Origin of the sequence: Peptoniphilus lacydonensis, from assembly GCF_900106515.1 — a bacterium.
GTDB classification, from domain to species: domain Bacteria; phylum Bacillota; class Clostridia; order Tissierellales; family Peptoniphilaceae; genus Peptoniphilus_A; species Peptoniphilus_A lacydonensis.
The window spans coordinates 1,092,532-1,207,874 of the sequence record NZ_FNWF01000003.1 but is presented as its reverse complement, the minus strand read 5'-3'; the positions used below and the strand labels follow the sequence as shown (position 1 = coordinate 1,207,874).

Sequence of the window (115,343 nt, the reverse complement as noted above, 5' to 3'; positions counted from 1 at the left end):
CATCTGCTATACTCAAATTTAACAGATGCCTTTTTTTATAATATTTATTTTCAATTTAACTTTCCACATATCACCTAGTTTATCATTATTAATTTATAAAAATAAATATTTGCAATAAAAAAGCCCTCCAATAAGGAAGGCTTTTTTATCTTTTCTTTAATATGTAATGAGATAACTCATTGTGGAATAATTAAAGCAAAACATTTTACTAATTTTAAAAGGAGTATTTAAAATAAAAAGTCTATTGACAAAGATATCCTTGCATCAATAGACCTTTTAACTGGCGATAACTTACTCTCCCAGGTCGTTGCCAACCAAGTACCATCAGCGGACTAATGCTTAACTTCTGTGTTCGGTATGGGTACAGGTGTGTCCATTGTCCTATTCTCACCAGATTAACTTAAAAAACTAATCTACTCTTCTTTCTCTTGGTCAAGTCTTCGACCTATTAGTACTCGCTAGCTGAATGTATTGCTACACTTACACCTTGAGCCTATCTACCTAATTTTCTTCTAGGGGTCTTATCTTTCGAGGGAAATCTCATCTCGAGGGGGGCTTCGGGCTTAGATGCCTTCAGCTCTTATCCCTTCCAAACTTAGCTTCCCAGCTATGCACTTGGCAGTACAACTGGTGCACCAGCGGTTTGTCCATCCCGGTCCTCTCGTACTAAGGACAGCTCCTCTCAAATTTCCTACGCCCACGACGGATAGGGACCGAACTGTCTCGCGACGTTCTGAACCCAGCTCGCGTGCCTCTTTAATGGGCGAACAGCCCAACCCTTGGGACCTACTTCAGCCCCAGGATGAGACGAGCCGACATCGAGGTGCCAAACCTCCCCGTCGATGTGGACTCTTGGGGGAGATAAGCCTGTTATCCCCGGGGTAGCTTTTATCCGTTGAGCGATGGCCCTTCCACTCGGTACCACCGGATCACTAAGTCCTGCTTTCGCATCTGCTCGACTTGTTGGTCTCGCAGTTAAGCTCCCTTCTGCCTTTATACTCTTCGCACGATTTCCGTCCGTGCTGAGGGAACCTTTGAACGCCTCCGTTACTCTTTCGGAGGCGACCGCCCCAGTCAAACTGTCCAACTGAGAGTGTCCCTTCCCCAGTTTCATGGGGTTAGGTTAGAATTCTAGCATTAAAAGAGTGGTATCCCAACGGTGACTCCTAAGATACTGGCGTACCTTATTCTTCGTCTCCCACCTATTCTGTACGTTTAATCCCAAAATTCAATCTCAGCCTACAGTAAAGCTCCACGGGGTCTTTCCGTCCTGTCGTGGGTAAGCGGCATCTTTACCGCTACTACAATTTCACCGGATCCTTTGTTGAGACAGTGCCCAAATCGTTACACCTTTCGTGCGGGTCGGAACTTACCCGACAAGGAATTTCGCTACCTTAGGACCGTTATAGTTACGGCCGCCGTTTACTGGGGCTTCAGTTCTAAGCTTCGCTTATGCTAACTTTTTCCCTTAACCTTCCAGCACCGGGCAGGTGTCAGCTCCTATACTTCGTCTTTCGACTTCGCAGAAACTTGTGTTTTTGGTAAACAGTCGCTTGGGCCTTTTCACTGCGGCCCCCTTTTACAGGGGCTCCCCTTCTCCCGAAGTTACGGGGTCATTTTGCCGAGTTCCTTAACAAAGGTTTTTCCGCTCGTCTTAGGATTCTCTCCTCACCTACCTGTGTCGGTTTGCGGTACGGGCGATACTTCTCTTGTAGTGGCTTTTCTTGGCAGTGTGGAGTTATAAGCTTCTCTACTTGTTTTCGATCCGCATCACGCTTTAGACTTCTCGGAAAGCGGATTTGCCTACTTCCCATCCTTTGCGCTTGCACGCCTCACCAACTGGGCGCTCTTATTATCCTTCTGCGTCCCCACTTCCTCACTGATTGTATCGGTACAGGATTTTCAACCTGTTGTCCATCGACTACGCTTTTCAGCCTCGCCTTAGGTCCCGACTTACCCTGAGTGGACGAGCCTTGCTCAGGAATCCTTAGGTTTTCGACGGGTGAGATTCTCACTCACCTCTCGCTACTCATGCCAGCATTCTCTCTTGTATGATGTCCACAGTGCTTTTCAACTTCTGCTTCTTCCTTCATACATTGCTCCTCTACCAACGTTTTTCGTTCCATAGCTTCGGTATATAGTTTAGCCCCGGTTATCTTCGGCGCAGAGTCACTTGACTAGTGAGCTATTACGCACTCTTTAAATGAGTGGCTGCTTCTAAGCCAACATCCTAGTTGTCTCAGTAACTCCACATCCTTTCCCACTTAACTATAATTTTGGGACCTTAGCTGATGGTCTGGGCTCTTTCCCTTTCGACTATGAAGCTCATCCCCCATAGTCTGACTCCCTAGCGTATGATTTGGTATTCGGAGTTTGATAGGTCTCGGTAACATATGCATGCCCCTTGACCAGTCAGTGCTCTACCCCCTTTTCATTCTTGCTAGAGGCTAGCCCTAAAGCTATTTCGAGGAGAACCAGCTATCTCCGTGTTCGTTTGGCTTTTCACCCCTATCCACAAGTCATCCGATAGCTTTTAAACGCTACCCGGTTCGAGCCTCCATTGAATTTTACTTCAACTTCACTCTGCTCATGGATAGATCACACGGTTTCGGGTCTACGACTACTAACTTTTGCCCTCTTTAGACTCGCTTTCGCTTCGGCTCCACATCTTTAATGTTTAACCTTGCTTGTAATCGTAACTCGCTGGCCCGTTCTACAAAAAGTACACGATCGTGGCTTTTGCCACTTTCGCTGCTTGTAAACACTAGGTTTCAGATTCTATTTCACTCCCCTCCCGGGGTTCTTTTCACCTTTCCCTCACGGTACTTGTTCGCTATCGGTCACCAAGTAGTATTTAGCCTTAGGGGGTGGTCCCCCTGTATTCCCACTGAATTTCTCGTGTTCCGTGGTACTCTTTTGTGTCGGATATCTTCGCCTTCGTCTACGGGACTGTTACCTTCTTTGGTTCGTCTTCCCAGATGATTCGACTGGCTATTTTCTCTTTTTACACGTTTGGGCTCTTCCCTGTTCGCTCGCCGCTACTTTGGGAATCGAGTTTTCTTTCTCTTCCTCAGGTTACTTAGATGTTTCAGTTCACCTGGTTCGCTTCCTATAGTTATTTATTGGCTATAGGATTCCTCTTTTGAGGTGGGTTTCCCCATTCGGATATCTGAGGCTTGGCTTATTTGCAACTAACCTCAGCTTTTCGCAGCTTGTCACGTCCTTCTTCGCCTCTTGGTGCCTAGGCATTCTCCTAGTGCTCTTTTTAACTTGACCTTTGTTAATAAACATTTCTGTTTATTTCCAGTTTAATTGTTCTTTTTAGAAATTTTGATTAGTTTTTTTAGTTGTTATGGTTCAAAACTTAGTATAACTAAGTTATGGTGGTAATCGAATTCTAGCCAATCGACTCTCCCTTACGGTCAGTCTTTTGGGAATTCTTTACACACAACCTCCATCGCTTCAATCTTCGCTACGCTCGATTTTAGTGTGTCGGTATGGTGGAGATAAGGAGATTCGAACTCCTGACCTCCTGCTTGCAAGGCAGGCGCTCTCCCAACTGAGCTATACCCCCATATATAATTAAAATAGCGTGAAGATCTTTTTCCTTAGAAAGGAGGTGATCCAGCCGCACCTTCCGATACGGCTACCTTGTTACGACTTCACCCCAGTCACTTATCCTACCTTCGACTGCTGCTCCCTTGCGGTTTGCTCACAGGCTTCGGGTATTACAAGCTCCCATGGTGTGACGGGCGGTGTGTACAAGACCCGGGAACGCATTCACCGCAGCATTCTGATCTGCGATTACTAGCAACTCCATCTTCATGTACTCGAGTTGCAGAGTACAATCCGAACTGGGAAAGGCTTTTTGAGGTTTGCTTGAGATCACTCTGTTGCTTCCCTTTGTACCTTCCATTGTAGCACGTGTGTAGCCCAGGGCATATAGGGCATGATGATTTGACGTCATCCCCACCTTCCTCCGATTTATCATCGGCAGTCTCTTTAGAGTTCCCATCTTATATGCTGGCAACTAAAGATAGGGGTTGCGCTCGTTGCGGGACTTAACCCAACATCTCACGACACGAGCTGACGACAACCATGCACCACCTGTATTGAGGCTTCCGAAGAAGTATACTTATCTCTAAGTACGTCCTCAGTATGTCAAGCCCTGGTAAGGTTCTTCGCGTTGCTTCGAATTAAACCACATGCTCCGCTGCTTGTGCGGGTCCCCGTCAATTCCTTTGAGTTTCATGCTTGCGCACGTACTCCCCAGGCGGAGTGCTTATTGTGTTAACTGCGGCACCGACATTCGCCGACACCTAGCACTCATCGTTTACAGCGTGGACTACCAGGGTATCTAATCCTGTTTGCTACCCACGCTTTCGTTCCTCAGCGTCAGAATGAGCCCAGTAAGTCGCCTTCGCCACCGGTATTCTTTTTAATATCTACGCATTTCACCGCTACACTAAAAATTCCACTTACCTCTACTCTTCTCAAGATATGCAGTTTCAAATGCTTACAGTAGTTAAGCTACTGCCTTTTACATCTGACTTGCATTTCCGCCTGCGAACCCTTTACGCCCAGTGATTCCGGACAACGCTAGCCCCCTACGTATTACCGCGGCTGCTGGCACGTAGTTAGCCGGGGCTTTTTCTTATGGTACCGTCATTATCTTCCCATATAAAAGAACTTTACGACTCGAAAGCCTTCTTCGTTCACGCGGCGTCGCTGCATCAGAGTTCCCTCCATTGTGCAATATTCCCCACTGCTGTCTCCCGTAGGAGTTTGGCCCGTTTCTCAGTTCCAATGTGGACGTTCACCCTCTCAGGCCGGCTACCCATCGTCGCCTTGGTAGGCTTTTACTCTACCAACTAGCTAATGGGACGCGAGTCCATCTTAGACCACCGGAGTTTTGATCGTTATGACATGTGTCATTATGATTTTATTTGGTATTAATCCCGGTTTCCCGAGGCTATCCCAATGTCTAAGGCAGGTTACTCACGTGTTACTCACCCGTCCGCCGCTAATCCACTTTATCTTCGCCCCGAAGGGTTCTGTTAAAGTTTCATCGCTCGACTTGCATGTGTTAAGCGCGCCGCCAGCGTTCGTCCTGAGCCAGGATCAAACTCTCAATTAAAAAATTTGTATGACTCATTAGTTTTATCAAACTAAACGAATTTCTGGTTTGCTTTTGTGATTTTATCACGATTTTTTGATTCTTTATGAATCTTTCTATCTTCACACTATTTAATTATCATTGTTCTTGCTACTCTTGAAGTAGCTTTTTCATTATACTCTTGTATTTTTTTCTTGTCAAGTATTTTTTACAACTTTTTTGTTTTATTTTTACTTAACTTTTACAAAAGTTTTGTTGCCCCAAGCGACAACTTCTATATGATACCATCTCCGAAGTAATCTGTCAACTGTTTTTTTCATTTTTTTATAATTAATTTTACTCAAAAAAATAACAGTCGTCTTTTTTCGACAACTGTTACATAGTACTATTATATTTTTTAAATGTCAACTGTTTTCTGTAAATTTTTTATATTTTCTTATTTTTGTCCTGAAAGTCTTAAAAGGTGCTACTGTATTTATGTTTATAAATTTATATACTTCCCATACTGCTGTCTTTGTTACTCCATCAGCCCACTTTCTCATATGAGGTTTAAATAATTCATCCTCAGTCATATTGTCTATCATTTTATATGTTTTATTTACATTTTCATCTAAAATATTTTTTAATTCTTCTAATGATAATTTTGAATATTTTTGATTGAACCCTTCATATAATTTTCCCAACTCATTCCATTTGAATTTATCTGAGGGTGTTTTTACTTGTATTCCTTTCTTTTCGTCTTCTTCTCACTTTAAAAGAAGTGTAGTCCATCCGACTTGATAAGAAAGATTCTCCGCTGGAGTTCTGTCCACTTATTCAATTCTTTTATTCTTTAGACTTTCATCAATGTCATTAAATTCATCAATATATTTTTTATAAGTTTTTATATTTTTTATAAGTTTTTCTAATTTCTTCTTTTAATTCTTCTTTGTTTTCATATTGTTTCATAATTCTCTCCCGCCAAATTTTTATAAATGTTCATTATCTCTAATTAATTTTTTTATTTCTTCTAGATCAACTTGTGCTTCTTCTAAATTTTTGCTCAAATTTGGAAAGGCTTTTAATATTCTTCTTTCATCTGATTTGTCTTCTATTCTATATTTAAATTCTTTTATATCTTCTTCAAACTCTTTTACTGCTGCTATTTCTTTTATTTGTTGCTGCCTATTTTCTATGCTTATGGTCTTGTCATATACTTTCATACCTATTTTATCCGAAACTGATTTTATATCTGCACTTATATCATCAATCATTTTTAATTTTTTATTTAATCCTATCAATGTATTTATAGTTGTAATTAAATCTAAAATCATTACTAATGCAAAAGCTATATCTAAATATAGAATTACATTTCTTGGAATCAACTTCACTAGGTTTCCTGTTACTGGGTGTATTTTTTCAAAAAGTATATAACAAAAAATTCCCCAGATCACTGAAAACTCTAAACAAATATATCCTCCAATATTTAATTTTCTATTTGAGTAATCCCACCATCTTTTGTGAAATATCTTCTCTAGTATAAATCCAACTATGAATTCTATTAATGAAGCTATAAACATTGATCCAAAGAATAAAACAGTTTTGTTATTCTCAGCTATATTTTTCAAAATTATAATCACTGCCACTGCTCCAAAACCATAGATTGGACAATAAGGCCCACTTAAAAATCCTCTATTTATAAACATTTTCTTAGTCACTGCGTGATAACTAACTTCCACTACCCATCCTATGAAGGCATATATAAAAAAATACATTAAATAATTTATTAAATAATATTTCTCCATTGTATTCTCCTCTTCTTTTGCAATAAAAAATATGTTAGCTCTCCTAACATATTATAAACTACTTTTATTCAATTTTTCATCATATTTCTTTAATAATTCTTGCCTTCCGCTTACTTCTAATTTTTTATATAAAATAGTCAAATTGTTTTTTACAGTTTTTTCACTTATATAAACTTCCTTTGATATTTCTTTATTAGTTTTGCCAGAAATTATTTCTTCTAATAAAAATTTTTCTCTCTTAGTGAGTTTTTTAAGATTTTCAAACTTTTTTGTTCTATCCCTTTTTATTTCTTTTAGACTTTCTTCTATGTAAATGTATCCTCTTATTGTTTTATTCACAGCTTCAAGTATTTCTTCTTCTTTGGCAAATATTGTTATTACAGAATAGTCTATGTTTAGAGGTAATTCTTCTTTTTTTATTATTCTTATTTTATCTTTTTTTATTCTCGCTAAATCTTTATTTTGAAATATTAGAAGAGAGTAGTCTTCATCTTTTAATTTATAAAAATCTAGGACTTCATATTCTTTTAAAATATTTTGAAGCCCTGTTTTTATAATCTCACTTTTTGTTTCTATGGCAATTTTAGTCATTTAAAATTTTTACACTTTCTCTTTCAAGAATTTCTGAAGGTAAAACTACATTTTCTGCCAAATTGTCATCTTCTTTTGCTATTTTCTTTAAAATTTTTCTAATTGAAACTGCTCCAATATCATAATAAGGAATTTTCACAGTTGTCACTTTAGGTCTATAAATGTTAGAAATATAAGAACCTCCAAAACCAGTTACAGAAATGTCATCTGGAGTTTTGTAATTATTGTCCAAAAGTAAATTTATAAGGTGTATTGCTATTGTGTCATAGGATGCAAAAATTGCGGTGATTTTTTCTTTTTTAACTGTTTCTATTATTGTATCCTCTTCGCTCTTTACAAATTCTTCTCCAAGTCCTTCAACATACATGTTTACTTTTTTTAAACCATGTTCTTCCATAGCTCTATTATACCCTTCAATTTTTTTCTTCTCGAAAGTTCTATCAATGTCCTTTCTTATACCTAAAGATGCAATATTTTTGTGCCCCTTTGAGATTAGATAAGAAACCATATCATAACTTGCTTTTTCATAGTCAATTGTTGCCGAAAATTTTTCTATGTCGTAGAAATTGCTAATAACTACATATGGAATCTTACTCTCTTCTAGCTTATACTCAAGCTTTGGATTGTGAAGATTTGAAATCACAATAATCCCTTCTACTTGTTTTTGTGCCAAAAGATTTGCAAATTTCATTTCAGATTCAGGATCACCATAGGAGCTTGACAAAAGTATGTCGTATTTATACATTCTCCCAACTTCTTCCACACCTCTTAATATTTGTGAAATGAAATTAGATCCAATATCTTCTACAATTACACCTATTAAATTAGATTTTTTGGTCACTAAACTTCTAGCTACTTCATTTGGCTTGTAATCTAAAACCTCTATTGCGTGTAAAACTCTTCTCCTAGCTTCAGGGCTTACGGGTTTTGAATCATTAATTACTCTTGATACTGTAGAAATGGAAACATCTGCCATTTTTGCTACGTCTTTAATTGTAGATGCCATACTTTCCTCCTTATGGTACTATTATTTTAAGCTTATTTTCCAAGACCTTAAAAGTCATAGGAAGCGTTGAAGCTTTCTCACCGTCTACATCTATTGTCAACTCTTCATCTGAAGATATCTTTATTTCTTTAGTTTTTAAATACATTACTTTGTCATGGTTTACATGCCTGCCACCTACAAGTGAAGTTGCAAGTTCTGGAACTTCAGAAAACTTAAATCCTTTAAAAATAAGCACATCTAAGTATCCATCAGAAACATCTGCTAAAGGTGCCATATTTTTAAATCCTCCAACTGAAGTTGAGTTTGTTATTAAAAATAGAAGTCCTTCGACAGAACCAGTAAACTCATCACTCTCTATATTAAAATTTACAACTTTTTGGTATTTAAAAAATTTTTTCCCAAAAAGTTCTCTTACTCCTTCTAAATAATATGCCATATCTCCCAAACTTGCTTTTTTCTCAGCAGAAACTGTATATGCAATCTCTGTAAGCATTCCTCCAGCTGCAACATTTATAAAGGCTCTATCCCCTGCAAGTCCAATATCTATGGTCTTAATGTTAAAGTTTTTTATCATTTTATAAAATTTAAGGGGATTTGTAGGAAGGCCCTGTGCATTTGCAAAATCATTTACCGTTCCGCTTTGTAAAATTGCAAGTGGAGTATCTCTCTTAGAAAGATAAATTCCATTTACGACTTCATTTACAGTTCCATCTCCTCCACTGCATATAATAAAATCCTCGCCAGAATAATTTTCTGAAAATTTTATGCCATCGCCTTCTTTGTGCGTGAAAAAAAGTTCAATTTCATACTCATCTCTACTCATAAGCTCTATTAATTCTAATATTTTCCCAAGAGCCGCTCCTCTTCCGGAATTTGGATTTGCAATGATTTTTACTTTCTTCATTCCTTTTCTATCACCTTTTATAAAATTTATGTAAAAAAATAAAATAAGACGAAGCAAAAACTCCGCCTCTAAATTATTTCAAAAAAACTTCTTTAAGTGCCTTTACAACTTCTTTAAAAATATAGAAATAGTCAATGGCGTTATTTGAACTAAGTGAAATAGTTTTTGCAGTATCAGAAATTACATCTGATATATTGCCAACTGTGTCTGATACTTTTAAAGATGTATCATCTACTTTTCTTGTGATGCCATTTACGGTATCTGAAACTGAACCAACTGTTGAAACAACTTTTTCAATTTCAGGCTTAACATCATTTACAAGATTTGTCGCATCATTTGAAAGTGAATTTACATTTTCAGAAATGTTTTTCGCATTGTCAACAATTGTAGGGACAGTTTTTATAGTGTGATCAATTTCGCCTTGATTTTTTTCAATAATGCCATTTACATTTTTTAAAACCTTTACTACGTTTGACAGTGCTAAAAAAAGCGCTACAAGTGCAGCTATCCCAGCAACATAAAGTAAGAAACTAAGTAGACCACCTAGTGTAAATGATTGATTTAACATTTTATGCCTCCAATCTTATCTTCTGTTTGCTTCTCTTTCTACTTTATTTTTAGTATCCTTAACTGTTTCTTTTACATCTTCAGAAGATTTCTTAGCTTCTTTTTTAACGTCATGAGCTCCTTCTTTTAAATCGCCCTTTACGTCTTCAGCAGTATCTTTAACTTCATCAGTTGTATTTTTTACATTTTTTTTGACATCTTCTGCACCAGATCTTACAATTTCTCCAATTGCTCCAGCTTTTGCTTTAGCTACTTCAACATCTTCATCAAATTCACGTTTTTTAGTTGCAGCTTTATCTCTCAATTCTCCATAAGTTTGTTTAGCTTGTTCTCCAGCTTGATAAGCTTTAAATTCTATTGTATCTTTTGCATCATTTGCAACATTGATAGCTTGATTTGCCGCTTCTTCTGCTCTTTGGGCAATTTCTTCACGAGTTTTTTTACCTTCTTGTGGTGCATATAAAACTCCCACTAAAGCTCCAAATGCCATGCTTGTAAATACTTTTGAAGCTTCTCTGCATCTTCTTCTTCTTATTGCTTCATTTCTTTTTTCTTCTAAGTAATCAAATAATCCCATAATAATTCTCCTTATCTTAATTTAATTTGTTAATTATGTACCCTTTTATTTTTAAAATAATCACATCCAAAAATAAAATAAGATAACTTTAAGAATAATAGTAAAATCCGCAATGCCGAAACCTTATTAATTCACACCCGCCCATTATCATGGTGGGTAAAAAACTTGATAGTGTCTTCTGACTTCCGCTCAAAGACGGCTTGTCATATCTCACATATACACAGTATCCCGTGTTCTATTTGTCGGTTGAATTAAATAGGCTTAACCCGAACATCGCAGAATTTACTTAATTAAATTATAACTCAATAAAACGTTTTTTTCAATAAATTGCCACCAAAAAACAAAAAATCGTGAGGTACTCCTGCAAAAATTTCTATTTCTTTATTATTTCTTGGCAATTTAAATTTTAGAGAATAAGAATGAAGTGCTTGCCTTTTTATCAAATTAGATTTTTCAAAATAAAGCTCGTCCCCTATAATAGGGTGACCAATATGAGAAAGGTGAACTCTTATCTGATGCGTCCTTCCAGTGTGAAGAGTCAAAAGAACAAGGCTCATATTATCTTTTTCTTCAAGCACTTTGTAAGAAGTTATAGATCTTTTCCCAGTAACATAATTTACCTCACGCCTAATTTTATCTTCTGATAATGCAATTGGCGTCTCAATGACTCCCTCTTTTTCATGAAAAATCCCATTACAAATTGCCAAATACTTTTTCTCGACACTCTCTTTAAATTCCTTAGAAATTTTATCTTGTGTAAAAGAATTTTTCGCAACCATTACTATTCCTGAAGTATCTCTATCGAGTCTATTTACAAATCTAACTTTTCTATTTATGTTATTTCCATAAAAATAACCACATAAATAATTCAAAAGAGTCCCTGTTGTATCGTCCTTGGCTGTGTGGGTAACCATAAAGGGCTCTTTATTTACTAAAATAAGATCATCATCTTCATATAAAATATCTAGAACCCTATGCTCTATTTTTCCATTTAAATCTTCTTCTTCAAATTTAACAGATACAATATCATTTATCTTTAACTTTTTATTTTTTTTATTTAACTTTCCATTTAAATATATGCTTTCGCTTTTAACAGACCTTCTAATTAACCTTGAAGACAAATTTTTTTCACGCAAAAAATCATTTAATTTAATTTCTTTGCCAACTCTAAAATTTAAAAAGTCCTTGGAATTTAACCTATACATTTTACACCTCTAGTCAATGTAAGTTTATTCGTTTATAATATAAATAATAAAGAAAAAAATCAAGGGGGTTTAACCTTGTCAAAAAATATTATAAATATAATCACAAATGCAAATTACGAATCCAAAAAAACTGCCACAAATTTGCACAAAGTCCTAACGAACTATGGATACGAACCTTTTAATGGGTTCAATAAAAATGCAGAGCTCTCAATTTGTATAGGTGGTGATGGATCCTTTATAAAAGCTATACACAAAAACGACTTTCCTGATATGCCCTTTGTCGGAATAAACACAGGACATCTTGGCTTTTATCAAGAAATAAAACCAGATGAAATAGAAAAATTGGTAAAAGACTACAAAAATGGCAATTACAATGTTGACGATATAAAACTCATTAGATCAGATATATACACCAAAAATAAAGTTTATAAATTTTATTCCATAAATGAAGTAGTATTAAAAGCCGCCCATTCTAAAACTATTCACATGAATGTATTTATAGACAGAAATCATGTAGAAAAATTTTCTGGTGACGGAGTTTTAGTTTCAACACCCTCAGGCTCTACTGCATACAACTTTTCAAGTGGAGGGGCAATAGTCTATCCAAGCCTTCATGTATTGCAAATGACACCAATTTCTCCAGTTAATTCTGCTGCATATAGATCTCTTGGATCTTCTGTAATAGTTCCAGGAGTCCACACAATTTCTCTAGTTGTGGAAAAAAGATACAAGGACTCAAATCTTTTATTAGTTGATGGTTCTGAATACTTTTTTAACAACCTTCACAGAGTAAACATCAGACTTTCAAATAAAGTAATAAAAAAACTCGTCTTTTCAAATAATTCCTATTGGGACAACTTAAAAGACAAGTTCCTATAATTATATTAATTTAGTTCCTAGAAAATCTAGGAGCTTTTTTAGTTTTTACAAAACAAAAAAGTATCAACCATTAAACCTGATTGATACCTAAACTAATTATTTTAAATTTAAAAAAATCTTATTATTGTAACATTAAGCTAAAAATATTCCTACAAAAATTATTTATTTTTATTATTTATTGCCGCTTTTATAAATCCATTAAATAGAGGGTGTACTTTTGTTGGTCTTGATTTGAATTCTGGGTGGAATTGACAAGCGACAAAAAAGTCACTATCCTTTAATTCAATTATTTCAACTAAATCTTTATCTTCATTTATTCCTGAAAAAACTACTCCTGCAGATCTAATTTTTCCTCTGTAATCATTGTTAAATTCATATCTGTGCCTGTGTCTTTCTTTTATTTTTTCTTCACCATAAAGTGAATAAACTAAAGTATCTTTATGAATTGTACAATCATAATTTCCAAGTCTTAATGTCCCACCAACATTTTTAATATTCTTTTGGTTTTCTAAAAGATCTATTATTGGATAATTTGTTTCTGGATCTATTTCTGTTGAGTTCGCACCTTTATATCCAAGTTTATTTCTGGCGATATCAATAAGTGCAATTTGCATCCCGTAGCAAATCCCAAAGTAAGGCACATTATTTTCACGAGCGTACTTGCTTGTCATTATCATTCCTTCAGTTCCACGAGAACCAAACCCACCTGGAACAATTATCCCGTCAAGCCCTTTTAAAATCTTAGAATCTTTTTCAATTTCTTCAGAATTTAACCATTTTATATTTACTTTAACACCATTTTCGCAGCCAGCATCAGTTAATGCTTGCGTCACAGAGAGATAAGCGTCATGAAGACTCACATATTTACCAACAAGTCCAATATTAACTTCGCCTTTTACATCCTTAAACCTATCCACCATCTTTTTCCAATTTCCATTAGATTTAGGTCTGTCTTCAAGGTCAAGTTCTTTTAAAATATAATCATCTAAATGTTGATTGTGAAATACTAGAGGCACTTCATAAATTAAATCTACATTTGTAGATTGGATAACTGCTTCAACTGGAACATCACAGAAAAGAGAAATTTTTTCTCTAAGATCATCTGTAACAACTCCATTTGATCTTACAATTATTACATCAGTTTTTATTCCGTTGCTCATTAGTTCCTTAAAAGAATGTTGGGTTGGTTTTGTCTTTAATTCATCTGAGCCAGGAATATTTGGCACTAAAACTGTGTGGACAAATAGTACATCAGATTTTTTATTTTCAGAGTGAATTTGTCTTATAGCTTCTAAAAATGGAAGTGATTCAATATCTCCGACTGTTCCGCCAATTTCTGTAATAACTACATCTGCCCTTGATTCCTTTGCAGCTTTATATACTGCATTTTTTATTTCATTTGTTATGTGAGGTATAACTTGCACAGTGGCACCATCATAATCTCCGCGTCTTTCTTTTGCAATTACAGTGGAATAAACTTTTCCAGTAGTGATAGAAGCGTCCTTTGTAAGTTCTTCATCTATAAATCTTTCATAATGTCCTAGGTCTAAATCAGTTTCTGCTCCATCTCTTGTCACAAAAACTTCTCCATGTTGAAAAGGACTCATAGTTCCTGGGTCTACATTAAGATATGGGTCAAACTTTTGCATAAATACAGAAAGACCTCTATCTTTTAAAAGTCTTCCAATACTTGCAGCAGAAATTCCTTTTCCAATTCCTGAAACAACTCCACCTGTAACAAATATAAACTTAGTCATAACTCCTCCTAGCTTAGCGAATTAAAAATGTCTTCATAAGATGGCAAAGTAATATTTTTTCTTGAAATTAATTTTTCCATATTATCTGCAACTTTTCTAGTTTCAAGAAGTTTTGCTGCAATATTATTCTCTACATACTCTGCCTTTTTGTATATATCCTCTATTTTTTTCGAATGTTCTATTAAGATATTCAAATCTTCCTGGCACTTAATTAACTTAGAAATCATTGAATCTATTTTATCATACTTCTTAGATATTAATTCATTATTTTTAAAAGAAAGAACATGGGAAATATCTTTTAACTCAGAAATTCCTTCTGGCAAAATATCTTTATCAATCATATCAATCATTATTTTAGCTTCTAAAGTATGATAGATTACAACTTTTTCTAAATTAACTTCATAACTTGCATTTATTTCTTTCTCCGTATAAATTTTTCTCTTTAAAAATATATCTGTATAGTCAAAATCTTTTAGTGATACAAGTGCATCAAAATAAGTTTTGTGATTAGAAAGTCCCCTCTTTTTTGCTTCTTCTTTCCACTCATCTGAATAATTATCTCCATCACAAATTATTCTGTCATGACTTCTCATAGTATCTCTTACAATTTGAAGAGTTTTTTCTCTAAGTTTCTTTTCATCGCCTATGTAAGGCTTTAATTTTTCATACATATTTGCCAAAGAATCTGCAATAGCACAGTTAAGTGTTATATTTAAATCAGAGCCAGTTTTAGAAGAACCAAGCATCCTAAATTCAAATTTATTTCCCGTAAAAGCGACAGCAGCAGTTCTATTTCTATCGCTAGAATCCTTTGGAACACTTAAAAGATTGTAACCAGTAAAAATATTATCGTCTTCTTTTTTATAATGTCTTTCCTCTTTTATATCTTTAAAAAGCTCTTCTAAGTCACTTCCCAAAAATAGCGAAATAATGGCAGGAGGTGCTTCATCTGCACCAAGCCTAAAATCATTTGATGTGGAAGATGCACTCACCCTCAAAAGATCTTGATATTTATCTGTGGCTTCAATTAGTGCTGACACAAATAACAAAAATATATTGTTGTTGTAAGGATCATCCCCTGGATCAAAAACATTTAAACCATAATTAGTTACAATTGAATAATTATTGTGTTTTCCCGAACCATTTACATTCGCAAAAGGTTTTTCATGAAAAAGACAGACCAAATTATTTTCAAGTGCAGTTTCCTTTAAGATATTCATGAGAAGTTGATTGTCATCTATTGCCACATTTACATTCTCAAATAAAATTGCCATTTCAAATTGATTTGGAGCAACTTCATTGTGTTCAGCTTCAGAATAAATTCCAAGGCCGTATAGTTTTTCATCAACATCTTTGTAAAATTTTTCAACTCTTGCAGGAATTTGTCCAAAGTAATGATCTGATAACTCCTGTCCCTTTGGAGAAGGTGCTCCTACAATAGTTCTTCCAATATTTTTAAGGTCACTTCTCCTCTTATAAATTTCTTTGTCTACTAAGAAAAATTCTTGCTCGAGCCCAACCTTTACTCTCATCCTATAAGCATATTCATCTTTGCGAAAAATATTTACAATTTTTACGCCTTCATCACTCAAAATTTTTATAGAATCAATGAGAGGTCCTCTTTTATCAAGTTTTTCACCTTTGTAAGACATAAAAATTGTGGGAATATATAGTACATTTCCAATTATAAAAGAATTTGCCGTAAGGTCCCAATAAGTGTAGCCCCTAGCTTCAAAAGTAGATCTCATACCTCCACTTGGAAAAGACGAAGCATCTGGTTCACCTTTTACAAGTTCCTTCCCAGAAAATCTATTTATTGGCTCGCCATCAGAAGTTCTTGTTATAAACGCCTCATGTTTTTTTGCAGTGTGCCCACTTAGTGGCAAGAACCAGTGTGCAAAATGAGTTGCACCATTTTTAAGTGCCCAATCTTTCATTGCATGAGCTATGGCATCAGCTGTTTCTCTGTCTAAATCTTTTTCGTTTCTAAGAGCTTCTTTCCACTTTAGATAAACCGGATATGGAAGATTTTCTTTCATCTTCTTTTTATTAAAACTTTTTATTCCAAATTCTTCAATCATATATCCCCCTATTAAAAATAAAACCAAAAAAAATGGCAATTAATTAAAATTGCCATTATGAAAAACCTATGGTTTCTTTTTATTTTATTTCAAATATAATCCATTGTCAATAATATAATCATTAAGAGTCTTTCAAAAGAATTACGTGAACATCAAACCACTGCCCATGAATAGAAATCTTAACTTCTCCTCCCAAAATTTCAGACAAGTTTTTAACTATATTAAGTCCAAGTCCAGATCCTTCACTGTGTCTAGATCTATCTGATTTCGAAAGTTCAAGAAAAAGTTCTTCGCTACTCATATTTAATTTTTCTTTCATCAAATTTTTTACATAAAATTCAATCTTATTTTCTCTTTCAATAACTCCAGCTAAAATTTTAGTACTTTCTTTTGAATATTTGTAAGCATTGGAAAAAAGATTTTCAACAATTCTTACAAATAAGTTTACATCTGTATAAATTAAAATCTCATCGCTTGTTGAACTATATAAAAAGTCCAAATCTTTTTGCTTAAAAAGAGAATCATAATCTCCATAAATTTGAAGAATCATCTCATTTAATTCCACAAGCGATTTTTCCACTGAAATATCTTTGGTACTAGTTTTCGACGCAAATATTAAATCCACAATTAAATCCTTTAGTCTAGAAGAATTTCTATTTAAAATATTTATAAAACTTTTGGCCTCATCATCTAGTTCATTTTTCTTTGAAAGCAAATCTGCATAGTTAATTATTGAAGTGAGAGGTGTCTTCAAGTCGTGAGATATATTAGTTATGAGTTCCATTTTAGATTTTTCAGTCCTAAAACTATCTTCCAATCTTTTTTTGTCACGCTTTTTAAAATCTTCCATCAAAATTGTAATTTTCTCCAAGTACTCATTCTCAAAGGGTTCTGGAATTTTAAAATCATACCCATATAAAATAGATTCTACTAGTTCAATTGAAAGTGAATTTTGTGCAAATTGAAGTTCCACTATTATAACTGCTCGAAGAATCATAAAAAGAAGAACATTTAAAAGCACAATCTCTCTTGGTATTAAACTATAAAAAAGAATACATAAAATTATTAAAGTTACATTTAAAGTCCCAAAAAGTCTAAAATTTTTAAACTGTCTATATTTAAATAAATTATATGTCAAAACAGTGTCTGTAAATTTTCCTCTTTTTATTTTTAAGAACATAAATAAAATAGTAAATATCCATGTCATCATAAAATATTTATTTATATTAAAAAGCTCAAGGATAATCGTAGAAGAAACAAAAATGTTTTCTATAAAAACTCTTTCTATTAAATTTATAATTACATCTCTAATAGATCTTTTTAAACTTTTAAGACCCATCACTTGTCCTCAATTTTATATCCCATTCCATAAACTGATTTAATGAGATCTGGTTTTCTCGGATTTATTTCAACTTTATCACGAAGATGTGAAACGTGAACAGAAATTATTTTTCTAACATTAATGGCTTCCTCTTCCCACACACTTTCATAAATTTCATTTGAAGAAAAAACTCTTCCAGGATTCTTCATAAGTAAATACAATATTTTATACTCGTATGGGGTTAAACTAACTACTTCATCTTCAACCCTAACTTCTTTCGACTTATCAAAGATGCTAACTCTTCCAATTTTTAAATCACCTGTTTGTATATTAGAAGCTCCAAGAGAAAAATATCTTCTTATTAGAGAATTTACTCTTGCCGTTAGCTCCACAGCATTAAAAGGCTTTGTTATGTAATCATCTGCTCCTACATTTAACCCTACAATTTTATCAGTAACCTCACTTTTTGCAGAAAGAATTATTATAGGTATATTCGTAATTTCTCTCATCTTCATGATAAGTGAAATACCATCCATAACAGGCATCATTATATCAACTATGGCAAGATGAATCTCATTTTTTTCTACTATTTTAAGAGCAGACATTCCATCTGTGGCAGTAAAAACATTATGTCCATCTGCCTTCAAATAAATTTCTATTGCACCTAAAATATCTTTTTCATCATCGCAAACTAGTATATTGTAATTCATAATCATCATCCTTTACCATTTTTTATAATGTAAACTAATTGTTCTTCTATAAAATTTAATATATAATACAACAGAGGTGTTTAATGAAGTTTTTAAATAATCGTATAGATAAAATCAAAGATAAAAAAGTTTTTACTTTCTTTGACAAATTGACATATAGAATATTAAACCACGACATTCTATCCTATGGTGCGAGTTTAACTTACTTTTTAGTTCTATCAGTATTTCCTTTTTTAATATCTCTTATTAACGCAATTAACTTCTCGGGAATACTCAATCTAAAATATATTTTTTCAATGCTAGAAGTCTTGCCAGCGGATATACAAAATACTGTAACAACCTTTCTTAAAGAATTACAAAATGCATCTTCAAGTTCATTTTTCACAATTTCATTTATAGCAGGTCTTTTTACTGCATCAACTGCAGTATTTAAGCTAATTAAAATAATAAATCTATCCTATGGATTTTCAGAAAAAAGAAATTTTTTCAAACTTAGATTCTTAGCTTTAATTTTTACCATATCTCTAATCATAATGTTTTTTATGCTTATATTTACGCAAATATTTGGAGAAATAATTTATAAAACTGTAATGAGTTATTTAGGTGCTGAAAGTGCAGTCTTTAACAAAATATGGAGCCTTGGTAAAAATGTAATCCCACTTGGCTATATGCTAATAATTTTTATGCTTTTATATAAATTTTCTCCTTCAGATAGCAAGGAACATATGATAACCTTTAAAGGAGTTCTACCTGGAGCAGTATTCTCAACACTTGGAGTAATTATAGTTTCTATTGTATTTGGGTTTTATGTATCAAATTTCGGAAAATATTCCATAACATATGGATCTCTTGGTGGTATTATCGTATTTTTAGTTTGGTTATACTTATTATCTGTAATTATTTTAATAGGTGCAGAAATAAATTCCACAATTTATTCAATGAAATACTTTAAAACGCTAAATATTTGGCCAAGACATGACTCCATGTTTAAAAATATAAAAGACTAAGCAACTTCTGTGGCTGCAACAAGTGCAGTCACTTTTTTTATTCCATTTACCTTTGCAATTTTTGTCAGTTCCCTTAAAGTTGATCCTGTAGTTATGACATCATCTACAATAATAATTTCGTCTACTTTATTAAGTACTCCAAAGGAATTTTTTAAATTCTTTTCTCTATCCTTTTTAGTAAGTCCAACTTGAAATTTAGTATCCCTGGTTTTTATAAATATATCTTCACATTTCATATCCGTATTTTTTGCAATTTTTTCTGCCAACATTTTAGACTGATTAAACCCTCTTTGTGATTCTCTTATTTTATACATGGGTACGTAAGTTAAAACTTCTTTGGACAAATTTTTTTCCAAAAGTTTTTCAGTCATAATTTCTGATATTATGTCTTTATAAGATAATTTTTCATAAAACTTAAACTGAATTATAAGTTTTTTCATTAGCCCAGAATAAGTCGAGGCAACTATTAATTCATCTAGCCCTTCTATATCATAATAATATCTTGGATTTCTATCAATTAATTCATCGCAGTCTTTGCACAGTCCATAAGTATTTACTTTCTTTCCGCAATTTGGGCAATTAAACTCTCTTATTTTCATTTGCCAACCTCAATTTCTTTGACAAATTTGAATATCTGTGTACAGTTTTATTATTTTCAATCATTTTTACCAAATATTCACTTTTTCCAACTAAAACCACTGCCTTTGTTGCCCTCGTAATTGCAGTGTATATTAAATTTCTCGTTTGAAGCATTGGCGCTGCACGAAATAATGGTATTACAACTACTGGAAATTCACTGCCCTGAGATTTATGAATAGTCATAGCATAGGCAAGAGTGAGTTCATCTAAATTTTCAGAATTATATTCTACACTCCTCACGTCATCAAAAATAACTGTAACTTTTTTATTTTCTCTGTCAATTTTTGAAATATAACCTAAATCTCCATTGAAAACACCTTTCTCTACATCTTCATAAAATCCATTTTCAACTTTTGACTCAAGCTCATAATTATTTTTAGTCTGAAGAACTCTGTCGCCCAATTTGAATTTTTTGCCTGCGAATTCTAAGTGTTCTTCACTTTTATTCAAATGTTCTTGTAAAACTTTATTCAAATTAATTGTACCATGATTTCCCTTTTTAGTTGGAGTTAAAACCTGCACATCAGATTCACTTACATTAAAATAATTTGGAAGTCTGCTCTTAACAAGGTCTTTTATAATCTCAAGTCCCTTTATCTCCCCTCTTTCAGAAATCATAAAAAAATCTCCAACATTTAAAACAGGCATCTTGCCATTGTTTATAAGATGGGCATTTTTTACTATCATAGATTTCTCAGACTGCCTAAAAATTTCTTCTAAATTTACAGATTTAATTGCCTTTGACTTTAAAATATCCGAAAGAACGTTTCCCGCTCCCACAGACGGAAGTTGGTCTTTATCGCCAACTAAAATAAGTCTTGTTGGGCTTTCAATAGACTTTAAAAGTGTTTCCATTAAAAGTATGTCCACCATACTAACCTCATCTACAATTAAAACATCACAATCAAGCTCTTCAATATCTGAAAAATCCATGTCGCCAGCAAACCCAATCTCCAAAAGTTTGTGAATCGTAAAAGCATCACGATCAGTCTGCTCTTTCATTCTCTTTGCTGCTCTTCCTGTTGGCGCAGCAAGTTTTATAACTTTATCCATGGACTCAAAAATATCTATTAAAACTTTAAGTGTCGTTGTCTTTCCTGTTCCTGGACCCCCAGTTATAACAAAAACACCGCTATTTATGGATTCTTTTACGGCTCTTTTTTGAGAAGAAGAAAGTTCTATACCTCTAAACTTTTCAGTATCAGAAATTTTTTCATCAATTTCTATATCTTCATCAAAGGAAATATTTAAATCATTTAATTTTCCAGCAACATAATTTTCAGCAGCAAGATACCTCGCAATATAACAGTTATAATTCTCTCCATCTTTTTCAACAAAAAAATTTTTTTCAAGAGTTAAAGCCCTTGCAATCTCATCGGCATTTTCAAATTCTAAATTTAAAATTTTCTCAGAAACCTCTATAAGTTTATCCAAGGGTAAATAAGTATGTCCATCTCGATTTGCAAGTAAAAGTGTGTACTTTAGTCCAGCAATTTTTCTAGAATAAGAATTCTTATCTATGCCAATAGTTTGCGCAATTTCATCTACTTTTTTAAAACCAAGTCCCTTCACTTTTCCTATTAAATCATAGGGATTTTTCATCACTACATCTATGGAGTTATCTCCATATTCCTTATATATTTTTAAAATTGCAGAAGTAGAAAGATTATATTGTGAAAAATGTAAAAATATTTTTCGCATAGCATATTGCTTATCCAAAGCTTCTTTTATATCTCTATACTTTTTCTTGCCAATACCTTCAACAGAAAGGAGCTTTTCAGGATTCTTTTCTATAACTTCTAGGGTTTCGTCCTTAAATTTATCTACAATCCTCTTAGCCATTTTCTCGCCAATATGAGGTATCATTGAACTTGAAAGATAATTTATTATTGCAGCATCGCCCTCTGGAGATATTTCTTCTAAACTTGTAAAAGCAAATTGTTCACCATATTTGTTGTGATATGTAAAATCTCCAATAAATTTATAATGAAAATTATTTTTAAAAATCGCCGCACTGCCAACAATTACAAAATCTCCATCTTCTGAATTTATTTTCGCAACAGTATAGCCATTTTCTTCATTTCTAAAAATTATTCTTTCCACAATTCCTTCAAGAGTAATCAACTAAAACACCTCTTCAATATTGTATCAATAATTCACAATTAAATACAGAAAATAATTTTGACGCTTTTTTCAAAATAAGTTTTAAAAACTTAAAAATTTTTTATGCATTAAAAGCTAAAAAAAAGAGGCCAACGCCTCTTTCTAAAAATTTTAATAAAAGTCATCATCAGACTTTCTCTTTTGTCTTTCATATTCTTTTCTGTAATCTCCTTTGGGAGAATAAAATTCTTCGCCATAATCATCTTTTATAGAATCTTTCCCAGAAGGTTCCTTAGGTATTATAATAGCAAGAATAATATACGCCCAAATACTAAGTCCACCTGGGACAATTAACAAAAATGCAAGAACTCTTACAATAGTTGAATCTATTCCAAAATACTCTGCAATACCTCCACAAACTCCTGCAAATATTCTGTCCTCCCTAGACCTATAAAGCTTTTTCATTTCGCACTTCCTTTGTATCGATAAAATATTTAAACTATTATTTAATAAATTTCTACCCAGAATAAATCTTTTTATTCAACACTTGCTAGTAGCTCTCCACTTTCAACCATGTCACCTTCTCGAACAAAAACATTGTTAATCTTCCCATCTACATTAGCAACAATATTTGTTTCCATTTTCATAGCTTCCGCTATAAATAATTTATCCCCTTTTTTAACACTGTCGCCTTCAGAAACTAAAACTTTTACAATTTTCCCCGGAATAGATGACCCAATTTCTTTTTCATTTTTTGGATCTGCATAAATCTTTTCATCTTTATCATTTTCGAAATCTTTTACAGTTTTATCTTTTATGTTTACAGTTCTTCTTGATCCATTTATTTCAAAAGTTAAATTTCTAGTTCCATCATCTAAAAGTTTTCCTATTTCAATTAAAGTAACTATTAAAGTTTTTCCCTCTTCAATAGAAATCTCTGCCGTTTCCCCTTCCATAAGTCCATGGAAAAATACATCAGATCCAACTCTAGAAACTTCACCATTTTCCTTTATATAATCAATATAATCATCAAATACTTTTGGGTAAAGTGCAGATGAAATCAAATCTTCTTCGCTTGGTTCAATCCCCTTTTCTTCCAAATGTATTTTTATTTTGTCAAAATCCTCGTCCTCCAAAAGTTCGCCTGGGCGAACTGTAACTTCCTTTTCTCCTTTTAAAATCATTTCTTGGAGATCCTTAGGAAATCCTCCATAAGGTTGTCCCATCATTCCTCTAAAATAAGTCATCACAGAATCTGGATAATCGAGATTCTTTCCTTTTTCTAAAATATTTTCTGGAGTTAAGTCATTTTGCACCATGAAAATTGCAAAGTCGCCCACCATTTTTGATGAAGGTGTTACTTTTACAATATCCCCTACCATTTCATTTACACTCTTGTACATTTCTTTTACATCTTTAAACTTGTGTCCAAGGCCAAAACTTTCAACCTGTGGTTTTAAATTTGAATACTGTCCTCCAGGAATTTCATATTTATAAATTTCTGTAGTTCCAGATTTTAAATCAGATTCAAAGTTTTCATAAACTGGTCTTACTGCTGCCCAATATTTTGAGATTTCTTCAGCTTTATCTAAGTCAATTTTTGTATCTCTATTAGTGTTTTTAAGTGCAGCTACAACAGAGTTAAGAGCAGGTTGAGAAGTAAGTCCACTCATAGAGTTTACCGCTGTGTCGACAATATCAACTCCAGCTTCTGTCGCTTGTAAAATTGTAGCAACACCATTTCCAGTAGTATCATGAGTGTGAAGGTGAATTGGCACACCAACTTCTTCTTTTAAATTCTTAATTAATTTTTTTGCTGCATAAGGTTTTAAAAGTCCAGACATATCTTTTATTCCAATAATTTGTGCCCCTGTCCTTTCAAGTTCTTTTGCCAAGTCCACATAATATTTTATAGAATACTTGTCCTTCTTTTCATCTAAAATATCTCCAGTATAACACATTGTAGCTTCTGCTATTTTTCCATTTTTAAGAACTTCATCAATGGAAAGTTGCATGCCTGGAAGCCAGTTAAGTGAATCAAAAATTCTAAATAAATCAATTCCATTTTTTGAAGATTCTTTTATAAATTTCACTACAACATTATCAGGATAATTTTTATAACCAACAGTGTTGTTTCCACGAATTAGCATTTGCAAAAGCATATTTGGCATTTTGTCACGCAAAATTTTAAGCCTTTCCCATGGGTCTTCATGTAAAAATCTGTAAGCTACATCAAAAGTTGCTCCGCCCCACATTTCAACAGAAAAAAGTTCTCCCATGTTATAATTTAAAGCTTCTGCAATTTTAACTAAATCCACTGTCCTCATTCTCGTAGCCATAAGTGATTGATGTGCATCACGCATAGTGGTATCTGTCAATAGAAGTTTCTCTTCTTGTAAAATATAATTCTTTAAACCATCTGCACCAAGCTTGTCAAAAATTTGCTTGTATCCTTCAAATTCTTTTTTCTCAAATTTTGGAACTTGTGGAACATCAAAATTTTTCTTTAAAACTTTTTTGTCATTTACAATTTTTTCTCCAAGCATCTTCATAATCCTAAGCTCTTTATCCCTAGAGTTTTCTATCTCAAATAATTCCGGATGCTCTTCTATAAATCCAGTTTCACAAGTTCCCTTTTTAAATTCTTCTGTATTTAAAACATTTAATAAAAATCCAATATTTGTCTTAACTCCACCTATTTTTAACTCGGAAAGAGATCTTTTTGCTTTTCTAATAGTGTCTTCCCAAGTTCTCGCTTCTGTAATAACCTTAACGAGAAGTGAATCATAGTATGGAGAAATAACTGCACCTGTAAATCCATTTCCACCATCAAGTCTTACTCCAAACCCAGAAGACGATCTGTATAAATTAATTTGTCCAGTGTCTGGCATAAAATTATTTAGAGGGTCTTCAGTCGTCACACGACACTGGATAGAAAAGCCTCTGTGTACTATTTCATCTTGGCTCTTTATTCCAACTTTGTCACTTGAAAGTTTATAGCCTTCTGCTATTAAAATTTGTGACTGAACAATATCTATATCAGTGCACATTTCCGTTACAGTGTGTTCAACTTGAATACGAGGATTAACTTCTATGAAAAAGTGATCGCCCTTTGAATCAACTAAAAATTCAACAGTACCTGCATTTGAATATCCAATAGATTTTGCAATTTTTAGTGCGTCTTCACAAATTTCTTCTCTAAGAGATTTTGGAAGTGAAAAAGCAGGTGTGTATTCAATTACTTTTTGATGTCTTCTTTGAATAGAACAATCTCTTTCATAAAGATGAACAATATTTCCGTATTCATCGCCTAAAATTTGCACTTCAATATGCTTTGGCTTGTCAAGATATTTTTCTATGAACATTGAATCATCGCCAAAGGCTTTTTTGGCTTCATTCTTTGCAGACTGAAACTTTTCTAAAAGTTCATCTTCGCTTTCAGCAATTCTCATTCCTCTTCCACCGCCGCCTGCAGCAGCCTTAATCATAACTGGATATCCACATGATTTTGCAAATAAAATAGCATCCTCTTCACTCTTTATTGGCTTTTCAATTCCAGGAATTGTTGCAACACCTGCTTCTTTTGCAACGATTTTAGACGTTATTTTATCTCCAAGTTTTTCCATAACTTCTGATCTTGGTCCAATAAAAGCAATCCCTTCTTCTTCGCATTTTCGTGCAAATTCAGGATTTTCAGATAAAAAACCATATCCAGGATGAATCGCATCTACACCTTTTTTCTTAGCAAGACTTATGATTTCATCAATATCAAGATAGGCATCAAGAGGAGATTTGCCTTTGCCAATTAAATAAGACTCGTCTGCCTTAGTTCTAAAAAGTGAAAGTCTGTCTTCTTCAGAATAAATTGCAACTGAACGAATCCCCATTTCTCTTGCTGCTCTAAATATTCTAATTGCAATTTCTCCACGATTCGCTACTAAAATTCTCTTAAACTTTTTCATGTTTTCCTCCCTTTTAGTTTTCCATATTATACATCAAATATGAAGTAAAGTGTAGAATGAATGGATAATAAAGATTTTTTATAAATTGTATACATAATTAGCCACCCATACACATAAAAAGCATTTCTAATGTACAATGTAATAAAACAAAAATACAAATGAGTACCCATTAAGATGCAAGATAACAATAACAGGCTCTTAATATCTCTAGGGAAGTAAATCTATAACAGATATTTTTATGTGAAAAAAATTATCAACATTACGCTAAATTTAATAAGATAGGTTAATATCCTAACCTTTTATGACGATTACATCTACTTATTTTTATTATACTAACAACAACTAATAATGTATTTTATAATCTTAATCTAACAATCTAATTAGTATATAATACTTGCAGTACAATGATTACTCATAATATACTTTTCAAGTTTATACATCCGTAGTTTTAAAATAATCATTTTAAACTACTTTAATTTGATAATTTTTGATACAATCTTTTCCGTCTCTTTACTTAAATTATGAGTTACCATAAGCACTGTTAACCCTTGATTCTCAAACAAATATTTTTCTATATATTTTGCATTATATTTATCTATATTAGATAAACCTTCATCTATAATTAATACCGTTTCTTTATGATATAACGCTCTTGCAATTGCTATTCTTTGAATTTCCCCTTTTGAAAACTTTATATTATCACTATCTACTTCTGTATTTTCTCTAAGAGGTAATGATTCTATAACACTATGTAGTATACTTATTTTTATAACTTCATTAAATAAGTTTTTATCATACTCTTTATCCAAAATAATATTATCTTTAATAGTTCCTAAAAACATATAAGGGTCCTGAGATATATATGAAATGCCCTTATCCAAGTTTAAATCTTTATAATCTATATCATCCCAAAAAATATCTCCTTTATAATTCTCTAAAGAACCAAAAATTATATTTAGTAAAGTTGTTTTTCCTACTCCACTTTTCCCTGAGATTATATACTTTCCACCTGCATTAAATATAATATCTGGAAATTTAATTTGTTCATTACCATAATTATAAGATAAATTTTTCAGTTTTATAGATTCTCTTAAAATTATCTTATCCTTTGGATTCGCTTTTTCCATTAGACTGTACTTCTTTAACAAAAAATTAGATGATATCGCTTCAGCATAACTCTCTCCAAACTCATCCAATGAATTAAATAATTGTCCAGATATACTCACAACTGAAATAATTGATCCTAAAGACACTTTCCCTTTGTAAGATAAAATACCAGTTATTACTAATATAATAATCTGACTAAATATATTCATAATACTCACAATAAAATTGGACTTCGTTATGCATTTCGTCTGTTCAACTTTAGCTTTCTTAATCAAATCCGAATACTTTTCACTAATATTATAAAGCATATTTTCTGCTCTAAAATGCTTTAACACTTTGCTTCCTTTTAGCCAAATTGTTATATTTCTTTGCAATGATTCATTAGCAAAAGAAACTTCATCAGTAGTTTTTTTTATTCTATCTTCAAAAAGTTTAGGAATTTTAATCATCACAATACCTAAAATTGTTGATACTATAAATATAATATAGTGGAATTTGATAAGCGCAAGTGTTACAAAAATAATGGTACTTAATATAGAAAAAAATTTTAATAACGAACCAAGACTCTTCTCTGTTAATATAATGTCATTAGTCATCATATTTATGTATTTAGAAAAGTCAACAATCCCTTCATTGTTATTTAAGTCATCACAAACTCTTCCTACACTTAGGGTTCGTAATTTTTTAGAAAGTAACTGTAAAAATATTTGTTCCTTTATGTTAGCGTAATTTCTGAAAAAAACTGATATTGTCCAAAAAAATGTAGCTATTATTAAATAATTAATGAAGGAGAACACATTGCCCTCGATAAGCCTATCTACACTTGTAGCTAGCTGCAATGCAGCCACTATATCCATAGCTGGATATAGTATATATAAAATTACCAAAAAAACAAACTTTCTTTCCTCAATTTGTGCAATTAAACTCTCTTATTTTCATAATATTCAAGCCTTTTAAATTTGCCTATCCACCATTTTAGTTTTCTCTGTCTTCAACAAACAAACTATTACAGTAATAACAATACATATTATAATAAAAAATATATTTAAATATAGACACACTTTAATTGGAAGATTTGCTCCTATAGTAATTTCATTTATACTAAATTCCTTGGTAAATTTAACCAACATTATAGAAATTACCATAATTATCATAATATTGGCGGAAAAAATAGTAGCCAGAATTTCTACTAAATTTTCTAGAATTATTTCCCCTCTAGTAAAGCCCATTCTAAATAATTATATAAAATCAACTTCTTTAAAAGAAATTAAAGATATTATATTTTGAGCAATAATTACCAACGCTAAAATCATACAAGGGAAATAAAGAAATTTTATTGTTGTAAATTCATGATCAGAAAAATTCTTTAAGTATTCGTTTACATCTTCTGAACCTGTCAAAACTCTTGAACTTGGTAAAATTTTTTTAACTTTCTTTTCTAATTCAGCCTTTCCAATGCTTGAGTTACTCATATATAACTTGTTATCAATCTTTTCAAGTCCTTGCAAGAATTCATTTGAATTATAGTCAATATATATTTTCGGCAATAACAGGTAAGGCACAGATTTAAAAACTGCTACCACATTATATGTCTTCTCTTCTCCATTATAATATGTAATTTTTATTTCATCTCCAAGTTCATAATCATTACTTGCACCAATCTTATTTTTAGATATATTATCTATACTTCCTGCCTCGAGGTCTAAATTAACCATAAGACTCTTATCATTAATGTAATTAACTCCTACATAATGATCATCTTCTGCAGCATCATAATAGCTTAAAGTGTTTGTAATTATTAAATCTTGTGTACCCTTAATCTCTAATAGCTTTTCTTGAGCATAAGCATCTATTTTTGTTGGATTTATAATGGCATATATCCCTTCTCCCATTTTCTTATTTTGAGCATTATACTCTCTATTCATCCTTACTACACTTACCTCTGAAAAAAGTGCAAAAATCGAAGGTATTATAACTGCTAAAAGAATGGGTGTGGCAAGCGAAAGATTTTTTTGTGTATTCATTAAAACTCGACCTCTACAATAAGAAGCTAATGCCGAATTTTTTAACACCAAGACTTTTGCTATTAAACTAGAAAATTTCGGAATCAATATAGGGGCCACAATTATAACAAGAGCTATCGCTAAAGCTCCAACTCCTTGAATATCTATTATAGTCCCTGTTTCTACCGGCTTAATTAAAGTATAATATAGAAATATGAAAAATAATATTAAACCGATAATAGCTCTTAGAATAATATTTCTATTGCTAAGAGTTGCTATCTCGTTTGATTTAATAAATAGATCTATAGGTCTTGTCTTTATAACATTTATGCTTGCTGTTAAACTTGCTATAATAACCATAACAAAAATAGCTAATAAACTTATTACGCTAGATTGTAATCCTGGTCTTAGATTAACCATTAAAAGACTATCATATCCTGGCTTGAAAATAAAATAAAAGAAAAACTTTACATAAGCTTTTATAAAAAATCTAGACAAAAATATTCCAAGAACCGAAGCTATAATATTTAAAATTAAAGTTCTAAATAAAAGAATTTCAATAATCTCTTTATTATTTAGACTATTAAGTTTTAAAAGAGCCCAATCTTTATCTTCCTGCTTTATTGAAAAATAAATTGTCCCTACTAAAAGTAAAAACCCAAAAAATAAAATCATTAAAAATTGAAGTTGAGATCCATTCACTAAGTCTCCAAGTATAAGATTATTTTTTTTTCTATTAAATGTAGAAAAAATTAAATCATTATTTGGGTTTAATGTAGCCAAATACCACGCAGATGTTAAACTTAGTGTTATAGAAATTAAGGTCATAGCTAAAAACATCCATAAGTTAACTAGCTTATTTTTAATCTTCCTATATAGCAATTTTTACTTTCATCTTAATCTTTCCCTCCTAATTTCTTGTTTTCTTCAAGATCTGTAAAAATTTCTAAAATCTCTCCGATGCTTGGCTTATTAATTTCTTGACTAATCTGACCATCAAGCAAAAATAGTACTCTGTCCATTTGAATCGCTACGTTAGGGTCGTGTGTTACAACTATAGTGCTTGTACCTATATCATTCAGCTTTTTCATTTCCTCCAAAACATTGTAAGAAGAATTGGTATCCAATGCCCCTGTAGGTTCGTCTGCAAAAATAAGGTCTGGTTTAAATAAAAGAGCCCTGGCTATGGCAACTTTTTGTCGTTGACCACCAGACAATTCTGCTGGATAAGACTTCTCTTTACCACTTAAATTTAACAGATTCAAAGTTTCTTCTAATTCTTTCATATTTAGTCTTTTTTTGATAAGACTATTTTTCAGCTCAATGTTTTCTTCTACATTTAAGACAGGAATTAAGTTAATATCTTGAAATATAAAGTCAAAATTTTTTCTATACAGTTCATTTAACTCTCTTGCGGAAAGCGACCTAATATCTTTGTTTAAAAATAAAATCTCCCCTCTACTAGCCCTTATCATACCACATAAACAATAAAGAAGTGTTGACTTCCCCTATTGTGTCAAGTTATTGCTTATAATTATATCACATTATTTATAGACAATTTCTATGTTTTTTGAGGCGTCTACTATAATCTCTTTGATGTTATTTTCAACAATTTCATTAGTTAATTTTAAGTCTGTATTACACATAGTAATATTTTCTAATTTATCTTTAGTTTCAGACTCCTTTTTTAAACTACTTAATTGTTCATTTATATTATTCTTAATTTCTAGAAATTCTTCTCGTGTAAGTTTAGAATCTAAATATAACTCGTAGTTCTTTTGTATTTCAAATTTTAGTGCATTCACTTTTCCTTGATCTACCTTTTTACTTTTAATAGTCTTTCTTTCTTCTAATCTTACACCTCTTCTTTTTAAGCTCTCCAACACATAACTTTCGACTGTGTTTGAACTAATGGAATTTGACTTTGAATTTAAACTACATACTCTACATCTAAATCTACAGTCATATTTCTTTTCATTTTTACCAACAACTGCTCTGTAATCAAACTTCATTTTATGCCCACATACACCACATATTACTTTTGACCTAAGAGGACTATCTACATCTCTTGCATCATTATGAGCTGGAAACGATCTTTGATTTAATATATCTTGAACTTTATTAAATTCCTCTTTGAAAATAATTGGTTCAAAAGCATTTTGTATTCTACCCCATTCTTCTTTAGGTCTTGGTATACTTTTTCTTATTGGAGTTTTGTACGTTTTATTATATAAAAATGTTCCTGTGTAAGATTCATTTCTTAGAATTCTACTTATCTGTCCTGTGGTCCACAAAATCTTTTTATAATTTTCTAGACTTTCTCCTCTTAATACTCTCTTTCTTTCAGATCCTGTAAGATATTTTTCCTTATTAAAATTTTTAGCTATACTTCCCTGAGAATGTCCTTCTAATATCATATCAAAAGCTTTTCTTACCACTTTAGAAGATATGTCATCTTTTATAATTTTGTATTTATTTTTTGGATCTTTAACATAACCAAAAGGTGCCTCGTTAATTATCTTTCCCTTTGACTTTAGTGAATTCAAAGTAAGCTTTATTTTTTCTGAAAGTTCTTTACTATAATAATCGTAAAGTAATGATTTAAATTGCGTGTCAATTTCAATGGTTCCATTACAATTATCTTTACTATCAAATCCATCATTGATAGAAATAAATCTTATTCCTAAAAACGGAAAAATATTTTCTAAATAGTTTCCAGTTTCAATATAGTCTCTTGAAAATCTAGATAAATCTTTTACAATAATACAATTGGTATTTAGATCTCTTATATCTTCCATTAATCGTTCAAATGCAGGTCTATTTGTATTCATACCTGAATAACCGTCATCTATATATTCAATTTTATTATCTACACAAAAATCAGAAAAATTTTTATCAATATATGATAAGATTAATTGTCTTTGATTCTTTATACTATTACTTTCCTCATTTTTCTCATAATCTTCTTTAGATAATCTCATGTAAATTCCTATTTTATACATCTTGATTTCCTCTGACTTTTAAAGTGTGAAAGTAAAGTATACGTCTAATTTTTTATCTTTATGAACAATAATCTTGTCAATTAAATTCTTATAATATCCAGATTGCTCCCTGTTAAGTTGATATAAGTTCTTTGAAAACTCAATTCCTTTTAAATACTTATTCTTTAATTTGGTTAGTTGAGTATCAACTATTCGTCTTTCTCTTTCAATTGTGTTCTTTTGATTATTTTTAACTTCTCTGATTTTTTTATAGTAATCAATTTTAACTTGTCCTTGACAATATTTTTCATATGTTTTTAATATTTCATATTCAAGATCTTTTATTTTCTTGTCCATAGATTCTAAGGACTTCATCTTATTTTGCTTTAAACTTTCATATTTTGATTTAAGAGTTTCTTCAACCCATTCAAAGCTAATGTTTTCTTCCATTAATTTTTTTATTTCTTCATTTAATATGCTTTTTAACTGTATCTCTGAAATAACCACATGGTTATTACTCCTATCTTCTTCTAGATTTCTACAACCATAGTAGTAATATCTTCTGCCACAAGAAACAGAGTAGTATCTATATAATTTATTTCCACATATGCCACAAAATAGCAATCCATAAAAGCAATCTTCTCTTCCCTCATATTTTGGTATCAAGTATTTTCCAAAACTCTTATCATATTTATCTCTTAATTGTTTTTGAACATTTTGAAATACTTTTTTGTCTATAATTGCTTCATGTCTATCTTCAACTCTTATCCATTCTTTTTCTGATCTTATTTTATTCCTACTACCATCCTCTATCATATTTGTGTATCTACCTTGGACTAAATTTCCAATATACGCTTCATTTTTTAAAATTCTTTGAATAGACCAATTTCTCCATCCAGGATTCGTTTCTTTGTCTTTATATACTTCTCCTGTTTTATAATAAATGTTTGGCGGATTATATCTTTTTTTATTTAATTCTCTAGCTATCGTTACCATACTTGCTCCATTATTAGCTAATTCAAAGATATAAACTATTTCGTCTCTTACTTTTTCATCAACTTTAAATACACTTCCACCTTCTGTTTTTACTGATATATATCCAAAAGGTGGCTTCCCGCCAATATGGTATCCTTTCTTCATTAATTCTTTTTTAGAACTTCTAACTTTTTTTGATATGTCTTTTGAATACATATCATTCATGATATTTTTAATTGTTACTTCAAAGCTTTTCTTGTCATCAAGCCCATTTAAAGAATCTACTTTATCTATAACAGATATGAATCTAACTTTTAAAAATGGGAATATATTTTCTATATAGTTACCTATTTCTAAGTATTCTCTTCCAAACCTTGATAGATCTCTTACTATAATACAATTAATTTCTTTTGACTTAATATCTTCCATCATCTCTATAAATCCTGGACGCTTAAAATTTGTGCCTGTGAATTCATAATCTTCGTAGACTTTTACTACTTGTATATCATTTTCTTCTGCATACTTTCTTCCTATTTCTATTTGGCTATCAATAGATTCACTTTTATTCCTATACTTTTCTTTTCTATCTTGAGATAATCGTGTATATATTCCTGCTCTATATTTAGTTTCTTTTTTAGATAATAGAGCTACTTTGTTATCTTTATTTAAATATCTTTTACTAGTCCTAGCCATTTAGCTTATTCTCCTAGCTGAAGAAATGTTTTTTAAAGAATCTAGCTCCTTATCATTTGCTATCATTTTATTTAATATTTTAAACTCTTCTGCATGATTAAATACTACTTGGATTTCTTTATTCTCTCCAATAACGATCTTATTTACCAACATAACTAATGATAATCTGTCGATTTTATTTAGTTGTTTATTTCTCTTAATTTCATTGATCCATTTTTTGTTTTCTTCTAGAAGTTTATACACATTAGATTTTATATTTTCTCTATTTTGTATTTCTTTATCAATTTCTTTAATTTTACTTTTATAAGCTTCTCTAAACCTATTAAATTCATTTTTTGTCAATATTTTATCTTCTAAATCGCTATATAGACAAGATAGTATAGCTTCGTACTTCTCTTTTTGTCTTATTAACTCACGTCCTTCATAATCAATAGCAGATAATTTTATTTTTTTATTTTTAATCTTCTTATATAGCAACTCTTGAAAAGATATATACTGAGTAAATATATCTTTAATTACTTCTAAAAGTTCTTCTTTTTTTACAGCATGTCTAGTGCAAGAACCATTTTTGTTATAATTTGAGCATATATACTGAACTATCTTTTTGTCTCCACTTTTTATTTCTCTTCTTATTAGTGGTGATCCGCAATCTTTACAGAACATTAAACCAGCAAAAATATCTGGATTTTTATTTCTAGCTTGCCATACATCTCTATCTAATAAATTATTTGCTATATTAAATATCTCTTTTGATACAATTTTTTCATGGCAATTTTTAACTATGACCCAATCATTAGGATTTACACAAATTTCTTTTTCGCTTTTGTAGTTTAATTTAATCCTTTTTCCTTGTTCCATATAACCGATATATACTCTATTTCTGATAATCCTATTTATAGAGTTAACTGACCACTTTCCACCTTTAATTGGTCTAAATCCCCCATTAAAATTTAATCCTGATTTTTCCTTATAAATTAATGGAGAATCAATTCCAAGATCATTTAAATGGTATGCTATAGAATTAGAAGAATATCCTAACAATTTCATTCCAAATATTCTTTTTACTACTTCAGCAGCTTTTTCATCGATTTCTAATTTATTCTTATTTTCTTTGCTCTTCTTATATCCATATGGAGCAAAAGCACCTATATAATCCCCTTTTTCCCTCTTGACTTTTTGAGCACTTCTCACTTTATTTGATATATCTCTACAATAGCTATCGTTTATGAAATTTTTTATTGGTAATATAAGGTGTGTATCATTCATATCTGCATTTTGGCTATCATAATTATCTGTTATGGATATAAATCGAACCTGCATATCTGGAAATATTTTTTGAATATATCGTCCTGCTCCTATATAATCTCTTCCAAATCTTGATAAATCCTTTACTATCAAAGTGTCGAATTCTTTATTTTCAAGACTTCTTATCATTTCATTAAATTGTGGACGATTATAAGTAGCTCCTGAATAACCATCATCAACAAATTCTTTTAAAATTTCTATCCCTTGCTTATTTGCATAGTTATGAATTAATTCTCTTTGATTTGATATTGAGTTGCTTTCTTCTACATCTCCATCTTCTCTTGATAATCTTAAATAAATACAAGCTTTACTTTTGCACATAAAAAAGCCCTCCTTCATTTTATTCTTTAGATACAAAATTAAATGAAGGTTAGGCTTCCACAACCAAAGTATAACGCTCCTTATTTTTTATTTCAATACTCTTTATTAAAAAATAAATAGTTTTTCTTCTATATATGATTCTACTATGTCGCTTAATGTTAGACCTGTATCTTTAAATGTAAATAGTACTTTGTAGCCATCTATGTTGTAAGTTTTATCACTTGTTTTCTCTTCTTTTTTCAAGCTTTCATTTTGTATACCTTCTTTTATCTTTTGTTCATCTAAATTTAAGTTATTCATACTTCTAAGCTCCTTAAATAAACAGTTAAGTTTTATGACTTTGGTAGGTGTCTTGGCAGACAGCATAGGAATTTCACCTCCGCCTCTTTTTAGATGAGCCGGCATCAACTTTAGAAGTATCATTATCCCCAAGTATTTCATAGCACAGAAAGCCATTTCTGATTTACAGGTACTATTTGTCGCTCTCTTTCTTTTATCCTTCAATTCTTTTTTGAGTATCCATTTAAACCTAATCTTTTAAGCAGAAAGATCTTGGCGTAGTTTGTATCGCTCCATACTTGGTTAATGTCCTATCGTGGTCTATGCAGTTGTCAAGGTTCAATTTTTTTATCTATATAAATCGAGTGATAAAAAATATCCCTCTATATATAAACCTTAATTTTTAGGCCTCTTGTTTCCATTTTTTTAGAATTTTTTTAATTTTTTCACAAAAAATAGAGAGCAAAGACTGCTCCCCGTTGATATCTTCTTATTATTCTCTTTCAATTATTTTCTTTAGTTTTTGTAATATTTTATTTCTAAGGCTGAATATTTTCTTAGGAGATACTTTTTCTTGTTTCGCTAAATCTCTAATAGTTCTCTCTTCAAAATATAGCGCAATAATTATTCTTCTCTCATATTCGTTTAATTTATCGAGTGCCTTATATAGATCTTCTAACCTTAGTTTAGTTTCTATTATTTTTTCAATATCTACTTTTTTGTCTTCTATGTTTTCTATGGAATCGTTTACTCCTTGAAAATTATAGTCTATATATTTTCCATCTATTCTTTGTAGATATTCTTCATGATTTTTAAGTTTTTTATATTCTTGATATATTTCATCACTTACATGTACTTTCTTTCCGTTTACATAAATATATTTTTCTTTAGACATATTATCCTCCTTTTTATTCTCAAATTTATTTTTGAAAATAAAAAAAGGAGGGTTTCTACATATGAATATAGCATGCCCTCTTAAATAAAATAACCTTTTTAATCCAATAAAATTAGTTGATTTTCTATAAGAATATATATATTGTAAAAATATAATAATTATATAAAAAATTCCCACTATTCTTCTTATGATTTTCCTTAAAAAATCACACCCAACTTATTACTCCTTATGATTAATCTTAGTATTTTCTGTTATTACAAAATACGCGTTACAATTTATAGTAAATTAATAGATTCATCACAAACTAATTCTAAAAACTCAATATCATGTGATATTATTAAAATTAGTCTATCTTTTTTCTTTACTTTTTTTATATTCTTAGCGACTATTTTCATATTTCTATAATCTAATCCACTGGTTGGTTCATCAAAAAATAAAATTTTCTTACCAGACAACAATGCTGATAAAATAATCACTCTTTGTTTTTGTCCTCCAGATAAAGTGTGTGGATTTCTATCAATAATATTTTCAAGTTCCATATCTTTTAAGTAAGTGTTTATGATATTTTTATCTCTAATTTTTGATGTTAATAATATTTCATCAAACACAGTGTCAGTAAATAGTTGATAGTTTACTTCTTGCATAACTAGCAAACTTTCTTTTATCCTATTTCTTCTATTAAATCGCTTATCAGCCTTTAAAATCTCTCCATCGTTTGTTTTGTATAGTCCACATACAATTTTTGCAAATGTAGATTTACCAATCCCATTTTCCCCAACAATTCCAATTATATTGCCATAAGAAAATTTAAGATTATCAATAGATAAAATTGTTCTAGCATTTCTTTTAAAAATCAAGTTTCTTATTTCTAATGAGGATTCCTCATTGAAATTCTCCTCATTATTAACTAGGTTTATATCTTTATAAGAAGAGTGCCTAAGTCCCGTTTTCAAACGTTCATCTTCACTTAACTTTTCAATTTCTTCCATATTGTATTCTCTAATAATTTTGCCATCTTCCATATAGATTGCTCTATCTACTATGTCTTTTAAATACCACAATCTATGTTCTGCAATAATTATAGTTTTTCCCATAGCTTTAAGATTTTCAATTGTCTGTGATAGCTCTTTCATTGATTTGATATCTAAACTTGAAGACGGCTCATCAAGTACAAATATTTCAGGACTTAAAGCGTAAGTACTTGCAATGGCAATCTTTTGCTTCTCGCCTCCTGAAAGGTTGAATATATTTTTATTCATTAGTCTTTCAAGGCGAAGGTCTTTTTCAACTTCTATAATTCTTTTATTAATTGCTTCAGTATCTATACCATAATTTTCTAAGCCAAAAGCGATCTCATCTGTAGTATTAGTTGTATAAAACTGAGTTTTAGGGTTTTGAAAAACTGAACCTACAAATTTAGATAATTCATGTATTTCAGTTGTAAAGGTATTAATGCCATTTACTCTGACACTTCCACAAATATCCCCATCATAAAATTCAGGAATGATTCCATTAATAAGCTTTAATAGGGTAGATTTTCCACATCCACTCTTACCACACAGAAGAATACACTCTCCTTTATTTATTTTTAAGTTTATATCTTTTAATGAATAATTAGCTCCACCCTTATATTTAAAGCTTAATTCTCGAATTTCAATCATAAATCCCACCCTAAAACTTTCATAAATATTACTGTTGATAAAATCAAAATCATAAGAGTTAAAGCACCAATATCATTTTTTCTAAACTTAATTAGGTATCTACTTGTTTTTTGAACAGGCGCATCAAGTCCTCTTACAATAGCCGACTGAGATAACTCATCACCCATTTCTATAACACTTACAAAAAGAGGGACAAAAAAATACTCCATAATCAGAGTAGGTTTTTCTAATAAGTTCTTTAAATTAAAATTGATTCCTCTAGTTTTCATTGCCATATTAATGTGACTCCACTCATCCCTAATTGTAGGAAAACATCTAAATAATACAGAAATCATTATAAGAGAGTCTTTTGAAAATTTTAATTTTTGCAAAGTCGCTACTGCAAGAGAGGCAGACGTAGAATTTAAGATCCATTTTCCAACAATAATACAAGGTAAAAACTTCCTTCCAATTGCAAAAATAAATAAAAGTAGGTTTATGAGAAAATTTATGTTCAAATGTACTAATGATTTCTCTAAAATTACACTTATCACAAAAAACAGAATATATCGTAAGGCTGATTTTTTATAGCCATCGCTAATAATAATTGCAAGAAAAAATGATGTTATAAGACTTTGATAGATTAAACCAAATCCTAAAAAAATTAAAACATTCGCAACTATAAGCAAAATAAGTTTTGTCCTGAGGTCATATTTTGACCCCAGAACAAACTTTGCATCATCCATCATAATACTCCTGCGGATTTAAGCTTTTTATTTAGTATTTTCTTTGTAAAGTAAGAACCTAACAAAGAAAATATAAATGTTCCAATAATCATAACTGGTAACATCCATATTGGTGTCCAAGCCCTTACAGTATTACAAAAGCTTTGATCTAAGCCACCTTTTATTACACTTTCAAAAAATGCTTCTCTCATAATCCAAATTGGTAAGAACCCACCAAATAAGTTTAGAGAAAAAAACATATGACTAATTGTGTTTTTCTTAAAATTAGTATAATCTCCACCTTTTGCTATAAGCATAGCTATTATTCCAGCTGGTATTGCAACTAAAGGAGCAATTGGGATATGTCCTGTTGCAACCAACAATATACTTGGAAGAGTAGCTGCAATTACAATTGCCGTACCTGATTTTGTTTTTGCAAGAATCATATGATAGGTTGGTGCAGCAAGTAATGCTACAAGCATAGGCATTAGTAAAAATAATACAGGAACAGGCATAGATATTGCTCCTATAACTAAATAAGTTACAAAATAAAGTGCTATTAAAACACCTGCTGTAATTGCATTTTTTGATGATTTCTTTTGTGTTTTCATTTTCTTTTCCTCCTTTAAAATTGATTGTTACTATACAATCTTCCATTCTTTTGACTTCTCTTGATAATTCCATAAGTCTTTATACAGACCGTTATTTTTAATTAGTTCTTCATGTTTTCCTACTTCTTCTACTTTTCCCTTATTTAAAACAACTATTTTATCTGCACCCATAACACTTCTTAGCTTATGAGCTACAACTATCACCGTTTTATTTTTAATTAAATTTGAAATTGCTTCTTGTATGATAAGTTCATTCTCGGGATCAAGCGAAGATGTCGCTTCATCGAGTAATATTATTGGAGCATCCTTTAAGATCGCTCTTGCTATGGATATTCTTTGTTTCTCACCTCCAGATAAAGTTGCTCCTCCTTGACCAATCATAGTATCAAATCCATTTTCCTTTTTTATTATAAAGTCATATGCCCCTGCCATTTTTGCTGCATTTATGATTTCATCTTTACTAGCATCTTCATTTCCAAATTTAATATTGTTATAAATAGTATCTTTAAAAAGATATACATCTTGAAATACCACAGAAAATTTATCCATTAATTTGTAAGGATCTGCTTTAGCTAAATCTATTCCTCCAATTTTTATTGTTCCTTCATCAGGATCGTAAAACCTTGATATCAGCTTAATTAGTGTAGATTTTCCTGAACCAGAATATCCTACAAAAGCTGTTAATTCATTATCGTTGATATCCAATGTGACATCATCAAGAACTTTAGACTCTTTATAAGAAAATGAAAGATCTCGAATTTCAATGTTATTGCTTACTTTTAAGTCTTCTTCACCTTTCATAGGCTCTGCATTTAACAATCTTAGGATATTTTCTCCTGACACTGATGCTATTTGTAACCCATTATAATTTACAAGTGCAAGCTCTAAAGGATCAAAAATTCTTGTACCTACAAATAAGAACATTAAAAATGTGTCAATTTCTAAGTTTCCATTTAAAAATAAATAAGAACCTACTAAGCTCATCAAAGGAAGCCCTATTCTTAAAATCATACTTGCTATAGTAGTTAACGAGCCTACACCTTTCTCATTCTTAATATTTGCATCTTTAGAATCTTCAATATCTCTTTCAAGTTTAGTTAATGTTTCTTCTAAGCTATTGTAAGCTTTAAGTGTTTTTATCGTATCTAAATATTCATTTATATCCTCATCTTCTTTTATTTTTATCTTTTTTGTTCTTAAATAGATTTTTTTCTGAAAATTTTGCATAAGTCTTAACAGTAAAATAGAAATTGGTAAACCAATAAAAGTTGCTATTCCCATTTTTACATCAATTATCAAAAATAAAATTGAGCAAACAATAGCTACACATATACCACTAAAAAACTGTGGCAATTGATGAGTCACTGCTGTTTCTATTTTAAAAAAGTCATTCATAAGAGTATCTAAAATCTCCGTTGAGCTTTTGCCTGAAAGATAACCTATAGGCAGTTTTCTTATATGATCTGCTAATTCTATTCTTCCATCTGCTGCCACTTTATATCCAAGTTCGTAGGTGTATTTTGTAGCTAAATTCTCAAAGAAAATTGTTACAAAGAAAAATACTGCCATTATCACAAAATATTTCCATAAAAGATTCGTGTCTATTTTTCCTGTATTTCTACTTAGAAATAATGCTTCTACAATTTTAGCTAGTGCAATAAATGGTATAAGGTTAGAAATAGATGCTAAAATGTTTAGAACAATAGATTTTCTTATATTATTTGCCTTTCCTAAGGTAATATTTTTTATCATTATCTCTCACTCCCTTCTATATCCATTTGCCAAATATTTGTTTTTTTATAGATATCATAAAGCCTCTTGTATATCCCATCTACACAGATTAAATCTTCATGTTTTCCTCTTTCTACAAGTTTTCCATCAGATATTACTAAAATTTGATTTGCTTTCTCTATCGTATTTAACCTATGGGCGATCATAATAACTGTCTTATCTTTGACTAGTTCCGATAAAGCTTCCTGCATAAGATATTCATTTTCAGAATCTGCAAAACTTGTAGCTTCATCTAAAACCAATATAGGTGAATCCTTTAAGATTGCTCTTGCCACAGCAATACGTTGTTTCTCTCCTCCAGATAAATAAGTTTCCTTTCCTAAACGAGTTTCATATCCATGAGGAAGCTGTTTAATAAAATCATGACATCTTGCTTTTTGGGCTGCTCTTATAACTTCTTCTTTAGTAGCTCCTTTCTTCGCCATAGCAATATTATTAAAAACTGTGTCTGTAACAAGATCACTATCTTGAAAAACAAAAGAAATATTGTCCATTAAATCTTTTATTGAAATATTTTTTATATTTACTCCGCCAATTTCAATAGAACCTTCTAATGGGTCGTAAAATCTTGGTATTAAAGTCCCTATTGTTGATTTTCCTGCTCCTGAATATCCTACTAATGCAGTAACTTCTCCTTGTTTTGCACAAAAACTAATATTCTTTAAAACCTCTTCTTCTCCATAAGCAAAGCTTACATCTTTAAATTCAAGATTGTAGTCTAATATATCTTTATCGTTACTTCCGCTTAACATTTCTTTTTCATATATAAGCTCATATATTCTAGCCACAACTTCATTTAACAAATTCATTCCTTCTGCAAAATCTCTAAGTTTCAAAAGAGGTACACTCATAGCTGGGGCAATTATTAAAAAGAAAACAAAAGTAGTTAAAAAATCTAAGCTATAATTTTTTGATAATAAGCTTATCCCAACAGGTACTATAAATGTTGCTACTGAAAGTATGAACACTCTAAAAGACACAAAACCCGGTCTTATCATTGAAGTCATAGAACTTGTAAAATTTTTATAATCATTTACAGATTTCGAAAAAGTTTTAAATGACCTAACACCAGAACTAAATATTTTAACTTCTGGCATACCTTTTACATATTCAGTAGTTGCAGAATTAATGTCATCAAGAATCTTAAAATTTTCAGCAAGTCCGCCTGACTTTATAATCTTTGCCATAATCGCAATTTGAATTCCAAGTCCTATAAGTAAAACTAACAATGTTATAAATCCTAACAACAAATTCATCTTAAACATGACAACAATCATCGCTAAAATTATTGTTAAAGTCGAAATAAGATTTGGTAATTGGTGAGAAAAATATCCTTCAATTTGATTCATATCCGAACCTAACACTTGCCTTATTTTAGACTTATTATCTCCATTGAAAAATCCTAATGGTAACTTTCCAACGTGATTCAATATTTTTTTCTTTAAATTTGCTATTAAGATATATGAAAATTTATGACATAAGATGCTGCCAACGTAGGTTAAAAGGTAAGCTAAAATTACAGCTACAAGTCCATAAATACAAAGGTTTATTGTGTTTTTATCTAATGCTCCATATAAAAACAGAGATTTAATAACCTTATATATTACTAAGATTGGGCATATACTTAGTAACATTCCCAAACTAACAAATATTATTCCACTGATAAGTCTTCCTTTTTTTACTTCACTGTAGGAAATAATATCTCCAATAGATTTCTTTTTTTTCATCTATAATATTCCTCCTTTTCTCAGAACGAGTTCGTTCATTTACCCTAAAACTAATACAAGGAAAACATACTTAATGTTTCCCTTGTAAAATACTTATATTTTGTTTTTATCTAATGAAGTCTTGGAAAAAGTTCGCTAATCACTTCAAAGGCTCCATTTGAGTTTGTTTTATTTTCTCCTTTATTGATTGAGTCAGTATATATTGTTCCAACAGCCCCATATAAAATAAAAGCTGCAAAACTTTTTACATTTTCTCTATCTATTCCCATATTGTTTTCTATTTTTTTATCTTCGATTCCTTCAATAATAAATTCAGAATAGACATCTATAAATTTTCCAATATAGTGAGTTAACTCCCAAAGCCTATACGAATTATCTGTTATTGAATTATTGAGAGAAAAATTATATTTTTTCGTAAATTGACCTATATCTTTTACTATAAGTTCTCTTAAGATTTTTATTCTTTCTTCGTAATCTATTTCCTTGTTTTGAAGTATATCTAACTTATTTTTTAATTTATCATCAAAATATGTTTCCATGCATGCCAAGAATATATCTTCTTTTGATTTAAAATAGTAATAAAACATTCCCGGAGCGCCATTAACTTCTGCGAGAATATCTCGAACAGAAACTTTCTCATACCCATACTTTTCAAAAAGTCTGGATGCTATATTTATAAGTTCTTGTTTTCTTTCTTCTGGATCTTTTACATTTCTTGTCATTCTTTTTCATACCATTTCTCATTTTGGGACAAGGCTTCGTCTACGAGATCTCTTATAGTTTTTACATAAACCGTCCTTTCCAAAATAAATTTATCTTTTAAATCTATATTCAGTTCATCTTCAAGAGAAAGAAATATTTCAGCTAATTCAAAACTATTAGCTCCCAAATCTTCCACTAATCTTGAATTATCCTTTATTCTATCTTTATCTACATTTAATATAGTAGAAATTTGTTTTAATATGATTTCATCAACTTTACTCATTTTACCTCCAATTAATACGATTTTATTAATTTAAATATCTCATTGTTTAAAACAATTTCATCCTTAATTGTATTCCTTTTTATTTTTTCAGTAGACGTTCTAAATAGTGGAATTTTTGAAAAATATATTTTTTTTATTCTTGTATATATTTCCAAAGAATTATTAATTCTACTAATATTTTCTAAAATTTCGCTAACATCATTATCTTTTGACATATAAATAACCAATATCGGTTCGTCATTTATCCCAATAATAGTATATTCTATTCCTAAATCTCTTAGAAAGTTGAATTTCAACTCTAATTCATCTATATAAATATTTTCTCCTGATGTATTCACTATAATATCTTTGACTCTTCCTATTATATATAAATCATCACTTTCAATTTTAACAATATCTCCAGTATGAAAATATTCATGACTATCTCTAACAATTTCAATTCCATTAACTAATTGTGAATAATAAACAATTTTGCCTCGTATAAGGAGTTCACCAGTACCACTACTTTTTAATATTCCACTTTCTTTCTTTACTTTAACCTCATAAAATCTTGAGCCTACTTTACCTGCAATTCCCTTATTTCTATTCTCAGTACTTCTACTTATATTTGAAGTCAAAGATCCTATTTCTGTCATCCCATAGGCTGATGTTGTGAATATCCCAGCCTTGTTTAAAATCTCTACTGTTCTAGATGTAGGTTTAGCCGCTCCCATCATCGCTAATCTTAAAGAGTCCCCAAAAGCTTTTTTAATAGTTTCTGGATTGCTATTTCCATATTTCCCCGCAATATACTTAACCATAGAATCCCAAATCATTGGAACAGCATAAACATTCTGAACTTTTCTAGAATTAATTAAATCCAGCAATATTTTAATTCCAATTTCATCTGTTTTAACAATCGTTCCGCCAATATAAGGATACATAAAATTCAATAAAACAGAAGCTATATGGTGGAATTTAAAAGTTAGCATTGTTTTTTTTATTTCATTATTTTCTGCATTATATTTCAGATCCTTCGCTTTCCCATATCTATCTAAAACGCTATTAATATGAGCGTATATCTGAGTTCCTGTATGAACAAAAATTTTAGGATTTCCGCTTGTACCTGAAGTGCAAAGAGCAATCTTATTTGAAAATGTAAAATTATTGTCTGAAAGATATTTTGAAGGATTGTGTTTTCTTAATACTTCTATATTTATAGACTTTACGTTCTGTATAGATAAGTTATAAGAAGTTATTATTGCTTTTGCTGAGCTTTGCTTTATTATATATTTAGGATTTTTAACTTCTTTATCTAATAATAAAACGTTCATATTATTATGAATCAATGCCCATAAAACAGCCATATCCCAAGGATTATTAGTTGCTTGCAATATAACCCAACTTTCATCTGGAATCCCTACAAGATATTTTTTCAATATCAATGCTATACCATATATCTTATCTTTCAATTGTTTATAAGTTATTTTTTCTATTATCTTCCCACTATAATATTCATAAACTACCTTTTTAGGATCGTTTTGAAATGTTTTTATGAAAACATCTTTTAAGGTTGCGTTATTCATAAAAATTTTCCTTCAGTCCTAATATTAAATTTGACATCGACTCAACAGTTTCAAAGTCTGCTAGAGTAACTTTTTCTATATCAATTTTTATACAAAATTCATTCTCAAAATATTCCATTAATCTTATTATATCAAATGAATCAATATAACCAGTAGTTATTAATTGTTCAGAATTCGTTAAATTATTTATATCAATCCCATCAATTGTATTAGTTAATATCTTTTTAACTCTATCATTAATATTCATAGTAATCACCTCATCATTTCAAATTAAATGCATATATCAGCTTTTGTTATATTCAATTTTTCTAAAATATTTTCAATGTCTCTGTTTGTTATAGGCGTACTTAAAATTTTTTTCGCATTTTCTATAGACATTTCATTTTCTCTAACTAAAGTAGCCATTTCAGTCTCATGTTGAGAATAACCAAATTGTTTTCTGGCTAAATATTGAGATAGATAATTAAATTCACAATTTGTAGAATTTCGTGGCCAACTATGTTTTGGAACTTTGAAATTTATACTTTTCTTTAAAAATTCTATTATTTCATCTTCATTATAATCCATATATTTAAATGGTGATATCTGCTCTATATCTCTAAAATTTTTAGCAAAATAAGCTAATGGATTTTTTATCATATTTGATAATTGTTCATACTGTTCAAAATCGCTCAATACTTTCAAGGTATTTTCATCTGATATATCATATATCCAAAACAATTCTTTCTTATTTATATAAGTCTGTCCTTTCGTATACCCTCCTAATAACAATGTTATTTCATTATCTTTACAGAAACTTTTGACATATAAATCTATTAATAAATGACAAACTCTACAATAATATATCGGTTTTTTTGATTTAAGTAATATTGTAAATATTTCTTTTATCATATCTGTTTTATAAGTTACTATGTCTATCCCTAATATTTTGGATGCATTATCTATATTTTCTCTCATCTCATCTAATGCAAAACCATTATCTATAAAAAATCCTATCGGATTTAATCCTAATTTATTTTTTGCCACATATAACGTCATTAAACTATCTTTTCCACCAGACACAGCTACTACACAATTATATTTGCTATTCTTACATTTCTTCACATGTTTATCTATTTTTTTATACAGAATATCTTTCTTTTTATTAGAAGGCAATGAATCAAAACCTGTAGAACCTTTGTCTAAAGTCATATTTTTATATTCATTACAGATGTTACAAATACCACTACCGTCAATCGTTATGACATCTTTGCACTCTGTTAATCCACAGCATTTGCAAGTTTTTAAATTTTTCATCGAACACCACCTTAAAATTGTACAGTTATTACACATGTACTAAATCCAACAGCTGCACCAATGAATACAACTTTGCTTCCTTCTTTTATTTTTTCTTTTTTTATCGCATCATACACAACTAAAGGTAAATTGCTGCAGGCTACATTTCCCCATTTTTCAACAACCGAGCTCATTTTACTTTCATCAATACCAGTTTCTTCTTGTATTTTTTTATTAAGCCACTTTGCTGCTTGCGTTGAGGCAAAAAAATCGACATCATCTATTGTCCAGTTAACTTTTTTTAATTCATCCTCAATTAAATCATTTCTTATATTTAATTGTTTTTCAATTAGCTTTTTTGTAGTCCCTGGAATATACATCTTCTTAACATCTCTAGGAAATCTCACTCCTCCTCCCCACATAACGTTATTATTCCATAATTCAGGATAAGATTTAAATTTGGAGCTTAAAATCCCTTTATTGCTTCTACCTTCTCCTAATACAAAAGCTCCTCCTCCATCTCCCAAAGACAGTGTAACTGGACTTCCAACCATTAACTCATCTTTATCTAAATAATCAAATTTTACCCATTTACTTAAAGCTTCTCCAGAAACAATAAGTACATTTTTAGCTTTTTTTGTTTTAATAAGACTATCCGCTATATCCATTCCTTGCAAAAAAGCATTACATCCATTTTTCACATCAAAAACGTAAGCATTCTTTAATTTTAATTTATCTGCGATAACATTCGCGGTTGCAGGCTCTGCAAAATCTTGAGTAACAGAGCAAAAAATCAGTGTATCTATGTCATCAACTGATAATCTTGAATTTTTAACTGCATTTTTTGCAGCCATATATCCTATATCAGAACAATATTCATTATCTCCCGCATAACACCTAGTCTCTACACCAGTTATCATCTTAACCAATCCATTTCTCAAGCCATGCTTACTATATCCAGCCATTTCTTCAGCTTCATAACTGTTTATTACTTTTTTAGGGAGGTAAATACCTATACCTTTAATTTCTGTGTTCATAAGTTCTCCTAGAATAGTTCGACATATTTATTAATTTCTTCAATCGTATTTTCGTCCCAAAGTTCAATATCTACTCCTTTTTGGGACAATAAGGCAAATGTTAACCTATCTATGCCAAATGCAAAACAGGCACTCTGCGCTAATGTACTTTTATCTCCATAACAAATATTATATTTTGAAGAAAAATGAGTCCTGTGATAATTCTTAGAACTGCAAGATATATACTTGTTTTCATTAGGTATTAAACATTTAAATTCAATTTTTGATTTCCCTAAAACCTGAAATAACTTTAATCTTTTATAGTTATTGGCAAAAAATGAATCTGTGGCTGTTTCTATTTTTGAATTTAGTGAAAAAGTATCTGACCAAAATTCCCAAAGTCCCATTGCTCTATCAAGTTTATCTTCAATAAATCTTTCATCACCAACAAAAACATACTCTTTCATTGTAAACTCGTTTAATCTAGACAATGTTTTTATATTCTCTGCTTCATTTCTAAAACAAGTTCCGATAACAATATAAATATCTTTTTCATTTTTATCTATAACTTTATTCTCTAAATATTTATATATAGGGGCACATGAAGCTGTTCTTAAAACATTTGATGGTTTTTTTATCTTAACATTTGCTTCTTTAAAATTTTGCGCTTCAGAAAACTTATTTATGTTATCCAAATTATTTAGACAAGTTGTTTCAAACATTATATGATGAGGAAAACTATCAAAATAACCTCCTTTTTGATAGCCATCAAGACTATATAGAGATGGAACTCTATGATATTTTATTGTACAATCATTAAATATTTGTTTTGCATATTCATCAATTTTATAAAGAAAATAATTAAATATTTTCAACGTTAACCCATTATAAGCAAAAGCGCCACTCGCAGTATCATATATTTCCAATTTTTCTTTTAATTCTGCAAAAACATCTTTCTTATTATAAACTTTTTTATTCGTCCAATCTTTAATAATGACACTATTTATTTTGTCGTTCTCAAAAAAATTATTAGTTAGCATTTCTTCTAGTTCTTGAATGCTATTTTCTACTTCAGATCTCAAATCTTCATCACATCGTACTTTAATAATTTTATTATCTCTGTCATAAATAATTTCTTTTATATATTCTGATACATATGGTAGCATTTCATTAATAACTTCTAAATTTTCTTCTTTAACTTTTAATGTTATGTAACTATCCATAATATAATCCTCCTTTAAGGTAAAACTTTAAATTTAGACCGACATTCGTTCTTTTAGCTTTTAAAAAAATTTTTTTATCATTAATCTTTCCTTTTTCCCTTTCCTAAACAATGAATCTATTTCGCATATCTCCATATATTCAAACTTCTCGTAAAACTTTATAGCTGATTTATTATCTGTATTTACCAAAAGAAAAAGCTTCTTAAGTAAAAAATCACTATCAGTACTAACAATGTTATCGTGTAAATATTTCATCATTTTTGAACCTACTCCATTAAATCTCCATCCTTCTTTTACTGCAATTATATGAAGATATGGGTAAGATCCAAACATTCCTTTTTTCATGACCCATAAAACACCAATTATAATATTATTATCTTTACATATCCATACCTCTTTTCTCCTAATTCCTTCTTTCAACTTATTATTTAATATTGCTTGACTTGGATAGTAATCTTGCCCTATACTACAGTCCATAATAATATCAGCTATATTACATACATCGTTTACACCTGCTAACTCCATCTTTAATATTCTCCTCATTCTGTAAGTAAATCATAAAATTCAATTATATTAATTTCATCTTCGATTCTTTCGTACGAACAACACGTCACATAATATCCACTAATTACATCGTATTGTTTAAAATAAATATTTTCCTCATTACTTTTTATACTAGATGCCAAAGCTGAATTATTACTAAGAATATCAAATTCTAGACCTTTCAATTTTATAAATGCCTCTCTTAAAGTCCATACGGAGGATAAATTTTCGTTGCATAAATATTTTATTTCTGAAAGTTTTTCATAAAATTCAACCAACAAATTTTCTATATACCTACAATTATTTAAATTATTTATATTCTCAATATCAACTCCGACTGCTGTTTGCGATACAGCACAAATAACCCAAGCATTCGAATGCGAAATATTAAATTTCAAATTATTTAATGAAAACTCTGGCTTCCCATATTCTCCATATTGTATTTCATATTTGAAATTCATATTTAATATTCTATCAATGATATAAAATAGTAAATTTCTTCCTACTAAAAATTGTAACTTTCTAGTTTCATTTTTAATTTTTTTATATCTATTTCTCTCTAACTCGTCTAACTTTTTAATAAGTAATTTTTCATATTTGTATGGATTATCTATAATCTTCACAGCAAATATCTTAACCATATCAAATCCTCCAGTAAATTCAAACTGAAAGTAAAAAGATAATTATTTCCTTATATTGATATTGTAAATCAATATCAATAGAAATTCAAGTGATTTGATCTCAAGTGAACGAATAATATAATATAGATTAATATATGCTTAACACTTAGCTTATATAGCAAGCACAGTAAGTGCATATGCACTTACGAAAAAATAGATTAAACCAACTATAAAGCTACTGTTTGTTTTAATCTACTTTGCTTGTTGGGGAATATCCCCAAACCCCTAATTTTTTTAACTTGCATTAGCTATCCTTATAAAAAATATTTACATTCTCTCATATACGAAATTTGATTATTCTTTTTAAAGGTGATAAAATATAAGACAATTAGAAGCAAAACTCAGGAGTTTTCTTAAAGAATATATAATAAATTAAACCTGTAAAACAAGTTGCTATACTTGCTTTTACAGGTTTTTCTTTTTTTACTTAACTATATAAAGGAGGTAACCTATGGCAAATAGAACTAGAAATAACGGGATATATCTAATGCTATCTGATGAAGAATTAGAATTATTGAACAAAAAATATAAAGCATCTAAATGCAAATCTCTTAGACAATTTATTATAAAATGTATTTTAGAAAAAGATATCTTTATTCTAGATATGGATGTTTTTCGTGAAATGTCAACGAATATAAGTCGTACTTCAAGTAATATAAATCAAATTGCAAAAATAGTAAACTCAACATCCCTTATATATAAAAATGATATAGATGATTTGAAAAAATCATTAGAAAAACAAGCAAAAGATATTTTATCCATGCGTAAAAAGATATACTCTCTTACTTATTCCAATAATTTTAATACGGAGAAAAAATAATGGCTGTTACTAAGATTCATCCTATTAAATCTACATTAAAAGCTGCCCTTGATTATATTATGGATAGCAATAAAACAGACAAAAAAATTCTAATTTCATCTCTAAATTGTAACCCTACAACTGCTCATTTAGAGTTTGAACAAACAAAAATAGAATGTAATTCTAAAGCTAAAGTTTTAGCTAGGCATTTAATTCAAGCTTTCGCACCTGGAGAAACTACACCTGAAGAGGCTCACAAAATTGGAATTGAATTATGTGAGAAGGTACTGCAAGGAAAATATGAATACGTAATAACTACCCATGTTGATAAGGAGCATATTCATAACCATATTCTATTTAATAATGTTTCTTTTCATACAGGTAAAGCCTATCAAAGCAATAAAAAATCTTACCATCAAATTAGAAATTATAGTGATGACTTGTGTAGAAAATATAAGTTATCTATTATAGATGAAGACTATATAAAGTTTAAAAATAAATATAAAACTAATGGGAAATCATATAAAGAATATATGGAATTTAAAAAAGGGACATCTTGGAAATATAGACTTCAAATATCTATTGATCATGCTATTCAAAAGTCTAATAGCTATGATAATTTTTTAAAAACTATGGAAGAATATGGATACGAAATCAAATTAGGCAAGTACCTATCTTTTCGTCATAAAGAGCAAGGAGAAAAAGGACGATTTATTCGTGCTAAAGAAACTACTCTTGGAAAAGATTATACCAATGAAAAGATAAAGGAAAGAATCGAAAATAATATGCATAAAAAGTTCATAAAAATTGATTTTGATTCTTCTACGAAAGCATATAAAAAAGTCGACAATATAATAGACTTAAAAAATAATAAAAAGATACAATCTTCTAAAGCTTATGAAATATGGACAAAGAAGCACAATATGAATACTATGGCTGACACTTTAAATCAACTCAGAAAGTATGGGCTGACATCTAATATAGATCTAGAAAATAAACTTCTACAAGAAGCCATTAATAGGCAAAAAACTTTAGATAAAATTAAGGATATAGAAAAAGATTTGAACGAAATCTATACTGCAATTGAAGCTTTAAACACTTTACAAATAAATAAATCTATTTATGAAATCTATAAATCAAACTCTAAAGATAAAGAATTTTATGCAGAATATAAAACTCAAATTATCACTTACGAAAAGTCAATAACTACTTTAGACAAAAACAAGTATAAAAATTTAAACATACAAGAATTATCAAATATTTACGATGAATATAAAAGTAAAAAAGATATTCTTATGAAAGACTACTCTAATAAGAACACCTTGATACATGACTTGACCCAATTAAGGAAAAATACTGATAAATATATTGATAATGAATTGAATTATTAGGGTGGAGAGTTTTCTATCTGCATCCATAAAGAATTTTCATCATTTTGCAACAACACCTTTTACTTCAAATCCTGTCTTCTAAATATGATTTTTGATAATAATAAGAAAAAAAATAATAGCATTATACCACTCACAAAAGATATAATTTCATTAAATCCATTCATATCAGCATATAGAATATCCCTTATTTGTTGAATTGGAATATAGTTTAATATAAAAATCTTATCAAATAATCCCATAGGCTTTCCATATGCTATTAATAATGCAAATGAAAAAATATATACTATAGATAATGATAATGATCTTGCGATATCTTTAAAAACAAATATAAAGAATACGCAAACTGAATACATTGCACTATTTAATATTATTGAAAAGAATGCTATTTTAACAATATGTTCAATATTCAAGTATAAATTTAAATCATATCCAAGACTTAACCCCATTCTAATACATCCAGCTATAGGATATACCAATATCATTAGGTTATAAGCAAACATATATACAATTATTTTGCTCCAGAAAATATTACTTCTGGAGTTTCCTATATAAACTTCATTATTAACCGTTCTATTTTTAAACTCTGCTCCCATAATTGATGTAATAATTATTGTAACTAAAATTACAATTACAGTTGAATCATAAACCATTGCATCAAAAATTCCGATAGCATCTTTTCTTGAATTCAAATCTAATAAATACCCAGAGGAACTAAAAATACCTAGCAATAAAATAGCCACGAAAGATATTATTAAGAATCTATTATGTTTTATCTGGTAAAAATCTTTTTTCATAATTTTTTTCATATTTACCTCCATTATCATTTTAAATCACATTTTTTAAAGTATTTTATTGTTCCTATTAAAAAAGCAAAGAAATATACGTTAGATAAAACTACTGCCTTCGTCAAAGTAGTGCTATTTTCTATCAATAATCTCCCTTGTCCCATCGGAATAATGTGAGCTAATTGAACTGCGTTATTAGAATTCAATAAAAAAATAACAATAAAATAAATTCCAACAGATGAAACTAATGTCTTCCCTATATCTTTGAATAAAAAAGCTAAAAATACAGTGATTACCAAAAAAGATGTATTTAATAATAATGTAACCAGAAATATTCTCAAAATATTTATATTATCTGCTCCATTACTATTTTTTATCGCAGTAATTATGGTGGCTATTGTTGGTTGTAACATCAAAATTAAATTGGAAAATATAATCACAACAAACGTTTCAACTATAACAATATTAGTTCTATTATGTCCACTTACAATGTATCTATTAATTTTTCTATCTAAAAAATTACCTCCTATATATAGAGATATAAAAACATTAACAACAATAAATAATAATGGCATATTATAAAAACTAACATACATCATTTCTGATGTGTTTTTTACATTCTTATCAATCAATAAAACAGATTGTAATATAATCGATGTAATTAGTAGAATTAGATACTTTTTGTCTCGTACAAATTCATATAATTCCGACTTTAGTATATTCTTCATATTACATGCTTCCTATTCTTTCAAATACATAATCTTCTAAAGATTCTCTTTCTTTTTTCATTTCCCTAATTTGAATTTTGTTGTCTGTCAATGAAGACGATAATAAATCTATATTATAATTAAAATTCTTTATGCATATAAATTCAGTATCTTTATTGATTTCTATCTTGGAAAATTCTTCCTCGATTATATTTATAGCTTTTTCATTATCACTTGTGTTAATAAAAATATATTCTTTTTTATATTTTGACAGCTCTTCTTTTGTAATTGTTTCAATTATTTTCCACTTATCTATCAAGATAAAATCGGTAAATGTATTTTTAAGTTCTTCTAATATATGACTTGAAATTAAAATTGTTTTATTTAGGTCTTTATTAAGATGGTTAATCAATTCTCTAATTTGCTTGATTCCCTCTGGATCAAGTCCATTTATAGGTTCATCCCAAATTAAAAAATCTGGATTTCCAACTAAGGAAAGTCCTGTTCCTAATCTCTGTTTCATACCCAAGGAAAAATCACGAACCTTTTTCTTACCAGTATTTTCTAGATTTACAAGTTTTAAAATCTCTTCGATTTCATTTTCATCATTTATACCTTTTTGAATTTGTTGACTTCTTAAATTTTCTTTTGATGTCATAAATGGGTAAAGCGTTGGTCCTTCCACTAAGGCCCCAATTTTTCTTCTTTCATATTGTAAATCTTTCTGTTCTGTATTACCAAATATAGATATTTCTCCACTTGACGGAAAAGCTAACCCAGTAACCATTCTAATTAATGTAGTTTTCCCAGCCCCATTTTTACCAATAAATCCATACACTTTTCCCTTTACTATTCTTAAATTAACATTATCTAATGCAGTGATGTTTTTATATTTTTTTGTTAAGTTTTTTATTTCTAGAAGAATTTCATCTTTCATATTAACCTCCAGCATTATTTTTGTTTTCTAGCAATAATTCGTGAAAAAATCATTAAAACTGCCAATATAAGATACATCCAAATTTCATTCAAGCCTTCAAATATATTATTATTTCTTAAATAAGCTAAATAAAAATTATATATAACTTGAACTATTGGTACTACGATAATATAACATAATATAACTATCGAAATAAAGTTGTATACTATATAAATGACCCTCTTTTTAAAAGTTTCTTCCTTAAATATTTTTTTTAGTCCCCCAAATGATTTTTTTCTTAAATTTGTTAATTGAAACAAAGTAGTTAGTATATAATATCCGTCTAGTGGCAAAAATGGTATAAAATTTGTTACTACTAATCCTAAATTAGTGTATGCTAACAATAAAAAAACTTTACTAACTGTGCCTGTAGTATAATTTTGGATGATTACTGAAATAAAAAATATAATTAAATTTGATAATATTCCAACACTCCAGACAATTATTCTTTTTCGCTTAGAAAGCGTATAAATCCCATTAGTTTTTATATATGCAATTGGATTTAAATATAAGTATAATACTATTTCCATTTTATTTGGACTTAATCCATATTTTTTAGAAAAAATAGCATGTGAAAATTCATGTACAAGTACACTTGCTGTTGTTAAAAACAAAGATAAAATCAAGCTCAAAACTGAAGAATCTAATGTTTTATAAATGTTAAAATACAACAATCTTGATAACATTTTTGGTATCAAGGGGAATGAAAAAAAAGCAGCAAATATCAATACTATTAAATATAATCTAGAATACTTTGAAAAAAATAAAATAAATTTGATAGCTTATCTAATGGTATAGATGCTATCTTAAGACCATATCTTTCAAATTCATTTTTATTTAAATCAACTTGTTCATTTTCAAGTAATCCTGCTTCCAATAATAAGTTATACAACTTATTAATATTTAAATCTATATTTTCTATTTTCTTAAGCTTTTCATAAATTTCTCCTATATCGTTAGTCCCATCAAAATACTTAATAGATTTCATTATAGCATTCTTTTGTTCTTCTTTAACTTCTATATATCTGTCTTTCTCAATACTACCTATACAATATATATCTTCCTTATTTTTGTTCTCAAATAAAATATAATCATTAATATCATTTACTGCTTTAGGTCTATTGTTCTTCATATATTAACTTTCCAAAACAGAGATAATAACCTCTTCTGTCAATTTTCTCATAAATTCACATTCTTCTTCTGCCGATTCAAATATATTGCCAGTTGTATACTGGTTTATTCCCATACATCCATGACATATTGTGCGATTAAAACATTCATTACACTTAGCATATTTAAACCTATCATACTTATAATATTTACTCATTGGTCCTTTTTGTATATCCCAAAATTCATCAGTTAATGAATATACATTTCCCAATTTATATTTTTCACAATCATTTAACATAAAACATGGATAAATATCTCCTTTAGCTGAAACTGAAAATACGGTCGCGCCTGCACCACATATTTTATTTGAAATTTTTTTGTTAAATAAACTATCTAATATTTGATTTACAAGCATATATTTTACTTTTTTATTTTTAAAAGAAGATGATACCGCATCAAAAAAAGTTTCTCTGTTTTTTAACCTATAAGATGCATGTTCTTTTGCACTAACAGGGACCACATGAATCGCCTTAAATTTAAATTTATCATACAAATAATCAACAGTATCCTGAACACTGATACCTTTATTTATGTGCCATTGTGTAAAAGTTACTTCTGCTGCGATCGGTTGATTTGTCTTATTTCTCAATTTTATTATATTATTTTCTATAACATCTGCCGTCTTATATCCCTGTCTATTTAGTCTTGTTTCGTTAGTTATATCCTTATTGCCATCTAAACTAACTGTTACATCAATATTATATTTATTAATCAAATCAATAAAATAATCTGTTGCGCATGTTCCATTAGTGGTAATCGTATAGTTCGGAATTTTACCTATTCTATTTGATTCGTATAAACGTTTAACATATTCACATACAAACTCAATAGCACCTAAATTTAATGTGGGCTCTCCTCCAAAAAATTGAATACACTCAATACAATCAAATCTATTATAAAATGTATCAATTGTTTGCTTGAGCGTTTTATTAGAAATAACACTGCTGGTAGAATTGTAAGTTCCTCCATTTGCATAACAATATATACAATTAAGATTACATCCATTTACTATATGTAACGCTAATTTTGATATTTGCTTAACTTTGTCTATATTTCTTGGTGCTTCGATAATTTCTTGATTTATAAACTCAAAAATTTTCTCGTATTTTTCAAAATCAATATTATATTTATCGACAATTATCTTTCTATTAATCCCTTTTTCAATATCTAAAACTATATTTTTTACAGATTTACTAATTTTAAAAAATCTACATGTATGTGGCAAAAATAATATAAATTCTCCATTTTTATTTTGTATTATGTGTGTTTTCATTTTATAATCTCACTCTAATAAAAAAATCAATAATCAATAATCAAAAATTCCCCTTTTCTAGCACCAGAAAAGAGGAATTTTTAATTCAATTATTAATGACAATAAGCGCCAAACCATCCATTCAAAAGCCCCAAAGAAAAACACGGAATAATTTAGAAATGACATAAAAGCATTATTCAAAATACAAGATATAAACTTAGCAAGAAAAATGAAAGAAGAAATATTTTTAAAATACGAGAATGAAAATAAGTATCAAAAGAGCTTAAAAGTTTTAGATGAAGGATTTGAAGACACATTTTCATATCTAGCAAATGATGTGATACATAGCAGGCTTAGAACAACAAACTGCATAGAAAGATTAAACGAAGAAGTAAGAAGACGCGAAAAAGTTATAAGGATATTTCCAAATGAAGAATCAGCTATCCGATTAATCAGCGCAATCCTCATTGATATCAATGAGGATTGGATGTCAACATCTAAACTATACATAAAAATGTAATAGAAAATATTGTACTAGATGAATTTACACAATAATATGGACTTGACTTAATTATATATGCCTTTAATTAAAATTTTTGAATGTCCTCAAATTCTATAAGTCTTATTTTATTCTCTTTAATCTCCAATATACATGGTATGGTATTAATGCTATAATAATCTAATGTCCTATTAAGATCAGCGTTATTAAAATAATCACCTATGTCTAAATCTATGACATTCTTAGATAAATCATGTTCCTCACTTTCTTTTTTTACTAGCTCTATTCCATTGCTTATATAATGTAAACAATAAGGACAATCTTTTGATGTTAATAGATATATACCATCTTTTTTGCCTATATCTTCCCATTCTATTTGATTCAGCTGCCTTTTCTTTATTTCATAATTAGATAGTTCATAAAATTGTTCGTAATTACTAATATTTAAATTAAACAATTTAAATATTGCAAAAATAAGAATCAGAAGATATATACCTTTGATTATATTTTTACTTTTCACTTTCTATACCAACTACTTAAAAAGTATATTTCCAATGAACATAGTAATTGGGAAAGATAATAGCAATAACAAATTCAAAAAAGCAAATAAAATAGATTTTCTTTTTATGGAAGATATCAAGCCAATTATCCCAAGTATAGGACATATAAAAATCGTGCTTATACCTAAAGGTTTTAATTCTGTAAATTTATCTAATAAATTCACAGGAAGAATATATGAAATAACAAACACTATTATACCGAGTACAAATGTGTATTTCCCTATATTAGTTCTTAGCATCCAACTTGCCCCACAGTATTAAAATACGTTCTAATTGCCCATGCTACTTTAGCCATTGTTCCTGACATTTCGCTTTTATGTTCATCAATATAATTTACTAAATCTTTATTACACTTACAATTCTTTCTAAGTGTTAAAGACCACTTGTAGCATTGATCGTGTCTTTTGCATCCTTCATCTAGTATATCAGTAGCTGGTTTATTGGAATCTTTCCCTCCATAACCTGGACCACAATAGTTCCCCCATATTGGTAACCCTATTGAGCGAGTTCTGTAACCTTCTGTATTAAATTCTGCATAATTTGAACTAACTGATTCTAACAATAAGCCTTGTTCTATAACTTCTGGATTTTCGTTATTATTTTGTGCATTTTGATAATCAAAATATAGTCTATCATCATCTACAATGATGTATTTCTTAACTTCATCTCCTATTTTTTCAATATCGCTATAGCTCAGATTTTCTCCATGGGATGCAACTACATTATTATTAGGTAAGATAAGTACACAAATAGCCAATACAAAAATTAATCCCAAAAATATTTTTTTTAATTTTTCTTTCATTACATATCTCCTTTATGCTATTAACACTTTTACTGCCTTATTTATAATTTAATCTTATAGTAGTTAGATGTTTATTTCAGCTAACTTTTGTGAATATTATTTCTTATTCTCTTTGCTATATAATTTTTAGACATTGAAAATATTTCATCACATATTCCTTGTATTTCATTTTCATGAGAGATTATTATTAGAATACTATTTTTACTTTTTTCTTTTATCTTAGAAATTGCTTTTTTCTTCATTTCTTGATACAATCCAGATAATACTTCGTCCAATAAAATCAAAGAATGTTGCCCAATCATCATCCTAGTCAGCTGAACTTTTTGTTGCTCCCCTTTAGACAATGTATCTTTTATATTTGGTTTATTATATTTTCCAACTTTACTTAGTTCTAAGATTTTAATTATTTTTTATAAATATAGTTCATCTACCTTTTCTTTATCTAATAATGTAATCTAAATGGTTTGCTCTCAATAAACAAGACTTCATTACTTATGTATTCATATCCAGTAATAATATATTTGATTGCTTTGTCCATAAAATTAGTTGGTATTGTAATGAAGGATAGAGCCCGTATAATTGTGTAAAAAGAAAAGGTCATTTGAAACCTTAACTAGTACAGTGTTTTTAACCACAAAAACCAAACTAGGAGTAACAAACGACCCAATTACACTTTACATTAAGCATAGAAGATATTCAAAATTTAATCAATGCTAAAGTTAAAAACGATATGGCAAAAACTATTCTAACCAAAGTATTTAACGAGCTTATGGAAAAAGAAAGAGATGAATACTTAGAAAATAAATCTTATCAAAGGGATTCTAACATAAGTACCTATCGTAATGGCTACTATGAACGTGACTATACAACTAAAATAGGAACATTAACTCTAAGAGTACCTAGAACAAGAGATGGAAAATTCTCAACAGAAGTCTTTGAAAGATACCAAAAAATGAAAAAGGAAATAGAGAAATAATAGGCTTAGACTTAAGTTCTAGTGAAAGTGAATACTCATGGTCAAAATTCTTTGAATATTTAAAATCTAGAGGACTGTCTGGACTTAAAATGGTAATATCAGATGCCCACAAGGGTATAGTAAAAGCAATAAAAGAAACATTCGTAAATGTAATATGGCAAAGATGTCAGGTACATTTCTTGAGAAATATCCTATCAAAAGCCCCGAAGAAAAATACTGAAGAATTTAGGAATGATATCAAGGCACTATTTAAAATCCGGGATGTGGTCTTAGCAAGAAAAATGAAAGAAGAAATATTCATAAAATACGAAGATGATAAAAAATATCAAAACTGTTTAAATACCCTAGACGAAGGATTTGAAGATTCCTTTGCATATTTAGCTAATGATATAATTCATAGCAGACTTAGAGCAACAAATTGCTTAGAAAGATTAAATGAAGAAGTTAGAAGACGTGAAAAAGTGATTAGGATATTTCCTAATGAAGAATCTGCTATTAGACTAATTTGTGCAATCCTCATTGATATCAATGAGGATTGGCTAACATCTATCTTCTAAATTGTATATTAGAATGAAATAATAAATATTGTGCTAGTAATTTTATATAATACTATGGATTTGACTTAATAAAAGCTACAGCAAAAAATACATTCATAACCAACCAATAAACTTTTTTATAAATTCAACTTAATATTAAATTTATCTTAATTTAATTATATTATGTGCGATTTTATCAAATGCATCACTATGCGTAATGATAATTACAGTTTTGTTTTTAAAATTATCATAAATTAAACTAACTATATCATCTTCTGTTTTTTTATCTAAATTAGCTGTAACCTCATCCAAAATAATAATTTTCCTATCTTGTACTATTGCTCTGCAAAGTGCAAGTCTTTGAGCTTCTCCCCCTGAAATATTCTTTCCATCATTTAATAAAATTTCATCTAATAATGTTTTGTCTTCAATCATACTTTCTCCTAAACCAACAGATTTTAAAGATTCTATTATAGTTGTATCTGTTATGTTCGTATTTTCATCAATATTTATATTATTTCTTAATGTATCATAAAAAATTTCTGTTTTCTGAGATACATAGGAAATATTATCTCTAAGATATTTAACATCTATTGATTTAATATTTTCATTGTTAATATAAATATTTCCTGATTCAAGTTCTAATATTCCTAATAAAATTTTCAATAGCGTCGTTTTTCCAGTCCCGCTTTTCCCCTTAATTAGATTAATTTGACCTTTTAGAACTTTAAAATTACTTTTATCAAAAATTTTATAACTATCATATGCAAATGTTATATTAGAAAAAATAATATCACCATCTAGACTATTCTCTTTATGATTATAATTATTTTCTCCATCTAAATTAATAAAATTATATATTCTTCTGATACTTTCCGATGCTTGAATTAAGGAAACTTTCATTTGAATCAGCCTAGCTATAGGATTTATATATCTATTAGAATACATTGTAAACATTAATAATTCTCCTATTGTTAAACAATTGTTTATTATCTTTATTCCACAGTATAAGTATATTACTATCATTATAAAAGATTGTAGTATACTACTTATCGAATAATTGATTCCTTCCAATTTTTCTAACTTATACTCTTCATATAATATATCATTGCTAATTTCTCCTAATTTGTTAGCTTGTTTTTTATAAAAATTAGTTAATATTAAATAATTGATTTTAGAAAGTATATCTGACATTTTTAAATTGAAGAAATCACTATTATTATTTATCGATAATACTAGCTTCCCCGTCCTTTTATCTATTAATTTAGAAAAATATATTAATATTATTTGTAATAGTGTTGTAACTATAAATAATCTAAAATCAATATAAATTAAGACAAATATAGCAAATATTGCTGTTATGACATCACTTAAAATTGAATATATATTATAAGTTAGAAAATTTGCTAAAAGTGGAATGTCATTATTTAAAAGTCTCATTATCTTTCCAATACTGATTTTATCTATATCTTTAATATATCTATTATCTAATGTGTAGAGAACTTCTTTTCTTTTTAAAATAACATAATCATTCGAAATTTTTTTATTAAATATATTTATAATATAATCTAGAATAGCACTTACAATAGATGATACTAGCAACAATGTAATATATAAATACATATTTACAATATTTTTCTGCATTATCCCTAAGTCAATTATATTTTTAACTAATATAGGAGAATATACATTTAATATTGTTACTGTTAAAGATAATGAAATCATTAATATAATTATAAATTTATTTTTTTTTAAATCTTTAATTGGTTTAAGAAATCCTCTAAATACAACTCTCATAGTTTAATCCTTGATAATTTTTTTGATTCCATATTTAGTAAGTATATAAAATAATGATATTTCAATTGCTAAAATTGGTAATCCTCGCAAAATTTTTATCTTAAAACTACCACCTTCCATTGATGTAATAAACAATATTATTTGTAAAACTAAAACAAAAATAAATGATATTATTCCCACAAACATATTTTCTTCTACAAGCGAACGATTGATTTCTTTTTTCGTAATTCCTAAGGTTTGCAATAATTCAATTTCATATTTTCTTTTAATTATATTCTCATTAATTATATTTCCAACTGTTAAGATTGTTATTAAAAGCATCGCAAAAACAGCAACTAATTGTGATTGTAGTTCTCGATGACTTTCTTCTTTTAAACCTTCAATTTCTTTATCAAATACCCTTGTTTCTCCTATTTTAGAAATATTACCAATTTTACTTAGCTCTTGTTCAATCATAAAATCATTTTTATCCTCCATTGTAATATCAAATCTATTATATCCATTAATCCCTGTTATCTTCATTAAATCTTCATTTTTGACAATTGCTGAGGTAGTAGTTTCGTAGGATAAATGTGTGGGTACCTTGTCAATGAAATCAACAATGGTAAAAGAAACGTTTCTATTGTTATTATTATCCAAAATCAATATTGATTCACCTTTCTTCAGCTTAAACTTGTCTCTGATATCTGCAGTTAAAATAATTGGATTATCAATATTACTATCTTTAAAATAAGAATCATATCCAAATATTATAGTTGAAAGTTTTAAATATTTTGTTTTATTTTTTTCTACAATATTGGTTGTGTATATTTCATCATTATTTTTTTCTATGAAATCTTTCATGGTATCATTCATCTGTAAAAACATATTATCTTCTACAATTAAATGATTTTCAATGTTTTTGATATTTTCTAAAGATTTTATTTGGTCTGCTATGTCTTTCGTAAAAAATTGAACTTCCTTATCTTCATCACCATAATTAACTTCATTTAAATCTTGAGTCTCAATTAAAATGTCTTTTGGAATATAGTAATGATACCAACTATAATCTTCTTTTTCAAAAAGATTATAGATATTAGATACATAAGATAGAAAACCAAAGCTTAGAACTGTTATTATAACTATTGCTATATTTTTTTTATAGTTTCTAATTATTCTTGATCTAGTATATTCTTTCATTCCAAATTCTTTTTTACTATTTATAAAAATATCATTTAATTTATTTATTATAACAGATTCTTTTCTAGTAGATTTTTTAATCTCAAGAATGTCAACTTTTGATATCCTTACTAAATATATGAACAATGCCGGTACTGCTAATAAAAGTTCAAATATTATAATAGAAAAAAATTGATTTAATATATGTCCCGTTTGAATAAAATCAAATCCCAAAATTTTAAATAACATTGCTATTATATAATAAATTAAGTATCCTGGAACAATAGATAACGATAAAAATAAAAAGATCAAAGAAAAGATAAATTTAACAACATATCCCTTTGTAAACCCTATTGCTAAAATACTTTTAATATCTTCTAAAATATTGTCTAAATATCCAAATAAGGTAGTATACAACACAATAAAAAATATAAATAATATTATTATATTGATGAGTGTACTATAGTCATTTAACTGTTCATTTTCACGCAATGTATTAATTAATTCATTATTTAGATACACATCTTTTGATATGTTAAATGTTTTCTTAATCTTATATATGAAATTTTGATAATCTTTATAATCTTTCAGTTCAATTAAAGTAGAATTCACTTTCAAATTATTAATGTGTGTTTTTCCATAATCGTCAGATACTAAAATAAAACTCATATTGGTATCTGCTGAGAAGTCATCTATTATTCCACTAACTTTAAATTTAGATTTTTCTTCTTTAATCGTATTAGTATTATCATTGTTAACATAATAATTAACAGTAAACGTATCACCAATACGTATATTTAATCTTTTTAGATAGCCTTTATTTATTAAGACTTCATTTCCCTTTTTCGGATACTCACCTTTCAAAAGGTTATTTAAATGTTTTTCTGCATTTGAATATCCTCTTTCTCTATATAAGATTAAGCCATCACCATCATCATTAAATTCTCCAAGAATATACTCATTGTATATTTTTTTTAGTGCCGTATCTTCTTTTAATTTATTTACCTGTTTAGTAGATAAATTTTTTAATTCAATATGATATGAGCCATTTTTTTCTTCTGATAATTCCAAGCGGTTATTTTTCAGTCCATTAAAAAATCCAGTAGAACTTAGAAATATAGCTATTGATATAGATATAATAAAAATATAAAGTAAAGTCTTCTTTTTATCTTTAAATAGATGCCCTATTAATAAATCTTTCATCCTTAATCACCATTCCATCATTCAAATAAATAACTCTATTTCCATACTCAACAAGTTTATCATTATGTGTAATTAATAATATTGTAACTCCCAATTTAATATTCATTTTTCTGAGTAATTGCATCACTTCTTTTTCTGTAGTAGAATCAAGATTTCCAGTAGGTTCATCTGCTAATATTAGTTCTGGTTTATTTATTAACGCTCTAGCGATTGCAACTCTCTGTTGTTGTCCTCCTGATAATTCATCAGGATACCTATTTAATTTATCTTCCAGTCCTAAGCTTTCAACTAAAAATTCAAAATATTTCTCATCCTTTTCTATACAGGGAAGTTTAATATTCTGTTCAACATTGAGTACAGTGATTAATTTATAATCTTGAAACACATGTCCCACTTCCTTTCTTCTCAAAAGTGCTCGTTCAACATCCGATAAATTCAGGATATTTTTTCCTTTTAGAATTACTTCTCCAGAATCAGGTTTGAGAAGACCACTAATAATATTTACAAGAGTCGATTTACCAGATCCGCTTCTACCTAGTAAACATATAAATTCTTCATCTTCAATTTCTAAATTTATTCCATTTAATGCTAAAACTTCATTTAATAATCCTTTATTGTAACTTTTCTTTATATTATTTATTTTTAGCAAATTCATTTTGCCTCCTTAACCGTTCTAATTTTTTTACTATTGATTGAAATGTCATAAAATCTTCTAGAGTAAATTCATTATAACTTAAATCCAGTTTAAACCTATTTTCAATTTCTTTAATAAATGAAAAAGCATTTTTATATATTTTCTTTTTATTAATATTAATAAAATACTTATAGTAAATTTCATTTAGTTCTTTACTTGAAAATTCTGACACTTTGCTTTTAGATTTTAGAAATATAGAATTCTTATTTTCTAAATATGCAAGTATAGCTGGAGAAGAAATGCTATTACCCCAAAAAAATTTATACTCCCCATCTGTTGTTGGATATAATCTATATGCGTCTTCAAAAACATAAGTATTTTCTCCTATACGTCTTATATTTAGTTTATTACTATACTTAAATTTTGTTTTATAAATTCCATCAATCGTTAATAAAAAATTATCCCTATCAGAATCGTTTGGAATAGGTGTCACGATTTTTATTTTCTTTTGAAGGATTTTTTCAATTACTCTAGTAAATTTTTTTTTCATATAGTAATCAGATATATCTAATCTCAAACTCAAACATATGCCATTGATATTATCAATATATAAGCATTTTTTAAGAGCGTTGTAGAAACTATTTACATCACAATAATTATTTTCATTAAAAATTTTAATGATTCCTAACTTTTCATTGTCACTAAATCTAGTATAACAACTTATACAAGAGGTTCCATGTCCTGTTAAATCTTTTACACTACTTTTATTAACATTTATAATTTTTTTCTCTTTAAACTCTTTGAATTCTGTATTTATACCACTATCAACAAATATCGAATACATATTTTATCCTATTTTCTAAATATATAAATTAATGAGGGCAAAATAAGCCTTTGCCCTCATTAATTTCAGCGACATCTTGACCAGTGCGCATCTTTATGCTCTCTAATACTACATCCATTAGTATACTTGTTTGAATTACCCGACCAAATTTCTCTTGAACAATCTGATAAACAATCTTTCCCTGGTTTACACGCTTGAGCCTCTACTAATTCAAGATTCTCTTTCTTGGAAATTACACCAAATTTCATTTTTTCTTTCATAGAACATTCCTCCTAAATATATTTATAACAAAAATATTTTTGTTATATACATAAATTATTAATAACCATCTTTCTAACTAGATTTTTTACACTTTCAAAGGCACAAATATTTTGGTTCGGTTCATAATAATTACCACTTGTACTATAATTCATTAATTTGCAACGATTAGAGTCACAATAATCTTTATTAGAACAATCTCTGCATTTTTCATTAGTTTTAAAGCTGATATCGGTTATTTCATTTATTATTTTATAATCAATTCCACGATTGATATCTCCTATCTTAAAGTTATTATTTCCTACTATGAATGTACATGGATAAATAATTCCATCCAAGCACAAGTTAAATTCACAATTACATTTATTTAGCTTGTTATTGCAATTTATTTCATCAACTATTCCAACATTTACATCAGCCATCTCATTCCAATAATTATATATTTTTATGTATTCTTTCAAAACATCCTCTATATAAACTTCACTCCAGCGATAATCAGTGAAATCAAATGATGATGAAATAGTTCTAAAGCCAATTTTGTATAAATAAGCAATATTTTCATTTAACTTATATATAGTATCCGGAGTAAAAGTCATCCTTGCTCTTATATTTCCGTCAATTCTAAGTAAGTTTTCAGATGTACGTAAAACTTTTTTAAACGTTCCATTTCCATTGCAAATTCTGTTTAAATCATGAGTTTCTTTATCACCATCTATACTAACCGTTATATCGGAACTAAAATTATCCTTATATTCTATAAAAAAATCTCTTATATTATTATTCCATATTGTTCCGTTTGTTGTAATCCCAAACATTATATTTGATTTTATTGCAACTAGTTCAGAAACAATTTGTTTTATATACGAAAATTTTAACAACGGTTCGCCGCCATGAAATATTACTTTTTCAATATCATTTATATTCTTTTTCATCCAAAGAATGATGTCATCTATCTTATCTACCTCGTTATATTTATTAAACTGTTGCTTTTCATAACAATATTTACATGTTAAATTACATTGTTTAGTTATCCATAGATTTATAATCATATTAATAAATTCTTTCCATACATTTTTTCATTCTTTCTTTCCTAAATATACATCTATCATGTAATAATTTTTCGTTGTCCTCATATGATAGACATTTAGAATAACAACTCCAGCAAAAATCTATATATTCACAATTATTACATTTAATATCTAAATTTTCTTTCATTTTATTTCTTATATTATATTTTGTTATTTTCTCATATATATTTTCATCTTTTACATTTCCTATTTTGAAAGATTCATTTTGAAGGATATTACAAGGAAAAATGGAGCCATCTGGAGTAATCGTTATAATTTCTTTTCCTGCTCCACATCTTCTTAAATTATTTAAATCCTCCCTTTCATAATCACAATATTCGTTAAAGCCATTATCTTTGATATACTTTTTATAGTTTTTATCTATGAAGTAAATATTTGAACCACATCTACCTGTTAAAGATAAATCTCTAATCATTGGGAAAACATCTAACTCCTTACATAATAATTCAAATGCATTTTCAATTTGATCAGATTTAGGAAGAACTGCTGATACTGATATATCTAAGAATCCCTCATTTTTCAAAAAATATAATTTATCCAATATTTTTATAAATAAATCTTCTTTTCTAATAATTTTTGTAGTATATGAATCAATACCATCTAGACTAATGCTAATATGATTAAAATATTTTTTTAATAATCTTATATTATTTTTATCTATTAATAATCCATTAGTCATGAGTGTAAACTTCATAGACTTTTTCTTATGTTCAATATATGATACTATATCAAACATATAATCAACAATTAGCGGTTCCCCTCCAGATATCATAATATTATCAAAATCAAAATATGAAAACAGTAAATCTATAACTTTTTCCCACTCTCTCTTACTATATTCAACATACTTAGTGTATCCAGCATCTTGGCAACAATGCCTACATCTTAAATTACATTTATTAGTAAGTATAATACAAAGTGTAGTTATTTTATTCTTTTCTTCATTTTTTTTATTAATAGATTCATAAACTTTTAGTATTCCTTGATTTATAAAAATTTTTATATAATTATATATATACTTTGCATCCTCATAATTAGAAAACAAATCAAGATAATCGCTATTTTCTAAAGATACATCTATATTATTCTTTGATAAAAAATCTATTACTTTGTATTCATCTTTATTAATCTTTTTGTTTATCTCAGAATTATAAAATAAAATTATATACTCTTTATAGTTTTTATGAGCAACTAAATCATTCCATCTTATCTTCATAACAATAACCCACTTTCTTATTCTCGTACCAATAACTATATTTATTAAATTTTAATCTTACTTTAATATAACCTTAAAAATATTTTTATAGCTATTCGTTTTTCATATTTTCTATGTTATTCCAATACTTTCAGCTAATTCATACTTATTAATATTCAGATATTTTTTAAAATCAATAATATAATGTCTTAGTAAATACTCAAAATTTCAAATACGCTTACGAGAATTCAGCAACTTTGTGTTTGCATGCTAGTAGTTTTAATTTGCACTTGTTGAATAATATCCTCAAGCTCCACTTACTGTTTATTATTTTCTTATTATTATTTTCTTAATTTCAGTTTAATCTAAATACATTTAAAAATCAGCTAACTTTTGTGAATACTTTTACTTTTTTATATTCCTAAACTTTCTAAAAACATAATTTTTAATAATTTTCTTTTTTATCTGCCATTAAAAATATATCATCACATGTTTTTTGTATTTCATAGTCATGAGAGATTATTATTAGAATACTATTTTTACTTTTTTCTTTTATCTTAGAAATTGCTTTTTTCTTCATTTCTTGATCAAATCCAGATAATACTTCATCCAATAAAATCAAAGAATGTTGCCCAATCATCATCCTAGTCAGCTGAACTTTTTGTTGTTCTCCTTTTGATAAAGTGTCTTCTAAGTTTTTAGTCTTATGCGTTTTTATTTTCTCTAATTCTAGAAATCTAATTATTTTATCTAAAAATAATTCATCAATTTCATTTTTTCCGAATAATGTGATATTGGAATTCAGATTTTCACATAATATAAATGGTTTGCTTTCTATAAATAAGACTTCATCTCTTAAATCTTCATCTCTAATATCACTTATTTCGATGTCATTTATTAAGATTTCACCTTCATAATCGGTATAAAGTTTACTAATTAGATTAAAAATTGTTGTTTTACCTGATCCGTTTTCTCCAACTATTCCATATAATCCAGGTTTCGATATTTCAAATGAAAAATCTTTCAATATATATTCATCATCATATTTGAACGAAACATTTTTAAATTTAAGACTAGTTACTTTTGATAATTTCTTTCCATCAATTTTCTTTTCATTGTCATGATCCATAATTTTCCTATATCGTTCTAAATCTACAATAACTTCATTAAAAGATAAGTTTAAATCACCAATTTTTTTAATTGACGAATGTAACTTTTCCATATAACTACTAAAGGCAACTATGTTTCCCAATGTCAAATTTCCTAATATTATTAATTTTGCTGAAATGAATAATATTAGAGAACTTAAAATAATGGTTATCAAATCTTGTAAACTCGTTACAGTCATCTTTATCTTCAAATTCGACATAGATACATTTTTTAAATCCTGAAGCTTTTCTTTATAATTTTCTTTAAATGTTTTTTCCAGATTATTTAGTTTTATTCCAGTTAAGTTTGAAATCGTATCTATTAGATAATCAGAATATACATCTAATTTTGCTATATAGTCTCTTTGTTTACTAATAATAGTACTTTTAAATATGTAGTTAATTCCGTAAGTCAATGGAAGTAATATAATCGCAATTACAAATAATTTTAATGATATCCTAATCATAATATAGGCAGATATAATGATACTAAACAAAATCATTATAATGCTTGAAAAAAAATCTATATAGAAACTGACTATTTTATCACCTGTATTTTCTACTCTACTTACAAGTTCTCCTTCTCCATACGAATTTAAAAATTCATATCTTGTATCTAATATTTTAGAAAACATTGCTTCTTTTATACTGTTCGAACAATCCACTGATAATATATTGCCTATCCATTCCTCTAAAATACCGCTTAAACTTTGAAATATATTTAAAAATAGACTTATAAGAATAAACTTTGAAACTAATTGCAAATCTTTTATTACTATTAAATCAATAATTTTCCCAAATATATAAGGAATCGCCATACTTGCAATTATTCCTAATAGTATGATTATTATTAAATATATAATTTTCTTTTTCTGTGGTAATATAAATTTATCAATTATTTTTTTGTGTTCACGCCAATCAAACATATTATTCATCTACTAAATATACTTTCCTAGATTTAAAATCAATTGACCAAAAAGAATTTTCAGTACTTTCCCAAATATATTTATCGGATGTATCTCTCCACCATTTTTCATATTCTTCTACTATGTTTTTATAATCTCTATCTACTTTTTTATAAATTTCTTGACTTTCAGATAAAATATTCAACAGGTTTTCTAATGCTATTTTCTTTTCAAGAAGCTCTTCTATATTACTACATTCTTCCTGTGTTAATGTTCCAACTTCTTTCAACTTAGCTATCCTCCAAGTATTTTTTGTTTAAAATTCCATTTACAGGATTTTTTTCTAAAACATCAACAAATGGATCTAAATAATTTAGTGGTTTTATATGTCTATCAAAGTCCATTAACTTTGATAATTTTTTCTGTAATTCATAAGATACTCTATATTCAATACTAGATTTTACACATGAATTCTTAGAAGGTATATTAATTTCATTTGTATTTATATAATTTTCAAAACTACAAGAATTACAATGACAAACACTGCATTTATTGCAAAGTGGAGAATATTTTTCTGAGTATAAATGTCTATTGTATTTCTCTTTTATTCCATCTTCTAAGCTTCCTATATAATCCAAAGGAAAATTAAAGTAAAATTCTGGACAAACATAAAACTTTTCGTTGCTAGCAAGGGTATAAGAATTCAATCCACTATCACATAATTCTTTTTCTTCCATAAACATTTCATCAGTTATTACATTTAGTTCTTTAATTATTCCTTTATTCGAATATTCGTAATAAATATAATCAGAAATATTCATTAGTTGTTTTTCATATAGGTTATAATTGAATTGTTTATCAATATCTAATATATTTAGATTAATCCTGTTAGTCTTATTGAATAATTTTGTTATAAAAGTCTCCATATCACTTAAACATTTAGATGATATATTTAGTATTATATTTTCTTCTAATTTCATATTTCTTATAAACTCTTCATCATCAGGATATTCAATTGTAAGGATATAGTTATTAGTTATTTTTCTTATACTATCTTGATTTCTTATTGAGCAATAGTGAAAAATATTATATCCTTTTAAGTCTATCTCTTTGAAATTTAAATTGAGTCCATAATTACTATGTATGAATACTGGTCTTAGAAAATTATTTTTAGCATATTCTAACCCTTGTTTTATAGTTTCATTAGACATAATAGAAGAATCACTTCTATTTTCACTACTAGCACAAGTTTTTACAATCGAATTAGACAACAAAAAATACAGTTTATCTCTTTCTTCGTTATTAATCTCTCTTTCAATTCCATACCTATTATGTAGTTCTGCAAAGTAGTAGTTATTTGCTCTTACTCTTGCTTTATGCATTTTACAAATATACTTTGCCTTTTGAAAATTTGTGTTACTATCTGCAGAATCATAATTATGACCAAAACATGAAGTGCATCCGCTTGCAATCCTGCAGTTAAGACACTCCTCATCAGATTGAAGCTTCGTATTTATCAGATAATAAGGTCTTATTTTATCAAAATCTATACCATTTTCTACATCACCAATTGCAATTTCCTTTTTATTGTTAAGTGAATAATCTTTATATCTCATACATGGATACAATGAACCATCAGGACCAACTGCTATCATCTTGCCAGCTCCACATGAAGCTGTTTCTAATATTTCTTTACTATTTGGAAAACCTATAGATTCATCAAACAAAGTACAAGAATATTTATCAAATAGTCTATTTTCTAGGATATAGTCTGCCAATTCAATTAACTGGTCTTCAAAAGTTTTTTCATCTCCATCTTGCCAAACATCTTCAAAAACTACATTTGCTGCTACATCAGATATTCCTAATTCCCATAAATGAATAATGCTATCTTTTAAATATTTCAAATCTTTGCTTGCAAATGTTACTTTGGTCGAAGCTTGAAATTGATTTTTGTACAATTCTATGTTTTTTATTATTTCATCATAAGAACCTTTTCCATTTGGAAAAACCCTGTGCATATCATGTTTTTCTTTAGTCCCGTCTAACGTAATTGCAATTTCGAGTTTTCCTTGATTTTTCTTTATAAAATCCTGTATCTCTTTACTAGCATAATTAATTCCATTTGTCGTTATATTAATTCTATAATCCCAAAACCATTCATCACTTAATAGATATGTCTTTAATTTAAAATAATCACATATTTGATCTATTAGTTTTATTTCAAGTAGTGGTTCTCCACCTATAAAATCTAATATAACTCCTTTGGGTCTTATTATTTCTTCTGATAGTACATAATCAATAAATTTCTTAGCTACATCAAATGACATTTTCTTATTTGAAGATTTATGTGTAATATAACAATAACTGCATCTTAAATTACAATCTTCAGTTACAATAAACGTTAATGTTTGAGCAGTACCTTCTTTCCAAATATCAAATTCTTTTCCAAGTTTGTAAGTTGTATTATTTTTTATCATCTTTATTTAAATTATTATTAAATGTACTATGTGAATATTTTGGGTGTTTAGCAGCATTCTTTGCTGTACAACTATACCTACAAGTATTAGTACACGATAATTTACACACGTTAAAAGGAGTAATTTCTCTTCCTACCATATTGTTTTTTAGTTTACTTGAATAATTCATCACTTTATCACCTCTAAATATTATTAATTCTATACTTTTTCTTTAATTTTATATTTTTTTAATTTCAGTTTCAGCTAACTTTTGTGAATAAAAAAAGCATTAGAATTTTTAAATCCTAATGCTCATCTATTAAAATGAATCTACATAACCTAGTTCTCTTACCTTGTCTATCATTTCTTGATAATTTCTAACATTTAATTTTTGATATATTCTAGATAAAGATACCGCTAAACTTCTAACATTTGTATTAAGTTCTTTAGCTAGTTCTTTCCTAGACATACCATTTGAATACAATCTCACTATTCTTAATTCATATTTTGTCAACGATTCTAACATATAATTTTCTTCAGGAAATATTATTTTATCTTCTTCTACAATACTTTTAATATATTGTATTAACTTTTTAGTATCCTCTTCTTTAGAAATAAATCCTCTACATCCTATTTCTTTAGCTCGTTTTATATAGAATTCTAATTTATATGCAGTTAGAATAACAATTTTTATATCTCTATAATCTTCTATCAATCTTTCAGCTAAATCTAATCCATTTACTGTTCCTTCAATACCCGTTAAGTTAATATCTATAAGTAATAAGTCGTAACTAAGAATTGATTTATCTGTATTAAGTTTTTCAATACAGTCTATTACATCTACAGAAATAGATTGTTCTGTTTCTAAACTCATTTTTAAAGAAGTAGCTACCATTTTATGATCTTCTATTAACAAAATTTTCATTTATAACTCTCCTATCTAATGGAATTTTTATTTTAAATTGCACATACGATTCTTCTAATTCTTCATTATTTTTAAATATTTCATATTCAAATACCCCGCTGTATTGTTTTAAATTCAGCCTTAGAATATTTAATCCTATATTGCCTTCTTTAATTTTATCTTTATCTTTTATATAATCTCCAACGTTTGTAACTGTTAAATAAATTATATTTTTTTCCACTTTTAGACTAATATTAGTGTTGTAACCTTTAGAATGCTTAAACGCATTTATTAATAACTCATTAATACATTTATATACTAGCTCATCATAAGGTGATGAAAGTTCAATATCTTTTTTACATTCAAATTCAATAAGCATCTGTTTACTTAAATACATATCTTCTAAATCTGATATAAGTTTATTATATGCATCGTACAAAGAACTGTACTCTTTAATCTTAGGATTAAATGAATCAATTTCATGTCGAATTAAATCATTCAATTTATCTAAATTCTGTAATATATAATTTTTATCTGAACCTGACAAATTATCTTCAATCCATCTACGTATAGCTATTATGATTTGAAGTATATCATCATGTAAAAATGTCTGAATTTTTAAAATATTAAGTCTTTCAATTTCTCTGTTTCTATATATTTCAACATAATAACTATCTAATAATTCATCAAAAGTAACACTTTGATGTTTCTTATACTCCTTATAACTTCTAAATTCTGCTAAATATATAAAAAAGTAAAAAGATAATAAAGTAATATCTACTACAGAAATACCCACTAAATATAGCATTACAAATAACACAATATAACCTAAAAATAGGTTCCTCATGGCTTTGATAAATAATGCTAATCCTTTTCTTACATCCGTAATCATAATTTTATACAGTAAGGCCGACTCCATTGATATAATTGATAATAGTAGGTACTCACTAATTGAAACAATATCAATACTATTGATTTTTTTATAAATACAAAAAGAAATAATAAAACATATTTGTAAATATAAAATTACCCTTCTATTATTATGTCTTATTTTTCTATCTAATATATAAGAAATACTAGGACTCATTAATAAAAGAATAACTACATATTTATATATAAAATTGGATAATGAATAATTATAATTTATTGTTAAAGCTGACATAAAAATAATAATAGTTATAATTAGTTTTTTGATGCTTAACTTATACGTTGAATATATCAAGGCTAAATTTTCTAACAATAATAAGCTATATATGACTAATTCTATGTGTTTTCCTGTTTGTAAATTAATTAGTATTGTATCTTCTATACATATAAATATTATAAATAGAATAATTAGAATACTATGCTTTAAAATGAATTTTTTATCAGAATTTAATATTGTAATAACATACGAAATAAAATTTACAATACTCAGCAAAATTATTATTATAATTCCTATATCTTTTCGTTGATAATACTTTATAAAAGGAATTATAGGTATGAACAAAACAATTTGTAATATAATATGAGCAATCAAAATTAAATCTTTTCTTTTCATAATTTTCCCTTATAAATGTTGATAAACACAAATAATCGTAACTCTATGATATAGACGATACATGATTTTATATCAATATTCTTCTAATATTATTATATACTATATCTCAGTATAAATTAGTTATTTTAGTATCTGTTATTCTACCTACTGCTTTCTAGTTATTCTTAACTCTTTTATTTATTGTAACCTTATCAATAATAAATCTCAGCTAACTTTTGTGTATTAAACATATATTTGTAAATATTCAACTACTACTTGAATAATCATTGTTTATTCAACAAAAAATAAGGGCAGTCCGAAGACCGCCAATATTTATCTCTCTGCATCTTTTCTATGTTCAATTTTATGAGCCTTTTTATTATCATTACTTTTAAATCTATTTATTTGCCCAAATATAGACTTTTTATCTTTATTTTGAGTTTTTATTTGTTCTTTTGCTTTTAGCAACTTGGCAGAATATATCTTTATACTCCTATATTCTTTTCCATTCTTTCCTATGTTGGTTTTTCCCTTACCAAATAAGTGTACAAAGTCACCTTTCTTCATATTACCTACTTGACTAATTTTATCATCATATGCATAACAATCAGTAAACTTTACATTTCCTTCTTTGTCATTTTCTGCTATAGAAAAGAAAGCAACTTTAAAACTTCTTCCATCTTTTGCTTTTAAATCTTTGATCTCTATATCACTAGCTAAATTTCCATCTATGTTTAATATATCCTTGCTTTCTTTATCTACTTGTTCTCGATTAATTTCTAAATTTTCTGCTAATCTTTGCTCATCTATATAATCCATAAACTTTTCATCAATAAGTCCCATTACTGAATCACTCATATAATTATCATAGGCAGCATTAAGAACCTCTTCATTTAACACTCCTGTTTCAAGAGATACGATCCCTTTTACAAATTCTTTATGATTATATTCAGCTAGAAAGTCTATTGTATTTTTCATACTTTTAAAATCAGTGTTTTGCATATTTGCTATAGTTTTTACATCACTTGCATACCTTACTGATTCCCATTCATACTTTTCGCTTTTCTTGTTTAACTTAATTCCTGTAGCCAAAATAAATTGATTACCATCAAATAGTGTAGCTTGATTATCTTTCACATCAAGTACAATTGTTTCTCCAAATTCTGTATTAATTACATTTCCCTTTCGTACATCCATTAATATTCCTCCTATTAATTCTTCTTTTTCTTCATTAATTACAAATTGTTTTATTTCTTCAACTGTCGGATCATTAATTATAGTTTAAATAAAGTCTACTAATTTATCCTCTGAATCTCCTAAATTTTTGATTCCATACTCCACTAAGTTATTAATTATTCTTTGAGTTGCTCCATCAAAAGAAAACTCGTCTTGTATAAATTCATTAAATCCATCTTTATCAAATTTCATATTCTCTTCCTCTAGCAATATTACTTAAATATTTATCTACCATAAGGCTCACAGTTGTTTATTTCTTTTATATTATTGTCTTCTTCTAAATTGTTCTTGTATTCCTGTAACTTATCTATAATAGATTCCTTTTCTTCTTTAGCATGAAAATTATCCTCAACATCATAAGTAGATTCAAAATAATCAGAATCTTTAAAGTCATTATCATATCTATCAGGAATTCCATCATTATCCAAGTCTAAATTTAATGGATCATAAAAATTACCTTCATCATCTATTTCAAATCCAAGAATTTCCTTTAACTTTTCTTCATCAACTGCTACAAGCTCATTAAAATCCCAAAAGCCAATAGCCATCTTTATTTGTATTAACTCTTTCAAATCACTTGCGTCCAAAGGATCATAGGTATACTGAAAGCTATCAATTAAAGTGTTATCTACATAGGTATTCATTTTATAATTTTCCAAATCTAAACTAATTTGTACCTCATGTTTTTCATCTGGTGTAGTTGTATAAGCTATTCTTATGTCATTTAAATCAGGAAATAGGTTATCAAAATCTTCTACTTTGTTATCTTCTTCATATTCTCTATTCAAGAAATTAATTAATTCTTCCTTTACTTCTTCAAGCAATGGATTATCTTGTTGTATATCTTCACTATCCCCCATATCCAAAAGATTATTTACTTCTGAAAGCCTTAGAGACTTATCTTTCAAAAGCTCAGCTTGAGGAAAGGTCTTTTGTACTTCTAGTTTTGCTATTTGGAATTGTTCTTCTGTATCTTTTAGTTTAGATATATTATCTTCTAGTCTTTCTGGTAATTTATCTAGTATATTATCCATTCTTGTAATATTGCCTAATTCATCTGTTCCAAACTCTCCCGTATAATCTTCTTTTCCTTTCAAAATAAAGTTATACTTATTGAAAAAAGAATCATACTTTATAGATAGATCAAAGTTTCTATACTTCCCTACTTTTATTCCTTCCCTATCCATTTCTCCATTAATTTTCAGTCCCTTAATTTTATTCAACAAAAACTCCCCTGCAATTTTCTTATCCGTATACTTCTTCTCATCAATGGTTAGGGAGGTAAATCTATTTTCCTCTTTTGTATTTTTACTTACTTCCCTATAAGGTTCAGTATTCTTAATATCTTCTCTTATGTTCTCTATTTTTCCCCTTAATCTATCTATTTCTTTTGGATAAAACTTTACTACCTTATCTTCCATCTTATAAAGATTAGATTTAAAGTTTGATTCTAACATTTTAAGTTTAGAAACCTCTACATCAAGGTCCATCTTTTCTTTGATTAGAGGATTACTCGTTGCAAGTGCCTTAATCTCTGCATAATTTAAAGTTGCCTCATCTACATCTTCTGCTACTCTTACTGGCGTTTTTGAAGTCATAATTTGAGAAATATACTTCTGTTTGTTTTCTAAAGTTTGGAAAAGATAAGCATCGAAAGTGTTTTCTGTTATATATCTAAAAATATAAACTTTTTCATTTTCATTTCCTTGTCTTACGATCCTACCTGCCCTTTGAGAAAGGTCGGCAGGTCTCCAGGGTATATCGAGATCATGGATAGCGATTAATTTATCTTGAGCATTAGTACCTGCTCCCATCTTTTGAGTAGAGCCAAGTAATATTCGTATTTCCCCTTTTCTCACTTTGTCAAATATTGCATCTTTTTCTCTATTATTTTTTGCATTATGGATAAATTCTATCTCTTTTTCAGGCACTCCTAAATTCATAAGTTTTTGTTTAATGTCATCATAGATGTTAAACTCATTACTTGGTGTAGACATATCACAAAAGATTAATTGTGATGATTTTTTATCCTCGTATTTTTCCCAAATACTAAATACATTTTTGATGCAAGTATTTACCTTACTGTTTGGATCATCTGGAAGTAAAGTATTTATTAATCTTTGATCTAAAGCCATTTTCTTTCCATCATTTGTAATTAGTAACATATTATCTACACTAGAATCAACTTGTTTATTACGAACTCTATCTGCTCTTTCTGAAAAAGTTTCAAGTATTTTCTTCTGTTCTTCTGTAGGATTTGTCTTTATAGTTTCATAGCAGGCTTCAGGAGTCGGTAAGTTTAATACATCTGCTGTCTTAATATCCATAAATCCTTTTATTGTATTCATAAGTTCCGGTAGATTATAGAACTTAGCAAACCTCGTTTTACTTCGATAACCATTTCCTTCTGGATTAAGTTCAATAGCTGTTATAGTTTCTCCAAAAGTAGAAGCCCAAGAATCAAAATGTTGTAACTTCATCTTTTTTAATTCATCATATTGTAAATATCTCTGCATAGTATAAAGTTCAGCCATGCTATTACTTACAGGTGTTCCAGTAGCAAATACTAGACCTTTGTTATTAGTTATTTCATCCATATAGCGGCATTTCATAAGCATATCGCTTGACTTTTGTGAATCTGTAGAAGTAATACCTGCTACATTTTTCATTTTAGAATAAAGATATAGGTTCTTATAAGCGTGGGCTTCATCTACAAATAACTTATCAATTCCCAATTCTTCGAAAGTTACTACATCATCTTTTTTATAGTCAGCACTTAGTTTTTCTAACTTTGTCTCTAACTTTTTCTTTGTCTTTTCTAACTGTTTTACAGTAAATCTTTGATCTCTTTCCCTTTTATACTCATCTATATAATCAATAATTTCATCAATTTGACTTTGTAATTCATATTCTTGTCTTTCTTTTGATATAGAAATTTTTTCAAATTGAGAATGTCCTATAATAACTGCATCATAATCTCCTGTAGCAATACGACTGCAAAATCTTTTTCTCCTATCTGGTGTAAAATCTTTTTCTGTTGCACATAATACATTAGCTCCTGGATAAAGTTCATTAAATTCTCTTCCAAACTGCTCTACTATATGGTTAGGTACAACAAACATCGACTTATTACTCATACCAAGTCTTTTTGACTCCATGGCTATACCTATCATTTCAAAGGTCTTCCCTGCTCCTACTTCATGGGCAAGTAAAGTATTTCCACCAAATAAACCTCTTGCTATGGCATCTTTTTGATGAACTCTAAGTTCAATTTCAGGATTCATTCCTTCAAAAGTAAGATTAGAACCATCATATTCCCTTAATCTTATGGAATTAAATCTTTCGTTATAGTCTTTTACCAGCCTATTTCTTCTTTCTACATCATCAAATATCCAGTTTTTAAATTCTTCTTTTATTATTTCTTGCTTACTTCTTGCAAGCATTGTTTCTTTTTGATTTAAAACAGATTTTTTCTTTCCGTCACCATCTTCTATTTGATCAAATACTTTTGTATCTCTTAGGTTTAAAATATCTTCTATCAGTTTATAGGCGTTTACTCTATTTGTGCCGTAGGTATAGATGGCAAGATCATTATTTCTATCACTGCTTTTACCTTCAACTCTAAATTCTCCCGTAAAGTCAGAATATTTAATATCAATATCCCATCTTGCAGATCCTGATGTTTTTAATAAGTCAAACATAAATTTTTTGTAATCTTCTTCTGGTATCCATGTTGCACCCATTCGAACTGTAATTTCACTTGCATCAAGTTCTTTAGGTATAACTTCCATTAGCTTTGTTTTTTGAAAGTGTAACTCTTTTAATTCCTTTTCTAATAACTCTCTATCTGCTAAATTTTCTTTTTGTCCTAGCTCTTTTTCAATATTTTTAATATAGGAATCTATCACTTCTACTTTTTCTCTTATATTTCCTGATAAATATTCATCAGCACTTACATAAGATCTTGAAAAATCTCCTACATCTTTAGCAGACTTAAATGGATTTATATCATTAGGTTCAAATGAATCTAGGTTTAAAAATATTTCTCCTTTTAATTCTTCTATTAATTTATCTCTCGATTTGCCTGTTAACTCTTCCATATAATCAAAATTAACTTTTCCTTTTTGACTAATAGATAGTACAAGAGCATCTATCGCCTTATCCGTATGATCTATAACTACAGCTTTTTTTATGGTTCTTTTCGTGAATATATCAGATTTCCCTATAAAGTTTCCTTCTTTATCTAATTTTTCCAAGGTTGAAATCAAGGAAAAATTGGCATCTTCTCTAAATAACTTTTTACTATCTTTTGAATTTAATCTCCCATATTTCTTTGAAAATTCATCATATAGGCTATTTAGTTTTTCTTGTTCTTTTTTTATCTCTTCATCTAAGTAATCTTCCTTTTGAAAAGTGATTACATTTCTCAAACTTGCATTTAATTTTAAATACTCTTCCACCTTGCCCTTATCCTTTTCATTTAAGGATACTTTTTGCATAATAGAATTTTCTCTAAAATATATTTCATCATCTACCATGGCAAATGAATAATTTTTAACCCTATCATCGGCAGGTACTAGTTTCTCTCCCAGGTCTTCATACATTTGAACCTCTTCATATTTTCCTTTAATATTCTTTATTGCTAATTTTAATCCTTCTTCTAAGGAAATATCTTCTCTTTCTATACAGGAAAGACTTGTTCCAAATCTTGATGATATTTCTTCCATAGTCCCTATTACCATGTCTGGATTATCAACAAAGTATTTATTGTAACTCAATCCTTTTTCATCTTTATCTAACTTAACCCAATCTTCATCTATCTTTAGAAGTCTATCTCTCTTTTTTAAGAAAATTATATCCGAGGTTACTTCTGTACCTGCTTGTCTTTTAAAAGTAGTATTTAGTAATCTTATAGCTCCTAAAAATTCTGCTCTTTCAGATATATATCTTCTAACGTCTTCACTCTTTTTATCCATTGTTCCCGATGATGTAATAAATGCGATAATCCCACCATCACGAACTTTATCTAATGATTTAGCAAAAAAATAATCGTGAATAAGAAAGTTATTTCTTTCATACTCACGATCTGCTACTTTAAATTCTCCAAAAGGAATATTTCCTATGGCAACATCAAATAAATTATTGGAAAAATTTGTATCTTCAAAGCCTTTAACTTGTATATTAGCATTAGGATATAAGTGTTTAGCAATTTTACCACTAATACTATCTAACTCTACTCCATAAAATTTTGACTCATTCATTTCTTCAGGTAGGCTTCCTATAAATCTTCCTGTCCCAGCACTTGGTTCTAAGATGTTACCTTTTTTAAATCCAAAATTAGAAAGAGTTTCATAGATAGAGTCTATAACTAATTTAGGAGTATAAAAAGCCGTTAAGGTAGATTCTCTTGCTCTATTATATTCTTCACCAGTTAAATTTTCTTTTAAGAAATTTCTCGCATCAAGCCACTGACCTTCCTTTTCTTCATCAAATACATCAGAAAGTCCTCCCCAGCCTACATACCTTGCTAAAATTTCCTGTTCTTCCTTTTTTGCAAATCTATTTTCCCTTTCTAGATTCTTTAAAAGCTTAATAGCTTCTATATTATTCTTTAGCCTTTGAGAAGGTGGTAAGTTTTCTTCTTCATTTAAGATTTTATAATTTTCTAGGGAAACTTCCTCTATCTCTTTTTCTTGAATAGATTTTTGTTCTTCCAACTTATATTTACTTTTAAGTTTCTTATCGGCTTTTTCTTCTTTAAGATCTCTCGCAAAGTCTCCAAAGCTAATTTGCTTTACTGCCTCTATACTTTCTACTTCTTTATTTCCTATGACTTCTAAATCAAGGTCATTATAGTCATTAAAAAGAATTGTTTCATTTCCTGTAATAAAACCATTCATTAATCCTGTATTATCTTCTAATTCTATAGTTTTAGGATTTGTCTTATCATTAATGTTAGATATGATATATTCTCTACCTTGGTATCTAACATTAATGCCTTCTGTAAAAGAATTTTCTTCTTGTTTTTCTTTTTCCTTTTCTATTTGCTGATTTAAATATCCCTCTAGAAGTACCTCCCTGTGTCTATCATCCAATAAATAAGGGACACTATTTAATAAGTCCTTATAGCTTTTATATTTTATAGCTGAATTAGTATTCAAAATATATCCATTGTATCGCAGATTTTGTTTAAGGGATTTTTTCTTTGTATCTAAAACTAACTCAACCTCAAAGCCTTCTTTTCCCTTTATGGTGTCTTTAATACTATCTGGAATTTTTAATAATCCATCTTCTACTTTCTTTGATAAAAGTAAATATTCTTCATTTTGAGGATCAAAGTAGTACTCATTTTTTTCTTTAGTATCCTTTTCTATTAGCTTGGATATGACTTCCTTTTTATTTCTTATTTCTTCAATTTGTGTTTTTTCTTCTTGAGATAGATCCACATTAAAAGTAATTTCATTTTCTCTATTTATATAGGCAAGATTCTGATAGGCTCCATTAATTTCAAGATTTTTATTTAGTACATATATATCATCATAGTAATCTGGAAATTGCTGACCAAAACTTTTTATATCTATGTCATAACCTTCTTTAAATTTTGTTACTTCATCATCAGATATTTCAAATAAGCCTTCCCTTTCCAATGTAAAGACATCATTTAAATTTCTAAGATTTACATCTTTCATTTTGATAGCTATTTCATCAAATAAACTATCTACTTTTCTGCTTTCTTCAAAGGATTTGCCCTTATATAAGGTATATAGCTTTCCTTGAGAATTGTCCTTTCTTGGATAAACTCTACTTCCTGTTTCTTCTAATTCTATATCCTTTGTTTTTTCTCTATCTACTAGAGCATAATAGTAACCTACTTTTACTGCTATTTTATCTTCTAAAATCTCTTTTGCTAATTCTTCTTCTGGACTATCTCTTAGTATTTCTACTACTTTTAAATTACTTTCTTTAAAAGAATGCGAAAATAGTTTTAAGTCCTTATCAAAATAGGCATCATAGGAATAATAAGTGATTGGATTGTCATACTCATCATATCCATTAGAAAGATTTTTTATTTTTAAATACTTATTATCTTCTGTTTTAACTATGTCCCCTACTTTTATAGAGTCCATATTCTTATCAGCTTCTACATAATTCTTAAATAAATTATCTAAATATTCTCTATATCTATTTTGGATTCTAATACTTAATTTTCTAACACTTCCTATAGACTTCATATCATCTGGAAGATTGTCCTGTTTATGGGAAACTTCTCTCATTATTTTTGCATATTCTCTTTGAAATACAGAATTAAAACTTGCTAGGGTATCATTCCCTAAATTTTCTCTTGCTTTTATAATTTCTTTTTCTAAATTTTTATCCTTAACTAATACATTAAAAAGTCTATCTTCAATTTGATTTATAGAAAGTATTTTTTCATCTATCTTACTTTCTTCACTAGCCTGATTAAGTTCTTTCTGATTTTTCCCTATTTGTTCATACAGAAAATCGAAGCCCCTTTGATTCGCCTCATTTCCATCACCTATGTCTATCCTATAATAATCAACTTTTTTCCCATCTACTATATGATTGAAATAGAATTTGGAATATCCTACCCATTCATCAGTCATCTGTGGATATTTATCTTCTTCAAATGTCTTATTTTGAAGTCTTATCTTTTCATCTATTTCCTTTATTTCATCTAATAGTTCCTTAGTTAGTCTTTGACCTTCATAATTTTTTTCTATCAGACTTGAACTTTCATTAAATTCAACTATCCAATAATCTTCTTCATTATCTATAAGATTATCTTGATTAAAGTCTATTTTATCTTTACTAATGTAAAATTCCCTAAACTCTTCAAAACCATTTACTATATCATCGTCTATAATTTCCCTATCGGAATTTACTATGATATTTGGAATGTCATCATATTGACTTTGACTTTCTAAAAGATAATATTCTTTTCCTTCTATCTCTTCCTTATCTTTAATATAAAATGTGTCCTCTATTCCCTCAAGAACAATTCCATTCTCTAACTGTTCTAAGGATAAATCTAATTGCTTTTCATAGGCTAATGAGTATAAGTCCTCTTTTAAAGAGTTTGGCATAAAGTCATCATAAATTACAAGTCTTCCATTTTCTCCAATACTTGCTACAGATTGCCCTTGATAGTAGTAGGTAGAAATACTATTTATCTTTTCTGTATAAACCTCACTATCTGTAGGAGGTAGATCATCTTGATAATCTATAGACTCTTGACTTTCTTCTTTTATATCTTTTATATCTTTTACATCATTTATATCATGATAAACTTTTTTCTCACTATCCTCTTCAATACTTTCTTCTATATACTTATTTTCTTTAATAAGGTCATTAATTCTTTTTGCAACATCAGACCAAGATAACTTAATTTCTTCAGCATTTCCCTTACTATATTTTATTCCATTTGCATCGTGCCATTCACCACTTCCCATTGCTCCTGATAGGGCATGAGAAGAACCACCTATTCCATATTCATTTTTTAGAAAATCTGCCTTTTCTTTTAAAGTATGTTCTTCTCTAAAAAAATCATATATTCGTTTTTTCCCATCGGAAAATCCACTACCTTTTCGTAAATTCTCATCTATTTCATCTTTTGTAATAAAACTATAGATAGGTCCAATACCGGTCAAACTTGACTGGTATACTTTTCTTTCTATTTCTAAGTCTCTAAGATTCTGATAAATTCTATCTACTTTATGGTGATTAAATCGTAAAATATTAGGATTACTCTTGTATTCTTCCAAAAATACTTCATATTCTTTTCTTAATTCACTTCTAGAATTCTTATCTTTTAGCTTTCTACATAAATTTTCCGTTTTTTCTTGGAAGTTTTTTCCATTTATTTCACTTAGACTTTTAAGATAACTATCTTTTATTTCATCAGAAAAATCTTCTTTTAAATACCAAAGTTTTTCTGCTATTTTTTCTATTTCATAAGACGAACTGTCTACTAATTCTACATTAGTAGCAAATTCTCCTCTATCTAATAAATCATTAATATTACTAGCTAAATCCTCCCAAGAAACTATTTGACCTTCCCTATATCTTGCTCCATCTCCCTCTTTAAAAATTGCTCCTTTTTCTCCAAACCAAGCTGAAATTCTTCTTCCATCTATTTCAAAACCATTAGCTCCTATATATGTTTCTTTTAAGAAGTTTGCTTGTTCTTTCAAGGACTTTCCCTTAGAAAACTCTGCTATTACTGGCAATCTACCATCTTGATTATTTCCACCATAGATTAAAAATGTATCTATTTCTCTTTGGCTTATTGGACTTGTAATAAAGGTCTGTTCTTTCTGATTATTGGCAGAAAAAAAGGAAGTAGACTCTACTTCCCCTGTATTTTTAATTTCATGTTCATTTTTTAAACTAGGATAATCTCCTTTTCTCCCATCTCTTGTAGGAGCATATCCATATTCTTCTTCAGTCCTATATATTTCAGATAGTCCTTTTCCTTCAATTCTTCTGTCAGTCCCCAAGCTTCCATCATCTTGACTTCTTCTCGACTGATAAATTCCTCTATTTCTTCTTCCTTGGATAGTAGATGACTCATTAATGTCCCCTGTAGATACATTATCTGATAGTCCTCTTTCTTGCTTTCCTTGAGAAAGTTCAACCTCATCCTTCCCCAATAATTGAGCTTTCCTATATCCACTTCTTTCGGCATCTCCATATTTGGTACTAATACTTCCACTTCTTGATTCATCAGTTCCATCTTGTAAGTCCCTCCATGTATCTCGAATGGATTCTCCTTGATTACTGGTGTGTAAATTCCTTCCTCTACTAGATATTCCTTGTCTGCTAATACTACTTTCTCTTTCATCTTCTAAGCCTCCTTCTTCTATATCTTTATTTATATTAGCCGTTAATTCATTATAACGCTCCTTTACATCTTTTGTCTGCTCCCAATTTCTTCTTTCTTGAACTTTCTCTGAAATTTCTAATTTATTTATTTCTCTTCCTAAATCAATTAAAATATTTTTACTTATATTAGATGTAAAATTTAAAGCTTTATCTATGTCCACACTTGATATTTTAGATAATATAGACAAATCTTCTTCCTTTAGTTCATAGGAAACTCCCATTCTCTCACTTACGGAAACTTTTACAGATTCTTTGAGTAAATTAAAAAGATCTATCTTTTGAATAGCCTTCAGGCTTTCATCGGATAGACCTTCTAATGTTTCATCAAATTTTCTTCGAACATAACTTCCTGCTAAGGCATCTATTTTATCTTCTTGACTCAATAAAAGCTGGCTGTCTTTTTCTTTAAACTTATCTATTAGTTCATCTAATAAGTTTAAATGTTTTTTGCCATCATATTCCCATAATTTTACCTCAGAAATGTTGTGATCAACGCTTACCGTTTGCCTTATATCAAAGATATATTTTATTTTTCCATTTTCTATATCTAAAAGCGGTATTCCTTTTTCTCCTCTTTTGACACTCCTACCTATGCTTTTCCAGTAATCAAATTCCGCACAGGCTGTAGCCTTGGTATCCATATTGTAAATAGATATTTGGTGTATATATGGGTACTTATAGTTGTTACCTACTACCTTTAAATACTCTTCATATTTCTTTATATCTTTCTTAAATTCTTCTTTTGCAAGATATATTGATCTACTTAAATCTACTGTATCATATCTTGGCATTCTACCCCTCCTTGTTTTAGTAATAAAAAAAGAAGATATATTTTCTATACCTCCTTATTTATTAAGCTTTATTATTACTTATTTTTTCATTTAAACTCTCTTCATATTTTTTTAGTTCGCTAATTATCTTTTCAAATGGTATTTTTTCTCCAAATATCATATTTTTCATACTATCATAATCTTTGGAAAAAATCTCCACTCCTTCTTTTGATGGAATTAACTTTATTCTTCCTTCCATTATCTCATCATATTTCGCCCAATTACTGGCATAAAACTTTTTCTTAAATTGAATAACAGAATTTAATAATTCTAATTGAGAAAAACTTTCTTCTTTTATGTCAGTAAGTAGCATTTTATATACATCATAAAAATGTCTTGAATACCTTGTAGGATAATTTCCATTTATTCTGTTAGCCTCTCTGTGTAGTATAGTTATTTTTTCATAAAAAGTCCTTAAACTATTTACAGATACAACTTCTATATTTTCATTAAATACCTCTGGATAAGTTTCCTCTATATAGGTTTTTATCTTTTTCCTACTTGATGGAATCGGTTCTGCTAAACTTCCTATTTCTAATCTTATGACTTGAAGTATAGAGGTATCTTCATAATTTTTAGGATAATCAAAGGCAATAGTTTGTCCATCTATTTCATCAATATAAAAATTATATTTTCTGTTCTTTAATAATTTTTTGAAATCTTTTTGCAGAGTTGGCAAAAATTCTTCTTGTATAAACTTTTTTGTATCTTCATTTAGTTTATCGTTAAATTTTAATTGCTTTGTTTTACTCCTCTCTTCATAAGGCTCTAACTTTTCATAGCCCAAGAGTTGCCAATTAAGAGCAAGATCTATATCCTCTGAAAATCTTTCTATTAATTTATATACTTTAGATAAACTTGTGCCCCCTTTAAAGACAATATAGTCCCTATATTTAAAATCACTAAATAGATATTTCAAAATAATACAGACCCATAAGTCCTTCTCCACAATTGCCTTTGACAAGTTCAATTTATCTGATGTATTTTGTATAACTAATTCAAGTTCTTCATTTGATATTTCTAATAGCTTTTTCATTATTAATCTCCTGTATTTTCTCTAATATTTCCTGTATCCAAAATGGTAGCTTTAAGGTATCACGCTTTAAGTCTTCTTTAATATTTTGGGCAAATACGGCTAACTTCTTGAGTTCTTCTTCCCCTATTCCATCTTTTCCCAAAGCTCTAATTGCTTGAACTAAAATAGATAGTTCTTTTGAATAAGACGTAATGTTTCTATTACTTGTGTGTTTAAATAGTATCTTCTTATTTCTGTAATCATATTGCCTATATGGTCCATCAGAAATATATATATATTCGTTTGGAACTTGTGTAGATAATCCAGTATAATTTAAAGCTGTATCTCCTGTTGGAGATATGGTCCAAGAAAATTTATCGGCTATCTTTTCTGCCAAGGCATTTGCATCTGGATAAGAATATTCTTTAAGGATTTCGCTATACTTAGGCTTTGTATATAATCCATCTATAAGTCTTGTGATTTTATCTTCTTCATTTAATCGGTATAAAACGGATTTGATTGTATTCTTTGTCCCCAGTCCATAGAAGTCATTAATAGAAAAAATTTCTCCTGTATTGCTTGTCATTATATCTTCTATTTTCTTGTTTATTGATTCCATTTCTAATACCTCCTGCACCTAAAATTATATACTTTTGGGTGCAAAAAATCAATTGGGTGACATTTAATTTTTGCACTTTTCTTTAAATTCTTCTCTTGCAAGATATATTGATTTACTTAAATCTACTGTATAATATCTTGGCACTCTATATTTTCTTATTTTAGTAATAAAAAAGAAGATATATTTTCTATACCTCCTTAGCCATTAAGCTTTATTGTTTTTTGTATCATTTATAAAACTTCCTGCACCTAAAATTATATATTTTTGGGTGCAGGAAATGCATTTTATTAGTAACTACTTTTTCCATGGTAAATTACTTCATAAATCAGAAAATGCTCATCAAAGATATTCTTCTATCTTTTCTATTTTTCCTTTGCCTATTATTGATATTCTTAGTTTCCCTTTAAAATATGCTTATCTTTTCTTGTAAGTTAGCTATGTTTTAAGATTATTTTCCTTTATATCCTTGCTTTTGAAAAAACTTATATCTACTACTATCTTTCTCTATTTTTATAATCAATTTATTTGCAATATCTACCAATGGTGTTTTTGATTTCTTCTTCAATTTCTTTTAAAAATATCTCCTTATCTTCTTTTCCATTTGCAATCTCACTTAATCTCATTTCCCATTCTGCTGTTGTTTTTGGTGATTTAAATTCATCTATTACTATTGATACTAAGTTTAGGCCCTTTCTTGTTGAAATAAGATTTCTCTTATCTCTTTTTATATAACCTTTATAAATTAGATTTTCTATTATTCCTGCACGAGTGGCTGGAGTCCCTATACCCCTTCTTTCTACTTCAATACCTTTTTCTAAAATATCATTTCCTGCTATTTCCATAGCTTTAAGTAAACTATCTTCGGTAAAATGTTTTGGAGGTGTAGTATACTTTTCTTTAATATTTTTTTCCTTTATTTCAAGTTCATCCCCAATATTCACATTAGGAAATATCATATTTTCACTCTTTTTTGGTCTATATTCTTTTAAATACTTTGTAAATCCCTCATCTTTAATTACTTTGCCAGTGTTTGTGAATTCAAAGCTATCAAATACAGCTACAATTTTTGTTGTATTTTCAACGAGTGGATATCCAACACTTGCGTTTAGTTTATTTAATATTAGTTTATACACTTTAGCTTCACTTTCTGGAAGATAAGATATATCTTTACTCAATGAACTTACTGTAGGTATAATTGCATGATGGTCGCTAACTTTTTTTGAATTAAATACAATTTTAATACGCTCTGTATCAAAATCATTTTTCCCCAAAATATTATTTATTGTACTTACAATCATATCTTCTGTTAAATACCTACTGTCTGTTCTTGGATAGGTTATATATTTCTTTTCATAAAGGCTTTGAGCATAATCTAATGTCTGTTTTGCACTATATCCAAAATATTTATTACACTCTCTTTGTAGCGTTGTTAAATCAAAAGGTAAATCTGGTTTCGTTATTTTTTCTTTTTTTACTAAATCTGTAATTTTTATTGTATTGCCTATTAAATTTATCAGCTGTTCAGCTATCACCATATTATCTATTCTATTAGTGGATAGCATAAACTTATCAAATTCTATTTCTACTGTATAATATTTTTCTTTTTTAAAATTTTCTATTTCAAAATCTCTATCCACTATCATTACCAATGTTGGTGTTTGAACTCTCCCTATACTATAATTTTCGTCATATAAGCAAGAGTAAAGTCTACTCATATTCATTCCAACAAGCCAGTCGGCTATAGCTCTTGCCTTTGCTGAGTCAAAAAGATTATCATAGTATTTTCCATCTTTTAAATTGTTAAATCCTTCTTTTATGGCAGAATCTTCCATAGATGAAATCCAAAGACGCTCTATTTTCTTTTTACAATTTGCTTTCATATACACAAGTCTAAATATAGCTTCTCCTTCTCTTCCTGCATCACAAGCATTAATTATAGTATCAACTTCTTTACTGTTCATCAGCTTTTTAAGAATATTAAATTGTTTCTTTGTGGACTTTACAATTTCGTACTTGTATTCTTTTGGAATAATAGGTAAATCTTCAATTCTCCACTTTTTATATTTTTCATCATAACTATCAGGATTTGCCATCTGAACTAGATGACCTACACACCAAGATACTCTATAATCATTTCCCTCATAATATCCATCTTTTTTGTTCTTTGCTCCTATAACCTTTGCTATTGACATTGCAACGCTTGGTTTTTCTGCTATAACTAATTTCATTTTTCCTCCTTAATTTTTTATAAAAAAAAGAGCGAAAGATTTCTCCTTCGCTCGCAATTTATCATAATCTTTACTACATCACTTATTTATTTTTTATTAACAAACTATTATCTTCTCTTAGTTTCACAAATTATTTTAGATTTTAATATAAATTTTAAAAACCGTATACTTTTCTATCGTAGATTCTTCTTGTTATACGATAGTTGAATTTCATATCTGAATGTTTCTATATTTTTATAATTTTTATTCCATTATTTAACACTTCTTCAAATGTTATATCCTTCGCATATATGTTTTTCTCGAATAAACTTCCCATCTTTTCAAAAAATTCTCATTATTAAAAATCATCTTCTTCTGGAATAATTTCTGTATCTTCTATACTTTCTTTCTCATCATTTTCTTTATCATATTCATAATCATCTTCTAATTCGTCATAATCTTCATCATCTTCAATAGTATCCTCTTCTCTTTTTTTGTAAACTTTAAAATAATATCCTGCACCTATTCCCACTAGCATTATAAGAACTATAAAAATATATAATCCTACGCCTGACTTCTTTTCTTTCTCTTTTTCTTTTTGAGGTTCTTCCTTTTTTATAGGCTCTTCTTTTCTAACTACTTTTTCTTCTTTTGATTTAGTATCACTTTCTCCTTCGATCATATTTAAAAGGTCTTGCTCACCAACTTCTGTTAATAGTTGAACATTTTCTTGGTTTTGTGAATGATCTATAATAAGGTGCATTGTCTTGCCTGATTTAGTCTGAAAAGTTAAAAATTGTCTAACATCTACAGGATTTTCTTCGCCCTCTTTTCTTACTTCTTTATCTCCAACTTTAGGAGTTAGATCTTCTCCACTTTCATCTACATTTTCCAATACTGTCCCTCTTGCTTTATTCTCCTTTGTTGCTAAAGAATTAATCGCTTTTGTATTCCCTCCTTTTACAGGTTTTGCTGGTTGGCATGAATTAATAGATCTTTCTTTTTGTTCACTTTTTACATTTTTACTATCTGGTATTTTAGGTACTTCTTGATAGGGTATTTTTTGTTTTTCATCAGAAGGATTATACACATCTTCATCAAATAAATTTTCTAATTCTTTATTATTTTCTGGAGTATATATATTATTTAGTTGACTCGTTATTTCACTTTCATTACTTTTTGCCATGGATATACTTGGTATTATTGTAAACATAAAGAGTAACACTAAGGCTACTTTTATTCCGCTTTTCTTCATCTTTAGCTCCTTTTTTATTTTATATTTTTAAATACATATACTGCTTTTTTGTTATTATCCCATTCAATGCTTTGATCTTTTCCGTCTTTTATATCTCCACAAGTTGCATTAAAAGCTTTTGCAATATTTGAAATAGAAGCATGAACTCTTCCATTTATAATTACTGGCTTAGTATCAGAATGATAAATATTTCCGTCACTATCTTTCATGACTCCTGTGTCTATATTTAATCTCAATGTTTTCTTTGGAAGAACGATATTTTCTTTATTGGAAAATATAGCTTCTCTTTTGTTGTCATCATATTCAACGTTAAATCCTAAAGTATAGGCTGTATATCTTATAGGTAACATAATATGATCATCTTGAATGTATGCCTTAACATCCATATACACAGTAGTTTTCTTTCCATCTTTTATGACATTATAGTAATTTTTTCCCACTTGAAACACGCTAAATTCATCGCTCTTACTACATGGCTTTATATTATCCTCTCTTTTACTAATAACTTCTTTAGTATCTACTACTTCTTTGTTAGTAATCTTTTCTTCTACATCTTTATCATGTTTTGTTTCTATTTCTGCTTGTTTCTTCTTAAGATTATCCAAAGTTTTTTCAAGCTTTTCCTTATCATTTATAGCTTTTTCTTTTTCCCCTGTTTTGTTTTTCTTTAGGTATTTCTCTAGTTCACTGATTCTTTTATTACATTCTTCTATTTTTTTGTCTAAGTCATTTTGGAGATTTTCAAACTCTTTTGTTTGTTGTTCTATTTTATCTTCCAAGCTTTTTATCTGTTCTTGTAATTCTTTTTTATCTTTTTCTGCTTTAGATCTTAATTCAGTTAATTCTTCTTCAAGAGATTTTACTTTCTCACAAGAATTTTCTTTATCTTCTTTTGCCTTATCTACTTGGTCTTTTAATTTTTCTAATCTTTCTTCTTTTGCCTTTAAAGTATCTTCTATTTTCTTTATTTTCTCCTCTTTTAATTCTATATTTTGATCCTTTTCTTTAATCTCTTTTTCTAATTGACCAATCTTTTCTCTTGTTTCTTTAAAACTTTTTTCATTAACTTCTGCCTTTTCACCTTTTGCTTCTAATTCCCATTTTGCAGAAGATAATTCTTCTTTTAATTTTTCACTTTCTTCTTGAAGTTTCTTTACTTCATCTCTTAGCTGTTCTAGCTCAGCTATTTGCTTTTTGTCTTTACTTTCTAGAGCACATATTTTTTCTTCTAGACCTTTAATTACTCTTTCTTTTTCTAATAATTGATCTTCTAGGCATTTCTTATCTTCTAAAAAATTATCTTCCTTATTTTTATATGAATCTAATTTCTCTTGAAGCTTTTTTATTTGATCTTTATTTATCTCTTTATCTTTATTTAAGTTTTTAATTTTCTCTTGTAAGTCTGTAATTTCTTTTTCTAAATTTTCTACATTGCTACATACCATTTCAGCTTCAATTTTATTTGTGTTTTGTAAACTTTTTTCTGAACTAGCATATATATGACTCATAGGCGATATATTTATAATACTTGCTAGTATCATTCCAATCGCTAAAACTCTATTTCCTATTCTTTTCATTACTTTTCTTCTCCTTCATTAATTTGACTTATACTTTTTTCTTTTCTTTCTTCTTCCTTATTTTTTCTTACTATATATAAAAATTCATCAAGGGATATTTTTTTGCTACGAAACTCTTTGATAACTTCCATATTCTCTAATTCTTCTTGTTCTTCTTCTAAGATTTGAAGTTCCAACTCAATATCTTCTTTTTTCTTTACTAACTTTTTTTGTTTTTCTATATTTTTAATTAGTTTTTTATTCATTTTTATCACCTTTTCTATCTTGGTCTGCCAAAGGCATAAAAGTGTTCTTTCCAATATCTTGTATTAATATTTGCATATTGAATAGGATCTCCTGCATGAATCATCATTCCATTGCCTGCATATATTCCTACGTGAGATATTGGTGTTCCAGAATTATATGTTCCTTTGAAGAAAATTATATCTCCTGGCTTTGCTTGACTAGGCGATACAGGATTACAATAATCAGTATATATTCTCCAAGCTGTTGTTCTTGGCATATTCTTTACTCCTGATTTTGTAAATGACCAACATACAAATCCTGAACAGTCAAAATTCCTTGGTCCACTAGCTCCAAAAACATATCTTTTTCCTATATGTTTTTCAGCTTCTCCAAATAATCTCCTTACTGCTACATCATCAAACTCTATACCGGGATTTCCAAAATTTGGATTATCTACTATATCCCCTAAATCTCCATAACCAGAGCCAAAATAATCTCCCATATTTCCTTGATTTTCTAATAATGATAAGTAGTGAGCCATATTAGTTTCATAATTTGCAAACTCTTCTTTTGCAATTTTATCAATACTTTTCTTGGTAATGGTAAGAGTTAATATTTTATAGGTGTATGGATTTCCATCTTTATCATATTTAGTAATAGTTTTTGATGTATACTCTTTTTTGTACATCTGATTAAAGAGTTTTTTTAGCTCCTTTTTTATTTCATCAGTCGACTTAATTTCTCCATATCTTGCTGTTAAATAACTAAATAGCTCGTGAACATCATGACCTACTGGCTCTCCTTTTATATGATATTCATCGTAGTTTGGATAATTTTCTTTAATGCTATCTATCTCATCTTGCAAAGCATATTCATAACTTGAAAATTCATTATTTATATCACTTAGCACTTCTTTTTTTGATAAGTAACTTGTAGCCATAACATTACTTGTAATACCTGAAGTAATACTTCCAATATTACTTATTTCTTTAAATAGCATGAAAAAAAGTCCTAAAATACAAAGGATAATAAAAATATTTTTATATCCCTTATTTTTTAGAACTTCTGCTGTCTTTTTACTCACATTTGTAATAGACTTTTTTATTCTATTTTTTAAGCTTACTTCTTGTTTTTTTCTGAAATCTTTCTGAAATTTTTTCTTCATAAAAAATCGATTCAATTTATTGGTATTTTGATAGGCTCTAGACTTTTTTAATTCTTCAAAATCTTTTTCAAATAATAATCTACTTTCTTTTTTATGAATTTTATTATCTAATTTCTCTAATTTTCTTTTAGTTTTTAAAGCTTTTTTTCTACGATTACGTCTAATATTTTTTCCAATAAGTTCTGTACTTCTGCTTACTTTATATGATGCATCTATTCCTGCATTATCTTCTTTTCCGCTATAAAAATAGTTTGATGCTATTGCACTTGCAAGAATTAAAGGATTTTCTAATCCTCCTTTTTTTGCTTTTTTATTATCTTTAACTAGGTCTTTTTCTTTTTTTGCTTTTTTCGAGTGTAATTTTGAGATCTTTTCTTCATCTTTTTGAAGCTTATCTTTTACCTTCAATTTATCTTCTATAAACTTATTTTGACCTTCTTCTACATTCGAACTTTCCTTTTTTGTTCTTGTATATTTTTCACTTAGATTAAAATTAGCTCTTTTACCTTCTTTTTTGTTATTATCTATAATTTTCTTTTTATTATTTAGATCTACAAAGCATTTTTCCTTTAAGTTCTTACCAGTCTTTAGTTTCTGATAATTCTTATTATCCATTTTACTTTCTGTTAAGTATAAACTTTTTGTCCTAAACTTCTTACCTTTATAATCCCTTACATTAGATCTTTCTATTTTTGTTGAAATGGACTTATCTTGAAATGAATTTTCTTGCTTGTCACTTTGATACTGCTCTTTATTCTTTCTAAAGTCATTTAGAAATCTTTTATTTCTATACTTTGAAAAATACTTTTCATCATCACTAGTATCTCTATAAGAAATATTACTATCTCTAAAGTCCATATCATAACGATCTATTACTCCATCATTATCTAAATCTTTAGACAATGGGTCATAAACTTCTAACTTATCTTTATTCTTTATTACATTCTTAGATATATGATTAGAACTCTTCTTGAAATTACTTATCCTATTTTCATATACTCTATCATTTTCTCTTTTGATTCTTTCTTCTCTAATTTTATCTTCTACTTCATTATCTTGTTTCAAGTTATCAAGTATTTTATTTTTTTCTCTATATACTCTCTCCTGTCTTTTTCTTTGTATTTTTCCCTTATCTGATTTCTCATTAACATTAGGTATATATTTATTATTTAGTTCTTGAAAGTGGCTAGAAGTTTTCTTTAGATTATCATAATTCTCAACTTCAGAAACTTGTCTGTAGCTATCTTTTTCATTCATAAAAGTGCTATTTTCTCTTTCAGAATTTTTATTTAATAAAATGGGTAAATCTTTTTTATTTTTTATAGTGTTGTTACTTATATTTTTCTTTTCCAATATAAGTTTACTTTTTGGTACATCTCTAGGATTTATTTTGCCCTTTTCTTTTTTCATAAACGCCTCCTATTTCATATTTTCTTCAATCCTTTCTTTAGCCATCTTGCAATAGTCCTCATTTAATTCTATTCCTATATATTCTCTATTCATTTTAGTAGCAACCATTCCAACTGTGCCTGATCCCATAAATGGATCTAATATTAACCCATTATTAGGACAAGCTGCTTTTATACAAATTTCTACTAATTTGGGTGGAAATACTGCATAGTGTTTTCCTTTAAAGGCATTAGTATTTATTGTCCAAATATCTCTACTATTTCTAAACTGAGGAATATTATCTCCTATATATTCTCCATATTCTCTTGCTTCATTTATGCTCTGTCTTTTAGCACCTGTATTTTCTTTTAGGTACTTATTGTCTTTTCCCCTTGCCCTTATATATCTTTTTTTACTTATCTCTTTCATGGGTTCTTTCATTGCTTCATAGTTATAAAAATATTTTTTTGATTTAGAGAGTAAAAAAATATGCTCGTATGATCTTGATGGTCTATCTTTACATGATTCTGGCATAGCATTTTCTTTATGCCATATAATATCACTTCTTAAATACCAACCGTCTTCTCTTAGTTTTAATGCAAGTTGCCAAGGAATTCCAATCAAATCTTTTGTCTTATATCCTTTTAATTTTTTCGTTACAGAAACTTTTTGACCTGTCCTTCCATTCTTATTTTTTTGGTCTTTGTATTCTTTCTTGCTTCCAGTACCAACATAAGAATCTCCTATTACAATCCATAAAGTTCCATCTTTTTTTAATACTCTTTTTACTTGGTCAAATACTTCTACTAACTTATTTAGGTACTCTTCAGGACTTTCTTCTCTTCCGATTTGACCTTTAACTTTATAATCTCTTAATCCATAATAAGGAGGAGAAGTAATACAGCAATCAAATATCTCATTAGGTAGTTCTTTTAAGGCTACTAATGCATCTAAATTAATAATATAGTTACTTTTTATCTTATTCTTCATAACTTTCTTTTAACTCCTCTGGCTTTGTTGTCATTAGTCTATATAGCTTAGTATCTTTAGGGAATCTATCCACGAATGGAACAATGGTATTCCCATAAAACAAAAGCCCTTCTCCTTCATTAGAGTTGGTTACATATGATAATTGGTAAAGTGATATATTTAGTTTATCTGCTAATATTTCTCTATCCCCAGAGGCTTGATTTAGCATCAATATAAAGTCTGTATTATCAAATATATTTTCTATTTCAGGACTAGCTAAAAGATCCTTGACATTCTGAGTTAACCCTGTTGGTATTCCCCCCCATTTACGAAATCTTTTCCAAATTTCTATTGAATAACTTGCTGTTTGTTCTTCTCTTAACAATAAATGGAATTCATCGCAATAATACCTAGTTTCTTTCTTATTCCTATTAATTGTAACTCTATTCCAAACTTGATCTTGAACAATAAGCATTCCAATTTTTCTTAATTGCTTTCCCAATTCTTTGATGTCATAACAAAGTATTCTATTTTTAGTATCTACATTAGTTCTATGATTAAAAACATTTAAGCTTCCTTTAACATATATTTCCATTTCTACCGCAAGTTTTTTCCCTACTTTTTCCTCTTGTTCCAAAAGTAAGTTATATAAATCTTCTAAAATTGGCATATTAGAAGGTATAGGATTATCAAAGTAGTTTTTATATAAGATTGGAAGACATCTATCTATAACAGAAGTTTCTTCTGCACTCAGTCCTTCTTTTCCCACTACTAATTCAAATAATGATAGTATAAAGTCAGACTTTAATGACAATGGATTATCTTCATCTGCATAATCTAAGTTTATATCTAATGGATTAATATAGTCTCTACTAGTAGGTGATATCCTTATAACTTCTCCTCCTAATGCTCTAGTTAAATTCCCATATTCGGATTCAGGATCACATATTATAATGTCATCTTGTGTAATTAAAAAGGCATTGGTAATTTCTCTTTTAGCCGAGAAAGATTTTCCCGACCCTGGTGTTCCAAGTATTAAACCATTAGGATTTTTTAACAGCTTTCTATCTGTCATTATGATATTTCGACTTAATGCATTTAAACCATAATATAAGCTTTCTCCTTCTAAACACAATTCTTCTGTAGTAAATGGAATAAAGATCGCTGTAGAACTTGTAGTAAGTCCCCTTTTCACCTCAATGTCATTCTTTCCAATAGGCAATGAGGACATAAGAGCTTGTTCTTGCCTATAATTAAGATTCTTTAATACACAATTATGTCTACCTGCTATAGAGTTTAATTGAAAAATTACGTTGCTCAATTTCTTTCTGCTTTTTTCTATATTTGTAAATAATATTGTAATTACAAACATTCTCTCGTTATGATTTTGAAGCTCTAATAAAAGTCTTTTAGCATCATTTCCATAAGTGATCAAGTCTGAAGGTAATATATCTATGTCATATCCCGATCTTATAGCTTTTTTATTTTCTTCAATTTTCATCTTATCTAGATCTGTAATTTTTCTTTTTATCATTTTAATTGCGTTTGTTTGATCGATAGAGTTTATATGAAAGGTTACAATCATATTTTCTTCAACTTCTAAAAATTCAGATAATAGTCTATCAGATAATTCTGGTGCAAGAATCTGTAAGAAATTTACTTCTCCAAAGTATTCTCCTACTCTAAACTGATTTATAGATGAAAAATTAAAAGAAGTCGGAGAAATATAATCTTTTGTGGATAAACCACTATGTTTTAAATCATCATATGAAAAAGTAAATTTTTTATCTTTATTTAAAATATCATGAATCACCTTTAATCTTTCGTATCCATCTAGCACATAAGCCTTAACTCCCATTTTCTTAAAATTATTTAGTATGTCCATTTCCATTCTTTCAAGTCTAATTGTAGCTTCTTTTATATCCTGTGCTTCTAAGCTAAAAGTGATATACATATATTTACTTAATCCATTGTTCCCTTTTTCACTTTGATTTTTTAACATCTCTCTATATTCTTTTCTTATCTCATTAAAAGAATCATCTCTATATGGGATATTAATATTTTTTTCTATTTCTTCATTTTTCCCTATTCTATTAATATATGAGAGTTCAATATCTACACTTGGATCAAAGTAATTTAAAAAGTTAGAAAATTCATTAAAAATACTTTCTTTATCTTCTTCTGTCGAAAGCTGATAATTAATATCTAAAAATCTTATCATTTTATTAAATTTATTCTTTTCTATTTGACAAACTCCATTTTTAAGCATTCTTAAATAGGGAATTGTATCTTGAACACTTTTTTTCTTTTGTTTTCTTCCATTAAAAAAAGAAAGCTCTTTCTTTTGCTTTCTTTGTCCTTTGTACTTCTTTGAACTTTCTATCTTCTTTTGACTTTTACCTATGCTTTTTAAGTCTTCTTTCTGCTTTTTAAAATTCTCTTTTTCTGCATTTAATTTTTTTTGCTGTCTTTTTTGTATTTGATTCATTTTCTCCCTTCTTTCATTTTACTTATTTTTCTTTCTATATCATAAATACAATCTGTTTTATATAGTCGAATACTGGGTTGAGTCTTTTTTTCTATCATGTACTTAAGATACTTCTCAAAATACAGACCATCTTTTTCATAAAGTGTTGTGAAAATAATAGGAAATGCTACTCCTATCATAATAAGCATAGATATATCATTTGGGAGATTTTTTCTTGATAACATATAAATAGGAAAGCCTATTACTCCTGCTATTGTAAATCCAATTAATTGTCTTTTTGTTAAATTTAATGCTACTTTGGTTTTTACTTTAGTTAAATCTTTTGGAACATTTACATATGCCATTATTCTATTTCCTCTATTCTATAAATTATCATCTCATCTTCCCTTTCTTTTTTTCTTATTTTATTTGTTATATATGATCCAATTATAATTATTGGTAATCCTATTATTCCAAACCTTTTAATTTTAAGTTCATTCTTTCTTTTATTTATTCCTTTAAACATTTCTCCTCCCTTTAATGTGCATTTAATATTGATTTTGCAATACTTCCAGATTTCATCATCGTAATTCCAAGTATTAGTGTGTAGCCAAGTAGTTCAAAAATACTCTTGTGTATATCTGTTATACTTAAAGTCTTTACAAGAACTGCGTAAATACCTACACATATAAGCAAAAATAACCCTTGTAGTCCAAGAGCAAAAAGTCCTCTAATATAATTAGTTCCTATGCTCCCCCATTCTTTGTTTCCCATAGTGGCAAAAGGTATAGCACAAACAGAGGTATAGATATATATTTCTATCATTCTTCCATAAAGTATTACCGTTATTAATACCGATATTCCTTGAATTATCATTTTTACTATAGAGGTTTCTATTACTACTGTCATAAGTTTTCCTATTGATTCATTCTTCAATGTTTCTGTCATAGCCGCTATATCCCCTGGTGAAACTTTTGAACTCACATTAGCTACTCCTGCTGCTTTTCCTATTAAACTTTGAGCTACATCAAATACTGCCATAGAAAATTCAAAAGCATGAGATACCAACCATACAGCTATCCACATTTTTATAATATATTTAAAGAAATCAAATGTATCTGTATCGTTCATATTATTCTTATTCATTACCATTTGAATTAACTCAATACATAAAACTGCAGTTATGATAAGACCTGCTATAGGAAGTATTACATTTTCACTTATTGATTTTATAAAGTGGAAAACTTCCGAGTTCCATCCACTCGGAGTTTTTCCAACTTCTGTTGCTATCGTAGATACTTTATCATTTATATCAAGAAGCATTCCACTTAAATTTTCCTTGATCATGTCTATAAGCATCTCCGAAAAAAACTCTTTGATCTTATCTACTATATTAAACATCTTATTTTAATACATTTGCTAAAAGTGGAATTAATTTAAGTCCAATAAGCACAATTCCTCCACCTGCCATAAGTTGCTTAATACCTTGAGATTTAGCTCCAGGGTTATCATTACCATAACCTTCCATTAGATTAATTACTCCCCAAGAACCAAGTCCAGCTCCAATCGCTGTTACTAATACCTTTAATACATTTACTGCTTGTGTGAAAAACTCCATTTTTTATTCCTCCTCTTTTTCTTCTTTATTTATTCTATTAATATGTTTTACAATAAAATTTTTGAATATTTTCTCCTCTTTTTTTACCTCTTTAAAATATCCAAATATATGAACATACTCACCGCTTTCGAAATCCTCTACTGTCTCTACTTTTTCTCCGTATAGATTGCAATAAATATATTCTTTTTTTGTTTTTCCATTTTCTTTAAATTTATTTACTACAGTAAAATTTGCTACTTCTCTTTTTCCTTCATTTATATCTATTGTTGTTGTTTTTATTTCTCCAACTAAATTTCCACTTATGTTTAGCATTTCTCTTTCCATATCTTATTTTCTCCTTAATTTTTTTATGATTTTTTCAAAAAAAGAACATCTATTTTTATTAGATGTCCTGATACTATGGCTATTTAATTTTTAAAGGAGAATCTCTTTCATTGTATATCTTCATGCAATCCTCCCATTTAGTATAAAAAAATACACCTAAAGTTTTTATATTCTTTAGGTGTTTATATATTTTATGTTTTTTTATTTAAAATGTTGCTATTAACTCTTTCTGAGAATTTGTTAAAATTGAGTTTTTTAGCCATATTGACTCTTTACTAATTATAGAATTAGCTTTGTTAATTATATTTTCATCTACTATGGGATATGAATATTTATTTAAGTTTATTGTCCCGTCTTTATTAATTTTTACTTCTAGAAACCTATAACTATTTATTCCTGAAACTAAAGCAGTGTCGATTAAAACCTTATATTCAGATGAAGGAAGCAGCTTTATATTTTTTAAGCAAGTAGAAATTTTTTCTTTATAATCTAATAATGTTATTATCTTTTTATATCCTGATATGTTTAAATCATTAATTAAATATTTTTCCATAAAACTTCCTCCTTTCCAAAGTTCCTCTATTAATTAAATACTTGATAAAACTCATTAATTAATTTTAAATTTGTAATAATTAATTCTCTTGCTGTTTTTAAATCTTCAATAACTTTATTTATACCTTAGACAATATTCAATTTTAATTTTATGCCTCTAAAACTTCAACTTCCATATCACTTTTTAATCTAATTCCATCCTTCTTCTTAAAATATTGTTCTATATCAAACACATTTTTCTTATCATAATCTTCAAGTAATTTATAATTTTTATGCTTAGTTATATCAAACTTATCAGATAAAAATGGTCTCACTCCTCTTAGTTGATAAATACATTTACCTCCATCCATTACAGTTATCTCATCTTGACTCATTAATTCTTTTCCAGTTTTTTGATAATTTAAACCAAAACTTTTTTGATTTGATCTAGTTTCCGACGTATTATATAGATCTATTGTTTCTTTGCCTAAACTTTCAGATAGTTCTTTTAAGGTTGTCCTTTCTTTACCACCTAAAAATAATGTGGAATCACAATTTCCTACTATGGTGTCCGCATTATCTTTATAAATTGCTTTTAGTTGAGACTGAGCTTGCAAAATAATGCAAGCTGATATTTCTCTGCTTCTAATTGTGGCAATTAGCTTTTCAAACTTTGGAATCTGACCTATATTGCTAAACTCATCAAGTAGACATCTTACATGAACTGGCAATCTTCCGCCATACTCATCATCTGCCTTATCACATAATAGATTAAATAACTGAGAATACATTATTGATACTACAAAGTTAAAGGTATCATCTGTATCTGATATTATTACAAATAAAGCAGTTTTTCTATCTCCAATTTTATCAAGCTCTAATTCATCTTCGCTCATTAAACCCCTTAATTCTTCGATATCAAATGGTGCAAGTCTTGCTCCACAAGAAATAAGAATAGATTTAGCAGTCTTACCCGCAGCAAGTTTGTATTTTTTGTATTGTTTTACTGCAAAATGATCTGGCTTTTCTTTTTCTAAAGCTTCAAACATATAATCAACAGCATTTTTAAAGTTTTCATCTTCTTCTCTAACTTCTGATGCATCTATCATAGCTAACAAGGTTGAAAAATTTTGTTCTTCTTTTGGTGCTTCATAGTAAATATAACCGATGAGGGCAGTATAATAGAGCTTTTCTGCCTTAATCCAAAAATCTTCAGTTGACTTTTCACCTTCACCTTTTGTATTTGCAATGATTGTTTGTACTAATTTGAGTATATCTTTTTCACTTCTAATGTAAGCGAATGGATTGTACTTCATAGACTTTTTAAAGTTAATGGTATTTAAAATTTTTATCTCGTATCCATTTTTTTCTAGCATTTTCCCACATTCTAATACTAATGTTCCTTTAGGATCAGTAACTACATAAGACGAATGCATTTGCATGAGATTTGGCTTTACGAAAAATCTTGTCTTTCCTGAACCAGAACCACCAATGACAAGAACATTTTTATTTCTTGCATATTTAGGATTCTGAGGGCGATTATTCATTGTAAGTCTCTCTGTTTGAGTTAGTAGAATGTTATTTTCAAACTTTTTATCAATATATGGCTCTATATCTTTTTCGTTCCCCCATCTTGCAGATCCATACTCTTTACCTTCTCTAAATTTTTTTGCTTTTTTCTTCTTTTGTATTAAAACCAATTTAATAATTAATGCTAGTATTACCCCTGCTAATATATTTCTTATTTTAAACGAAAGAAAATAATTTAAACTATCAATTTGACTAGAGGCTACCATAATTCTATCTAATATATCTCCTCCTTCATAGGAGTTTATATGACTAGCTAGTATATTTCCTATATAAAAAAATACGAGATATGGAAGATTTTCTAAAATAAATCTTTTCTTATCTCGTATGTGAAATACATTCTTTATATCTTTCATTACTTCATTAAGTATTTTCGTCTTGTTCACTCCCTTTCTAAAAAATTAATAACTCTCTTATCAGTTTTGTTTATTTTTTATACCTTATTACTGGAACTTTTTTTACCTTTTTACCTATTCTTTTTCTTTCCAAAGCAAAAATCATATCTTCACTTCTTTCAAAATATCCTAAATCTTTATGATAACTCATTCCACATTTACAATGTAATAAACCTATAAACTGTTGCTTCATTTCCCTTTTACATCTAGGACAAACATTTTTCTTCATTTCATACACTTATATACTTATATTTTACTTTCAAAGGTAACTTTCAATTTCTTTCCTAATGCATCTGCAAGTCTATCCAAGGTTTTAATAGAAGGATTAGCATTACCATTTTCTATTTTACTAATATCCCCTTGGGCAATACCTGTCATATCTGAGAGTTCTCTTTGAGTAAGGTGATTCTCATTTCTTCCATCTATCATAGCCTTTATTATTTGAAATTCCACCTCTAAATTATCCCATTCTTTTTTAAATTCGGGGTTTTCCATTTCTTCCTTTAAGGTATCTCTAAAATTTTTACTCATTTTTATAACTCCTTCTCTGATAATCTTCCCTATATTGCTTGGCTAATTTAATTTCTGACCTTGGTGTTTTTTGTGTTTTCTTTATAAATCCATTAGTCAATATCACTTTATTTCCTATGACAAAAAAATATAGAACTCTTGTTATGTTTTTTCCTAGTTTCACTCTTAACTCAAATATTCCATCTTCTAAATGTTTTGAATATGGCTCTCTAAGTTGATTCCCCTTTATTTCTAAGAGTTCTAAGTTTCTAAATACTTTAGCCCTCATTTTTATATCCAAAGATAAGAGGAATTCCTCTACTGGATAGCTTCCATCTTCCTTTTCATAATATTCAACTATAAATTGATTCATTCTATCTTTTCACTTTCATTTTATAGGATATATCCTATATTGTCAATCTTTTCCCTTATAAACTTTGCTCTTGATGTTTATGCTTAACCTTATCCTTATCCGTTGTAGCTTTTACTTTCTCTTTGAAGTTAGCTAATTTTTCTATAACAGATTCTTTTTTCATGGACTCTTCTCGAGTAAATTTATATACAGTTTTCTTAAAGGCTTGTTCCATTATCTTTTCATCTTTTGCTTGAAAAAATATAATATTATTTCCGCTTTCTAAATCTTTTTTTATTGAAAATTTAACTCCATATCTTTTTAATTCTCTTTTTAAAGTCTTTAAATCTATATCATTAAGCTCTAAGGTTTCTACTTTTCCTTTTTTTACCAGATCTTTTACTTTAACTTTCTTAAATTTGCTAATTGCCCCTGTCTTTTCTAAGCTTGCTTTTTGCTTATTTATTTCTAATATTTTTTTCATTAAGTTTATAACTTGCTTAGCTGTTACTACTCCAGCTTTTTTCATTATGGCAATTGTTCTACTATTGATATCGTCATTTTGCATTTACTCACCTACTTTCATTTATTTTTTAATATTTCATAGGCTAATTTCGACTTTTCTTTCATTTTCTCTATTCTTCTGTTTTCTCCCGTAAATATAATTGGGCTACATATTTCAAGTATTCTTGAGTAAATTCTTTTATCTTTTATTGTTTGAGGGTTTGTTAAGGCTGATATACTTAAATTCGTAGTTATAATCAGAGGTTTACCTACTCTATATCTACTATCGATGATATTAAAGATGTGTTCTGCTGCAAAAGCTGTGTCTCTTTCCATTCCAAAGTCATCTATAATAAGTAGTTGCTTATTATTTAGCTTTTCAATATATTTACTTTTGTCAATTTCAAAGTTTGTCATATCATTTAAAATTACTGAAAAGTTTGTCATCTTAACTTTTATTTCTTTTTCTAAAAGACTATTAGCTATGGAACTTGCAAGATAAGTTTTTCCACATCCTACATCTCCTGTTAAAATTAAACCTATATTATTTATATATATATCATCAAATTTTTCTACATAATTTCTTGCTACTTCTTCATGTTCGCTGTCTTTATCCATGTTAGCAAAGTTCCAATTTAAAAGTATAGGATCATCAAAGCATTCTTTTTTTAATCTATCAATCTTTAAAAGATGATTAATCTTCTGCCTTTCTTCTTCCTGCTGTTTTTGTTTTTCTTGTTTACACTTACATAAAATAGGTACTTTTTTTCTTTTTCCTAAAAAGTCAATTTCTTTTTCCATTGGACTTTTACAATGTGAGCAATATTTTAGTCCTGTTTTTTGATCTATATAACTTTCATTATTGTCTTTTTTTGAAAAATATATTTTTTCTAATGGTTCTATATTGTTTTCTAAAATATCTTTAATTGATTCCATAGAAATTTCACCTCCTATTTCATATTTAAAAATTCTTGCCAGATATCTTCATCTCTACTATAGTCATATTTTTTATTGTTATTATTACTGCCTTTTATAATTTCCATATTTTTAATATTTTCATCTGCATTATATAAGAGTGTAAGCAAGTAAGCGTTTATATTTCTTATATCTTTGGGTGCGTTTTCTTTTAAATATGTCAATACATAATCTATATGTTTATAGTTTAGATTTAGAATCTTTTCTTTTAACTTTTTATGATCTATCTTCAGCCCACCTATGTGAATGCTTTTAGAATTATTTAATGCTCTTACCAGAACATTTATAATTACATCTACTTGTTTCTTATCTTCTATCCTTGATTTCTCAAATATTTCATAAGATATATTATTTTTAATCTTTTCTTTTAATTTTGCCTCCTCCAAAATTGTTCTATCTAAATTTTCTTCTTCATATTTTAAGAATGCTATGGAGGTGGGATTATTAAAATCAGTATTACTAATATCAGTATTATTAATATTAGTATTATTAGAGTCCTCTTTTAAAACTTCTTGAGATTTATTATTGAAACTTCTTGAAGTTTGATTTTTAAACTTCTGCAAGTTTACTTTTGAAACTTCTGTAGGTTTATTGTTTCCTGTGTATATAAAGTTCTTTACATAAAGTAGATTTGGCTTGCCAAGTCCCTGTCTCTTTTTTTCTAATAGCCCTATTTCTTCGATTTCTTTCATTATCTTAACGGACTTATTTCTACCCCAATTTAACACTTCCATAATTTCTTCTATGGTGTAAATGATATATACTTTGTTTGACTCATCTAACCATTTGTTTTTTAGTGACAAACTCATTCTATCTAATAAAATTCCATATAAGACTTTAGCTTCTACTGACATACTATTAAAATATTGATTAGTAAATAAAGATTTTGGAATTCTAAAAAACGAATATTGTTCTGCTTCATTACCATAGTAATATTCAAATTCTACTATTTCTTTCATCTTACACCCCCTTTCTTAGTACAGAAAAAGAGACAGCATATCTTAATTTGCTATCTCTTCTTGAATTAATTTTTATGTTTTGTTTTTATATTAATTTTATTTTTTTATTCACCTCTTCTATTAATTCTACTACAACACATCCTAACGCTGGAATTCCATAAGGACTAAAAAGAAATGCTAATATAATGGCTTCAACTGCAAGATTTTTTTCTCCGTTAATAACAGATCCTAAAAACCCCATTATTGCAATAAAAGATATTAATTTAAAAAATACCGTACTAAGTCCCAATATAAAAGTTAAAAACATAGCAATAATACTTAGTGCTATACTAATAGGAAAAAGTATGATTTTAAAAATCACTCTAACTATTATCATATCCTCTTCAATCCTTTTTACCTAAATTAAATTTATTTTGTGAATTCAACAAAAAGATGACAGATTCAAATTAAAATCATCTTGTTTAAAAATTTTGTGGAAGCCTTTAAACCTTGATTTAACTTAATTATTGTATCTGTCACCATTATACTATTCTCCCCTGAACCAGAAGGACCCATAATCGCTATTGACTCAGACTTTTTTAATGATAAAGATATGTCTTTTAAAATATAGTTACTTCCATCAAAAGTATGGTAAAGGTTTTTTACTTTAATAACCTCCATAAAATCATCTCCAATTTTAAAGAAATAAGACCACCAAAATTATAATTAACTTAAAGGCGGTCTTATTATTTAATAGTTTCTTTCATTATTTAGGACTAACTTTAAGCAATTGCTATTTGGCTTATAGCATTGAAACTACTGTTTTAACCAGATTTTCTAGAAACTACTTTACTTTCGTTAGCCTTCATTTCTTGTAGTTTAAGTATTTTATTTGACATTGCATTTCACCTCCCATTATAACCACCTCGGCTCAAAAACCTACTGCGTACAAACTTCATGAAACCATGAAGAATAGTCTAACAATCCTATGTATTAAAATTATGATTTTAAAATATAGGATTGTTAGAATCTATATCAAAACTCATATATGTATCCCATTTATATATATCATATTTAGGCAATACAAAAGGTTCCTCTGCCTTTTGTATTTTTGTGAAAAAATCATTAACATCGTGCATATAATCTAAATATCTAAAGTCCATGATATCCACAGTTACAACCTCTACCTTGTATTCAATTTTAATTACTACTCTTTATTTTGATAATATTATTTCGCTTAATATTTGTCAAGAATTATTTTAAATTTATAGAAAATTATAAATAAAGATTTTTTAGATACATTTTTACAATTTATTGCAAACAAAAAGACCCTGTTTCCAAGGTCTTTGTAAAAATAATATAAAATTATCTTTTTGAGAATTGAGGAGAACGTCTTGCTTTTTTAAGACCGTATTTCTTTCTTTCCTTCATTCTCGGATCTCTTGTCAAGAATCCTGCCTTTTTAAGAACTGATCTGTATTCAGGATCAACTTCAAGAAGTGCTCTTGCAACACCATGTCTAACAGCACCAGCTTGTCCTGAATATCCACCTCCAACTACTTTGACAATTACATCAAAAGATGACTCGGTATCAGTAAGTTCAAGTGGTTCTTTTGCAACTGTTCTTAGAGTTTCATAATCAAAATATTCTTCAATATCTTTTCCATTAATTGTAAATTTTCCATTGCCAGGTAGAAGTCTAACTTGAGCGATGGATTTTTTTCTTCTTCCAGTACCTCTGTATTGTATAGTATCCATTCTTACCTCCAATTAAATTTCATAAACTTCAGGTGATTGAGCAGCATGTGGATGTTCACTACCTGCATAAACTTTTAGTTTTTTAATCATCTTTCTGCCAAGTCTATTCTTAGGAAGCATTCCCTTAACAGCAAGTTCAATAACTTTTTCAGGCCTTTTTTCCATCATTTCAGAATAAACAATTTCTTTTCTTCCGCCTGGATATCCAGTGTGATATGCATGAATCTTTTGATTCATCTTGTTACCTGTCAATACAACTTTGTCTGCATTAATTACAATAACATAGTCCCCACAGTCCACATGTGGTGTATAGATAGGCTTTTTCTTTCCTCTTAATATACTTGCAATTTCAGATGCTACTCTACCAAGTACTTTTCCTTCAGCATCAATTACATACCATTTTCTTTCAACTTCATTTGCTTTAGCCATGTAGCTTTTCAATGAATTTTCCTCCTAAATAGTTTAAAAATTATTCCGGGGCTTTTTAAACATGACCTATATTTTAGACTAGAAAGCCTCTCTTGTCAATATTTATAGGGAATTTTTTATAAATTTATTAGTTTTATTTTTATAAAACTTCTCTTTCTTTTGCTATATTCTCATTTTCAAGAGGAGTTTTATAAATTGAATCCTTTTTGAATTTTTCAATTTGTTTTTTAACTCTGTTTACAGATGCAACAGTACCAACTCCAGCTATACAACCCCCAGGGCAAGCCATACCTTCTAAAAGATACCCGTCTAACTTCCCTGCTTTGGCAACTTTTAGCATCTTCATACATTCAGAAAGTGTGTGAGCCCCTTGGATGTGAATTTCTTTATCTGGATCAAGTTCTTCTGCAACGACTTTAACAGACTGGGCAACACCACCAGCAATTGGATATCCTCTACCTAGCGCAGAGCCGTCTTCAACATCTTCTTCAACTTTTATTTCTGAAGGTTCAACATTCTTTGCTACGAACATTCCCATTAATTCTTCAAAAGTAATCACAAAGTCTACATCAGATTTAACCTTAGTGTCAATTGCTTCTAATTTTTTTGAAGTACAAGGTCCAATAAATACAACTACCGCATCTGGGTCTTGCTCTTTTATGTGATTTGCAGTATATCTCATTGGAGAACCAGAGTCAGAAACTTGCTCGAAAAATTCTGGGAACTCATTTCTAATCATAAGAGTCCAAGAAAAACAACAGCTTGTACCCATAAAAGGTATGTCTTCTGGCACTCTCTCTAGGTATTCCTTTGCTTCGTGAAGAGTCGTAAGGTCTGCTCCAAGTGCAACTTCGATTACATCTTCAAATCCAAGTTGTTTTATGGCTTCTATTATTTGCTCAGCACTTGTGTTTGCACCAAATTGTCCCACGTATGAAGGTGCTATGGCTCCATAAACTTTTTTGCCCGATTTAATTGCCTTTATAAGTTGAAAAATTTGTGTTTTGTCAGATATTGCTCCGAAAGGGCATTCTGCAATACATCTTCCACATGCCACGCATTTATCATGGTCTATTTCTGCCCTCCCATATTCATCTGATGAAATTGCATTTACTCCACAGGCAGCTGCACATGGTCTTTCATATTTTACAATTGCATTATATGGGCAGGCTTCTTCACATCTGCCACATCTTACACATTTTTCTTTATCAATTATAGTCCTATCTTTTCCCATTGAAATTGCATTTACTGGGCACACATTTATACACGGATGCGCAATACATTTCCTACAATTATCAGTAGTATAAAAAGATTTTGTTGGGCAAGATTCACAGCCAAATTTTATAACATTTATAAGTGGTTTTTGATAAGCATTAGTATCTATATCAACTTCATCAAACCCATCAGTAACTTTTTTAAAAACTCCTATCTCTCTAACATCAAGGCCCATTGCAAGTCTAAGCCTTTCATCTACAACTGCTCTTTCTCTAAATATATCATTTCTATACTTTGCAACTTCTCCAGGCACAATTCTATAACTGGAATCCTCAAGAGCAGAAATATCTAAATCATTATAAGCAATTCTTGCAACTTCTGCAAAAACTTTTCTTCTTATGTCAACAAGTGTTCCATAAATTTCTTTCATTTTTTCCCTCTATCTCAAATTCTCAGTTTGCTAATAATTTTTGCACTCACTTCTTGAGCAGTCGCTTTTAGCATTATCTCGTCATCTACAATTACAACAGGTGATGCTTCATTTTTGTGAATTTTGCAATAATCTAAACAATGTGCAAACTCAATTTCTAAATTCTCAGCTGAGCAAAGTTCTGAATCTGGTCCACATAAATGCTCTTGCAAATATTCCACAGCATCGTATATAGCGTTAGCCCCCATAAGGGTACATCTAGCACCCATACAAATAGTAACTTTCATATATCCTCCCTCTTCTTCACTAAACCTAATGATAGTTTAACATTTAACAATTTGTTCTTCAATCTTCATTATAATTAATTTAAATAATTCTATTAATTAATGTTACAATATAAATGAGGTGTTGAATGGAAATTCTAAAAGCATTGAAAAATATTGAGTTATTTAAAAATCTAAATGATTGTGAATTAAATGAAATTAAAAAATTTATGTCTGATATAAAATATTATCCAAGCAGAACTACAATATTTAACGTTGGGGACAAAATTAATAATTTTGGAATTCTATTAAGTGGTCAAATTGAACTTGCAATTGATGATGACTTTGGCAATAAAACTATACTTTCAAAATTATCTGCACCAGCACTTTTTGCAGAATCAGTACTTATACAAAATATAGAAGAAATTCCTCTTTCTGTTGAAAGCACTGTGTATACAGAAGTGATTTTCTTTGACTACAATTCCTTTAAAGAAAGTTCATCAATTTCAAAAGAAAAAGTCAACGACAATTTAATAAAAATCTTGGCAAATAAAAATTTATTTATGCGCGACAAATTAAATCTATTATCTCTTCCATCTACTCGAGCAAAAATTTTATACTTTCTATCTAATGAATCTAGAAAGAATCATTCAAAATATTTCACAATTGACTTTAATATTACAGAACTTGCACAATTTTTAAATTTAAATCGTTCTTCTCTTTCAAGAGAACTTTCAAAACTGAAAAAGGAAGGTCTTATTGACTACGACAACAAAACCTTCCGCATTTTATAGTTAATTTATTTTCTATTTTGATGTGCTATTCTTGCAGATGCCGCTGCAGCTATTGCTGCCACTAAATCATCTGCAAAAGTAGTAACTCTTTCTTCCTTTTTCTTTTCATCTAAATCTTTTATAATTCCAATTTTTTTCTTATCAAGATACCCAAAATTTGTAAGCCCAATGGTTCCATACATATTTATAATGCCAAGAGTTAAAATTTCATCAACTCCATAAAGCCCTTCATCATCATATATAATTGATTGGATAGGCTCTGGAAGCTTTCCTTCATTTGCCAAATCATCTAAGGCAAGTCCTGTAAGTATTGCATGAATTGCTTCTCTTTTTCTAATTACGCTCTCAACACTTTCAAGGCATCTTTCCAAACTCAAATTTTCAATATACTCCCCTTGAAGAACTTGAACAAGTTTTGCTATTTCAATTAATTCAACTCCAAAATCTTCGAGTCTTTTTACAGTTTCATTATAAAGCTCTTCACTATCGTATTTATAAATACTTCCCTTCACAAATCCTCCTATTTAATATTTCTTCTTCTACTTCTAACTCTACTTCTTCTAATAATTTTTGCTCTGGAAATTTTTATGCTAAAGCCATAAATAATACCAGGTATAAGTGCAGCTACTAAAAGACTAAATCCATTGTACTTAATTCCCAAAACTTTTATTGAATAAACTTCTGGCATAAGAAAAAACTCAAGGGGAAACTTCCAATAACTTCCACCCACAGAAGTGCTGAAAATTTTTGTCCCAAGTCCCAAAAATCCAAGTCCAAACAATATAAGACCAATTAAAATAATTAAATTGCCAGCAAAAAAATCCAAACTTTTTGCATTTCTCTTAGAAAGTAATTTTCCAAAATTAAAATACAAAACAAAAATTACAGCTACTACAATTAGTTTGAAAAAAATATTTCCATAAACCAATCTTCTAACAGAATCACTTAAATTTATGAGAGCTGCCAAAAGAAAAGTTATAAAAACTATCAAAATGTGAAAAATTAAACCTCGTGTGTTATTCCTCATGTCAACCCCTAGTCTTTAATATATTCCTTGGCACTGTCAGTGTAATTCAATTTCATATTTTCATCTACCCAAATAATTGCTGAATTAGTTTTTTTTGCCAAACTTTCTATTTCTTCATTGGAAGAATTAAAAGCAGCTGTTGACAAAAAATCACACAATCCCGAATCTTTATTTATAACCGTAACTGACTTTAATCTCCTAGATGGTTTTAAAGTATCCGGATCTATAATATGGCAATACCTAGTTCCATCAACTTCAAAATATCTTTGATAATCACCACTTGTGACAGCAGAAGTATCCTTTAACTTCATCGTTAGAAGAATAGAATTTTCATTTTCTAAATCAGGATTTTGAATTCCAATACTAAAAAATTCACGTCCATCTCCAGGACTTCCTATTATCCTAACATTTCCCCCAGCAGATATTATCCCAGAAGTAACTCCTCTTTCTTCCAATTCTTTTGCCACAATTTCAGTTGCATAACCCTTAGCAGTAGCACCAAGATCGAGCTTCATACCCTCTTTTTCGAGATAAACTTCTTTTTTTTCTTCATTAAGCTTTATATTATTAATATTTGTAAGAGCACGCAATCTTTCTAATTCACTATTCTTTGGAAGAGTAGATCCCTTTATTTCTTTCACTTCAGAAGCAGTTTTTCCACTTTCATATAATTCTCTATAACTATTCCAAAGTTCAGTCACTGGTCCGATAGCAACATCTGT

99 protein-coding genes, 1 tRNA gene, 3 rRNA genes, 1 other RNA gene and 4 pseudogenes (1 of these 108 running past the window's edge) are annotated in these 115,343 nt (G+C 28.7%); 8 read left to right on the top strand and 100 right to left on the bottom strand.

Annotated elements, in window-relative coordinates; all coding sequences use genetic code 11:
- Positions 1–278: 278 nt before the first annotated feature.
- The 13 genes and pseudogenes from rrf to BQ5450_RS07360 form a co-directional block, all read right to left on the bottom strand.
- Positions 279–395 (bottom strand): 5S ribosomal RNA (gene rrf, locus BQ5450_RS07420).
- Between the two features lie 33 nt (positions 396–428).
- A 23S ribosomal RNA gene (locus BQ5450_RS07415) occupies positions 429–3,276 on the bottom strand.
- Between the two features lie 222 nt (positions 3,277–3,498).
- A tRNA-Ala gene (locus BQ5450_RS07410) sits at positions 3,499–3,574 on the bottom strand.
- Between the two features lie 38 nt (positions 3,575–3,612).
- Positions 3,613–5,137 (bottom strand): 16S ribosomal RNA (locus BQ5450_RS07405).
- The 16S, 23S and 5S rRNA genes sit together here with 1 tRNA gene alongside, the layout of an rRNA operon.
- A 383-nt stretch (positions 5,138–5,520) precedes the next feature.
- Positions 5,521–6,064, bottom strand: a pseudogene (locus tag BQ5450_RS07400) (ClbS/DfsB family four-helix bundle protein).
- Between the two features lie 20 nt (positions 6,065–6,084).
- On the bottom strand, positions 6,085–6,900 hold the full coding sequence (locus tag BQ5450_RS07395; RefSeq protein WP_010247604.1) for a putative ABC transporter permease: 816 nt from the start codon (positions 6,898–6,900) through the stop codon (positions 6,085–6,087).
- A 51-nt stretch (positions 6,901–6,951) separates the two neighbouring features.
- Positions 6,952–7,491, bottom strand: a complete 540-nt coding sequence (locus tag BQ5450_RS07390) for a LuxR C-terminal-related transcriptional regulator (protein ID WP_010247601.1) — start codon at positions 7,489–7,491, stop codon at positions 6,952–6,954.
- On the bottom strand, positions 7,484–8,497 hold the full coding sequence (locus tag BQ5450_RS07385) for a LacI family DNA-binding transcriptional regulator (protein WP_071126466.1): 1,014 nt from the start codon (positions 8,495–8,497) through the stop codon (positions 7,484–7,486). Before BQ5450_RS07385 ends, BQ5450_RS07390 begins: the two co-directional genes overlap by 8 nt.
- 10 nt (positions 8,498–8,507) lie before the next feature.
- A complete protein-coding gene (locus BQ5450_RS07380) occupies positions 8,508–9,401 on the bottom strand; it encodes a diacylglycerol/lipid kinase family protein (protein WP_071126602.1) in 894 nt (297 codons plus the stop codon).
- Between the two features lie 73 nt (positions 9,402–9,474).
- Positions 9,475–9,969, bottom strand: a complete 495-nt coding sequence (locus tag BQ5450_RS07375; protein ID WP_010247593.1) for a methyl-accepting chemotaxis protein — start codon at positions 9,967–9,969, stop codon at positions 9,475–9,477.
- A gap of 15 nt (positions 9,970–9,984) precedes the next feature.
- Positions 9,985–10,545: a YtxH domain-containing protein gene (locus BQ5450_RS07370; RefSeq protein WP_071126465.1), complete on the bottom strand. Its 561-nt coding sequence runs from the start codon at positions 10,543–10,545 to the stop codon at positions 9,985–9,987.
- 100 nt (positions 10,546–10,645) lie between these two features.
- Positions 10,646–10,830, bottom strand: a non-coding RNA gene (gene ssrS, locus BQ5450_RS07365) — 6S RNA.
- Between the two features lie 17 nt (positions 10,831–10,847).
- Entirely contained in the window at positions 10,848–11,750 is a 903-nt protein-coding gene (locus BQ5450_RS07360; RefSeq protein WP_010247587.1) for an RluA family pseudouridine synthase, read from the bottom strand.
- 75 nt (positions 11,751–11,825) lie between these two features.
- Here BQ5450_RS07360 and BQ5450_RS07355 point away from each other — a divergent pair, with 75 nt between their 5' ends.
- On the top strand, positions 11,826–12,629 hold the full coding sequence (locus tag BQ5450_RS07355) for an NAD(+)/NADH kinase (protein WP_010247585.1): 804 nt from the start codon (positions 11,826–11,828) through the stop codon (positions 12,627–12,629).
- A gap of 158 nt (positions 12,630–12,787) precedes the next feature.
- Here BQ5450_RS07355 and BQ5450_RS07350 read toward each other — a convergent pair whose 3' ends face one another.
- The 4 genes from BQ5450_RS07350 to BQ5450_RS07335 form a co-directional block, all read right to left on the bottom strand.
- A complete protein-coding gene (locus BQ5450_RS07350) occupies positions 12,788–14,386 on the bottom strand; it encodes a CTP synthase (protein ID WP_071126464.1) in 1,599 nt (532 codons plus the stop codon).
- Between the two features lie 8 nt (positions 14,387–14,394).
- Positions 14,395–16,467, bottom strand: a complete 2,073-nt coding sequence (locus BQ5450_RS07345) for a glutamine synthetase III domain-containing protein (RefSeq protein ID WP_071126463.1) — start codon at positions 16,465–16,467, stop codon at positions 14,395–14,397.
- A 121-nt stretch (positions 16,468–16,588) separates the two neighbouring features.
- Entirely contained in the window at positions 16,589–17,806 is a 1,218-nt protein-coding gene (locus BQ5450_RS07340; RefSeq protein ID WP_071126462.1) for a sensor histidine kinase, read from the bottom strand.
- Positions 17,806–18,498: a response regulator transcription factor gene (locus BQ5450_RS07335; RefSeq protein ID WP_071126461.1), complete on the bottom strand. Its 693-nt coding sequence runs from the start codon at positions 18,496–18,498 to the stop codon at positions 17,806–17,808. The genes BQ5450_RS07340 and BQ5450_RS07335 overlap by 1 nt, the downstream gene beginning before the upstream one ends.
- 83 nt (positions 18,499–18,581) lie before the next feature.
- Here BQ5450_RS07335 and BQ5450_RS07330 point away from each other — a divergent pair, with 83 nt between their 5' ends.
- On the top strand, positions 18,582–19,505 hold the full coding sequence (locus tag BQ5450_RS07330; protein WP_010247574.1) for a YihY/virulence factor BrkB family protein: 924 nt from the start codon (positions 18,582–18,584) through the stop codon (positions 19,503–19,505).
- On the opposite strand, the gene BQ5450_RS07325 is transcribed toward BQ5450_RS07330, so the two are convergent.
- The 26 genes and pseudogenes from BQ5450_RS07325 to BQ5450_RS07200 all read right to left on the bottom strand — a co-directional run bounded on the left by BQ5450_RS07325 (position 19,502) and on the right by BQ5450_RS07200 (position 50,510).
- The gene (locus BQ5450_RS07325; protein WP_071126460.1) at positions 19,502–20,104 is read right to left on the bottom strand and encodes a ComF family protein; all 603 of its coding nucleotides are present in this window, start codon (positions 20,102–20,104) and stop codon (positions 19,502–19,504) included. The two genes, BQ5450_RS07330 and BQ5450_RS07325, sit on opposite strands and share 4 nt — an antisense overlap.
- Entirely contained in the window at positions 20,085–22,268 is a 2,184-nt protein-coding gene (recD2, locus tag BQ5450_RS07320; RefSeq protein WP_071126459.1) for an SF1B family DNA helicase RecD2, read from the bottom strand. Before recD2 ends, BQ5450_RS07325 begins: the two co-directional genes overlap by 20 nt.
- Positions 22,269–22,418: 150 nt before the next feature.
- Positions 22,419–22,712 carry a PspC domain-containing protein gene (locus BQ5450_RS07315; RefSeq protein ID WP_010247565.1) on the bottom strand — a complete coding sequence of 98 codons (294 nt, stop codon included), beginning with the start codon at positions 22,710–22,712 and terminating at the stop codon, positions 22,419–22,421.
- A gap of 71 nt (positions 22,713–22,783) precedes the next feature.
- Complete coding sequence (locus tag BQ5450_RS07310; protein ID WP_071126458.1) at positions 22,784–26,209, bottom strand: pyruvate carboxylase; 3,426 nt, start codon at positions 26,207–26,209, stop codon at positions 22,784–22,786.
- Between the two features lie 467 nt (positions 26,210–26,676).
- The gene (locus BQ5450_RS07305; RefSeq protein ID WP_071126457.1) at positions 26,677–28,203 is read right to left on the bottom strand and encodes an ATP-binding cassette domain-containing protein; all 1,527 of its coding nucleotides are present in this window, start codon (positions 28,201–28,203) and stop codon (positions 26,677–26,679) included.
- Between the two features lie 351 nt (positions 28,204–28,554).
- Positions 28,555–30,102: an FtsX-like permease family protein gene (locus tag BQ5450_RS07300; RefSeq protein ID WP_234347007.1), complete on the bottom strand. Its 1,548-nt coding sequence runs from the start codon at positions 30,100–30,102 to the stop codon at positions 28,555–28,557.
- Between the two features lie 113 nt (positions 30,103–30,215).
- A pseudogene (locus BQ5450_RS07295) lies at positions 30,216–30,815 on the bottom strand (ABC transporter ATP-binding protein); the annotation flags it as partial.
- 48 nt (positions 30,816–30,863) lie between these two features.
- Positions 30,864–32,321, bottom strand: a complete 1,458-nt coding sequence (locus tag BQ5450_RS07290) for a recombinase family protein (RefSeq protein WP_071126456.1) — start codon at positions 32,319–32,321, stop codon at positions 30,864–30,866.
- 18 nt (positions 32,322–32,339) lie between these two features.
- Complete coding sequence (locus BQ5450_RS07285) at positions 32,340–33,968, bottom strand: recombinase family protein (protein WP_071126455.1); 1,629 nt, start codon at positions 33,966–33,968, stop codon at positions 32,340–32,342.
- Positions 33,969–35,594, bottom strand: a complete 1,626-nt coding sequence (locus tag BQ5450_RS07280) for a recombinase family protein (RefSeq protein WP_071126454.1) — start codon at positions 35,592–35,594, stop codon at positions 33,969–33,971.
- A 105-nt stretch (positions 35,595–35,699) separates the two neighbouring features.
- Positions 35,700–36,098: a hypothetical protein gene (locus tag BQ5450_RS09165; protein WP_234347005.1), complete on the bottom strand. Its 399-nt coding sequence runs from the start codon at positions 36,096–36,098 to the stop codon at positions 35,700–35,702.
- Positions 36,099–36,366: 268 nt separating this feature from the next.
- The gene (locus BQ5450_RS07270; RefSeq protein ID WP_022620685.1) at positions 36,367–36,768 is read right to left on the bottom strand and encodes an RNA polymerase sigma factor; all 402 of its coding nucleotides are present in this window, start codon (positions 36,766–36,768) and stop codon (positions 36,367–36,369) included.
- A 275-nt stretch (positions 36,769–37,043) separates the two neighbouring features.
- Positions 37,044–38,429 (bottom strand): ABC transporter ATP-binding protein, encoded by a 1,386-nt coding sequence (locus tag BQ5450_RS07265; RefSeq protein WP_071126452.1) that lies wholly within the window; start codon positions 38,427–38,429, stop codon positions 37,044–37,046.
- Positions 38,426–39,154, bottom strand: coding sequence for an energy-coupling factor transporter transmembrane component T (locus BQ5450_RS07260; protein ID WP_071126451.1), 729 nt, complete (start codon positions 39,152–39,154; stop codon positions 38,426–38,428). The genes BQ5450_RS07265 and BQ5450_RS07260 overlap by 4 nt, the downstream gene beginning before the upstream one ends.
- A complete protein-coding gene (locus BQ5450_RS07255) occupies positions 39,154–39,744 on the bottom strand; it encodes an MptD family putative ECF transporter S component (RefSeq protein ID WP_071126450.1) in 591 nt (196 codons plus the stop codon). Before BQ5450_RS07255 ends, BQ5450_RS07260 begins: the two co-directional genes overlap by 1 nt.
- A gap of 30 nt (positions 39,745–39,774) precedes the next feature.
- Complete coding sequence (locus BQ5450_RS07250) at positions 39,775–41,496, bottom strand: ABC transporter ATP-binding protein (RefSeq protein WP_071126449.1); 1,722 nt, start codon at positions 41,494–41,496, stop codon at positions 39,775–39,777.
- On the bottom strand, positions 41,496–43,262 hold the full coding sequence (locus tag BQ5450_RS07245; protein WP_071126448.1) for an ABC transporter ATP-binding protein: 1,767 nt from the start codon (positions 43,260–43,262) through the stop codon (positions 41,496–41,498). Before BQ5450_RS07245 ends, BQ5450_RS07250 begins: the two co-directional genes overlap by 1 nt.
- A gap of 110 nt (positions 43,263–43,372) precedes the next feature.
- Positions 43,373–43,984 carry a TetR/AcrR family transcriptional regulator gene (locus tag BQ5450_RS07240; protein ID WP_071126447.1) on the bottom strand — a complete coding sequence of 204 codons (612 nt, stop codon included), beginning with the start codon at positions 43,982–43,984 and terminating at the stop codon, positions 43,373–43,375.
- The gene (locus BQ5450_RS07235; RefSeq protein ID WP_071126446.1) at positions 43,981–44,247 is read right to left on the bottom strand and encodes an acyl carrier protein; all 267 of its coding nucleotides are present in this window, start codon (positions 44,245–44,247) and stop codon (positions 43,981–43,983) included. The genes BQ5450_RS07240 and BQ5450_RS07235 overlap by 4 nt, the downstream gene beginning before the upstream one ends.
- Positions 44,248–44,258: 11 nt before the next feature.
- Positions 44,259–45,812, bottom strand: coding sequence for an AMP-binding protein (locus tag BQ5450_RS07230; RefSeq protein ID WP_071126445.1), 1,554 nt, complete (start codon positions 45,810–45,812; stop codon positions 44,259–44,261).
- The gene (locus tag BQ5450_RS07225) at positions 45,805–46,059 is read right to left on the bottom strand and encodes an acyl carrier protein (protein WP_071126444.1); all 255 of its coding nucleotides are present in this window, start codon (positions 46,057–46,059) and stop codon (positions 45,805–45,807) included. The genes BQ5450_RS07230 and BQ5450_RS07225 overlap by 8 nt, the downstream gene beginning before the upstream one ends.
- A 23-nt stretch (positions 46,060–46,082) precedes the next feature.
- On the bottom strand, positions 46,083–47,108 hold the full coding sequence (locus tag BQ5450_RS07220) for an adenine nucleotide alpha hydrolase family protein (RefSeq protein ID WP_071126443.1): 1,026 nt from the start codon (positions 47,106–47,108) through the stop codon (positions 46,083–46,085).
- An 11-nt stretch (positions 47,109–47,119) separates the two neighbouring features.
- Positions 47,120–48,124 (bottom strand): 3-oxoacyl-ACP synthase III family protein, encoded by a 1,005-nt coding sequence (locus BQ5450_RS07215; RefSeq protein WP_071126442.1) that lies wholly within the window; start codon positions 48,122–48,124, stop codon positions 47,120–47,122.
- An 8-nt stretch (positions 48,125–48,132) separates the two neighbouring features.
- Entirely contained in the window at positions 48,133–49,326 is a 1,194-nt protein-coding gene (locus BQ5450_RS07210) for an aminoacyl--tRNA ligase-related protein (RefSeq protein ID WP_071126441.1), read from the bottom strand.
- 60 nt (positions 49,327–49,386) lie between these two features.
- The gene (locus tag BQ5450_RS07205) at positions 49,387–49,851 is read right to left on the bottom strand and encodes a GNAT family N-acetyltransferase (protein ID WP_071126440.1); all 465 of its coding nucleotides are present in this window, start codon (positions 49,849–49,851) and stop codon (positions 49,387–49,389) included.
- A 14-nt stretch (positions 49,852–49,865) separates the two neighbouring features.
- Positions 49,866–50,510 carry a 4'-phosphopantetheinyl transferase family protein gene (locus BQ5450_RS07200; RefSeq protein ID WP_071126439.1) on the bottom strand — a complete coding sequence of 215 codons (645 nt, stop codon included), beginning with the start codon at positions 50,508–50,510 and terminating at the stop codon, positions 49,866–49,868.
- A gap of 490 nt (positions 50,511–51,000) precedes the next feature.
- On the opposite strand from BQ5450_RS07200, the gene BQ5450_RS07195 reads away from it, so the two are divergent.
- Both BQ5450_RS07195 and BQ5450_RS07190 read left to right on the top strand, forming a co-directional pair.
- Complete coding sequence (locus tag BQ5450_RS07195; protein ID WP_071126438.1) at positions 51,001–51,369, top strand: plasmid mobilization protein; 369 nt, start codon at positions 51,001–51,003, stop codon at positions 51,367–51,369.
- A complete protein-coding gene (locus tag BQ5450_RS07190) occupies positions 51,369–52,739 on the top strand; it encodes a relaxase/mobilization nuclease domain-containing protein (RefSeq protein ID WP_071126437.1) in 1,371 nt (456 codons plus the stop codon). The genes BQ5450_RS07195 and BQ5450_RS07190 overlap by 1 nt, the downstream gene beginning before the upstream one ends.
- A gap of 59 nt (positions 52,740–52,798) precedes the next feature.
- Here the strand turns inward: BQ5450_RS07190 and BQ5450_RS07185 are convergent, their stop codons facing one another.
- The 6 genes from BQ5450_RS07185 to BQ5450_RS07160 are packed head-to-tail and all read right to left on the bottom strand — an operon-like array spanning position 52,799 to position 57,650.
- Entirely contained in the window at positions 52,799–53,545 is a 747-nt protein-coding gene (locus tag BQ5450_RS07185; protein ID WP_071126436.1) for an ABC transporter permease, read from the bottom strand.
- 14 nt (positions 53,546–53,559) lie between these two features.
- Positions 53,560–54,252 (bottom strand): ABC transporter permease, encoded by a 693-nt coding sequence (locus BQ5450_RS07180; RefSeq protein WP_071126435.1) that lies wholly within the window; start codon positions 54,250–54,252, stop codon positions 53,560–53,562.
- Between the two features lies 1 nt (position 54,253).
- The gene (locus BQ5450_RS07175) at positions 54,254–55,168 is read right to left on the bottom strand and encodes an ABC transporter ATP-binding protein (RefSeq protein WP_071126434.1); all 915 of its coding nucleotides are present in this window, start codon (positions 55,166–55,168) and stop codon (positions 54,254–54,256) included.
- A gap of 14 nt (positions 55,169–55,182) precedes the next feature.
- Positions 55,183–55,893, bottom strand: a complete 711-nt coding sequence (locus BQ5450_RS07170; RefSeq protein WP_071126433.1) for a metalloprotease — start codon at positions 55,891–55,893, stop codon at positions 55,183–55,185.
- A gap of 47 nt (positions 55,894–55,940) precedes the next feature.
- Entirely contained in the window at positions 55,941–56,339 is a 399-nt protein-coding gene (locus BQ5450_RS07165) for a hypothetical protein (protein WP_071126432.1), read from the bottom strand.
- 3 nt (positions 56,340–56,342) lie between these two features.
- Positions 56,343–57,650, bottom strand: coding sequence for a radical SAM/SPASM domain-containing protein (locus tag BQ5450_RS07160; RefSeq protein WP_071126431.1), 1,308 nt, complete (start codon positions 57,648–57,650; stop codon positions 56,343–56,345).
- A gap of 109 nt (positions 57,651–57,759) precedes the next feature.
- On the opposite strand from BQ5450_RS07160, the pseudogene BQ5450_RS07155 reads away from it, so the two are divergent.
- Positions 57,760–58,149: pseudogene (locus tag BQ5450_RS07155) on the top strand (transposase); the annotation flags it as partial.
- Between the two features lie 67 nt (positions 58,150–58,216).
- On the opposite strand, the gene BQ5450_RS07150 reads toward BQ5450_RS07155, so the two are convergent.
- Positions 58,217–58,648 carry a hypothetical protein gene (locus tag BQ5450_RS07150; RefSeq protein ID WP_071126429.1) on the bottom strand — a complete coding sequence of 144 codons (432 nt, stop codon included), beginning with the start codon at positions 58,646–58,648 and terminating at the stop codon, positions 58,217–58,219.
- 34 nt (positions 58,649–58,682) lie between these two features.
- Here BQ5450_RS07150 and BQ5450_RS09475 point away from each other — a divergent pair, with 34 nt between their 5' ends.
- Positions 58,683–58,949, top strand: a complete 267-nt coding sequence (locus tag BQ5450_RS09475) for a hypothetical protein (protein ID WP_199820675.1) — start codon at positions 58,683–58,685, stop codon at positions 58,947–58,949.
- Here BQ5450_RS09475 and BQ5450_RS07140 read toward each other — a convergent pair.
- Both BQ5450_RS07140 and BQ5450_RS09330 read right to left on the bottom strand, forming a co-directional pair.
- The gene (locus tag BQ5450_RS07140; RefSeq protein WP_071126427.1) at positions 58,921–59,490 is read right to left on the bottom strand and encodes a phospholipase A2 family protein; all 570 of its coding nucleotides are present in this window, start codon (positions 59,488–59,490) and stop codon (positions 58,921–58,923) included. The two genes, BQ5450_RS09475 and BQ5450_RS07140, sit on opposite strands and share 29 nt — an antisense overlap.
- A gap of 80 nt (positions 59,491–59,570) precedes the next feature.
- Positions 59,571–59,834 carry an ATP-binding cassette domain-containing protein gene (locus BQ5450_RS09330; protein WP_234347004.1) on the bottom strand — a complete coding sequence of 88 codons (264 nt, stop codon included), beginning with the start codon at positions 59,832–59,834 and terminating at the stop codon, positions 59,571–59,573.
- A 341-nt stretch (positions 59,835–60,175) separates the two neighbouring features.
- On the opposite strand from BQ5450_RS09330, the pseudogene BQ5450_RS07130 reads away from it, so the two are divergent.
- A pseudogene (locus tag BQ5450_RS07130) lies at positions 60,176–61,045 on the top strand (IS256 family transposase).
- Between the two features lie 119 nt (positions 61,046–61,164).
- Here the strand turns inward: BQ5450_RS07130 and BQ5450_RS07125 are convergent.
- The 45 genes from BQ5450_RS07125 to BQ5450_RS06920 form a co-directional block, all read right to left on the bottom strand.
- Positions 61,165–62,799, bottom strand: coding sequence for an ABC transporter ATP-binding protein (locus BQ5450_RS07125; protein ID WP_071126425.1), 1,635 nt, complete (start codon positions 62,797–62,799; stop codon positions 61,165–61,167).
- A gap of 3 nt (positions 62,800–62,802) precedes the next feature.
- On the bottom strand, positions 62,803–65,160 hold the full coding sequence (locus BQ5450_RS07120) for an FtsX-like permease family protein (protein WP_071126424.1): 2,358 nt from the start codon (positions 65,158–65,160) through the stop codon (positions 62,803–62,805).
- Positions 65,129–65,815 carry an ABC transporter ATP-binding protein gene (locus BQ5450_RS07115; protein WP_071126423.1) on the bottom strand — a complete coding sequence of 229 codons (687 nt, stop codon included), beginning with the start codon at positions 65,813–65,815 and terminating at the stop codon, positions 65,129–65,131. Before BQ5450_RS07115 ends, BQ5450_RS07120 begins: the two co-directional genes overlap by 32 nt.
- Entirely contained in the window at positions 65,793–66,638 is an 846-nt protein-coding gene (locus BQ5450_RS07110) for a S8/S53 family peptidase (protein WP_071126422.1), read from the bottom strand. The genes BQ5450_RS07115 and BQ5450_RS07110 overlap by 23 nt, the downstream gene beginning before the upstream one ends.
- Before the next feature lie 65 nt (positions 66,639–66,703).
- On the bottom strand, positions 66,704–66,898 hold the full coding sequence (locus tag BQ5450_RS07105) for a hypothetical protein (protein WP_071126421.1): 195 nt from the start codon (positions 66,896–66,898) through the stop codon (positions 66,704–66,706).
- A 42-nt stretch (positions 66,899–66,940) separates the two neighbouring features.
- Entirely contained in the window at positions 66,941–67,945 is a 1,005-nt protein-coding gene (locus tag BQ5450_RS07100) for a radical SAM protein (protein ID WP_071126420.1), read from the bottom strand.
- 1 nt (position 67,946) lies between these two features.
- Complete coding sequence (locus BQ5450_RS07095) at positions 67,947–69,200, bottom strand: radical SAM/SPASM domain-containing protein (protein WP_071126419.1); 1,254 nt, start codon at positions 69,198–69,200, stop codon at positions 67,947–67,949.
- A gap of 424 nt (positions 69,201–69,624) precedes the next feature.
- Positions 69,625–71,262 carry an ABC transporter transmembrane domain-containing protein gene (locus BQ5450_RS07090; protein WP_071126418.1) on the bottom strand — a complete coding sequence of 546 codons (1,638 nt, stop codon included), beginning with the start codon at positions 71,260–71,262 and terminating at the stop codon, positions 69,625–69,627.
- Positions 71,255–71,521 (bottom strand): CXXX repeat peptide modification system protein, encoded by a 267-nt coding sequence (locus BQ5450_RS07085; RefSeq protein WP_071126417.1) that lies wholly within the window; start codon positions 71,519–71,521, stop codon positions 71,255–71,257. Before BQ5450_RS07085 ends, BQ5450_RS07090 begins: the two co-directional genes overlap by 8 nt.
- Before the next feature lies 1 nt (position 71,522).
- The gene (locus tag BQ5450_RS07080) at positions 71,523–73,712 is read right to left on the bottom strand and encodes a radical SAM peptide maturase, CXXX-repeat target family (protein WP_071126416.1); all 2,190 of its coding nucleotides are present in this window, start codon (positions 73,710–73,712) and stop codon (positions 71,523–71,525) included.
- Positions 73,699–73,881, bottom strand: a complete 183-nt coding sequence (locus BQ5450_RS07075; protein ID WP_071126415.1) for a hypothetical protein — start codon at positions 73,879–73,881, stop codon at positions 73,699–73,701. Before BQ5450_RS07075 ends, BQ5450_RS07080 begins: the two co-directional genes overlap by 14 nt.
- Positions 73,882–74,010: 129 nt before the next feature.
- Positions 74,011–74,616, bottom strand: a complete 606-nt coding sequence (locus BQ5450_RS07070; RefSeq protein WP_071126414.1) for a response regulator transcription factor — start codon at positions 74,614–74,616, stop codon at positions 74,011–74,013.
- Complete coding sequence (locus BQ5450_RS07065; RefSeq protein ID WP_071126413.1) at positions 74,588–76,135, bottom strand: sensor histidine kinase; 1,548 nt, start codon at positions 76,133–76,135, stop codon at positions 74,588–74,590. Before BQ5450_RS07065 ends, BQ5450_RS07070 begins: the two co-directional genes overlap by 29 nt.
- A gap of 312 nt (positions 76,136–76,447) precedes the next feature.
- On the bottom strand, positions 76,448–77,311 hold the full coding sequence (locus BQ5450_RS07060; RefSeq protein ID WP_071126412.1) for a single-stranded DNA-binding protein: 864 nt from the start codon (positions 77,309–77,311) through the stop codon (positions 76,448–76,450).
- Between the two features lie 84 nt (positions 77,312–77,395).
- On the bottom strand, positions 77,396–77,542 hold the full coding sequence (locus BQ5450_RS09325; protein ID WP_234347002.1) for a hypothetical protein: 147 nt from the start codon (positions 77,540–77,542) through the stop codon (positions 77,396–77,398).
- A gap of 32 nt (positions 77,543–77,574) precedes the next feature.
- Positions 77,575–85,455 carry a helicase-like domain-containing protein gene (locus BQ5450_RS07055; RefSeq protein ID WP_407674943.1) on the bottom strand — a complete coding sequence of 2,627 codons (7,881 nt, stop codon included), beginning with the start codon at positions 85,453–85,455 and terminating at the stop codon, positions 77,575–77,577.
- 1,298 nt (positions 85,456–86,753) lie between these two features.
- Positions 86,754–87,056, bottom strand: a complete 303-nt coding sequence (locus BQ5450_RS09470; protein ID WP_366938100.1) for a TnpV protein — start codon at positions 87,054–87,056, stop codon at positions 86,754–86,756.
- Positions 87,057–88,105: 1,049 nt separating this feature from the next.
- Positions 88,106–89,119, bottom strand: a complete 1,014-nt coding sequence (locus BQ5450_RS07050; RefSeq protein WP_022620869.1) for a nucleotidyl transferase AbiEii/AbiGii toxin family protein — start codon at positions 89,117–89,119, stop codon at positions 88,106–88,108.
- Positions 89,091–89,717 (bottom strand): DUF6088 family protein, encoded by a 627-nt coding sequence (locus tag BQ5450_RS07045; protein ID WP_022620868.1) that lies wholly within the window; start codon positions 89,715–89,717, stop codon positions 89,091–89,093. Before BQ5450_RS07045 ends, BQ5450_RS07050 begins: the two co-directional genes overlap by 29 nt.
- Positions 89,718–90,238: 521 nt before the next feature.
- A complete protein-coding gene (locus BQ5450_RS07040; RefSeq protein WP_071126410.1) occupies positions 90,239–91,945 on the bottom strand; it encodes a DNA topoisomerase 3 in 1,707 nt (568 codons plus the stop codon).
- 337 nt (positions 91,946–92,282) lie between these two features.
- On the bottom strand, positions 92,283–93,179 hold the full coding sequence (locus BQ5450_RS07035) for a CD1107 family mobile element protein (RefSeq protein WP_044564916.1): 897 nt from the start codon (positions 93,177–93,179) through the stop codon (positions 92,283–92,285).
- Positions 93,180–93,193: 14 nt separating this feature from the next.
- The gene (locus BQ5450_RS09510) at positions 93,194–94,756 is read right to left on the bottom strand and encodes a stalk domain-containing protein (RefSeq protein WP_071126409.1); all 1,563 of its coding nucleotides are present in this window, start codon (positions 94,754–94,756) and stop codon (positions 93,194–93,196) included.
- Complete coding sequence (locus BQ5450_RS07025; RefSeq protein ID WP_010248092.1) at positions 94,756–95,001, bottom strand: hypothetical protein; 246 nt, start codon at positions 94,999–95,001, stop codon at positions 94,756–94,758. The genes BQ5450_RS09510 and BQ5450_RS07025 overlap by 1 nt, the downstream gene beginning before the upstream one ends.
- A gap of 14 nt (positions 95,002–95,015) precedes the next feature.
- A complete protein-coding gene (locus BQ5450_RS07020) occupies positions 95,016–97,556 on the bottom strand; it encodes a CD1108 family mobile element protein (RefSeq protein WP_071126408.1) in 2,541 nt (846 codons plus the stop codon).
- 9 nt (positions 97,557–97,565) lie between these two features.
- Complete coding sequence (locus BQ5450_RS07015) at positions 97,566–98,525, bottom strand: DNA-methyltransferase (protein ID WP_071126407.1); 960 nt, start codon at positions 98,523–98,525, stop codon at positions 97,566–97,568.
- Complete coding sequence (locus tag BQ5450_RS07010) at positions 98,515–100,992, bottom strand: VirB4-like conjugal transfer ATPase, CD1110 family (protein WP_071126406.1); 2,478 nt, start codon at positions 100,990–100,992, stop codon at positions 98,515–98,517. Before BQ5450_RS07010 ends, BQ5450_RS07015 begins: the two co-directional genes overlap by 11 nt.
- Positions 100,989–101,336, bottom strand: a complete 348-nt coding sequence (locus BQ5450_RS07005; protein WP_071126405.1) for a PrgI family protein — start codon at positions 101,334–101,336, stop codon at positions 100,989–100,991. Before BQ5450_RS07005 ends, BQ5450_RS07010 begins: the two co-directional genes overlap by 4 nt.
- Positions 101,336–101,497, bottom strand: coding sequence for a hypothetical protein (locus BQ5450_RS09065; RefSeq protein WP_022620852.1), 162 nt, complete (start codon positions 101,495–101,497; stop codon positions 101,336–101,338). Before BQ5450_RS09065 ends, BQ5450_RS07005 begins: the two co-directional genes overlap by 1 nt.
- Before the next feature lie 11 nt (positions 101,498–101,508).
- Positions 101,509–102,372 (bottom strand): VirB6/TrbL-like conjugal transfer protein, CD1112 family, encoded by an 864-nt coding sequence (locus tag BQ5450_RS07000; RefSeq protein WP_010248107.1) that lies wholly within the window; start codon positions 102,370–102,372, stop codon positions 101,509–101,511.
- A gap of 1 nt (position 102,373) precedes the next feature.
- Positions 102,374–102,589, bottom strand: coding sequence for a Maff2 family mobile element protein (locus BQ5450_RS06995; protein WP_044564909.1), 216 nt, complete (start codon positions 102,587–102,589; stop codon positions 102,374–102,376).
- Between the two features lie 3 nt (positions 102,590–102,592).
- Positions 102,593–102,913 (bottom strand): single-stranded DNA-binding protein, encoded by a 321-nt coding sequence (locus BQ5450_RS06990; protein ID WP_071126404.1) that lies wholly within the window; start codon positions 102,911–102,913, stop codon positions 102,593–102,595.
- A gap of 205 nt (positions 102,914–103,118) precedes the next feature.
- A complete protein-coding gene (locus tag BQ5450_RS06985; RefSeq protein ID WP_071126403.1) occupies positions 103,119–103,466 on the bottom strand; it encodes a type II toxin-antitoxin system RnlB family antitoxin in 348 nt (115 codons plus the stop codon).
- A 148-nt stretch (positions 103,467–103,614) separates the two neighbouring features.
- Entirely contained in the window at positions 103,615–105,387 is a 1,773-nt protein-coding gene (locus BQ5450_RS06980; RefSeq protein ID WP_071126402.1) for a VirD4-like conjugal transfer protein, CD1115 family, read from the bottom strand.
- 70 nt (positions 105,388–105,457) lie between these two features.
- Positions 105,458–105,655: a hypothetical protein gene (locus BQ5450_RS06975; protein WP_044564905.1), complete on the bottom strand. Its 198-nt coding sequence runs from the start codon at positions 105,653–105,655 to the stop codon at positions 105,458–105,460.
- A 17-nt stretch (positions 105,656–105,672) separates the two neighbouring features.
- Positions 105,673–105,957 carry a type II toxin-antitoxin system RelB family anti-toxin gene (locus BQ5450_RS06970; protein WP_010245412.1) on the bottom strand — a complete coding sequence of 95 codons (285 nt, stop codon included), beginning with the start codon at positions 105,955–105,957 and terminating at the stop codon, positions 105,673–105,675.
- Positions 105,950–106,309, bottom strand: coding sequence for a type II toxin-antitoxin system RelE/ParE family toxin (locus tag BQ5450_RS06965; protein WP_010245415.1), 360 nt, complete (start codon positions 106,307–106,309; stop codon positions 105,950–105,952). The genes BQ5450_RS06970 and BQ5450_RS06965 overlap by 8 nt, the downstream gene beginning before the upstream one ends.
- A gap of 55 nt (positions 106,310–106,364) precedes the next feature.
- Entirely contained in the window at positions 106,365–106,856 is a 492-nt protein-coding gene (locus BQ5450_RS06960; protein WP_071126401.1) for a PcfB family protein, read from the bottom strand.
- Positions 106,857–106,870: 14 nt separating this feature from the next.
- Positions 106,871–107,728, bottom strand: a complete 858-nt coding sequence (locus BQ5450_RS06955; RefSeq protein WP_071126400.1) for an ATP-binding protein — start codon at positions 107,726–107,728, stop codon at positions 106,871–106,873.
- A gap of 14 nt (positions 107,729–107,742) precedes the next feature.
- Positions 107,743–108,726, bottom strand: coding sequence for a replication initiator protein A (locus BQ5450_RS06950; protein WP_071126399.1), 984 nt, complete (start codon positions 108,724–108,726; stop codon positions 107,743–107,745).
- An 85-nt stretch (positions 108,727–108,811) separates the two neighbouring features.
- Positions 108,812–109,102 carry a CD1845 family protein gene (locus tag BQ5450_RS06945; RefSeq protein ID WP_071126398.1) on the bottom strand — a complete coding sequence of 97 codons (291 nt, stop codon included), beginning with the start codon at positions 109,100–109,102 and terminating at the stop codon, positions 108,812–108,814.
- A 65-nt stretch (positions 109,103–109,167) separates the two neighbouring features.
- Positions 109,168–109,386: a hypothetical protein gene (locus BQ5450_RS06940; protein ID WP_071126397.1), complete on the bottom strand. Its 219-nt coding sequence runs from the start codon at positions 109,384–109,386 to the stop codon at positions 109,168–109,170.
- A gap of 684 nt (positions 109,387–110,070) precedes the next feature.
- Positions 110,071–110,463, bottom strand: a complete 393-nt coding sequence (gene rpsI / locus BQ5450_RS06935; protein ID WP_010247555.1) for a 30S ribosomal protein S9 — start codon at positions 110,461–110,463, stop codon at positions 110,071–110,073.
- Between the two features lie 12 nt (positions 110,464–110,475).
- Entirely contained in the window at positions 110,476–110,904 is a 429-nt protein-coding gene (rplM, locus tag BQ5450_RS06930) for a 50S ribosomal protein L13 (protein ID WP_010247554.1), read from the bottom strand.
- A 127-nt stretch (positions 110,905–111,031) separates the two neighbouring features.
- Positions 111,032–112,537, bottom strand: coding sequence for a 4Fe-4S dicluster domain-containing protein (locus tag BQ5450_RS06925; protein ID WP_071126396.1), 1,506 nt, complete (start codon positions 112,535–112,537; stop codon positions 111,032–111,034).
- Positions 112,538–112,551: 14 nt separating this feature from the next.
- Positions 112,552–112,854, bottom strand: a complete 303-nt coding sequence (locus BQ5450_RS06920) for an NAD(P)H-dependent oxidoreductase subunit E (RefSeq protein WP_267888189.1) — start codon at positions 112,852–112,854, stop codon at positions 112,552–112,554.
- Between the two features lie 95 nt (positions 112,855–112,949).
- Between BQ5450_RS06920 and BQ5450_RS06915 the strand changes: the two genes are divergently transcribed.
- Positions 112,950–113,594, top strand: coding sequence for a Crp/Fnr family transcriptional regulator (locus BQ5450_RS06915; RefSeq protein WP_010247547.1), 645 nt, complete (start codon positions 112,950–112,952; stop codon positions 113,592–113,594).
- A gap of 5 nt (positions 113,595–113,599) precedes the next feature.
- On the opposite strand, the gene BQ5450_RS06910 is transcribed toward BQ5450_RS06915, so the two are convergent.
- The 3 genes in view from BQ5450_RS06910 to BQ5450_RS06900 are tightly spaced (at most 8 nt apart) and all read right to left on the bottom strand, a layout consistent with a single transcriptional unit that may run on beyond the window.
- Positions 113,600–114,106: a phosphatidylglycerophosphatase A family protein gene (locus BQ5450_RS06910; RefSeq protein WP_010247545.1), complete on the bottom strand. Its 507-nt coding sequence runs from the start codon at positions 114,104–114,106 to the stop codon at positions 113,600–113,602.
- An 8-nt stretch (positions 114,107–114,114) separates the two neighbouring features.
- Positions 114,115–114,621, bottom strand: coding sequence for a hypothetical protein (locus tag BQ5450_RS06905; protein ID WP_071126395.1), 507 nt, complete (start codon positions 114,619–114,621; stop codon positions 114,115–114,117).
- A gap of 8 nt (positions 114,622–114,629) precedes the next feature.
- A protein-coding gene (locus BQ5450_RS06900; RefSeq protein WP_071126394.1) for an FAD:protein FMN transferase crosses the window boundary here: on the bottom strand, positions 114,630–115,343 show its 3' portion. 429 nt of this gene lie beyond the right edge of the window; only the last 714 of its 1,143 coding nucleotides appear in the window; the start codon falls outside the window, past its right edge; the stop codon is at positions 114,630–114,632.

Coding starts and splice junctions, on each gene's coding strand:
- BQ5450_RS07160 (WP_071126431.1), bottom strand. CDS start 57,650: ATGAAAACACACATAATACAAAATAAAAATGGAGAATTTATATTATTT.
- BQ5450_RS07190 (WP_071126437.1), top strand. CDS start 51,369: ATGGCTGTTACTAAGATTCATCCTATTAAATCTACATTAAAAGCTGCC.
- BQ5450_RS07115 (WP_071126423.1), bottom strand. CDS start 65,815: ATGAATTTGCTAAAAATAAATAATATAAAGAAAAGTTACAATAAAGGA.
- BQ5450_RS07010 (WP_071126406.1), bottom strand. CDS start 100,992: ATGAATCAAATACAAAAAAGACAGCAAAAAAAATTAAATGCAGAAAAA.
- BQ5450_RS07140 (WP_071126427.1), bottom strand. CDS start 59,490: ATGAAAGAAAAATTAAAAAAAATATTTTTGGGATTAATTTTTGTATTG.
- BQ5450_RS07035 (WP_044564916.1), bottom strand. CDS start 93,179: ATGAAGAAAAGCGGAATAAAAGTAGCCTTAGTGTTACTCTTTATGTTT.
- BQ5450_RS07385 (WP_071126466.1), bottom strand. CDS start 8,497: ATGGCATCTACAATTAAAGACGTAGCAAAAATGGCAGATGTTTCCATT.
- BQ5450_RS07205 (WP_071126440.1), bottom strand. CDS start 49,851: ATGGAGTTAGCAGGTGTAAACGATGTATGTAATATAGCTGATATTATT.
- BQ5450_RS07185 (WP_071126436.1), bottom strand. CDS start 53,545: ATGAAAAAAATTATGAAAAAAGATTTTTACCAGATAAAACATAATAGA.
- BQ5450_RS07025 (WP_010248092.1), bottom strand. CDS start 95,001: ATGAATAAAAAACTAATTAAAAATATAGAAAAACAAAAAAAGTTAGTA.
- BQ5450_RS07000 (WP_010248107.1), bottom strand. CDS start 102,372: ATGTTTAATATAGTAGATAAGATCAAAGAGTTTTTTTCGGAGATGCTT.
- BQ5450_RS07040 (WP_071126410.1), bottom strand. CDS start 91,945: ATGAAATTAGTTATAGCAGAAAAACCAAGCGTTGCAATGTCAATAGCA.
- BQ5450_RS07110 (WP_071126422.1), bottom strand. CDS start 66,638: ATGTATTCGATATTTGTTGATAGTGGTATAAATACAGAATTCAAAGAG.
- BQ5450_RS07170 (WP_071126433.1), bottom strand. CDS start 55,893: ATGTTATCAAGATTGTTGTATTTTAACATTTATAAAACATTAGATTCT.
- BQ5450_RS06990 (WP_071126404.1), bottom strand. CDS start 102,913: ATGGAAAGAGAAATGCTAAACATAAGTGGAAATTTAGTTGGAGAAATA.
- BQ5450_RS07215 (WP_071126442.1), bottom strand. CDS start 48,124: ATGAACACAGAAATTAAAGGTATAGGTATTTACCTCCCTAAAAAAGTA.
- BQ5450_RS06970 (WP_010245412.1), bottom strand. CDS start 105,957: ATGAGTAAAAATTTTAGAGATACCTTAAAGGAAGAAATGGAAAACCCC.
- BQ5450_RS06975 (WP_044564905.1), bottom strand. CDS start 105,655: ATGAAGAAAAATGTTTGTCCTAGATGTAAAAGGGAAATGAAGCAACAG.
- BQ5450_RS07335 (WP_071126461.1), bottom strand. CDS start 18,498: ATGAATTACAATATACTAGTTTGCGATGATGAAAAAGATATTTTAGGT.
- BQ5450_RS09475 (WP_199820675.1), top strand. CDS start 58,683: ATGAACATAGTAATTGGGAAAGATAATAGCAATAACAAATTCAAAAAA.
- BQ5450_RS07325 (WP_071126460.1), bottom strand. CDS start 20,104: ATGAAAATAAGAGAGTTTAATTGCCCAAATTGCGGAAAGAAAGTAAAT.
- BQ5450_RS07090 (WP_071126418.1), bottom strand. CDS start 71,262: ATGAATAATATGTTTGATTGGCGTGAACACAAAAAAATAATTGATAAA.
- BQ5450_RS07020 (WP_071126408.1), bottom strand. CDS start 97,556: ATGAAAAAAGAAAAGGGCAAAATAAATCCTAGAGATGTACCAAAAAGT.
- BQ5450_RS07045 (WP_022620868.1), bottom strand. CDS start 89,717: ATGGAATCAATAAACAAGAAAATAGAAGATATAATGACAAGCAATACA.
- BQ5450_RS06980 (WP_071126402.1), bottom strand. CDS start 105,387: ATGAAAGATATAAAGAATGTATTTCACATACGAGATAAGAAAAGATTT.
- BQ5450_RS06905 (WP_071126395.1), bottom strand. CDS start 114,621: ATGAGGAATAACACACGAGGTTTAATTTTTCACATTTTGATAGTTTTT.
- BQ5450_RS07065 (WP_071126413.1), bottom strand. CDS start 76,135: ATGAAAAGAAAAGATTTAATTTTGATTGCTCATATTATATTACAAATT.
- BQ5450_RS07075 (WP_071126415.1), bottom strand. CDS start 73,881: ATGAATTATTCAAGTAAACTAAAAAACAATATGGTAGGAAGAGAAATT.
- BQ5450_RS07120 (WP_071126424.1), bottom strand. CDS start 65,160: ATGAAAGATTTATTAATAGGGCATCTATTTAAAGATAAAAAGAAGACT.
- BQ5450_RS09470 (WP_366938100.1), bottom strand. CDS start 87,056: ATGCCGAAAGAAGTGGATATAGGAAAGCTCAATTATTGGGGAAGGATG.
- BQ5450_RS07200 (WP_071126439.1), bottom strand. CDS start 50,510: ATGGTTAAGATATTTGCTGTGAAGATTATAGATAATCCATACAAATAT.
- rpsI (WP_010247555.1), bottom strand. CDS start 110,463: ATGGATACTATACAATACAGAGGTACTGGAAGAAGAAAAAAATCCATC.
- BQ5450_RS07310 (WP_071126458.1), bottom strand. CDS start 26,209: ATGAAAAAGTTTAAGAGAATTTTAGTAGCGAATCGTGGAGAAATTGCA.
- BQ5450_RS07005 (WP_071126405.1), bottom strand. CDS start 101,336: ATGGCATATGTAAATGTTCCAAAAGATTTAACTAAAGTAAAAACCAAA.
- BQ5450_RS07250 (WP_071126449.1), bottom strand. CDS start 41,496: ATGATAAAAAATATTACCTTAGGAAAGGCAAATAATATAAGAAAATCT.
- BQ5450_RS07360 (WP_010247587.1), bottom strand. CDS start 11,750: ATGTATAGGTTAAATTCCAAGGACTTTTTAAATTTTAGAGTTGGCAAA.
- BQ5450_RS07315 (WP_010247565.1), bottom strand. CDS start 22,712: ATGAAAAAGCTTTATAGGTCTAGGGAGGACAGAATATTTGCAGGAGTT.
- BQ5450_RS07100 (WP_071126420.1), bottom strand. CDS start 67,945: ATGATTATAAATCTATGGATAACTAAACAATGTAATTTAACATGTAAA.
- BQ5450_RS07395 (WP_010247604.1), bottom strand. CDS start 6,900: ATGGAGAAATATTATTTAATAAATTATTTAATGTATTTTTTTATATAT.
- BQ5450_RS07245 (WP_071126448.1), bottom strand. CDS start 43,262: ATGAAAAAAAAGAAATCTATTGGAGATATTATTTCCTACAGTGAAGTA.
- BQ5450_RS07015 (WP_071126407.1), bottom strand. CDS start 98,525: ATGAAGAATAAGATAAAAAGTAACTATATTATTAATTTAGATGCATTA.
- BQ5450_RS07370 (WP_071126465.1), bottom strand. CDS start 10,545: ATGGGATTATTTGATTACTTAGAAGAAAAAAGAAATGAAGCAATAAGA.
- BQ5450_RS07255 (WP_071126450.1), bottom strand. CDS start 39,744: ATGAAAACACAAAAGAAATCATCAAAAAATGCAATTACAGCAGGTGTT.
- BQ5450_RS07235 (WP_071126446.1), bottom strand. CDS start 44,247: ATGAGTAAAGTTGATGAAATCATATTAAAACAAATTTCTACTATATTA.
- BQ5450_RS07375 (WP_010247593.1), bottom strand. CDS start 9,969: ATGTTAAATCAATCATTTACACTAGGTGGTCTACTTAGTTTCTTACTT.
- BQ5450_RS09065 (WP_022620852.1), bottom strand. CDS start 101,497: ATGTTTAAAGGAATAAATAAAAGAAAGAATGAACTTAAAATTAAAAGG.
- BQ5450_RS07280 (WP_071126454.1), bottom strand. CDS start 35,594: ATGTGCAAAAGTAAAGCTTGTATTTATTTAAGATTATCAAGAGAAGAT.
- BQ5450_RS07060 (WP_071126412.1), bottom strand. CDS start 77,311: ATGGATGTACGAAAGGGAAATGTAATTAATACAGAATTTGGAGAAACA.
- BQ5450_RS07380 (WP_071126602.1), bottom strand. CDS start 9,401: ATGAAGAAAGTAAAAATCATTGCAAATCCAAATTCCGGAAGAGGAGCG.
- BQ5450_RS07265 (WP_071126452.1), bottom strand. CDS start 38,429: ATGATTGAAATTCGAGAATTAAGCTTTAAATATAAGGGTGGAGCTAAT.
- BQ5450_RS09510 (WP_071126409.1), bottom strand. CDS start 94,756: ATGAAAAGAATAGGAAATAGAGTTTTAGCGATTGGAATGATACTAGCA.
- BQ5450_RS07390 (WP_010247601.1), bottom strand. CDS start 7,491: ATGACTAAAATTGCCATAGAAACAAAAAGTGAGATTATAAAAACAGGG.
- BQ5450_RS06985 (WP_071126403.1), bottom strand. CDS start 103,466: ATGGAAAAATATTTAATTAATGATTTAAACATATCAGGATATAAAAAG.
- BQ5450_RS07330 (WP_010247574.1), top strand. CDS start 18,582: ATGAAGTTTTTAAATAATCGTATAGATAAAATCAAAGATAAAAAAGTT.
- BQ5450_RS07125 (WP_071126425.1), bottom strand. CDS start 62,799: ATGAGAGTTGTATTTAGAGGATTTCTTAAACCAATTAAAGATTTAAAA.
- BQ5450_RS07220 (WP_071126443.1), bottom strand. CDS start 47,108: ATGAAAAATTTAAAAACTTGCAAATGCTGTGGATTAACAGAGTGCAAA.
- BQ5450_RS07050 (WP_022620869.1), bottom strand. CDS start 89,119: ATGAAAAAGCTATTAGAAATATCAAATGAAGAACTTGAATTAGTTATA.
- BQ5450_RS07240 (WP_071126447.1), bottom strand. CDS start 43,984: ATGACAAGAAATGTAAAAGATCCAGAAGAAAGAAAACAAGAACTTATA.
- BQ5450_RS06960 (WP_071126401.1), bottom strand. CDS start 106,856: ATGCAAAATGACGATATCAATAGTAGAACAATTGCCATAATGAAAAAA.
- BQ5450_RS06925 (WP_071126396.1), bottom strand. CDS start 112,537: ATGAAAGAAATTTATGGAACACTTGTTGACATAAGAAGAAAAGTTTTT.
- BQ5450_RS07210 (WP_071126441.1), bottom strand. CDS start 49,326: ATGGATAGTTACATAACATTAAAAGTTAAAGAAGAAAATTTAGAAGTT.
- BQ5450_RS07340 (WP_071126462.1), bottom strand. CDS start 17,806: ATGGGTCTTAAAAGTTTAAAAAGATCTATTAGAGATGTAATTATAAAT.
- BQ5450_RS07260 (WP_071126451.1), bottom strand. CDS start 39,154: ATGGATGATGCAAAGTTTGTTCTGGGGTCAAAATATGACCTCAGGACA.
- BQ5450_RS07105 (WP_071126421.1), bottom strand. CDS start 66,898: ATGAAAGAAAAAATGAAATTTGGTGTAATTTCCAAGAAAGAGAATCTT.
- BQ5450_RS09325 (WP_234347002.1), bottom strand. CDS start 77,542: ATGAAATTTGATAAAGATGGATTTAATGAATTTATACAAGACGAGTTT.
- BQ5450_RS07080 (WP_071126416.1), bottom strand. CDS start 73,712: ATGATAAAAAATAATACAACTTACAAACTTGGAAAAGAATTTGATATT.
- BQ5450_RS06950 (WP_071126399.1), bottom strand. CDS start 108,726: ATGAAAGAAATAGTAGAATTTGAATATTACTATGGTAATGAAGCAGAA.
- BQ5450_RS06995 (WP_044564909.1), bottom strand. CDS start 102,589: ATGGAGTTTTTCACACAAGCAGTAAATGTATTAAAGGTATTAGTAACA.
- BQ5450_RS06945 (WP_071126398.1), bottom strand. CDS start 109,102: ATGATAATAGTTAGAGTGATTTTTAAAATCATACTTTTTCCTATTAGT.
- BQ5450_RS07285 (WP_071126455.1), bottom strand. CDS start 33,968: ATGGCTAGGACTAGTAAAAGATATTTAAATAAAGATAACAAAGTAGCT.
- BQ5450_RS07195 (WP_071126438.1), top strand. CDS start 51,001: ATGGCAAATAGAACTAGAAATAACGGGATATATCTAATGCTATCTGAT.
- BQ5450_RS07055 (WP_407674943.1), bottom strand. CDS start 85,455: ATGCCAAACTCTTTAAAAGAGGACTTATACTCATTAGCCTATGAAAAG.
- BQ5450_RS07350 (WP_071126464.1), bottom strand. CDS start 14,386: ATGACTAAGTTTATATTTGTTACAGGTGGAGTTGTTTCAGGAATTGGA.
- BQ5450_RS07230 (WP_071126445.1), bottom strand. CDS start 45,812: ATGAATAACGCAACCTTAAAAGATGTTTTCATAAAAACATTTCAAAAC.
- BQ5450_RS07270 (WP_022620685.1), bottom strand. CDS start 36,768: ATGTCTAAAGAAAAATATATTTATGTAAACGGAAAGAAAGTACATGTA.
- BQ5450_RS06955 (WP_071126400.1), bottom strand. CDS start 107,728: ATGGAATCAATTAAAGATATTTTAGAAAACAATATAGAACCATTAGAA.
- BQ5450_RS07070 (WP_071126414.1), bottom strand. CDS start 74,616: ATGAAAATTTTGTTAATAGAAGATCATAAAATGGTAGCTACTTCTTTA.
- BQ5450_RS07225 (WP_071126444.1), bottom strand. CDS start 46,059: ATGAATATTAATGATAGAGTTAAAAAGATATTAACTAATACAATTGAT.
- BQ5450_RS07180 (WP_071126435.1), bottom strand. CDS start 54,252: ATGAAGAATATACTAAAGTCGGAATTATATGAATTTGTACGAGACAAA.
- BQ5450_RS06940 (WP_071126397.1), bottom strand. CDS start 109,386: ATGGAGGTTATTAAAGTAAAAAACCTTTACCATACTTTTGATGGAAGT.
- BQ5450_RS06915 (WP_010247547.1), top strand. CDS start 112,950: ATGGAAATTCTAAAAGCATTGAAAAATATTGAGTTATTTAAAAATCTA.
- BQ5450_RS07290 (WP_071126456.1), bottom strand. CDS start 32,321: ATGTATAAAATAGGAATTTACATGAGATTATCTAAAGAAGATTATGAG.
- BQ5450_RS06965 (WP_010245415.1), bottom strand. CDS start 106,309: ATGAATCAATTTATAGTTGAATATTATGAAAAGGAAGATGGAAGCTAT.
- BQ5450_RS07175 (WP_071126434.1), bottom strand. CDS start 55,168: ATGAAAGATGAAATTCTTCTAGAAATAAAAAACTTAACAAAAAAATAT.
- BQ5450_RS07165 (WP_071126432.1), bottom strand. CDS start 56,339: ATGAAGAACAATAGACCTAAAGCAGTAAATGATATTAATGATTATATT.
- BQ5450_RS07345 (WP_071126463.1), bottom strand. CDS start 16,467: ATGATTGAAGAATTTGGAATAAAAAGTTTTAATAAAAAGAAGATGAAA.
- BQ5450_RS07095 (WP_071126419.1), bottom strand. CDS start 69,200: ATGAAGATAAGATGGAATGATTTAGTTGCTCATAAAAACTATAAAGAG.